The 115,343-nt window shown below is 46.4% G+C and carries 108 protein-coding genes and 1 pseudogene (2 of these 109 running past the window's edge); 30 read left to right on the top strand and 79 right to left on the bottom strand.

Annotated features, from left to right (window positions below):
• A protein-coding gene (locus E0496_RS09785; protein ID WP_141501382.1) for an SMI1/KNR4 family protein crosses the window boundary here: on the top strand, positions 1-22 show its 3' portion. Its footprint begins 422 nt before the window's first position; only the last 22 of its 444 coding nucleotides appear in the window; its start codon lies beyond the left edge, outside the window; it ends in the stop codon at positions 20-22.
• A gap of 193 nt (positions 23-215) precedes the next feature.
• On the opposite strand, the gene E0496_RS09790 is transcribed toward E0496_RS09785, so the two are convergent.
• The 4 genes from E0496_RS09790 to E0496_RS09805 form a co-directional block, all read right to left on the bottom strand.
• Positions 216-695 (bottom strand): GNAT family N-acetyltransferase, encoded by a 480-nt coding sequence (locus E0496_RS09790; RefSeq protein ID WP_139999321.1) that lies wholly within the window; start codon positions 693-695, stop codon positions 216-218.
• Between the two features lies 1 nt (position 696).
• Positions 697-2,496, bottom strand: a complete 1,800-nt coding sequence (locus tag E0496_RS09795; RefSeq protein WP_161601355.1) for a family 20 glycosylhydrolase — start codon at positions 2,494-2,496, stop codon at positions 697-699.
• A 28-nt stretch (positions 2,497-2,524) separates the two neighbouring features.
• Positions 2,525-3,289 (bottom strand): sugar isomerase domain-containing protein, encoded by a 765-nt coding sequence (locus E0496_RS09800; protein WP_141501384.1) that lies wholly within the window; start codon positions 3,287-3,289, stop codon positions 2,525-2,527.
• Between the two features lie 230 nt (positions 3,290-3,519).
• Positions 3,520-4,572 (bottom strand): LacI family DNA-binding transcriptional regulator, encoded by a 1,053-nt coding sequence (locus E0496_RS09805; protein WP_141501385.1) that lies wholly within the window; start codon positions 4,570-4,572, stop codon positions 3,520-3,522.
• A gap of 232 nt (positions 4,573-4,804) precedes the next feature.
• On the opposite strand from E0496_RS09805, the gene nagA reads away from it, so the two are divergent.
• The 5 genes from nagA (at position 4,805) to E0496_RS09830 (ending at position 10,096) form a co-directional block, all read left to right on the top strand.
• Complete coding sequence (gene nagA, locus E0496_RS09810) at positions 4,805-6,085, top strand: N-acetylglucosamine-6-phosphate deacetylase (RefSeq protein ID WP_206669739.1); 1,281 nt, start codon at positions 4,805-4,807, stop codon at positions 6,083-6,085.
• Between the two features lie 11 nt (positions 6,086-6,096).
• The gene (locus E0496_RS09815; protein WP_141501386.1) at positions 6,097-6,843 is read left to right on the top strand and encodes a 6-phosphogluconolactonase; all 747 of its coding nucleotides are present in this window, start codon (positions 6,097-6,099) and stop codon (positions 6,841-6,843) included.
• Positions 6,844-6,926: 83 nt separating this feature from the next.
• Positions 6,927-7,832: a carbohydrate ABC transporter permease gene (locus E0496_RS09820; protein ID WP_139999333.1), complete on the top strand. Its 906-nt coding sequence runs from the start codon at positions 6,927-6,929 to the stop codon at positions 7,830-7,832.
• A gap of 39 nt (positions 7,833-7,871) precedes the next feature.
• Complete coding sequence (locus E0496_RS09825; RefSeq protein WP_338325833.1) at positions 7,872-8,675, top strand: carbohydrate ABC transporter permease; 804 nt, start codon at positions 7,872-7,874, stop codon at positions 8,673-8,675.
• A 71-nt stretch (positions 8,676-8,746) separates the two neighbouring features.
• On the top strand, positions 8,747-10,096 hold the full coding sequence (locus tag E0496_RS09830) for an ABC transporter substrate-binding protein (RefSeq protein WP_161601356.1): 1,350 nt from the start codon (positions 8,747-8,749) through the stop codon (positions 10,094-10,096).
• Positions 10,097-10,198: 102 nt separating this feature from the next.
• On the opposite strand, the gene E0496_RS09835 is transcribed toward E0496_RS09830, so the two are convergent.
• The 10 genes from E0496_RS09835 to E0496_RS09880 form a co-directional block, all read right to left on the bottom strand.
• Complete coding sequence (locus E0496_RS09835; RefSeq protein ID WP_141501389.1) at positions 10,199-10,903, bottom strand: NAD-dependent epimerase/dehydratase family protein; 705 nt, start codon at positions 10,901-10,903, stop codon at positions 10,199-10,201.
• 84 nt (positions 10,904-10,987) lie between these two features.
• Positions 10,988-11,560 carry a TetR/AcrR family transcriptional regulator gene (locus tag E0496_RS09840; RefSeq protein WP_141501390.1) on the bottom strand — a complete coding sequence of 191 codons (573 nt, stop codon included), beginning with the start codon at positions 11,558-11,560 and terminating at the stop codon, positions 10,988-10,990.
• Positions 11,561-11,717: 157 nt separating this feature from the next.
• The gene (locus tag E0496_RS09845) at positions 11,718-12,221 is read right to left on the bottom strand and encodes an MgtC/SapB family protein (protein WP_141501391.1); all 504 of its coding nucleotides are present in this window, start codon (positions 12,219-12,221) and stop codon (positions 11,718-11,720) included.
• A gap of 39 nt (positions 12,222-12,260) precedes the next feature.
• A complete protein-coding gene (locus E0496_RS09850; protein ID WP_141501392.1) occupies positions 12,261-13,286 on the bottom strand; it encodes a LacI family DNA-binding transcriptional regulator in 1,026 nt (341 codons plus the stop codon).
• A 29-nt stretch (positions 13,287-13,315) separates the two neighbouring features.
• On the bottom strand, positions 13,316-13,870 hold the full coding sequence (locus E0496_RS09855; protein ID WP_141501393.1) for an HAD family hydrolase: 555 nt from the start codon (positions 13,868-13,870) through the stop codon (positions 13,316-13,318).
• Positions 13,848-14,879: an ABC transporter ATP-binding protein gene (locus E0496_RS09860; RefSeq protein ID WP_141501394.1), complete on the bottom strand. Its 1,032-nt coding sequence runs from the start codon at positions 14,877-14,879 to the stop codon at positions 13,848-13,850. The genes E0496_RS09855 and E0496_RS09860 overlap by 23 nt, the downstream gene beginning before the upstream one ends.
• Positions 14,876-15,919 (bottom strand): ABC transporter ATP-binding protein, encoded by a 1,044-nt coding sequence (locus E0496_RS09865; RefSeq protein WP_141501395.1) that lies wholly within the window; start codon positions 15,917-15,919, stop codon positions 14,876-14,878. The genes E0496_RS09860 and E0496_RS09865 overlap by 4 nt, the downstream gene beginning before the upstream one ends.
• Before the next feature lie 32 nt (positions 15,920-15,951).
• A complete protein-coding gene (locus tag E0496_RS09870; RefSeq protein ID WP_141501396.1) occupies positions 15,952-17,097 on the bottom strand; it encodes an ABC transporter permease in 1,146 nt (381 codons plus the stop codon).
• A 3-nt stretch (positions 17,098-17,100) separates the two neighbouring features.
• Entirely contained in the window at positions 17,101-18,099 is a 999-nt protein-coding gene (locus E0496_RS09875) for an ABC transporter permease (protein WP_139999352.1), read from the bottom strand.
• A gap of 97 nt (positions 18,100-18,196) precedes the next feature.
• Positions 18,197-20,158 carry an ABC transporter substrate-binding protein gene (locus E0496_RS09880; RefSeq protein WP_141501397.1) on the bottom strand — a complete coding sequence of 654 codons (1,962 nt, stop codon included), beginning with the start codon at positions 20,156-20,158 and terminating at the stop codon, positions 18,197-18,199.
• Between the two features lie 601 nt (positions 20,159-20,759).
• On the opposite strand from E0496_RS09880, the gene E0496_RS09885 reads away from it, so the two are divergent.
• Positions 20,760-21,434, top strand: coding sequence for a hypothetical protein (locus E0496_RS09885; RefSeq protein ID WP_141501398.1), 675 nt, complete (start codon positions 20,760-20,762; stop codon positions 21,432-21,434).
• A 506-nt stretch (positions 21,435-21,940) separates the two neighbouring features.
• On the opposite strand, the gene E0496_RS09895 is transcribed toward E0496_RS09885, so the two are convergent.
• The 3 genes from E0496_RS09895 to E0496_RS09905 form a co-directional block, all read right to left on the bottom strand.
• Positions 21,941-23,398, bottom strand: a complete 1,458-nt coding sequence (locus tag E0496_RS09895; RefSeq protein ID WP_141501400.1) for a DUF5054 domain-containing protein — start codon at positions 23,396-23,398, stop codon at positions 21,941-21,943.
• A 192-nt stretch (positions 23,399-23,590) separates the two neighbouring features.
• A complete protein-coding gene (locus tag E0496_RS09900; RefSeq protein ID WP_141501401.1) occupies positions 23,591-24,472 on the bottom strand; it encodes an AraC family transcriptional regulator in 882 nt (293 codons plus the stop codon).
• A gap of 170 nt (positions 24,473-24,642) precedes the next feature.
• Positions 24,643-25,650, bottom strand: a complete 1,008-nt coding sequence (locus E0496_RS09905; RefSeq protein WP_141501402.1) for a zinc-dependent alcohol dehydrogenase — start codon at positions 25,648-25,650, stop codon at positions 24,643-24,645.
• Between the two features lie 462 nt (positions 25,651-26,112).
• Here E0496_RS09905 and E0496_RS09910 point away from each other — a divergent pair, with 462 nt between their 5' ends.
• Together E0496_RS09910 and E0496_RS09915 are read left to right on the top strand one after the other, a co-directional pair.
• Entirely contained in the window at positions 26,113-26,487 is a 375-nt protein-coding gene (locus E0496_RS09910; RefSeq protein WP_141501403.1) for a DUF3992 domain-containing protein, read from the top strand.
• A gap of 27 nt (positions 26,488-26,514) precedes the next feature.
• Positions 26,515-26,859, top strand: a complete 345-nt coding sequence (locus tag E0496_RS09915) for a DUF3992 domain-containing protein (RefSeq protein ID WP_139999370.1) — start codon at positions 26,515-26,517, stop codon at positions 26,857-26,859.
• A 53-nt stretch (positions 26,860-26,912) separates the two neighbouring features.
• On the opposite strand, the gene E0496_RS37060 is transcribed toward E0496_RS09915, so the two are convergent.
• Together E0496_RS37060 and E0496_RS09925 are read right to left on the bottom strand one after the other, a co-directional pair.
• The gene (locus E0496_RS37060; protein ID WP_338325834.1) at positions 26,913-27,521 is read right to left on the bottom strand and encodes an S-Ena type endospore appendage; all 609 of its coding nucleotides are present in this window, start codon (positions 27,519-27,521) and stop codon (positions 26,913-26,915) included.
• Positions 27,522-27,674: 153 nt separating this feature from the next.
• Positions 27,675-29,861, bottom strand: coding sequence for a collagen-like protein (locus tag E0496_RS09925; RefSeq protein WP_141501405.1), 2,187 nt, complete (start codon positions 29,859-29,861; stop codon positions 27,675-27,677).
• A 466-nt stretch (positions 29,862-30,327) separates the two neighbouring features.
• Here E0496_RS09925 and E0496_RS09930 point away from each other — a divergent pair, with 466 nt between their 5' ends.
• Together E0496_RS09930 and E0496_RS36130 are read left to right on the top strand one after the other, a co-directional pair.
• A complete protein-coding gene (locus E0496_RS09930; RefSeq protein WP_141501406.1) occupies positions 30,328-30,966 on the top strand; it encodes an HD domain-containing protein in 639 nt (212 codons plus the stop codon).
• Between the two features lie 523 nt (positions 30,967-31,489).
• The gene (locus E0496_RS36130) at positions 31,490-31,606 is read left to right on the top strand and encodes a YjcZ family sporulation protein (protein WP_206669740.1); all 117 of its coding nucleotides are present in this window, start codon (positions 31,490-31,492) and stop codon (positions 31,604-31,606) included.
• Positions 31,607-32,080: 474 nt separating this feature from the next.
• On the opposite strand, the gene E0496_RS09940 is transcribed toward E0496_RS36130, so the two are convergent.
• From E0496_RS09940 to pdxR, 5 genes are all read right to left on the bottom strand, one after another.
• Positions 32,081-32,803 carry an SMI1/KNR4 family protein gene (locus E0496_RS09940; RefSeq protein ID WP_141501407.1) on the bottom strand — a complete coding sequence of 241 codons (723 nt, stop codon included), beginning with the start codon at positions 32,801-32,803 and terminating at the stop codon, positions 32,081-32,083.
• A complete protein-coding gene (locus tag E0496_RS09945; RefSeq protein ID WP_141501408.1) occupies positions 32,803-33,288 on the bottom strand; it encodes a hypothetical protein in 486 nt (161 codons plus the stop codon). The genes E0496_RS09940 and E0496_RS09945 overlap by 1 nt, the downstream gene beginning before the upstream one ends.
• A complete protein-coding gene (locus E0496_RS09950; RefSeq protein WP_141501409.1) occupies positions 33,285-34,964 on the bottom strand; it encodes a DUF6138 family protein in 1,680 nt (559 codons plus the stop codon). The genes E0496_RS09945 and E0496_RS09950 overlap by 4 nt, the downstream gene beginning before the upstream one ends.
• Before the next feature lie 70 nt (positions 34,965-35,034).
• Positions 35,035-35,637: a DUF6630 family protein gene (locus E0496_RS09955; RefSeq protein ID WP_141501410.1), complete on the bottom strand. Its 603-nt coding sequence runs from the start codon at positions 35,635-35,637 to the stop codon at positions 35,035-35,037.
• Positions 35,638-35,882: 245 nt separating this feature from the next.
• Positions 35,883-37,262, bottom strand: a complete 1,380-nt coding sequence (gene pdxR / locus E0496_RS09960; RefSeq protein ID WP_206669741.1) for a MocR-like pyridoxine biosynthesis transcription factor PdxR — start codon at positions 37,260-37,262, stop codon at positions 35,883-35,885.
• Between the two features lie 168 nt (positions 37,263-37,430).
• Here pdxR and E0496_RS09965 point away from each other — a divergent pair, with 168 nt between their 5' ends.
• Positions 37,431-37,997 carry a DJ-1/PfpI family protein gene (locus E0496_RS09965; protein ID WP_141501412.1) on the top strand — a complete coding sequence of 189 codons (567 nt, stop codon included), beginning with the start codon at positions 37,431-37,433 and terminating at the stop codon, positions 37,995-37,997.
• A 48-nt stretch (positions 37,998-38,045) separates the two neighbouring features.
• Here the strand turns inward: E0496_RS09965 and E0496_RS09970 are convergent, their stop codons facing one another.
• Positions 38,046-39,035 (bottom strand): HD-GYP domain-containing protein, encoded by a 990-nt coding sequence (locus E0496_RS09970; protein ID WP_161601359.1) that lies wholly within the window; start codon positions 39,033-39,035, stop codon positions 38,046-38,048.
• Between the two features lie 398 nt (positions 39,036-39,433).
• Between E0496_RS09970 and E0496_RS09975 the strand changes: the two genes are divergently transcribed.
• The gene (locus E0496_RS09975; protein WP_141501414.1) at positions 39,434-39,730 is read left to right on the top strand and encodes a hypothetical protein; all 297 of its coding nucleotides are present in this window, start codon (positions 39,434-39,436) and stop codon (positions 39,728-39,730) included.
• Positions 39,731-39,840: 110 nt separating this feature from the next.
• On the opposite strand, the gene E0496_RS09980 is transcribed toward E0496_RS09975, so the two are convergent.
• The 3 genes from E0496_RS09980 to E0496_RS09990 all read right to left on the bottom strand — a co-directional run bounded on the left by E0496_RS09980 (position 39,841) and on the right by E0496_RS09990 (position 41,930).
• A complete protein-coding gene (locus E0496_RS09980; RefSeq protein WP_141501415.1) occupies positions 39,841-40,749 on the bottom strand; it encodes a hypothetical protein in 909 nt (302 codons plus the stop codon).
• 288 nt (positions 40,750-41,037) lie between these two features.
• A complete protein-coding gene (locus E0496_RS09985) occupies positions 41,038-41,250 on the bottom strand; it encodes a hypothetical protein (protein WP_141501416.1) in 213 nt (70 codons plus the stop codon).
• Positions 41,251-41,321: 71 nt separating this feature from the next.
• The gene (locus E0496_RS09990) at positions 41,322-41,930 is read right to left on the bottom strand and encodes an acyl-CoA thioesterase (protein WP_241674668.1); all 609 of its coding nucleotides are present in this window, start codon (positions 41,928-41,930) and stop codon (positions 41,322-41,324) included.
• A gap of 169 nt (positions 41,931-42,099) precedes the next feature.
• Here E0496_RS09990 and E0496_RS09995 point away from each other — a divergent pair, with 169 nt between their 5' ends.
• A complete protein-coding gene (locus E0496_RS09995) occupies positions 42,100-42,999 on the top strand; it encodes a LysR family transcriptional regulator (protein ID WP_175598034.1) in 900 nt (299 codons plus the stop codon).
• A gap of 225 nt (positions 43,000-43,224) precedes the next feature.
• On the opposite strand, the gene E0496_RS36455 is transcribed toward E0496_RS09995, so the two are convergent.
• The 4 genes and pseudogenes from E0496_RS36455 to E0496_RS10010 all read right to left on the bottom strand — a co-directional run bounded on the left by E0496_RS36455 (position 43,225) and on the right by E0496_RS10010 (position 47,026).
• Entirely contained in the window at positions 43,225-43,887 is a 663-nt protein-coding gene (locus tag E0496_RS36455) for a vWA domain-containing protein (protein ID WP_241674709.1), read from the bottom strand.
• Between the two features lie 87 nt (positions 43,888-43,974).
• A pseudogene (locus E0496_RS36460) lies at positions 43,975-44,493 on the bottom strand (TerD family protein); the annotation flags it as partial.
• A 521-nt stretch (positions 44,494-45,014) separates the two neighbouring features.
• Positions 45,015-45,974, bottom strand: coding sequence for an NAD(+)/NADH kinase (locus E0496_RS10005; RefSeq protein WP_141501420.1), 960 nt, complete (start codon positions 45,972-45,974; stop codon positions 45,015-45,017).
• Positions 45,971-47,026 (bottom strand): SPFH domain-containing protein, encoded by a 1,056-nt coding sequence (locus E0496_RS10010; RefSeq protein ID WP_141501421.1) that lies wholly within the window; start codon positions 47,024-47,026, stop codon positions 45,971-45,973. Before E0496_RS10010 ends, E0496_RS10005 begins: the two co-directional genes overlap by 4 nt.
• Positions 47,027-47,326: 300 nt before the next feature.
• On the opposite strand from E0496_RS10010, the gene E0496_RS10015 reads away from it, so the two are divergent.
• A complete protein-coding gene (locus tag E0496_RS10015) occupies positions 47,327-47,677 on the top strand; it encodes a hypothetical protein (protein WP_141501422.1) in 351 nt (116 codons plus the stop codon).
• A gap of 123 nt (positions 47,678-47,800) precedes the next feature.
• Here the strand turns inward: E0496_RS10015 and E0496_RS10020 are convergent, their stop codons facing one another.
• From E0496_RS10020 to E0496_RS10040, 5 genes are all read right to left on the bottom strand, one after another.
• Positions 47,801-48,136: an antibiotic biosynthesis monooxygenase gene (locus tag E0496_RS10020; protein WP_338325835.1), complete on the bottom strand. Its 336-nt coding sequence runs from the start codon at positions 48,134-48,136 to the stop codon at positions 47,801-47,803.
• A gap of 88 nt (positions 48,137-48,224) precedes the next feature.
• A complete protein-coding gene (locus E0496_RS10025) occupies positions 48,225-48,716 on the bottom strand; it encodes a hypothetical protein (protein ID WP_141501424.1) in 492 nt (163 codons plus the stop codon).
• Between the two features lie 146 nt (positions 48,717-48,862).
• Entirely contained in the window at positions 48,863-49,855 is a 993-nt protein-coding gene (locus E0496_RS10030; RefSeq protein WP_141501425.1) for an ABC transporter permease, read from the bottom strand.
• Positions 49,852-51,342 (bottom strand): sugar ABC transporter ATP-binding protein, encoded by a 1,491-nt coding sequence (locus tag E0496_RS10035; RefSeq protein ID WP_141501767.1) that lies wholly within the window; start codon positions 51,340-51,342, stop codon positions 49,852-49,854. Before E0496_RS10035 ends, E0496_RS10030 begins: the two co-directional genes overlap by 4 nt.
• A gap of 122 nt (positions 51,343-51,464) precedes the next feature.
• Positions 51,465-52,589, bottom strand: a complete 1,125-nt coding sequence (locus tag E0496_RS10040) for a sugar ABC transporter substrate-binding protein (protein WP_141501426.1) — start codon at positions 52,587-52,589, stop codon at positions 51,465-51,467.
• A gap of 183 nt (positions 52,590-52,772) precedes the next feature.
• Between E0496_RS10040 and E0496_RS10045 the strand changes: the two genes are divergently transcribed.
• Positions 52,773-53,528, top strand: a complete 756-nt coding sequence (locus tag E0496_RS10045; protein WP_141501427.1) for a hypothetical protein — start codon at positions 52,773-52,775, stop codon at positions 53,526-53,528.
• A 70-nt stretch (positions 53,529-53,598) separates the two neighbouring features.
• Here E0496_RS10045 and araA read toward each other — a convergent pair whose 3' ends face one another.
• Positions 53,599-55,089 carry an L-arabinose isomerase gene (araA, locus tag E0496_RS10050; protein ID WP_141501428.1) on the bottom strand — a complete coding sequence of 497 codons (1,491 nt, stop codon included), beginning with the start codon at positions 55,087-55,089 and terminating at the stop codon, positions 53,599-53,601.
• A gap of 409 nt (positions 55,090-55,498) precedes the next feature.
• Positions 55,499-55,687, bottom strand: coding sequence for a hypothetical protein (locus E0496_RS10055; RefSeq protein WP_141501429.1), 189 nt, complete (start codon positions 55,685-55,687; stop codon positions 55,499-55,501).
• Positions 55,688-55,894: 207 nt separating this feature from the next.
• Here E0496_RS10055 and E0496_RS10060 point away from each other — a divergent pair, with 207 nt between their 5' ends.
• The 3 genes from E0496_RS10060 to E0496_RS10070 are packed head-to-tail and all read left to right on the top strand — an operon-like array spanning position 55,895 to position 58,754.
• A complete protein-coding gene (locus E0496_RS10060) occupies positions 55,895-56,761 on the top strand; it encodes a class I SAM-dependent methyltransferase (protein WP_141501430.1) in 867 nt (288 codons plus the stop codon).
• A complete protein-coding gene (locus E0496_RS10065) occupies positions 56,761-57,474 on the top strand; it encodes an RluA family pseudouridine synthase (RefSeq protein ID WP_141501431.1) in 714 nt (237 codons plus the stop codon). The genes E0496_RS10060 and E0496_RS10065 overlap by 1 nt, the downstream gene beginning before the upstream one ends.
• Positions 57,475-57,494: 20 nt before the next feature.
• Positions 57,495-58,754: a CapA family protein gene (locus tag E0496_RS10070; RefSeq protein WP_141501432.1), complete on the top strand. Its 1,260-nt coding sequence runs from the start codon at positions 57,495-57,497 to the stop codon at positions 58,752-58,754.
• A gap of 14 nt (positions 58,755-58,768) precedes the next feature.
• Here the strand turns inward: E0496_RS10070 and E0496_RS10075 are convergent, their stop codons facing one another.
• Positions 58,769-59,173: a MarR family winged helix-turn-helix transcriptional regulator gene (locus E0496_RS10075; protein ID WP_141501769.1), complete on the bottom strand. Its 405-nt coding sequence runs from the start codon at positions 59,171-59,173 to the stop codon at positions 58,769-58,771.
• A gap of 204 nt (positions 59,174-59,377) precedes the next feature.
• Between E0496_RS10075 and E0496_RS35860 the strand changes: the two genes are divergently transcribed.
• A complete protein-coding gene (locus E0496_RS35860) occupies positions 59,378-59,545 on the top strand; it encodes a hypothetical protein (protein ID WP_175598035.1) in 168 nt (55 codons plus the stop codon).
• Here E0496_RS35860 and gyrA read toward each other — a convergent pair.
• The 14 genes from gyrA to leuC all read right to left on the bottom strand — a co-directional run bounded on the left by gyrA (position 59,526) and on the right by leuC (position 81,956).
• A complete protein-coding gene (gyrA, locus tag E0496_RS10080) occupies positions 59,526-61,988 on the bottom strand; it encodes a DNA gyrase subunit A (RefSeq protein ID WP_141501433.1) in 2,463 nt (820 codons plus the stop codon). The two genes, E0496_RS35860 and gyrA, sit on opposite strands and share 20 nt — an antisense overlap.
• A gap of 12 nt (positions 61,989-62,000) precedes the next feature.
• The gene (parE, locus tag E0496_RS10085; RefSeq protein WP_141501434.1) at positions 62,001-63,971 is read right to left on the bottom strand and encodes a DNA topoisomerase IV subunit B; all 1,971 of its coding nucleotides are present in this window, start codon (positions 63,969-63,971) and stop codon (positions 62,001-62,003) included.
• 851 nt (positions 63,972-64,822) lie between these two features.
• The gene (locus E0496_RS10095; protein WP_141501436.1) at positions 64,823-65,098 is read right to left on the bottom strand and encodes a YqkE family protein; all 276 of its coding nucleotides are present in this window, start codon (positions 65,096-65,098) and stop codon (positions 64,823-64,825) included.
• A gap of 46 nt (positions 65,099-65,144) precedes the next feature.
• Positions 65,145-66,329: a formate-dependent phosphoribosylglycinamide formyltransferase gene (purT, locus tag E0496_RS10100; protein WP_141501437.1), complete on the bottom strand. Its 1,185-nt coding sequence runs from the start codon at positions 66,327-66,329 to the stop codon at positions 65,145-65,147.
• 138 nt (positions 66,330-66,467) lie between these two features.
• Positions 66,468-68,291 (bottom strand): ABC transporter ATP-binding protein, encoded by a 1,824-nt coding sequence (locus tag E0496_RS10105; protein ID WP_141501438.1) that lies wholly within the window; start codon positions 68,289-68,291, stop codon positions 66,468-66,470.
• Positions 68,291-70,078 (bottom strand): ABC transporter ATP-binding protein, encoded by a 1,788-nt coding sequence (locus E0496_RS10110; RefSeq protein ID WP_141501439.1) that lies wholly within the window; start codon positions 70,076-70,078, stop codon positions 68,291-68,293. Before E0496_RS10110 ends, E0496_RS10105 begins: the two co-directional genes overlap by 1 nt.
• Before the next feature lie 295 nt (positions 70,079-70,373).
• Positions 70,374-74,024 (bottom strand): dynamin family protein, encoded by a 3,651-nt coding sequence (locus tag E0496_RS10115; RefSeq protein WP_141501440.1) that lies wholly within the window; start codon positions 74,022-74,024, stop codon positions 70,374-70,376.
• A gap of 10 nt (positions 74,025-74,034) precedes the next feature.
• Positions 74,035-74,307, bottom strand: a complete 273-nt coding sequence (locus E0496_RS10120) for an NAD/NADP transhydrogenase alpha subunit (RefSeq protein ID WP_139999450.1) — start codon at positions 74,305-74,307, stop codon at positions 74,035-74,037.
• A 5-nt stretch (positions 74,308-74,312) separates the two neighbouring features.
• Entirely contained in the window at positions 74,313-75,008 is a 696-nt protein-coding gene (gene nth / locus E0496_RS10125) for an endonuclease III (protein WP_141501441.1), read from the bottom strand.
• Positions 75,009-75,171: 163 nt separating this feature from the next.
• The gene (locus tag E0496_RS10130) at positions 75,172-77,655 is read right to left on the bottom strand and encodes an S-layer homology domain-containing protein (protein ID WP_141501442.1); all 2,484 of its coding nucleotides are present in this window, start codon (positions 77,653-77,655) and stop codon (positions 75,172-75,174) included.
• 125 nt (positions 77,656-77,780) lie between these two features.
• Entirely contained in the window at positions 77,781-78,326 is a 546-nt protein-coding gene (locus tag E0496_RS10135; protein WP_141501443.1) for a GerMN domain-containing protein, read from the bottom strand.
• A gap of 19 nt (positions 78,327-78,345) precedes the next feature.
• The gene (locus E0496_RS10140) at positions 78,346-79,755 is read right to left on the bottom strand and encodes an N-acetylmuramoyl-L-alanine amidase (RefSeq protein ID WP_141501444.1); all 1,410 of its coding nucleotides are present in this window, start codon (positions 79,753-79,755) and stop codon (positions 78,346-78,348) included.
• A gap of 157 nt (positions 79,756-79,912) precedes the next feature.
• Positions 79,913-80,512, bottom strand: a complete 600-nt coding sequence (leuD, locus tag E0496_RS10145; protein ID WP_141501445.1) for a 3-isopropylmalate dehydratase small subunit — start codon at positions 80,510-80,512, stop codon at positions 79,913-79,915.
• Positions 80,513-80,540: 28 nt separating this feature from the next.
• A complete protein-coding gene (leuC, locus tag E0496_RS10150; RefSeq protein WP_141501446.1) occupies positions 80,541-81,956 on the bottom strand; it encodes a 3-isopropylmalate dehydratase large subunit in 1,416 nt (471 codons plus the stop codon).
• A 163-nt stretch (positions 81,957-82,119) separates the two neighbouring features.
• Here leuC and E0496_RS10155 point away from each other — a divergent pair, with 163 nt between their 5' ends.
• A complete protein-coding gene (locus tag E0496_RS10155) occupies positions 82,120-83,013 on the top strand; it encodes a LysR family transcriptional regulator (RefSeq protein WP_141501447.1) in 894 nt (297 codons plus the stop codon).
• Here E0496_RS10155 and E0496_RS10160 read toward each other — a convergent pair whose 3' ends face one another.
• The gene (locus tag E0496_RS10160) at positions 83,014-83,814 is read right to left on the bottom strand and encodes a carbon-nitrogen family hydrolase (RefSeq protein ID WP_141501448.1); all 801 of its coding nucleotides are present in this window, start codon (positions 83,812-83,814) and stop codon (positions 83,014-83,016) included.
• A 120-nt stretch (positions 83,815-83,934) separates the two neighbouring features.
• On the opposite strand from E0496_RS10160, the gene E0496_RS10165 reads away from it, so the two are divergent.
• The 8 genes from E0496_RS10165 (at position 83,935) to mtnB (ending at position 91,889) form a co-directional block, all read left to right on the top strand.
• The gene (locus E0496_RS10165) at positions 83,935-84,396 is read left to right on the top strand and encodes a hypothetical protein (RefSeq protein ID WP_141501449.1); all 462 of its coding nucleotides are present in this window, start codon (positions 83,935-83,937) and stop codon (positions 84,394-84,396) included.
• Positions 84,397-84,483: 87 nt separating this feature from the next.
• Positions 84,484-85,674, top strand: coding sequence for a pyridoxal phosphate-dependent aminotransferase (locus E0496_RS10170; protein ID WP_141501450.1), 1,191 nt, complete (start codon positions 84,484-84,486; stop codon positions 85,672-85,674).
• Positions 85,675-86,011: 337 nt separating this feature from the next.
• Positions 86,012-87,121 carry a glutamate 5-kinase gene (gene proB, locus E0496_RS10175; RefSeq protein ID WP_141501451.1) on the top strand — a complete coding sequence of 370 codons (1,110 nt, stop codon included), beginning with the start codon at positions 86,012-86,014 and terminating at the stop codon, positions 87,119-87,121.
• A 34-nt stretch (positions 87,122-87,155) separates the two neighbouring features.
• Positions 87,156-88,406, top strand: a complete 1,251-nt coding sequence (locus E0496_RS10180; protein ID WP_141501452.1) for a glutamate-5-semialdehyde dehydrogenase — start codon at positions 87,156-87,158, stop codon at positions 88,404-88,406.
• Between the two features lie 54 nt (positions 88,407-88,460).
• Positions 88,461-89,330, top strand: coding sequence for a pyrroline-5-carboxylate reductase (proC, locus tag E0496_RS10185; protein ID WP_141501453.1), 870 nt, complete (start codon positions 88,461-88,463; stop codon positions 89,328-89,330).
• Positions 89,327-90,556, top strand: coding sequence for a 2,3-diketo-5-methylthiopentyl-1-phosphate enolase (locus tag E0496_RS10190; RefSeq protein ID WP_141501454.1), 1,230 nt, complete (start codon positions 89,327-89,329; stop codon positions 90,554-90,556). Before proC ends, E0496_RS10190 begins: the two co-directional genes overlap by 4 nt.
• The gene (locus E0496_RS10195) at positions 90,556-91,236 is read left to right on the top strand and encodes a 2-hydroxy-3-keto-5-methylthiopentenyl-1-phosphate phosphatase (protein ID WP_141501455.1); all 681 of its coding nucleotides are present in this window, start codon (positions 90,556-90,558) and stop codon (positions 91,234-91,236) included. Before E0496_RS10190 ends, E0496_RS10195 begins: the two co-directional genes overlap by 1 nt.
• Complete coding sequence (gene mtnB, locus E0496_RS10200) at positions 91,236-91,889, top strand: methylthioribulose 1-phosphate dehydratase (RefSeq protein ID WP_141501456.1); 654 nt, start codon at positions 91,236-91,238, stop codon at positions 91,887-91,889. Before E0496_RS10195 ends, mtnB begins: the two co-directional genes overlap by 1 nt.
• Positions 91,890-92,073: 184 nt before the next feature.
• Here the strand turns inward: mtnB and E0496_RS10205 are convergent, their stop codons facing one another.
• From E0496_RS10205 to E0496_RS36855, 4 genes are all read right to left on the bottom strand, one after another.
• The gene (locus E0496_RS10205; RefSeq protein WP_241674670.1) at positions 92,074-92,274 is read right to left on the bottom strand and encodes a GNAT family N-acetyltransferase; all 201 of its coding nucleotides are present in this window, start codon (positions 92,272-92,274) and stop codon (positions 92,074-92,076) included.
• Positions 92,238-92,432, bottom strand: coding sequence for a hypothetical protein (locus E0496_RS36470; RefSeq protein ID WP_241674671.1), 195 nt, complete (start codon positions 92,430-92,432; stop codon positions 92,238-92,240). The genes E0496_RS10205 and E0496_RS36470 overlap by 37 nt, the downstream gene beginning before the upstream one ends.
• A gap of 208 nt (positions 92,433-92,640) precedes the next feature.
• On the bottom strand, positions 92,641-93,096 hold the full coding sequence (locus tag E0496_RS10210; RefSeq protein WP_141501457.1) for a DinB family protein: 456 nt from the start codon (positions 93,094-93,096) through the stop codon (positions 92,641-92,643).
• Positions 93,097-93,216: 120 nt separating this feature from the next.
• Positions 93,217-93,348, bottom strand: coding sequence for a hypothetical protein (locus E0496_RS36855; protein ID WP_277755841.1), 132 nt, complete (start codon positions 93,346-93,348; stop codon positions 93,217-93,219).
• 165 nt (positions 93,349-93,513) lie between these two features.
• Here E0496_RS36855 and E0496_RS10215 point away from each other — a divergent pair, with 165 nt between their 5' ends.
• Complete coding sequence (locus tag E0496_RS10215) at positions 93,514-94,533, top strand: MerR family transcriptional regulator (protein WP_141501458.1); 1,020 nt, start codon at positions 93,514-93,516, stop codon at positions 94,531-94,533.
• A 181-nt stretch (positions 94,534-94,714) separates the two neighbouring features.
• Here the strand turns inward: E0496_RS10215 and E0496_RS10220 are convergent, their stop codons facing one another.
• The 20 genes from E0496_RS10220 to bshA all read right to left on the bottom strand — a co-directional run.
• The gene (locus tag E0496_RS10220) at positions 94,715-95,599 is read right to left on the bottom strand and encodes an alpha/beta fold hydrolase (RefSeq protein ID WP_241674672.1); all 885 of its coding nucleotides are present in this window, start codon (positions 95,597-95,599) and stop codon (positions 94,715-94,717) included.
• Between the two features lie 31 nt (positions 95,600-95,630).
• Positions 95,631-96,254 (bottom strand): TetR/AcrR family transcriptional regulator, encoded by a 624-nt coding sequence (locus E0496_RS10225; protein ID WP_161601360.1) that lies wholly within the window; start codon positions 96,252-96,254, stop codon positions 95,631-95,633.
• 79 nt (positions 96,255-96,333) lie between these two features.
• Positions 96,334-97,212 carry a pentapeptide repeat-containing protein gene (locus E0496_RS10230; protein WP_141501460.1) on the bottom strand — a complete coding sequence of 293 codons (879 nt, stop codon included), beginning with the start codon at positions 97,210-97,212 and terminating at the stop codon, positions 96,334-96,336.
• A gap of 126 nt (positions 97,213-97,338) precedes the next feature.
• Positions 97,339-98,073 carry a class I SAM-dependent methyltransferase gene (locus E0496_RS10235; RefSeq protein WP_141501461.1) on the bottom strand — a complete coding sequence of 245 codons (735 nt, stop codon included), beginning with the start codon at positions 98,071-98,073 and terminating at the stop codon, positions 97,339-97,341.
• 194 nt (positions 98,074-98,267) lie between these two features.
• Entirely contained in the window at positions 98,268-98,948 is a 681-nt protein-coding gene (locus tag E0496_RS10240; protein ID WP_241674673.1) for a DnaD domain protein, read from the bottom strand.
• 31 nt (positions 98,949-98,979) lie between these two features.
• Positions 98,980-100,197 (bottom strand): acetate/propionate family kinase, encoded by a 1,218-nt coding sequence (locus E0496_RS10245; RefSeq protein WP_141501462.1) that lies wholly within the window; start codon positions 100,195-100,197, stop codon positions 98,980-98,982.
• Complete coding sequence (locus tag E0496_RS10250; protein WP_338325836.1) at positions 100,197-101,165, bottom strand: 3-hydroxyacyl-CoA dehydrogenase family protein; 969 nt, start codon at positions 101,163-101,165, stop codon at positions 100,197-100,199. The genes E0496_RS10245 and E0496_RS10250 overlap by 1 nt, the downstream gene beginning before the upstream one ends.
• Before the next feature lie 55 nt (positions 101,166-101,220).
• The gene (locus E0496_RS10255) at positions 101,221-102,714 is read right to left on the bottom strand and encodes an AAA family ATPase (protein WP_141501463.1); all 1,494 of its coding nucleotides are present in this window, start codon (positions 102,712-102,714) and stop codon (positions 101,221-101,223) included.
• Position 102,715: 1 nt separating this feature from the next.
• Positions 102,716-103,246, bottom strand: coding sequence for a hypothetical protein (locus tag E0496_RS10260; RefSeq protein ID WP_141501464.1), 531 nt, complete (start codon positions 103,244-103,246; stop codon positions 102,716-102,718).
• A gap of 114 nt (positions 103,247-103,360) precedes the next feature.
• Complete coding sequence (locus tag E0496_RS10265; protein WP_141501465.1) at positions 103,361-103,858, bottom strand: hypothetical protein; 498 nt, start codon at positions 103,856-103,858, stop codon at positions 103,361-103,363.
• A gap of 32 nt (positions 103,859-103,890) precedes the next feature.
• The gene (locus tag E0496_RS10270; RefSeq protein WP_141501466.1) at positions 103,891-105,192 is read right to left on the bottom strand and encodes an amidohydrolase; all 1,302 of its coding nucleotides are present in this window, start codon (positions 105,190-105,192) and stop codon (positions 103,891-103,893) included.
• On the bottom strand, positions 105,173-105,829 hold the full coding sequence (locus E0496_RS10275) for a redox-sensing transcriptional repressor Rex (RefSeq protein WP_141501467.1): 657 nt from the start codon (positions 105,827-105,829) through the stop codon (positions 105,173-105,175). The genes E0496_RS10270 and E0496_RS10275 overlap by 20 nt, the downstream gene beginning before the upstream one ends.
• A complete protein-coding gene (dinG, locus tag E0496_RS10280; protein WP_141501468.1) occupies positions 105,826-108,732 on the bottom strand; it encodes an ATP-dependent DNA helicase DinG in 2,907 nt (968 codons plus the stop codon). Before dinG ends, E0496_RS10275 begins: the two co-directional genes overlap by 4 nt.
• A gap of 16 nt (positions 108,733-108,748) precedes the next feature.
• A complete protein-coding gene (locus E0496_RS10285) occupies positions 108,749-109,426 on the bottom strand; it encodes a hypothetical protein (protein WP_206669742.1) in 678 nt (225 codons plus the stop codon).
• Between the two features lie 146 nt (positions 109,427-109,572).
• Positions 109,573-109,956 (bottom strand): aspartate 1-decarboxylase, encoded by a 384-nt coding sequence (gene panD / locus E0496_RS10290; RefSeq protein WP_141501470.1) that lies wholly within the window; start codon positions 109,954-109,956, stop codon positions 109,573-109,575.
• Positions 109,883-110,833: a pantoate--beta-alanine ligase gene (gene panC, locus E0496_RS10295; RefSeq protein WP_141501471.1), complete on the bottom strand. Its 951-nt coding sequence runs from the start codon at positions 110,831-110,833 to the stop codon at positions 109,883-109,885. Before panC ends, panD begins: the two co-directional genes overlap by 74 nt.
• Positions 110,830-111,744 (bottom strand): 3-methyl-2-oxobutanoate hydroxymethyltransferase, encoded by a 915-nt coding sequence (panB, locus tag E0496_RS10300; RefSeq protein ID WP_141501472.1) that lies wholly within the window; start codon positions 111,742-111,744, stop codon positions 110,830-110,832. The genes panC and panB overlap by 4 nt, the downstream gene beginning before the upstream one ends.
• 265 nt (positions 111,745-112,009) lie before the next feature.
• Positions 112,010-112,984 carry a biotin--[acetyl-CoA-carboxylase] ligase gene (locus E0496_RS10305; protein ID WP_141501473.1) on the bottom strand — a complete coding sequence of 325 codons (975 nt, stop codon included), beginning with the start codon at positions 112,982-112,984 and terminating at the stop codon, positions 112,010-112,012.
• Between the two features lie 86 nt (positions 112,985-113,070).
• Positions 113,071-114,348, bottom strand: a complete 1,278-nt coding sequence (locus tag E0496_RS10310) for a CCA tRNA nucleotidyltransferase (RefSeq protein ID WP_141501474.1) — start codon at positions 114,346-114,348, stop codon at positions 113,071-113,073.
• A gap of 32 nt (positions 114,349-114,380) precedes the next feature.
• Positions 114,381-115,343, bottom strand: the 3' portion of a protein-coding gene (bshA, locus tag E0496_RS10315) for an N-acetyl-alpha-D-glucosaminyl L-malate synthase BshA (RefSeq protein WP_141501475.1). It continues 201 nt past the right edge of the window; the window shows 963 of its 1,164 coding nt (coding positions 202-1,164); the start codon falls outside the window, past its right edge; its stop codon occupies positions 114,381-114,383.

Consider the following 115,343-nt stretch of genomic DNA (forward strand, 5'->3'; position numbering starts at 1 on the left):
ACAACATTTTGACGAATGGTGAGCAAGAACTGGGGGGACTACCACAAATAGCACCAAAAATTACTCTTTCATATAAAGAAGCCGAGACGCTTATTCCTTAAGCGTTCCGGCTTCTTTATATCGGCTTGTCAGTCACAAATAGGAATAAAGATTACGTTTCCTATGACTGCACGGTTTCAGTTCATGATCTATTTCTATTCTTACAAAATCTTCGCTTAATCTAACGTAATGAGATCACGGTATACGCCTGGGAAAGAATCTTCAATGACAACGGCTCCAACGATTCTTTGATAGAATTGCAGAGCCTTATCTACCCAGCCAATGATTGCATAACCGTAGCCATCATTACGCATCGCATGCAGGGACTCCAGAAGCAGCGCCGTACCTATGCCAAGGCCGCGATAATCCTCCAATACTCCCGTTGGGCCAAAGAAGTTTTTGACTACGGCATCATGGCAGGAGAAGCCAATAATCTGTTTGTCTTTCACGGCAACAAAGCAATTGACAGGCAGACGGGCAAAGGTGCACTCGCATTCATTGCTCCAGTTCGTTGTGAAATGCTTGCTGACAAAATCAACAACCTTGTCTTTATCTGCTGTGAGCACCCGCTTGATTTGGATGCCTTGTGCTTTCAGCTTGCCCAGCAACTCCTGGTTATCCGGCAAATCATATAGTTTTACGAGCATATCAGGCATGTTATTCCCCCGCTTCCTTATCGTTTTGTTCGTGCTTCGCAAGCATGGATTGAAGCTTGACTTCGTAAAGATCGAATAAATAAAACCTAGAATGCATAAACAATTCAACCATCGTCGGCGTCAGCAGTTTGGACAAAATCTGATGCATGCTGGTTCTAGCAATCCTCAAATCTCCATATGCCAATTCATATTTATGTTTTAATGTGGTAACAACCTCTTCAGTTACCTCGGACATCTCACCCCGGAACAGAAACGTATGAAGCGGGAAGCGTCGTTTGGCTGGAAGCTCGAACTGGATCATAGCTGCAATGAGTTCAGCCGTGTGAAGGTTATGTTGAATATCCGGCAGCAATTGCGGTATAAGCTGATAATAATCCGTTGCCACATAATCGAATTGTTCGCTTGACTCCTCCTCGGTGCTTACACCATGGTATTGAAGAAGAAATCGTTTCAGAAAATCGCTGCTATCCGCATGGATGTTCCAATTGCAATCCGCCGCAAAAAAGGCAGGATAGCGAGAGGTTTCAAATAACCCGTACGGACTGCCTAACGAAAATGGAGCCGACCAATTCGTATTAATGATGCCGCTAAGCTGTTCCGATTGCGCGAGCTCTACCCAATCCAGTACATTTTTGATACGGTTCTGAATGACCGGATAATTCTGGTCGCCTTGATCGTCCCAGCAGCGAACTGCTGAAGCTCCGATTATTGCAACGCCAGCGCTGCGAAGCTTCCGAATAATATCCTTTGCATCCGCCTTCATGCGGTAGCCGCCATAAATCCAAACGACAACGATGACTCTTTTATCAAGCTGGGCAATTTCATCTTCAGAAGCATGGGCAAGCATGTCATGCCAAATCATCGGTTTCTTGCCAAGCGAGCAAGCCTTGTCGATTAAGCGATTTACGAACCGGACAAACGATAATTCCCTGCTTAGGCCAGAAGCTAAGCAATCTTCACAGGTACCTAGGCTCCAAACTTCGTCACACCCTAAATGAAGATATTCGCTATGCGGATGAAGCTCGGCGATTTCTTCCAGGATGCCTTCCATCATTTCAAAGGAACCTGAACGATGCGGGCAAAGCTCCCCTACGTTGCTCGGTGTCTCCCGCAAGTCTATAAATTGCGGATGCTTCAATATATATTCCAAATGGCCAAAGGATTGCTGCTTCGGAATAATTTGAACAAAATGCTCATGTGCTGTTTGCAGAAGCTGCTTATGCTGTTCATCCGAAAATACCAGCTCAGAATGACGCAAAAATGAAAGTTTGCGGAACGGAAGCTTGTCTTCATATTCAACGACCAACGTATTGATCTTATAGCTGGCAAGCTCTGCAATATATTCAAGCATATGCTCGAAAGTCGGGTATACGGTTCGCAAATCAAGATAGTCGCTGCGAAGCTGTAAATCTGCCCAATCCACAATCGTCAATGCCGGCAAATGTCCATTATAATTATGAAGCAGCTGCTCGATCGTTTTCATGCCATAAAACAATCCGCTTGCCGTAAGAGCATAAATTTCAAGACTTCCTTCGTTGATTATGAGAACATAGCCGTCCTGCTTGCCTTTAATCCGGTTTAGCATCTCAAGGTTAAGCGGCAATCCGACGGTATGAAGCGCATACACATCCGATCCTTGAATAAATGGGGTCACCTGCCCAAAGATACACTGCCCCAGCATATACAAACGATTGTCCGCAGCCGGGGTATGAATGACAACATCCACATTCGAAAAGTCGGAGGCCAATCGATGCCCGTTCCTTTGTACGAATTGCGGTTGAGGAATGAGATTAAGCTTCATTTTATATCTCCTTTGCCCATAACGAATCTTATAGCCAGCGCACTCTGCCTTTGAAGCGTTGGATGAATTGATTGTTCCACTCGTCCCCGCCTGGCGCATTGCCGCTTCGCCATACCGGAGCTTGAACGCCCATCTCCCCTAAGTAGGCAGCCGTCGTCATCATTAGTGAATTGAGCAAAAACGCATTGGCGAACGTAGAGGTTGATCCCATTTTCGGTTCAATGCCTTCGATCTCAAGAGCCGCATCACCCGGCTTCACCTTGCTGTCCAAATAATAATCACAGACTTCATATAGGTTCAGCTGTGACGGATGACGGGCGATATGACCGGCTGGTGTCGCCTGTGCATGGCCGACTGAGGTTACTGCAATCGTCGTCACGCCTCTCGCCTTCGCTTCTTGCGCTGCATCAATACAGGCGGTATTGATTCCATAAGCATTCGCAATAATTAAAATATCGCCTTCTTTAAGATTATTGTCGGCAATGACGATTTTCCCATACCCTGGAGTCCTTTCGATAGCCATGGAACGAAGTGCACCATTGGAAATCATCGTACCTTCATCCAAAATCGCGCTAATGTGCATCAATCCGCCTGCTCGAAAGAAGACCTCCGTTGCGTTCATATTGGAATGTCCTCCTGGACCATATAAATAGATCAGCTTATCCTCTGCAATATGGCCTGCAAGCAGCTTAGCGACGTGCCGTAATCTCTCCGGCGGCTCACTCTTGATTTCCGTAAAAAGCTCTATAATCTTATCCATATAAGCTGACATAATATCCGAATTCGCATTCATGGGTGAAACCTCCCGATCAAGTATAGAAATCGATTTCTATAAAATAACTTTAAAACTGATGTATGCATAACGACAATACCAAACTTAATCTGAAAAGTAAATGTTAAATTGCTGCCATAATAGCGGTTACATTTTAATATCCGAATAAAAGTGAGCGTTTCTAAACATACTAATCAACAAAATAAGCAGAAACATCAAAGAAACAATTAATGGTTCTGCTTAAAAAACTATTATTTTCGAGCGGTAGTTGATTCCCTGATTACCAATTTCGGCTCTAATTGCATGGATACATGGGCAAGCGAATTTTGCTTCTGGGGAACAATGTTTTTGAAGAGTAAATCAGCTGATAAATGCCCTAGGTCAAAGGTGCTTTGGTCGATCGTCGTAATGCTCGGCGTTGTCATTTCGGTAAAAGGAATATTGTCAAAGCCAACAACAGCCATATCTTCCGGTACTGAAATGCGTTTTTCTTGCAAACGCCTAATTAATCCGATCGCGGCCATGTCATTAAAGCAGAAAACTGCGGTAGGCGGCGTTGGCAGCGACAAGAAATAATCTGCTGCTCGTTTCCCAATCATAAAATCATAACGCTCGTCATCGTCATTTTCATGGGATTCCACATAGATATAGTCCTCATTAATCGAAATTCCGTTTTCCAATAAGGTTAGCTTATAGCCAGCAAGCAGCTTCTTTCTGCTCATTCTAAGCAGCGGCGCTGTCACGAAACCGATGTTGCTGTGTCCGCATTCAATCAAATGCTCAGTCGCCAGACTGGCCCCAGCCGTGAAATTAAATCCCGTCCGGTTGCATTCTGCTTTAACATCCTGCTCCATCGCTACGACCGCGACATTTTTATCGATGATCTGCCTTAATACCTCGCCGCTGTCATCAATGGAAGCAATGAGTATTCCCTTCACTTGCTTTTGCAGCAGCAAATTCACGTTTTTCTCTTCAACCTTTACGTCCCGGTAAGAGTTGCACAAAATAATTTGTGAATCGTATTTCAGCGCAACATCCTGTATTCCCCGCAGCAGCGTACTATAGTAATTAGACATATTGGGAATAACTACTCCGATATCATGATTTTGATCCGTCTTGAGATTTTTGCCAATCAAGTTAGGAATATATTTCAAAACCTTTGCTGCATGTAAAATCTTCTTTTTGGTCTCCTCGCTTACGGGGTAGTTACTATTGCTAAGCACCCTAGATACTGTAGCCGGAGAAACGCCGCAAAACTTTGCAATGTCATAAATCGTCGTCTTTTTAACCACTAATTTCCCCATGCGCTCTCTACCTTCTTCTAAGATTAGCTGAGACAGCCAGATTTTGTTTCTATAGAAATATGAATATTTGTTTCTATTTCGAGTATACTATTCTTTACTAAAAAGTCAATTTACGATATCACAAACTTTGTAAACGCTTTAAACTAACATAAATAGTCAGTTTTTTTCACTGAAATTTCTTGACAGTGACTGTTTTCTATAGTTTAATCCTAATTAACAGGTGCGGAGATGTATGCAAAACCAGAAACCTGCGAAAGAAATCGATTTCTATAACCAAATAACAGTGAAAGAAGATGACATCAGCATGAGGTATCTCATTACGAATGCTCAGGTTGTAACTCCTGCAGGAATTATGGAACGAGGATGTGTTGCAGTCAGCGATCAGCGGATTACAGGCATTTATGAGCATTCCGCTGCTGCAGACTTCAGCGACTATACCATGATTGATGCAAATGGCCTTTATGTTTCCCCTGGATTTATCGACATTCATGTTCATGGTGGCGGCGGATATGAATTTAATCGTTCCACGCCGGATATGATTCGCGAAATTTGCGTTGCCCATGCTCGGTACGGAACAACGTCGATTTTGCCGACAACGCTGGCAGCGCCACTCTCAGAGCTGTATGAAACCATACATGCCGTCAGAATAGCGAAGCCTCTCGTTGAAGAATGCAACATCTTAGGCATTCATCTGGAAGGCCCCTACTTTGCCCAATCTCAGCGCGGCGCACAAAATCCCGACCATATTCTAAATCCGGAAAAAGAAACCTACATGGGCCTGCTTGACCAATGGGACAAAATTATTATGATGGGCGCGGCTCCCGAGCTCCCTGGTGGATTAGAACTGGGTCTTGAGCTGCAAAAGCGCGGAATTATCGCCTCCATCGCCCATTCTGATGCCACCTTTGATGAAATTACGGAAGCTGTCGAACACGGCTATTCCGATGTTACTCATATTTATTCCGGCTGTTCCGTGGTACACCGAGTGAACGGCTATCGCATTGGCGGTGTCGTTGAGGCCGGTTTGCTGCTGGATGACTTAACTGTCCAAGTCATTGCCGATGGCAAGCACCTTCCTGCGGAGCTGCTGCGCCTCATTTACAAAAACAAAGGCGCAGACAAAATTTCGCTTATTACCGACGCTCTCTTCGCTGCCGCTTCCGATTATAAGGAAGGAGATCTTGTCGTCCAGAAGAACGGCATGCAAACCGTGCTTGAAGACGGTGTCATGAAGCTGCTGGACCGGCAAGCCTTCGCCGGAAGCGTGGCGACAACCAACCAGCTTGTTCGCAATATGGTTACACTCGCGGGCGTTCCACTCTACGACGCTGTGAAAATGGCTGCCCTGACGCCTGCTACCCTTCTTGGCATTCATGATCATAAAGGCAAATTGGAACTGGGCTATGATGCTGATCTCGTGCTTTTTGACCCAGACATCAACATCAAAATGACGATGGTGATGGGGAAAATCATCTTTAAAGACGACGAAGTCCAGACAAGTCACACGAAATAGGAGACAAAAAAATGACTATCACAATATCAAAACATGCAAGAGAGCTCGGAGAACAAGCAGCAGGCAAAGCCAGCGAGATTTTATTATCCGCTATACGCAGCAGCGGCAAGGCCCGACTGATGCTTGCCACCGGACAATCTCATTTTGAATTTTACGAGGCACTGCTCGCTATGGAGATCCCTTGGGATAAGGTCGAAATATTCCATTTAGATGAATACATCGGCATTCCCGCTTCCCACAAAGCTAGCTTTCGAAATTATTTGGTTTCAAGGTTCACAAGCAAAATTAATCCGTTTGCTGTCCATCTCATTGACACTGACCAAGATCCTTCACTAGTTATCGCATCGCTTACTGAGAAGCTTTCGGAAGCACCTATCGATTTAGGAATCATTGGTATTGGAGATAATGGTCATATTGCATTTAATGATCCTCCAGCTGACTTTGATACGAAGGAATTGTACCAGGTCGTTGAATTGGATGAGCGCTGCAGGACGCAGCAAGTAAATGAGGGCTGGTTCCCCAGCTTCGATGATGTGCCGAAAACGGCAATAACCGCCACCGTCGCTCTGATCATGTCTTGCAAAACTATTGTTTCAGTGGTTCCCCATAAGGCCAAAGCAGCTGCTGTCAAAGAAACGCTGGAGGCAGCAGAAATCACAAATCTGATGCCTGCAACTATGCTTCGCAAGCATGAACAATGGTTCTTATATTTAGATGAGGAGTCTGCTTCACTGCTGAATCGAGACATATACGTGTAGAGGTACAATTTTTCCGCTAATCACTCTATGCCTGATGCTAAATCGATTTCTGCTGATCTGAAACGAGTCGAGGTGACCTAATCATGGAGCCAAAGAGATCTCTCAAATTCAAAGAGAATGTTGCTGCCTATCTGTTTTTATTGCCCAGTCTTTTGGGCTTTGCTTTCTTCATCGTGTTTCCCATTATCGGCTCCCTCCTGCTGAGTTTTACGGAGTGGAATTTCCTCACCGGCTTTAAAGGAATCAAGTTCGCAGGACTGGACAACTTCACCTTTTTATTATCCGGCAAGGACGAGTGGTTCACCAAATCGATGCTCAATACCATTTTATTTGCGCTCGTTACCGTCCCTGTTGGGCTAACGCTCGGTTTGTTGGTTGGCGTTATGATCAATAAATACGTCTATGCGTCAAAATTATTCAGAGTCGTCGTTTTCATTCCTTATATCTCTAGTGTTGTAGCTTCAGCTGTCGTGTGGATGGTTGTCTTTCAGCCCTCCTATGGACCTATCAACAGCTTCCTGATGTCCATTGGCATTGATAATCCTCCCAAATGGTTTACGGATATGAAATGGGCTTTCCCAACCGTCATGGCGTTTCATATCTGGCAAACCCTTGGCTACAACGTCATTGTGTTTATGGCCGGACTAAAGGGGATTCCAAATGAGCTTTACGAGGCAGCGACCATTGATGGAGCGAACGAGGCTAAGAAATTCCGTCACATTACCATTCCCATGATATCGCCTATGACCTTCTTTCTTGCCACGATGGGCATCATCGGCTCCTTTAAGGTTTTCGACTCCATCCGCATTTTGACCAAAGGCGGTCCAGGCAATGAAACGACGAATATTGCCTATTACATCTATCGTGAAGCTTTCAGCTTCTACAATATGGGTACTGCGAATGCCGCAGCATGGCTGATGTTCATCATTATCTTTATCATCACGATGATTCAAGTGCGTCAGCAAAATAAATGGGTCATATACGATTGAGGTGAGAATATGAGCGCTCGTATAAAAATCTCCAAGCTTTTGAACACATTGCTATTGGGACTTTTCACGATTACGATGCTGTTCCCGCTTCTATGGATGCTTTCGGCGTCGTTTAAGTATGAGGTCGATGTTTTCAATTTTCCGATTGAGTGGATACCGCCTCGCTGGAATGCGTGGAATAACTATAAGGAAGTATGGTCATCCAACTATGATTTTCCACTTTATTATTTGAATTCGATTAAAGTCTCGGTCATCGTAACCGTAACGCAGCTGCTAATTGCCACGATGGGAGCTTTTGCATTCGCAAAGCTGAATTTCAAGTTTAAGCAAGGGCTGTTTGCCTTGTTTCTTGCCACGATGATGATTCCCGATCAAGTAACCATCGTGCCAAAATTTATGCTGCTCACCTGGCTCGGGTTGATCGATACCCATGGTGGACTTGTTCTCATTCTCCTTTTCAGCGTATACGGCGTTTTTCTGCTAAGGCAATACATGATGTCGATACCCGATTCATTAATTGAAGCAGCCAAAATAGATGGCGCAGGATATACGAGAATCTTTATTCAAATCGTGATTCCGATTTCCAAGCCAGCCATCGCTACGCTCGCGATCCTTCGATTTATATGGACTTGGGATGATTATCAGAATCCACTCATTTTTCTTAACAGCAAAGAGCTATTTACGCTACAGCTTGGAATGTCGCAGTTCGCTTCACAGTCAGGCACTTACTATTCCTTGCTGATGGCTGCCGCGGTTTGCGCCGTAGTTCCGCTATTGCTGGTATTTATCGCAGGCCAAAAATTTATTGTTGAAGGTATCACCAGCGGTGCAGTCAAAGGGTAACCCATTCTCTGCTTTCCGCTGTGCCATACATTGCTTTACAGTACATCATACAAAAGGGAAGAGGGAAAATGATGACAAAGAAAAAATGGGTCTCGATGTTTGTTGTTTCAGGCGTACTAATTTCAACCTTATTGGCAGGCTGTTCAAGCGATTCGAAGAGCTCTGGCTCAGCTACAAATGTGCCAACAGGGAAAGATCCGGTGGAGATCAGCTTCTTGACTTACGATGGAACGAAGAACAAAGACGGGAAATATTTGAGGCAGCTACAGGTCGATGCCTTTAATGAAGCCAACCCGGACATTAAGGTCAAGCTGGATCTGCAATCAGAGAACGATTCCGTCGAGTTTCTGAAGAAACTAGACCTGATGTCGCTATCAGGAGCGAAGTACGACGTTACTGCCCTCCCATCCTATAAGGATTATGCAGAACGGGCATTAAAGGATTTATTTGCTCCGGTTGACGAGTATATTCAAGCAGAAGGCAAATCATTTGAGGATGTGTATCAATTCACTGCGGATGTGAATGGCGTGAACTACGGCCTTCCTTACAATTCTTCGATTTATTACGTCATTCTGAACAAGAAAATGCTCGATGAGGCCGGACTGCCTGTCCCTCCACTGGATTGGACTTGGGATGATTACAGCACTTATGCCAAAGCACTAACTAAAGGTGATGGTCCAAACAAGGTTTACGGCTCCTACATGCATACTTGGGCTGAATACCGTAGAGAAGCATTGTTCGCAACGAAGCTGGACAACCCTTATGTGAAGGACGACGGGTCTTCCAACCTAGCTGATCCGGTCTTCAAGGAGTGGCTGCAATTCATCCGTGATATGGAGCAAGTAGATGGCAGCCAAATCACTTATGCTGATGCGAAGTCTACGAATATGGCTTACCGCGATGTATTTTTTAATGGCAAAGCAGCAATGGTCTTCACCGGATCATGGATTGCAGCCGATATCATCAACACTGAGAAATTCCCGCATGATTTCACTACCGTATTTGCTATGATGCCAAGATGGAAAGACAGCCCAGAAGGCAGAACATCAGGCTCAAGCACCTATAATGCCATTAATAAATCTTCTGCGAACAAAGAAGCTGCTTATAAGTTTATGAAATTCATTTCCGGCGATGGCGCTAATATTGTAAATGAATTCTCGACGATGATCGGAGCGGACAACACAGCAACGGTCAAAGCGATTGCCGCGGGTAATGAAGCCTTAATCGACACGGACTCTATGCTAAATGTATGGAATCATCCGAAGCTTGCTCCCAATCCAATTACTAAATTCCCTGAATCCTTTGCCGTTCTAGAGGATATTTACAACGTAGAAACAGAGAAATATATGGTAGGCGGTCAGGATCTGGATACAACGATCGATAAGCTAGTTAAACAGGCGGAAGCGGCACTTACCAAATAGGTATTTTTAATTTCAAAATTAACGGGCAACTGGGTTACTACTCCAGTTGCCCGTTTTTATTTGGGAAATGCTACAGCGCTTCCAGCGCTTCATTTAAGACAATTAATGTGACGTAGAGTAATGGCTTGCGAGTAGGGCCATATCTTTGCTCCCCAAAATGGACGCATCATAGTTCTCATGAACTAGATAAATCATTGCCTGTCCAAGCTCTTTCAATGTAACCACATGCTTGGGCAATGTCCGGCGCAGAACAGGATACATCCAGCTTAAAGCGGCGTAATAACGATGAGTATTCGTCAAGCCCTTTGTCGGGTGGATGTAGCCCGGCCGGAACATATAAGCTTTACGGAATGGCAGCTGAAGAAGATGATTTTCCGTTTTCCCTTTCACGCGAGCCCACATGCTTTTTCCATTTTCGCTTTGATCAGTCCCTTCACCTGTCACGTAACAGAACACCATGCCCACATTCCACTTGGATAGCAGTTTGGCCACATACGTCGTTAAATCAAAAGTAACTCTAGTATATTCTGCTTCGTTCATACCGACAGACGACACGCCTAAACAGAAAAAACAAGCGTCATACCCTTTTAGCTGTTCTTCAAATGCTGACAAATCGAAAAGGTCAGCATGTACAATCTCCGTTAATTTGGGATGCTTCATACCGACCGGCTTGCGGCTAAGGGATAAAATTCCCTCTACATTTGGGTCTGCTAAGCACTCATGCAGCACCCCTTCTCCAACCATGCCTGTAGCGCCAGTAATAATCACTTTTATTTTCCTAGCTGTTGTTTGCTTTTCATCACTCATCAGAAATCCCTACTCTCTTTGTATTTTTCTCTTTGATAATCGTTCGTTCGTTTAATAATTAACGTAAAAGTAGGACGCCATTCCTTAGCTTCTTATGGCGTCCCAACTCATGCTGATCATATGTTCTAAACTCGCTTCATTCGCTTCAAACTGTCCTTTAAAATGAGCTCTCGCCAGCTGTGTCACCGGGAAGTAGCAATACGTAAGCAAGACAACGGAATCCACCTGCTTAAGCTCTCCCCTTTGTTTGCCCCTTTCAAATAATTGATGCAAAGGAATAAACATGGACGATGTATCTTCAAGGCACAGTTTCTCCATCAATGGCGAGGCCGAAAACTGTTCTAGAAATAAGAAATAATCTTTATTTTCTAGAATAAAGGTACATGAATTTCTCATGTACCTCTCGCACACTTCCTGCGTAGTTAAAGATTCATGAAGTCCCTCCAGCACATGCTGACTCATTTTTTCTTTGACTTTCACATAAAGCTTCCCGAACATATCCTCCTTGTTCTCAAAATAAACGTAAATCGTTGCCGAGGAGACGTTTGCTCGTTTAGCAATCTTGGACATGGATATATCCGAAAATCCAATTTCATTTAACAATTGAATGGTAGCTTCAAAAATCGCTTCATTTTTATTTTCATCTTTATGTCTCATGACCTTATGTTAAATGAACATTTAATTAAAATCAATGTCTATTCCTCATGACCATCCGGTCTTAATAAAAACAGGAATGATCACGAAGAGCATTAGCGATCGCTCTGCGGAATCATTCCTGTTCTATAAGATGTAGCTCTTAGGAGCCTCGCTCTACTTACAACGGCAGATCCTTGTCTTCTCTTGCTTGCAGTTTGTCATGCTCCAGCTTTTCAATCCATCCGCCGACCCGAATGAATACAAAAGCCGTAACGATTGTGAATAAAACAATGCCATAAAAACCTGCTCCGATTCCAATGCCGACGCCTCCGGCAAATAAAATCATAGCTGCTGAGGTTAATCCTTTAACCTCGAAGCCGGTTTTCATAATGAGACCCGCACCGAGAAAACCTAAGCCTGAAACAATTTGCGCAGCCAAACGCATAGGGTCCATCATAGTCCGATCATTCATATGACCATATACTTCTACACTTTCTATCGAAACGATGGTAATTAGTGCAGACGCAACCGTAACGAAGGTGTAGGTTTTTACCCCTGCCGGTTTGTTCTTATGGGTTCTATCAAATCCGATGAGCAGCCCTAAGAAGGCGCTGATGAAAATACGGAAATAGATTTCATATTCCGAGAAAAAATGAGAAAAAAATGTGATTATAGGTTCCATGGCAAGCCTCTCTTATTTCATGAATCTTTGCTTCCTTGTTCATATGGATGAACATGAGCTTCTCTCAATAATTTTACTGTTTACAATCCATTGATCCTGATACTCACCGTCAAGGACAGCAAGCTTGTGCATAAGCAGCCTGACGGATTGTACGCCAAGCTCCGATGGCTGGAGATCCATGCCTGTCAGCGATGGCGTAATCTGATGCATCATCGACAAGTCTCCGCAGATAACGAACAACGAAATATCTTCTGGGACACTATAGCCCAAATCCTTGATGGCATTCATCGCACTGAATGCCGTTCGGTCATCATCCGCGATGATCGCCGTTACCTTTTCTTTCAGCGTGCCCAAAATATGAACCGTTTCATTATAGCCATATTTCATATATTCGTCGGAATGGATATACGGCTTATAATGAATCATATGCGGCTGAAGCTCAATCTGATGCTCCTTTAATGATTTTTTGAACGCTTCTGTTCGTTCAATGGAGACGGTCATCTGTTGTCCTGCATTTAGAAACATCATGTTGCGGTGGCCAAGGCCGATTAAATAAGTGCAGATATCTTGAATAATTTGGTCATTGTCATTATTGACGGTAGAGGAGTCAGGAATGCCTTCATTAATAATTTTGCCAACCGTAACAAATGGAATTTGATTCTGGTGCAGCAAATGGATGCGCCCATCCTCTTCCGTAGGCCCGAGCACGATCGCCCCGTCAATCGGGTAGCTTGCAAGCGACGGCGTTTTCACTTCCTCAACAGCAATCATGTCTAGCAATACCCGATATCCGTAGGTGGAAGCTTCCAGAACGACGCCATTGATAAATTGGTTGTGAAAAGCGCTGAAGAAAAAATTTCCATGCGGAATCGTAAGTCCAATAGCCATTGTTTTCTTGGTGACCAAGCTTCTCGCGATATGGTTAGGAACATAATTGAGTTCTCTGGATACACGAAGCACTCTTTCCGTCACCTTTTTGCTTGTGGGCCTCTTCTGACTAAATACATTGGATACCGTACCTTTGGAGACGCCCGCTAGACGGGCGACGTCATCGATTTTTGCCATTTTTGCAGTAACATCCTCTCAAAGCTAGTTCAAGGCAATTCACGATTAAGAACCTCTACCAAATCTATTAATTCAAGGGGAGTATTAATCGTATAATCGGGAATTTCCAAATCGTCCGCAGGCGATTTCGGGTATCTTGACGTCCAGCTAAGGAACACACTCGTCATGCCAAGCTGATTAGCTCCCCTTACATCACGGCTTAAATTGTTGCCAACCATAATGATGCGGGAATAATCCTCCTCGCTAAGATCCATCGCACCAACTGCCGCCTTGAACATCCGTGGACTCGGCTTGGAGGCTTTCACGGGCTCGGAGTAGATCAACGTCTCGAAGTAATCATACAATCCGTTCTGCGTGAGCAAGTTTTTGAACGATTGTGCTGTTCCGTCGGCGACGATAGCCAACCGGTATCCCCGCTCGGCAAGCGCCTTGACCATAATATCCGCGCCTGGAATGACTTTACCCTGGATGACCGTTCCTTCTTCGTCCCGGATCTCGGTACCCTCATCAATGATGGTGTCGCCACAATCCAAAAAGACAATCAATTTCTTTTCCACAGCCTCAGTTTGTATTTGCTGCATCATTTTGGACACCCCTTAAATGTAGTTCTTCCGCAAAATGACAAGCCGTAAAATGATTATAACCTACTTCACGAAGCTCTGGAACTTGTTGGACGCATTTATCCATGCGATATGCGCATCTCGGGTGGAAATGGCAGCCGCTAGGCGGATTAGCAGGATTCGGCACTTCCCCTTCGAGTATGATTCGATCCTTCTTCATCTCTGGGTCCGGCTGCGGAACTGCGGACATTAGTGCCTCCGTATACGGATGCTTAGGCTGACTGAACAAGGAATCCGTTGAGGCTAGCTCTACGATTCTACCTAAATGCATGACGGCTACGCGATCTGATATATTTTGTACAATCGAGAGATCGTGCGAGATAAAGATATACGTGATTTGATATTGCTCCTGTAAATCCTTGAGTAAATTTATGATTTGCGCTTGAATCGATACGTCGAGTGCGGAAACCGCTTCATCGCAGACAATAAGACGAGGCTGCGTGATAAGCGCCCTTGCGATAGCGATCCGCTGTCTTTGTCCGCCAGAGAAGGCATGTGGATATCGTCTAAGATAACTGACATTAAGGCCCGTCTTCTCCGCAATTTCAGTAACTTTTTCTTCGATTTCCGATTTTTTTAGATTGAAATTAGCGATCAGCGGCTCTGAAATAATATCAAACACGCTCATCCTCGGACTAAGCGATGAATAAGGATCTTGGAAAATCATTTGAATATCTTTGCGATATTGCTTCGATTTTTTTCCCTTTAGCTTAAGGAACTCGATTTTCTGCCCGTCTTCCGTATGATAGATCACATTACCGGAGGAAGCGTTCATGCCCCTTACAATACATCGGCCTAATGTCGTTTTACCGCACCCCGATTCTCCAACGATACTTAACGTTTCGCCTTCGATAAGCTCGAATGAAATATCGTTAAGCACGCGGACTGGAGCAGGCTTGCGGAATAACGCCGTTTTGGATTTCACTTGAAAATCCTTATTCATATTCATCACATCAAGGATTGGCTTTGTCATTGGGATTCTCCTTCACGCTGCTCTGAATAAAGAAAACATCTGACGGAATGCTGGTCGGAAATTCGGGTTTTGGGCACTGCCTGCGTATTGCAGACGCCTTCGATCCGATCCTTGCAGCGCTCGTAAAACCCGCACATTGGAGGCATATTGATCGGCATTGGAACCGAGCCTTCGATTGAATCCAGCCGTTTGCTCTTATCGCCGCCCAATCTTGGCATCGATTTCAGCAAGCCTTTTGTATAGGGGTGCTTCGGATTATAAAAGATTTCTTTCACGGGAGCCTGCTCCACAATTTTCCCCAAATACATAACGGCTACCTCATCGCACATTTGAGCAATAATGCCCAGATCATGGGTAACCAGCAAAATGGCCATGCCTAGCTCCGCTTGCAAACTTCTCATCAGTTCCAGCACCTGCGCTTGGATCGTTACGTCTAGCGCGGTAGTCGGCTCATCCGCTATCAATATTTCAGGATTGCAAGATAATGCCATCGAGATCATAGCACGCTGCCGCATTCCTCCCGAGAACTCATGGGGATACTGGTCAAACCTTTTCTCTTGATCCGATATGCCTACTTTCGCCAGCATTTCCAAAGCTATTTTTTTGGCTTCCTTTTTATTTTTGGTCCGATGGATCTGGATCGCTTCCATAATCTGATTCCCAATCGTATACATCGGAGAGAATGCTGTCATCGGCTCTTGAAAAATCATAGCGATCTTGCGACCGCGAATGGAACGGATCTGCTTGCCGGTCGGATTCAAGGAAAGCAAATCCATTTTTTTTAATGAAGCCTCGTTATCAGAACGATAGACAATGCTCCCTGACGTCTTGCATTCCTTCGGATTAATGCTAATAATCGCTCTGCTGGTCAAGCTTTTGCCACAGCCCGATTCTCCTACTAGTCCGAGCGTCTTCCCTTTATGAATTTCAAAATCGACACCGTCTACCGCTTTCATTTCCCCATTATCCATCTGAATTCGAATTTTAAGGTTCTGTACTGATAGCAAAGGCTGCTCCGATTGAGCTGCTTGCGTCGTCATGGTATCCCCTCGCTTGCCTTTATTTTAGAAAGCTATTTTTTGTATGGATCTGCAGCATCGCGTAATCCGTCACCAAGAAAATTGTAGGTTAGCACCGTTAAAATGACGATTCCAAGCGGAATCAGCTTCCATGGATATAGGGCTACATTCTCAATCTTCTGGGCCTCCTGCAGCAATACTCCCCAGCTAGTAGCCGGAGAACGAATGCCAAGACCGAGGAAGCTCATGGCTGTTTCGCCTAAAATCATGGCGGGAATAGCCAGCGTCGTCGCAACGACTAAGTAACTAATGAAGCCGGGCAACAGATGCTTCACGATAATCTTCGTATTGCCAACGCCAGCGATCTTAGCGGCAATGACATAATCTTCATTTTTCAATGCGATAAACTTCCCACGTACCACCCTCGCCAAATCGGTCCATCCAATAAAGGCAAATATAATGACGATGTATAGATACATGGTGACGACGGGTATTCGAGGCGGAATGGCAGCAGATAATGCCATCCAAAGCGGCAATGTTGGAAACGATCGGATAATTTCAATAATGCGCTGAATAATCGAATCGAGCCAGCCGCCGAAATAACCCGAGATCCCGCCGATAATCAAACCTAGCACGAAGCTGATTGCCACGCCCACTAGCGGTATGCTTAGCGAGATCTGGCTGCCAAGAATAATACGCGAAAATAAATCCCGACCCATGCCGTCGGTTCCCAGCAGGAAAATACGGCCTGGCTGCTCTACGCCTAGCAAATGGGTTGAGGTCGGGATGAAGCCCAGAAACTTGTATGGCTCCCCTTTTACAAAAAACTGGAGCGAGTAGCGCTTCTCCGTGTTCGACACGAATATTTTGCGCATTGTTTCCGGGTCGCGCGTCGATTGCAGCTCATATACGAACGGTTTGATATGAAATTTGCCGGCTGCATCTACAAAATGGAAGCCCATTGGAGGCGCATTCACATATTTGCTGTCGTAGCTCTGCAGCCCATAAGGCGCGATAAATTGGGCAAGTAGCGCAATAAGATAAAGAAAAGCAAGAATGAAGAGGCTAATCCGCGCAAGCTTATGCTTCTTGAATCTGAGATAGATCAGCCGCCATTGCGAGCTGTAGTTGGCATCCTTGGTTTTGACTGGCTGAAGGGCTTCCGTCTTTTGTCTTCTGAATACAGGCATTGTTCTCATCGGCTAATTACCCCTGAACTCTGTACGAATTTTTGGATCTAACCAAGCTAGCAAAATATCCGAAATCAAGGTACCTAGGACCGTTAGCAGCGCCATGAATAGCAGCCAGCTCCCAGCAAGGTACATGTCTTGCCCAAGCAAAGCGTTATACATAACCGGACCCTGCAAGGGTAAATTCAGAACAATCGCGGTAATGGTCGCACCAGTAAAGATCGAGGACAGCGACCACCCAAAAGTACTAACAATGGGATTCAGCGCCGCGCGTGTCGGGTATTTGAACAAAATTTTAAACTCCGACAACCCTTTCGCTCTGGCCGTAACGACATTAGGTTTATTAAGCTCATCGAGCATCTGGCCTCTCATTATCCGAATGAGATCCGCGGTGCTCGCAAGTCCAATTACAATAACGGGAATAACCATATGCTTCATAAGGTCAAGCACTTTGTCCATCGACCAAGGCGCATTGACGTATTCACTGGAAAACAGGCCAAGCAGCGGATCACCGAACCAGGTGTATGAGAGATACATTAATATAATGGCTAAAAGGAAGTTTGGCGTAGCCATGCCGATAAAACTTAATCCGGAGAAAAAATAATCGCCAGCGGTATACTGTTTGACAGCTGTATAAATCCCTATCGGGATCGCTACGACGTAATGAAACACCATCGTGACAAGCGACACGACCAAGGTCAGCCCCATGTATTGTTTAATGACGGCGGTGACCGGTTTGTTGTAATTAAAGGAAAACCCGAAATCGCCTTTGGTCACTATTTTTTTCATCCATACAAAATATTGTTCATAAATGGGCCGGTCCAGCCCTAAGTTCGCCCGCATTTCATCCATTTCGACCGGAGTCATGACATCTCCAGCCGCAGACATTTTGGCTGAGTAGTTGGAAACATAATCGCCAGGAGGAAGCTGGATGATATAGAAAACGATAAAAGAGATAAACAATACAACGGGTATGACCAATAGGATTCGTTTTAATATATATTGAAGCATGTCATATCCTATCCTCTCCGTAACAATTTGACTCGTATTGGTGGGGCAATAACAGGGAATTTCGGTTCCCTGCTATTGCTTCTTAAGCTAAAAGCGACTATTGCTTAATGAAAAATTGCGATGGATGGCCTTGGCCAAGCGAACGGTATTCATCTGCCCATACTGCATCAGTCGGAATGTTGCGCACGTTATTTGAAGCGACAATCAGCACTGGAGTAGGCCCTGCATAACCGATAACCCATTGGTTTTTCTGATGGAGCTTAACAATTTCATTGCTCAATTGATTGATTTCATCTACACTTTTGCTTGCTTTGATCTTATCCCAGTATTCAAGGATCAGAGCTACGTCACCCTCTGGCTTAACGCCCTCTTTGCCACCCGAGGAGCTGTACAAGCCATAATGGCCGAACCAAGGTGTTATGACGCGAAGCGGAACAAGCGTATCCGGACGGAAAGCTACGTTCGCAACAGAGATATTCTCTGTTGTCATAGGTACCTGATTCGCATATTTCATATCAAAGTGCGTTCCTTGATCAACTACCTTGAGGTTTGTTTTCAGTCCCATGTCCTCATAATATTTTTTGAGCAGCTCTAGGAAAGCCGCAGAGTCCGTGCTTGATTCGATGACGGTTAGTGTCAAATCGGAACCATCTTCGTACGTACGGAAATTATTTTTATCCCGCTTGGTTAATCCGAGTTCATCTAAAATTTGGTTAGCGCGTTCTGGATTATAATCCGCCCATTGCTTCGACCAGCCCTCTTGATAGCCGATAACGCCTTCCGGAACGGAAGCTTGTACAGGCTCTGCCAGTCCGTTGGATACGATTTCGGATATTTCTACGCGGTTAACTCCGATCGACAGCGCCTCTCTAAAGCGAATATCTTGGAAGAGCTTGCGCAGCTTTGGATCTTCTGTCGTCTGATTTAACTGAATACCCGCGCTAGACCAGGCAGGCTGTGTCCAAGGAATAATCCGGTAGTCGCCTTTCTTCTCGTTTTCCTTCAAAACCGTAAATTCTTTGGAATCAAAGGTTAACAGGTTGTAATCGCCAGCCAGCGTACCAAGCGTCTTTTGACTTGGATCTTGGATTTTCGTTGCAACAATCCGGTCGATGTATGGAAGCTGTTTTCCTTCCGCATCCGTTTTCCAGAAGTACGGGTTCCGTTCCATAATGAACTGATCGCTGTTCGGATCGGTTTTCGCAACCCATGCCCGCAGAGTCGGAATTTGGGAGTGAAGCCAGAAATAGTAGCCTATTTCCACTAGGAATACCTTTGGATCCTCATAGCCCCACTGTTTTGTAATTTCCAGCGTTTTATCGTCACCTACAAACTCAGGTAGGATCGTTTTGTGAAAATGTGCGGGAGCGAAGAACCATTTGTTATCGATGGCGACACGCTCCAAAAACTGAACGCTCGGATACTTGTGGGTAACCGTAAATGTGTAAGCATCTACTTTTTTGACCTCAGCCAACGCTTTGTCGCCCGTAACCGGATCAATGGAGTAGTAGGCATCATAGATCTTCTTGCCGAATGTCTCTTTCGTCAGCATGTGCTCCCAATAAAATAGAACATCATCTGCCGTAAACGGAACGCCGTCCGACCATTTCATCCCTTCTCTCAAGTGGATGGTGAACACTGTGGAATCTGCATTCACTTCATAGCTCTTGGCTACATTCGGCTCCACTTTATCGCCCGTTTTGTTAAAACGGAAGAGAGCCTCTTCGGTAGGCTGGCCAACCCCCCATTTGTCGCCAGGACCTGACCATGGCATTTTCCAATCTCCGCCGTATTGCCCAATTTCATCGACAACCTCTTCAATCTTGACATCCGCCTGAACCGGAAGACGCTCTTCGAGCGGCGGCAGCGTGCCGGCAGTGACAAGCTTGGCAAGCATGGGAGCTTCTTTGGCGTCGGTAGGAGTGACCGGAGCTTCCTCCACCTTTGTTGATGGTTTGGGACTGTCTTTCACTTGCGCAGGGCCTGCATTATTGGTGCAAGCTACTAAAACGACGGACAAAATCACGAGCAGCATAAAGATAAATCGGTTTCTTTTCAAATGAACCCCTCCAAATTTAATTTTCCCGTTTGCTTGTTGCTTGTGATGCAATAAAAAAGAATGCACCTCCTCGATTATTATTAAACCGGTTTAATTTTTAGGTTTACAATCCGTACTTATGTATTAAAAATCTCATGTTTGTTAAACCGGTTTAATTAAATCGGTTTTTGTAAGCGCTTAATGTAAACGCTTTATTTGTATAATACATGGCTTCCTTATCTGACGCAAGAACATTTGACAAAGATGGAAAAATTTTTTGAGAATGATATCCGGTTTCTTTTTCTGGCTGCTGGCTCCTATCTCGATGGCTCACATCCTCTCTCTTTTATTTCTAAGCACCACTAGCTTTATTAATATAATTGCGAATTGTAAGAGCAGTGCTGGGCTTTTATATGCTTATGGTAAAAATAGTTAAATAGTCTTACTTCTTGACTATACGCTCCTTTTTCCCTATATTCACCATTTCTTCGTGGGATAAAGGAAATCAATTTTCGTTTGTATTATTTTCAAATCGCTATATAATAGGGGTGAAGCGCATAACCCGCTATGGGATGCTTAATGAGAAAACATGAATCGACTATTTTCTAGGAGGCTATCCTTTATGTCTTTGTCCGATAATCATATTGATTTGGAAATGGTAAGACGCTATTCCCCTATTTTGTACATGGACAGGCTCGAACCGTTTCAACCTATTCGTGTAGGCGTAACTGTATTCGAATCCGATGCGCCATCACCGTCATTCAATCGCAAAATCCGGTTCGATCCCGCAAAAATAAAAACGGTGATTGAATACGCTATTTATTGGGACTATGATATCCAGCATATTTATGATTTGGAGCATGTTTGGATCTATGTTGATCATGAAGGCAGCATTGCCTCCTGCGAGGTCAGCTTCCATGGCCGCTACTTCCTCGGCTTGCTGCGTGATCGCAGTAATATATCGGATCAGGATCAGCGCGTCAAGCTGTTCGTCCAGCCGGGAAAACACGCGATGTCACCGCTCGAAGAAGTCTTTCATCTGCTGCCCAACGTTTCATCATGCTGCCTAGAAGAGGCCGGAAATGAAGGGCTGCTAGAGCCAGATTTGTTCAGGGGGGAATACAAGCACGGAGAAGAGATTGACAAGCTATCCGAGGAGCATCTGCGCACGTTCTGCTTCCAGCCGTCATTCGACTATTCACCTCATAACTGGGCTTCTGACGTCTTCGTCACTTGGAATGAGCTGCGTATGGAAATCCCGGTTCGCATGAATTCGCTGCTTGCTTCATTGAGATAAATCGATTTTTCTCAAAAGAGACAGTCACGCCTTGCATAAGAACTCCAGCCGTGACTGGATTCAGCAGCTTACTTGATATAGGATTTCAATTGCAGCCATAACCTGAATTTTCCATCCTCGCCATACCATATCGGAAAATTGGTGCCCCAGATGTTGTTATGCAAGTTAAATTGCCATCCGTGCTCCAGAGAAGCGAACGTGTTGTCAAACTGTAGAAGCCTCTTTTGTCCTGGTGCTGCCAATGCCGAATCAAGGCTTTGAATGACGGCTAACCCGTCTGCCCCCTCATAAGAGACCCCCCGTAACCAAGTGCATGGAGATTCCTGTTTCCATCCTTCACCACGCGAAGCGGTGATACGGCCTGTCCAAGCTTATCCATCATCCAGAGATTGGGATTGTTGACTTTCAAACCGCAACCAAACCAGCTTGCTTCAGGCAGTCGGTTAGCTTCTTTCCCAAACCATTGCAAAGTTATATCAATCCAGCCGAGTTGTTGAAATGTATATTCAATTTTCAATTTTCAATTTCTTAAGCGCCCCATAGCGCTCATGCACTTGCGCTTGCATGCGAAGCCGAATTAAATAGATATCGGATTCCGCTCTCCGATTTCTTATCATTTCAGTAGCGACAGGAAGGAAAAGCTGATAACTCGGCAATGGCCTTACAAATTCAAAGATAGGTTTATTAAAATCCGCATCCGCCCATGGATGCGTAATAGGCAGATTTTGCATATAGGACCTAAAATATCGGTCATAATCCTCTTTCCCAAAAGTCTCATACGCATATAAGCCAAAGGGATGCTCTTTCTCCACCCAGCGCTTACCGTTGCGATCCTCCAGATGCATTAAAGCTCCGTTCGTATGAAAAGCAAACTGAAAATCCCCGCTCCGGTAAACTTCATTTGGACTGAAGGACTCGTATGCCCCCCCCCCATCCGTCTTGGCTGGAATTAACCATTGCAGAGCCTGTTCTGCCTGTGCTTGTTTCTCCCTTACAAGACTACACACCGCCTGCTTCACATATTGCAGTTGCTCCTCCCAGGATCTTTCGAGCATGGAATACGTGCGGCGTGTTTGCTCCGCTGTAAATAAATTACTGGAGTGCTTATCAAACTCATTCATGGCAAATGCCCCGATATAGCTAAATTTGGCAGGCAGGTCATCCAGATCGATATCATCCTTTATGCGAGCTTTATGAAAAGCCGTCTCGGCATAATTCCGGAAGTCTGGCAGCCATTTTTTCACATCTATTCCCCAGGTGTGCTCGGTAACAAGCTGCATGGCATCGCTCATCTCTTTGTATTTCGAGCTCTCCTCGCTCAGATTGCCATCTACCAGCCACTCCTCTCTCAAACGCATAAGCTCCCGAAGCTGGGCAAGCTTAAGCCGATCAGTGCTGGCACCGTGAATCCAGGTATCTCCAATTTCTTCACAGACGATCGGTAAACGCTCGCGAATGCCCACCAGCTTGTTAGCAAATGAATCAAGGGAAGACGCTGCCACTTCTGCATTTGGATAACGGTCCTGAATTTCGCGAAATTGCTCCCGGATTTCCTCTGCGCATGGTGGACCGCAGTTGTCCCCGGTATGCGCGAACACTAAAAGTTCATCTAATCCTTCCACCTCTACCGGTTCACCGAAATTCCCCGCGTAGTTCATGATGATTTCACCGCCATCCTCCGCTTGCCAGCGAAAGAGTCGCGGAACATCAAGGCGCTGCGATGAAGGATTAACGCCAAGATGCAAATATTGAATGCCTGCCGCATGCATACAGGGTACCATTGCCAGCGTATGGCCTGGCACATCGGTCATTTTCGCCGCGATGGTTTGTTTGCCAAACTCGATATCCAACTCATGGCTGATCGACAGCCCATAACGAAACAGCGCGGGGTCCATCAGCTCCGAATGCGTCGTAAACGGCAAGCCATGCCAGACGATGAACCCTTTTTGTATGGCTATCTCCATTGCTGTCCGCTTCGCACCTATGGCATCATCCAAATACTTGCGAATAAGCCATGATCCCGTTGTCTACACATACCTTTCCTTGCCGCCTTCTGCTTCCAACTGCTCGGACAACGCTATGGCTTTGGGTATATATTCATTCATATATTGCTGTATCACATGTTCCGCAAGGTGAGTGACGCCGATTCTGCTGTTCTAGCTCGAATTGTTTCTTTGTGACATTGCATATTTACTAGGTACAATTCCCTCTGCTTGTTTAAATAGCCTGCTGAATAAATGGATGCTGGAAAAACCAACTTCATCCGCGATTTCCGTTAAGGTTTGATTAGCTTGAATTATTCTTTTTTTAGCTTGCTCTATCCTGATATGGGTTACATATTTATGAATGGAGATGCCTAGCTGCGTCTTAAACAAGTAAGACAAATGATTCGTAGACACGCCAACATGGCTGCTAATAGCAGCATTATCCATTTCCAGTTCATGGTAACGTTCATTCACGTATTTCATTGCCTTTTCAATAAATATCCAGCCTTTTGTCATCTTTCCTTCTTCTTTTTTGTGATCGGTCTGACTAGTAAGAAACAAATACAATAATTCCAAACAAATGGATTTCAGCAGCAGACTGCTTCCATGCTTCCGGTCAGTGTAGGCATTATACATAGTTAGAAACCTTTTCTTTAAAATAATTTGATCGGAAAGCTGCAAATGGACTAACGGATATACCGATGCCAATCTCATTTCCTGAGTATCTTTATCTTCTGGCAGCATATTGGATACGCTTTCATGCCTTAAATTGCTTCGTTGCTCATCATAATAAAGATCAAAATGAAAAATATATTGGTTTAATGGTGCAGACGTTGTCGATTTTATAATATGGGACATATAGGGATGCATCAATAGGACATCGCCTTCTTTAACCAAATATTTAATCCCGCTTAAGAAAAACTCTGCTTCTCCTTGCTCAATGTAGGTATACACAAAATCATAATCCATCCATTCCCCGCTTAACGAGTGGGATTTCATGATCTTCGCAACCCTTACGAATGGCGATATGCCATTCAACCAAGGCTCATCCATTAGCTTCCTCCTGATTGTTGCTCGGCTTCGCACGTCAGATTGGCTGCAGCCCTAATGATTTCCCTTCAATTATAGCCCAAGCCTTCTTCTGGATGCTATCCAAAAAAAGAGAAGGCTTAGAGCTGGGGTCGTTTGCCTGTTTGCAAATTACCCCGCTCGGCCTTCTTCAACTAGGACCAATCAAACAATACGCCGTTATACTGATCTTTATTTAATCTAAGGCCTTCATAAGCCTCTCGTGCCTGTTCAGGTTTAATCACATGACTGATAAGCGGCTCGATATGAAGCCTCTTCTGCTTCATAAGCTCAAATACAATTTTGGAGTTTCGTACCAAGGAATGTTTAACAAATTCGGCAGGCTGGGTTGGGAAGCGCCATTCATGTGCCCCTTTAAATGTAATACAACCCCTGTTGTAGAGATGACAATAGTTTAAAATGTCGGTTACATCCGCATTGTACTCTCCGCGCGGGCTTCCCAGGAATATAATTTCGCCTAGTTTAGCAATCCATGCAAGGCTATCAACGCCAACCTTGGCTACTCCTGTAGCTTCGATATGAGTAGAGACGCCTTTCCCATCGGTTAAGCGAAGGATTTGTTCCTTTATATCCCCTACCTCGCCGTTTAACGTAAAATTCAAGCCGCAGCTCGCCGCGGTTTGAATCCGCTCCTGTGATAAATCTACACCTATCACTGTCGCACCTTGCAATCTCGCTAATTGTGCTGCCATATTTCCTACGAGTCCTAATCCGGTAATACTTACTGCATCGCCAATTTCAATATTAGAGACGCGTACAGAAGTAAAGGCAACGGTTGCCATACGGGTAAACGGCACCCACCTAGCATCTATGTCTTCTGGTAGCTTTATGAGAAGCTGGTCGGCAGCCACAACCTGATATTCCGAATGACTGCCATAATGAAATACGAGGTCCCCAGGTTTGAATTCCGTTATTCCGTCACCAGTCTCCAGTACTCTGCTTACGCTTGAGTAACCGGGGCAAATCGGCAGCCTAGCCCAAGCTTCTTTACCTGAAAGCATAGCGAGTTCTGTTCCAGGACTAATCAGTGAATACACGAGTTGCACAAATAGCTCATACTCACCCAACTTGCCTGAAACGTAGACCTCCTCTATCGTTTCGACTTCCAGCGGACTCATAAACATTATTTTTCTATTTTTCATCACATACACTCCCTTGGCGTTTGCTTTCACACTAAATGTAAAACTTTTCGCCTCGGAAGTCTTTGATTGCAATAACGATTTTTTGTCTAAAACACCGAAAACTGGTGCTGCCGAAGAGCTTCATCGCGTGCCGATACAGCTCCCTCTGCAATTTGCTCTGACGTCTAATCACAATTCGGATTCCATAACTGAGTGACAAACCGCTTACCCCTAACTTCCTTTAATTCATTTGTTTATTCCTCCTTTGGGTGATACGCCGATTGTAACAAACCGAGTCTGAGCGAAGAAATATTCATTCTACACCGAATTAATTCAAAAAACACATTGCGAAATGGTTCTAGGAATCTTCCCTGTCAGGTTCATTGATTAAAGTTAATTAAGGCATGGTGAGGCAAATGTCCAAGCAAGCAAGTTTCTGCCTGCATTTAATAGTTAGAAATTATAATTAGGAGGGATTAAGCAATGGCTTGCAATAACACTGCAACTGCTTTAACCTGTTGCGCCGATAAGGATTATGTGCAAGATAAAGTATGTACGCCGTGGAGTGGAACGGTTGTCGCCGCCGATGTCCTAGTTGTTGTGTTCACCAATAATATTAATCAAAATATCGTAGGTACGGGTTATCTGCAATTCGATATTGGGCCAGATGATATCACATTTGATTTTCTTGATAGTACAGGAGCGCCTATTAATCCAACTCCCTTTACAATTACTCCAGGCACAAGTCTTGCCTTTACGTACCGGCGTTTTAGCGCCATTCGTATCACATTGCCAGCAGCATCCCCAGGAACCTACCAAGGCGAATTCTGTATTACAACCCGTTACCCTGTCCAATAAAAACAAATAAAGGAGGGATAAAGTTACATGTGTAATTCTAATCTATCGACTCTTAGCTGCTGCTCGGATAAAGTCGTTGTACAAGATAAGGTTTGTATAAACTGGGCATTGGCGGCTGCAGGAACACAAACCATTTATACGGATAATATATCCCAAACCATTAACGGAACGGGGTATGTCAAAGCAGAAACAGGTACGGGTACAGTAACCGTAAACTTTTTCCGTACAGGTGTTGTAGCAGCTATACAAACGATCGTTGTTCCTGCTGGGGGAAGCACCTCGTTTACTGTATCTCGATTTAATACAATATCCTTAACAACTACCGCAGCTGCGCAGGGTGAATTTTGTATTACTGTCCGATATGCTCTATAATAATCAAAAAAAATATTCGGTGGTTCTGTCAGGCAACTGACGAACCACCTTTTTTATTGTTCAATAGCAGACGTGGGATGATCAGGTAGATGCAGCGTAATCGATATAACGTATTTCCCTTCTACATACGCATGCTCGTTGCCTTTTGCAGACACCTTAACCGTTTTGATACCATGACCAATGAAATTGGTAGTATTGCCTGGCGGGACCGTCATATGTTTGATTTCATCACCATCAATTTCCACTTCAATCGCTTCTGTGCTGGAAGAGAAAGAATAAATGGTAATTTGTACGACGCTAATTTTGGTATCAACATCGTTTTCCCATATTTGAAATGCTGGCTGCCCGCCTTGAATTAATAAATTTCCGCAGCATTCCTTCTCAACAGAAATATTCGGCTTCACCGGGTCTATCGGATCTATACAACAAGGTACAGGAATTGGAACAGGCCAGGGTCTAGGCCTTTTTTTGTGGCAGCGCTTGGGCGGGCAAGGGAAAATAGGAAAGCATCGCTTTCGTCGCAGCCTCTTTTTACAACGTTTTTTTCTTATTTTACATTTCCTTGGTTTATAGCACTGCTTATTGCAAGAGGGATTTACTTTGAGAACGATCATTGCTGCGAATATTGACCTTTTTCTAACGCATCTTTTCCTTTTCAGCATTCTCCCCCCTCTTCAAAAAACTTTTTCAACTCCTTCCTTATATTAAATGTATTTTTTCGGAACATGGTCCTACTTTATCTAGAATTATTTCAAATAAGGTTAGATGCCTATAATAAAGATCATTCATTGTACATTAGGATTTTGTGAAGTTATTTACGTAATTTCATGCATGGACCAAACTACCCCATTAGAAGCACCATTTCCTACGTTTAACGCAACTGTCAGTCCATTGGCATTATAAAATAGGCCAATGACATCACCTGCATTTAAAGTAACCTCTCCAGCTAAAGTGACATTTCCTGTTCCTAGAACGGCGCGCAGTGTTAAGAGCAGCAATATGTTGACATTCAAAATCGGTAATAACCCGGCAACTAAGCTCGTAGCGGTGGGCGAAGTTCTTTGGACTACAAAGAAGGGATTAATGCCGGCTCCAAGAACTGCGCTAATGGCGGCTGTCGTTGTGTAATTTATCGTTGCCAAAATCGTATATCTTCCAGTAACTGGTATCACATAATTGCCCGTCACCGGATTGAAATTTGCGTTCCCATAATAAGGACTCGCTACAGACCAGTTTGTCAATTGACCACTAGCAGATATCGTTACGGAAGACAGAAAAGCAGAAAACCCTTCGGTAGCAAAATTCGGGCCAGTTGCTCCCGTCGCACCTGTCGCTCCTGTCACTCCTGTTGCTCCTGTTGCTCCCGTTGCTCCTGTGGCACCAGTTGCCCCTGTTGCTCCTGTTGCTCCCGTCGCACCTGTCACTCCTGTCGCACCAGTTGCTCCTGTGGCACCAGTTGCCCCTGTTGCTCCCGTTGCTCCCGTCGCACCTGTCACTCCTGTCGCACCAGTTGCTCCCGTTGCTCCTGTGGCACCAGTTGCCCCTGTTGCTCCTGTTGCTCCTGTCGCTCCCGTCGCCCCCGTTGCTCCTGTGGCACCAGTTGCCCCTGTTGCTCCTGTTGCTCCTGTTGCTCCTGTCGCTCCCGTCGCCCCTGTTGCTCCCGTTTGACCTGTCGCCCCCGTTGCTCCCGTTTGACCTGTCGCCCCCGTCGCCCCCGTTGCTCCCGTTTGACCCGTTGCTCCTGTTGCTCCCGTTGCTCCTGTCGCTCCCGTTTGCCCCGTCGCCCCCGTCGCCCCCGTCGCTCCTGTTGCTCCCGTTGCTCCCGTTTGACCCGTTGCTCCTGTCGCACCAGTTGCTCCCGTTTGACCCGTTGCCCCTGTCGCACCTGTCGCTCCCGTTTGACCCGTTGCTCCCGTTGCACCTGTCGTCCCCGTTGCTCCCGTCGCACCTGTCGCTCCCGTTTGACCCGTTGCTCCCGTTGCTCCTGTCGCACCTGTCACTCCTGTCGCACCAGTTATTCCCGTCGCCCCCGTTGCCCCCGTTGCTCCCGTCGCACCTGTCGCCCCCGTTGCTCCTGTCGCTCCCGTTGCTCCTGTCGCTCCCGTTTGCCCCGTCGCTCCCGTTGCTCCTGTTGCTCCTGTCGCTCCTGTTGCCCCTGTCGTTCCTGTTGCTCCTGTTGCTCCTGTCGCTCCTGTCGTTCCTGTCGTTCCTGTTGCTCCGGTTGCTCCTGTCGCTCCCGTCGCCCCTGTCACTCCTGTTGCCCCTGTCGCACCTGTCGCTCCCGTTTGACCCGTTGCTCCCGTCGCCCCTGTCACTCCTGTCGCACCAGTTGCTCCTGTTGCTCCTGTTGCTCCTGTTGCTCCTGTCTCCCCTGTCGCTCCCGTTTGCCCTGTTGCTCCTGTTGCTCCCGTTCCTCCTGTTGCTCCTGTCGCTCCTGTCGCTCCCGTCGCACCTGTTGCTCCAGTTGCTCCCGTTTGACCCGTTGCTCCCGTTGCTCCCGTTGCTCCTGTCGCTCCCGTTGCTCCCGTTGCTCCTGTCGCTCCCGTTGCTCCTGTTGCTCCTGTTGCTCCCGTCGCCCCCGTCGCCCCCGTTGCTCCTGTCGCTCCCGTTTGCCCCGTCGCTCCCGTTGCTCCTGTAGCCCCTGTCGTTCCTGTTGCTCCTGTTGCTCCCGTCGCACCTGTCGCACCCGTTGCTCCTGTCGCACCCGTTGCTCCCGTTTGCCCCGTTGCTCCTGTCGCACCTGTCACTCCTGTCGCACCAGTTACCCCCATTGCTCCTGTTGCTCCTGTCGCTCCCGTTGCCCCCGTTGCTCCTGTCTCCCCAGTTGCCCCCGTTGCTCCCGTTGCTCCCGTTGCTCCTGTTGCTCCTGTCGCACCAGTTACCCCTGTTTTTGGGTGAGTACCATTACAGCTTAATGATCCTGAACATGAACAGTTGCTCGATGAGCATTTACCGGATGAACAGCTAAGTGACGAGCTCTGTTGAGATGAATTACAGCTCAATGAACCTGAACATGAACAGTTGCTCGATGAGCATTTACCGGACGAACAGCTAAGAGACGAGCTGTGATGAGATGAATATTCCAGTATAGGTCTATTAAATATCAAACCATTATTAAACATATATATTTTCCTCTCGTAAAAAACTAACCTTGTCGACGCCGTTACATTCTCACCTCTAATAAACTCCTATGCGAATAAAGCTGCCGCGCTCTCTTAACAATGAAAATAGATATTCCCTCTATTTTTTCTCTCTACTACTATTAAATGAAATTCATTGTCCTTTTGATTGTACTCAAGCCTTACTAAAATCAGTTTTGATTCATTAAAACCCACACTTCATAAATCATTATTTTCGTCTATCATTACTATAGAAATGACGTTATTTACTAATGATAACATTTCAATTATAGTGGGTTACAGCAACAGACTGTCCTGCAGGGCACATCAAACTAGAGGAGGAACTTCGATGGCACAGCGTATTGCAAACATCATCATCCCAGACAGTAAACTCGCGATTGGCGCAGCAGAACTGCTTCGTGAGCATGGTGATTCACTCTTATGGAACCATTCTCATCGCGTATTTTTATTTGGTGCTCTCCAAGGTGAAAGGAATAAGATTAAGTATGATGCTGAATTGCTCTATATTAGCGCTTTGTTTCATGATTTGGGTTTGACAAAACAATATAGCAGCCCTGACAAACGCTTTGAAGTGGATGGTGCTAACGCAGCAAGAGACTATTTGCGACAAAATGGCGTGCCTGAAGCATCTTCAAGTCTCGTATGGGATGCTATTGCACTTCATACTACAATTGGAATAGCACAATACAAAGAACCAGAAGTAGCACTCATTTATTCGGGAGTAGGCTATGACGTCATGGGCGAAAATTTTGAGAGCATTACTGAAGATGTACGTAATACAGTGGTTAGCTCATTCCCACGAAATAATTTTAAGAACAAAATATTGCCAGCCTTCCTTGAGGGCTTCAAACATAAGCCTGAAACCACATTCGGCAACATAAAAGCTGATGTCTGTGCTAGATTGCTCCCTGATTTCAAACCAACCAACTTCTGCGATTGCGTATTGCATTCTCCTTGGCAAGAATAATGATCTTTTCATTCATAAGAAAGACAAGCAACCCCAATCCTTCCGGTGGGGGTTGCTTGTCTTTTCTTCAATAGTTTATGTACATAAAATTCCCATTTGAGGGCTTGAGTAAACTGGGTAAACAACAATTATCAAATGTCTACGGTACAAACATCCAATCACAGCCCCGCGATCATGCATAAGCTACATCGTAGTCAAAATGCTTGGAGGTGAATGTCTAATGTCAGGATTTGTTGGTGGTGCTAACAACAGTATTGGTTTCATTCTGGTACTGTTCATCTTATTGGTCATTATCTCTTGCAGCTGCGGTATTTTCGGTGGCGGTTACTAATAACCGGCAAATGAAGGTTTTCAAGTAGCCTGCTCCTATGTTCAGACTACGGAATAACCCTAAATACTCTCCAAAAGATAATCATGCCTTTATAGCTGATTAAATTCTCAATAAAGTGACGAAGTATTTTTTGGCTAATCCCACGAAACATTTCGAATAAATGAAATCTATACGTAAGGAGGTTGAATGAAAATGTCCGGTTTTGTAGGTGGTGCTTTTACGAACACTGGTACCATTCTGGTGCTTTTCATTTTATTGGTGATTATCGCTTGTAGCTGTGGAATCTTCGGCGGCGGCTGTGGTTACTAAATAATAAACCAAATCTCCTAAAAACACTCAGGCAGCTTCTCCACAGGAACCTCACAAAAAGGCCCATACTTTGGGCCTTTTTGCTATTTAAAACTCCGATATGAACTCCGTTTCCCTTGAGAATGGGTCGATGAGTGAGGTTTCCTCAGGTTCATTTAAAATAGTAATACAAATTCCCTTCATACTGTTTATCCAAGTTTTCTTTACTGTCAAAATAAACCTGCAAGCTGTCATTTGAATAATAATCAAATTCGTCATAATCCTTAACTACATGATTAAGCTCTGTTTTCAACTCTGCAGAAGTTCCATTGACCTTGTTGCGCTTGACGTCCGCATTCGTTAAATAAAAGACGTTTACACTGGAGAAGCGCCCAATGATATTCCATAGATTATGGCTATACAGCTTGGCTGCAAATCTGTCATGATGATCATGAAGACGAATTCACCCTCTTCCCAAATGGTGTTAGTGCTCCACTATTCCCAAAGCTCACAATGATTTTGTAAGAGAAAAGATGAGATCTCATTAAACAAGTTTTGTTGATCTGCTTCGTAATGAACTGCAATTTCCCGGCCATTCGCGTAATTTAATCGCAAGCAGCCGCCTAATGAATGGATAAACAGCTTGCATGTATATTCGTTTTCAATAAGTAAGTCTGGTTTGTAGCGTTCTTTGCATAGAATGCCCAAATCAGGTAAGGCAGGGTATTCCGCATTTGGAGTAAAACAAAAAAAGACATGCTTTCTCGTGTCATTCCATGGTTCATAATAAGAAGATTCCGTATTTGAATTCCCATGCGCTCCCTGAAAGATCCGGTCCAAAGTCTCCGTATAGTCACCATCGCCAGATTGCTTTACTGTAATTTCATCAGAATGCCTGGGCAGCCAAACGATACCTTCGACATTCGGATGAACAGCCAGAAAGTCGCCATCAATCGTTGTGCCGATCGACACGCATTCCTTAATCTGCGGCTGTGTAATGGGACTGAATTCATCGTGCTCCCACAAATCATATTCTACAAATGGCTGTAAAACTCCCGGGTCTGGCAACTGCACGTTTAACCACCCCCGGTAAGTTCCCTGTCCATATTGACTAAGAAAACGGATGTAAGCCTCCGGAAGCTTAACCTGTGTTTCTTTCTCGACTACTTCCAACTGCTCCAACGGTATGGGATTCATTTTTAGTGATGAAATGTACATCAGCGGCCCTCCCTCCCTTCGTTCAAACTTACCTTATACATCTTCTGTACACCAGGCAGCATAGCAACAGCAATGATGATTATTCCCAGTGCCAGATAAATGAAATGGATGACTATAAATCGATCAATAATCAGGACTTGTATGGTAATCCATAAGATTAAAGCGATTCCCGAGTACACCGTAAAAGTCCAAGACCAATGCATATTGGCAAATAGATTGCATTTTTCAGCAGAAGACCATGCCCACTGTTTATACAATCCCCAAGCGATAATTAATGGCATGACTCCAAACAGGGTTACTAAGAACAAGCCCGGTATGAAATAATTGCTAAACCATGATTGCTCAATTAGGGATAGCGGCATATCCATTAGTTCGCCACTTGGATCTATAATCAGAAAGGAACCGCCAAACAACGCACCGACAGCTAAAAAAAGCTGAAGATCAATTAACAGGTTGGAGTGTTTCTTTTCTTTCGATCGGCTCATCTAGCAGCAGTAAGCAAGAGCTGCGTCAGCCATTCATGCTTCTCCCCTTTGGCTTTGGCTGCAGATGTTTTGAGCTTGTTCGAACCACCCCAAATGGTATAAATGATATGCTCCGCTTGATGCCGCTGCAAAGCCGTCATTTCCTGTAACAACTGCGGTAAGATATTCTCTTCTTCCATTTGATCTTTAACCTTTAGCTTTATCGTATCGGTGCAATGCAGTAAACAAACGACAAGGGTTGAGAGGACATTTTCCGTAACGCCGTATTTTTCAATAAACGCTGCCGTAAATCCATTTTGAACAGACTGATGCTCGGTATCCACCATTTCCATGTAATCTTTAATCAACGGGAAATAGTCCTGATCTGCTAGACCAAGGCCAAAAACAGTAAACGTCCCCGGCATTGAGCATTTTTCACCTTCCGCATCCTCATACCACTCATATTCTCGCATCGCTGCACGTGCATATTGCTCCAGCAAAATTCTCAGCTCCTTATAGGCTAATGCATTAGCAAAGAAACGATGAGTGCCCGACTTTGCCAAACCTTTGATGGGTAGAAACTGCTTCTCACTGGACTTTAGCTTAATTTGGTAACTTGCAGGAAAGCCGCGTTCCAACAAATGAATAATAAAACGGAGTGCTTGAGCGTAACTCTCCTGCGCTTCCTTTCGTATAACGATCGTTATCGTAGAAAAAATATCGTTTGCTTTGCATTCTACATTCTCATCATGATAATAAATCTCTTCTTTAGCAAAAGTTCCGCTGCCTTCCTTCTTCAGGAGAGAAGCTTTATCGCCACCAAGCTCTTCTGCTCGATTCAAAAACTCAATCCCCGTGTTTTTGCTATAGGCAGGCTCATATTTAATAATGGCTATCGCTGTATAGAATAGGAGTTCTAATGTAGAATGATCGATCTCTTCAGAAATACCAGCGTTTTTTCTGATATAGGTTCTGGAATGCCACTCTTGTTCCTTAATCGTATAGTAACGAGGAAGAAATTGGTCCTCCACCCAGTTCTGCAGAGAACGGATGATATTGCCACGATGCTCCTCCAGACGCGACTTACTTACTTTGTTGAGCTCCAGCACTTTATTAAAGAGACCGACTACACGCTGTTGATCAAGCTTGGGAAATAGTTCTTGATCCAATAGATGCTTAGAGAGAAAAAAAGTTTCTAACGATTTGGTAGGCGTCTTGCCCTGATCGAGACATATTTTTATATAATTCAATATACTCTCCAGTAGCAGCTGCTTCTTCTCCTCGTTAATGTACGTTACTAACGGTGTATTCACCTCGCCACCTTGAACGCGAAACTTGCCCCAAAATACAAACTTATAATCAATTAACGTGGTTAGTTTCAAAGCATCCAGCTCCTGCATCACAAAAATGGCGAGCTGAGGCTTAATGAATTCATGAATTATTTCCTTTGTCAATGATTCGACTGGTATTCCACAGCTGCTTTTAACCGATGGCTCCATAAAATCAAGATCAGAGTCATATATGCTTATTTCGCCTTCCCTATATTCCAAAAGGCCATAGTCATGAACGCCAACCTGCAGCTTCGTTCGACCGACAATTTTATTTGTATCCTTCTTGCTAAGAAGGTGAAACCATTTGCCTATTTCCATCTTCATTTCATTTAATATATTCTCAAGTGAACCGAGTGCTGTCTCCATGGTAAGCCGCCCTTCATTGCTATGTTATTGTGCTGCTTCTATCCTTCATCATGAGCCTCCTACAACTGTTTTATGAGCTGGCAAAATGGTCTGCGATTTGATAACCGGCCTTGGAAGCCAGACGTTTGATCCCAACCAGCTCCTCAAATGGCACGGTAATTAGAACATAAGAGTCGCTGTTGATATCCAAGCATGCAAGAGCAATATCGAAGTGCTTAAGCTTGTTTTTCATAAGTTCCAGTGCTTCGGCAGTAGGCAGTTCTTCAATAAAATCAAATTCGGACCAATCCATATCTTGCGGCAAGAGCTGCTTGCGTGCGATTAATTTTCTGGTCGTGTACAAAATGGTAGTGCTCTCTGATTTCCAGTCCACCTCTTCCGCCATACGCTCTTCTATTAGTGCATCTACCATTGCAATCCACGAAAGCTCTTCGAACGGCGCACTAATTCCACGATCATCAAGCCGATCCTGCCATTTCTCGCAATAGGCGAGTGGTGACAGCAGTGACTCTTTAACTTCAAGAACAACGTCTTCATTACCAGATGATAATTTGCGGCTGAGCGTAAGCAGCCCTTCGTGCCGTTCCTCTTCGTTCCTATATAGTCCATCGCTAGAATCAAGTGGCTCATCCTTGCTTAACCTCTTTTTTCGAAAAAAATCAAATATACCCATTCAATCATGCCTCCAGTTCAAAAGATATTCATGTCCTTTGTTCTATGGTTTAAGGTAATCTTCCGTTTAATTTCTTATTAAAAAAATGCAAAAAGGCACCCTGTGTGGGTGCCTGCGTCAATTCACAGCGATGGAACGCTTATTGTTCCCACGTTTAAAAACCTTTTCTAAATTTTATCCCATCGGCTTCCATATGACAATAAGCCTTATGATCGGTTTAATTTGTCATGTTAAAAGCTGTATAGTCAATTTAGTAAAACCGGCATCCAGGCTTTTCTTAATAACTGCAAGCCGATTTCCATTTCTTTCTCTCTTACTCCTCCAAAACCTACGTAAACCTTGGCCTTGCTGCCAAAGGTGTTTCCAGATAAGTCTTGGCTGCCATATACGAGTACGCCTTCTTTCCGAGCTAATTCGATCAGCTCTTCCGCACTGCAATTAGCCGATATAGATAATTCAAGATGCAAGCCTGAGCCACTTGCTTCAACTTGTACGGAATCTGGCATAACGTCTTTGATTAGTTGGACGAGTGCATCATGCTTCAGCCGATATATTTTTCGCATTCGTCTCAAATGCCGATACCAATGACCACGTGAAATAAACAATTGCATTGCCCATTGGTCAATTCGCGAAGGGGGAGTTAACATCTTATCCAACGTTTGCAATTTAAATAATAACTTGGTAGGCAAGACCATATAATTTATGCGCAAAGCAGGCGTGAATACCTTTGAGAAGGATCCAATATAGATGACAACGCCTTTTTTGTCCAAACCTTGAAGCGAGGGGATCGGTTTGCCTGACAGCCGAAGCTCCCCATCATAATCATCCTCAATGATATACCCTTTATTCTCTGCGGCCCAATGCAGCAATTCCTGTCTGATCCCGTAGGGCAATGGCTCTCCAGTCGGACGGTGTGAAGGTGTAACGTACAGAGTGCGAAGGTCATGACATGAACATTCTTCTTCCAATTGCTTGCCCGTCTGCATGGATACGGGAATGGGATGAAGCCCGTTTTGTTCAAATGCTTGTCTCACTTGAGCAATGCCAGCCTTCTCGATTCCGACGCTTGTTTCTCCCTCCAACAGTCTGGAAAGCAGCTGAATGCTATAGGAAATGCCATTCCCAACGACGATCTGTTCAGGAGAACATACTACGCCTCGTGAATGCTGTAAATACTGCGCCAAGCTGGTTCTCAAGGTATATTCACCCCGTGGATCGCCATATTGGTGAATGAATTGACTATTTTGTGAAAGGGCTTCTCCTGCTATGGACTTCCAAATACGGATCGGGAAGGAATCACCGTCCACCGTCAATAGACTGAAATCAATGAGAGTTTTCTTATCCGTCTCCATTATTTCGGTACTGTACTCTTCCGATTTGAGGCTGGCAGACATTGTAGCAGGATTTGTTGCAAGCAGGACACTCGGATTGATAACAACTAAACCGGACCTCTCTTTGCTAGCCACATAACCTTCCTCCAATAAAAGATGATAGGCCGTCTCAATTGTCGTTTTGCTTATGTTTAATTGTTGCTTAAGCGAGCGGATGGATGGCAGCTTCATACCGTCTTGCAAGATTCCCTCTTGAATTAAGGAACGTATATGAAGATATAATTGCAAATACAAAGGTTCGTAAGCGTGAAACGTAATAGCCAGCTCGATATGGCACCCTCCTCATCTGACCTTGGAATAAATATTGAATCTAATCCTTATTATCAGGTCAATCTCGTTATAAACTTTATCATAAATAACAGCATCTTGGTTATTAAATAAAAGTAACAAGGAGATCAAAAGATGAAAATGGCCTTTATTTTATTTGACGATATGACAACTTTAGATTTTGCAGGATTTCATAATGCAGTGACTTGGTTAAAGAAACTTAATTTAATGGAAAATCTAACTTGGGACTTTTGTTCGAATGAAAGAAAGATTAAAGATGATCGAGGGATGAGCATCAACATAGACCGTGTCATGCCAAATCTGGCTTCGTATGACTTGATCTTTATTCCAGGTGGCAAAGCCACTAGAGAATTAATTCACGACATTATTTTTATGAACTGGATCAGAACTGCAATTGCCGTAGAGTACAAAGTGTCAGTATGCACAGGAGCGCTTCTGCTCGGTGCCGCTGGATTCACTAAAAATAAAACAATCACTACCAACCCATTAGCTTTAGATCTAGTAAAACCTTATTGCAAAGAAGTCGTTAGCGTCCGCGCTATGCGGGATGGCGATATTGTGACTGGGGGAGGCATTACAGCATCGATCGATTTGGGATTGTTTTTTATTGAGTCTATCACAAATAAAGAAATAGCTAAGGAGGTACAACGATATATGGACTATCCTTATTACAACCTTTAACGATTTAAGTTGCAGCAAAGCCATCCCATAAGCAGGATGGCTTTGTTCTTAATTCGCTATGGCCACTTGTGCGGCGGTACGTCTATTAGACTCAGCTGTCAGCTTGCCCTCTCGCACAAGTACAGCTAGAAATGCTTTAGTTGCAGCCGGGTCAAACTGGGAACCACTGTACCTGGCCAGCTCCTCTGCTGCCGTATCCGCAGACAGCTTTTGTCGGTAGGATCTATTCGTTGTCATGGCATCAAAGGCATCAGCAACTCCGATAATACGTGCGCCAAGCGGAATTTCCTCACCTTTCATACCGCGCGGGTAACCCTTGCCATCCGGTCGCTCATGATGAAAGCGGACCATATCTGCTACCCCAAGGTCCTTGAGCCTCTTCATATCTTTAACAATTTGATACCCCGCTTCGGAGTGCTGCTTCATAATATCATATTCTTCATCGGTCAACCGGCTCTCCTTGTGCAAAATGAGATCCGGTGTGCCGATTTTTCCGATATCGTGAATGAGCCCAGCCAAGTAAATAGAATCGACCTCGCGCGAAGGCAATCTCATTTCCTTTGCGATGCTCCTTGCGTACTCAGCAACGTTATTCGAATGATAAGAGGTATAATGATCGCGTGCATCAATCGTTTTGGCTAAAGAGAACATCGTGCTCATCAGCATATCTTCTTGGTTTGTCTTCTCATTAAAGTGCTGCTGTGAGACCCATACGATACGCTTTACGATTAGAATGAGCAGCGCATAAGCAGCTGTAACTGACAACAAAATGCCGCTAATCGGATTAAGCAAAACAATGGAGCTCAAAAGCAAAATTCCTGAGATTGCAAACTGCGGAATCGTGAGCTGAAGCATCGCCAAAAATACAATCGGAAAGGCATAAAGCATCAGGAGCAGTTCTGATTCGAATACAAAATTTAAGCCAATTGCCGTAAATCCGCTCAGTAAAAACAAACTCCAGAACATTCGACCGTCCCGCTTATAGGAAACCGGACAAAACTCGGGCTCCTCTTTGCATCTTTTCCATTCATCCTTCATGCTTGTCTCTCCCATCCTGTTCATCCAACATAAAACACATGTTCCGCCTATTTCTTTATTACCTCAGCCATTGATTAAACATTCATCATTTCCTTGATCCACATCAAAATGCTTGTCAATTTAAATGTTCATATGATTCTCCTGTTTTTAAGATGCTCAAGCTTAGTAAGCTTCTATATTATAACTTGTATAATAAAGGTTGTCCGCAATCATTTCAATGCGTGAATTGACAATGTATGTAAACCGTCTTTATTTTCGGCATTTCTCGCCAAATCTTCTTATAAATCTCGACGAATATTTGACATACTTTTTTACTAATATCCGTTATTCTTGATTTGTCCCTATGCAAGTGAATGATAAAGTATTCCAATTCGATTGGAAAAAGAAAGAGGAGATGGATGATGCTGATCAAGAAAAAAACGGATATTACAATGATTTTGGAAAGCTTTAGTGATTTGGCGCAATGGGATGCTGCTGGAAAGAAATTTTATCTTGTGTTTTCCGATCGCAAACGCGGAGGGCAGTGGACTTTGATGGGTTATGACGAGGACCGTTACAGTGTACACGGATTAGGAGAAGATTACAGGGATGAAGCTGAACTCTTTTTCGAGGAACCAAGCCAAGTTCACTCTTTTTTATGGGAAAATCGCGCTGCCTTCAACGCAGCTTTAAAGCCTGCTGCCATGTGCAGTTAGATCCACATTTTGACTTACTTCACTTATGCAATACAATTCCCTAAACAAAAAAACACATGGCACATGTGTTTTTTTGTTGCTATTATTATGTCCAAATTAATTCCCTAGATCTAGGAAGCCGTTCCCTTATGGCTTAGTTTCTGCTGAAGCATTACCGCTAAGTCCTCTGCTTTATCCCAAACGAATGGACGAATCGGATGAGATTTTACGAGCACCACATCGACTGAACTCCGTTTGATTGTCCAGGTCACCGGAATATTTTGGCTTAGCGCATAACCTGCCGCAAAATAGACCTCTGGGGAATGGTTGGTTAAATCAGCAATAACAAGCTTGCTCTCTAATATTTGCTCTAAGGTGTGATTTTCTCGTCTCTCTGTTTCGGTTTGCTGAAACAACCTTGGCGAATAGCCGCATTGCTCCATTTTCGGAAAGACTTGCTGAGTCCATTCACTTCGCAACTCCTCATCCTCAGCAAGCAGAATAAAACAATCCTTAGTCTTCCCGCCATCCGAGCTAGCGGCAGCCACGTCCCACCCTTTCTCCGTAAGCTTAAAAGTCATGCCTTCTCTTATAATCAGTTGGCTCTCTCGCAGCTTCTCAATAATATACACAAGCTCTTGCATATTAGGCGAATAAGTCAGGTTATAATTTTGAGTCAAAGGATGAATGACTACAGCTTCCCCTGGTCCTTCGGATTTTTTGTACAAATACTGCAGTAAGCGCACTTCCTTTTGCTCAATAGTTACAGGAATACTGACTAAGTTCTCAATCTCCGCCATGTCCTCTGCAGCTAATGTAATGCGTTCTCCTGATTCGGAACGCTCGCGCAGGTAAGCCGAAACAATCGGAAATCTTTTACTCTTTATTAGGTAAGAAGATGAATTTATCGTATCATAGCTTGCGCTTTGCAATCGATATGAGCCTTGAGGCGAGCAAAGACAGTTTACATAAACCTCATAACCGTTGTTTTCTTCCATAGTGACAAACTCCGAGCAGAACAAACATCTTTTTTTCCCCATTTCGCTTCTCCCCCTATATGTTTATCATTCGCATATCTTAACGAATATTAGGGGGAAGATGTCATTAAGATTCTTTAATAAGGGGTGGTATTATTTTCCTTACCCGTTCCTCGGCCAGTCTTTGAGTGTGTTCCGGCATCAGCGCCAACAATGGTTCGGTATACGATTTCGGTTTCTAGATCCTGTTCCCGAAGATCATCATAGAGGGCGCTCAGAGGTGGTGGAATCTTCTCACACCTACCTCTTTCCCAGCTTTCCCATTCGGAAAAATCGCTGGCAACATGAGATTTATTTTTTTTGTCGCTGGCCACGTGGATATCTTTTGGCCTGTAAATCCACAATAATAAGCAGAAGGATGGATGTTGCCAGCATGACCGTTCCCGATTGCCATGATTCTGTCATACCCAGCACTAAAATCGAAAACAAAATGGCAGGAATGATAAACAACAACGTGAATAACACTGCTAGAAGCTTGATTACAGCTCTCCCTATTGCATTCATGGTGTGCTCCTTTTGAAAAAAAATCACCTCTATGAATGATATGCAGCTACAGGTTATCCCTATTTATTTCATTACCATTCCGCGCACCAAGCCGATTCATACCCCTTATTGATAGAATGCTGCGGGACGGCTTGCACCCTTGGTTCCTTAAAGGCATCATCTGTTCCCATAAAGTTGGCAAAATGCTTGCTCTCCTGCCTACGAATACGACGGGCTTCTTTGCGCTCAGGCGCAGTCTGGAACAGCAGTCGCTCCTCTGCCGATTCCGCAATAACACTTGGAACAACCGCCGGTTTGTCATCCTCGCCTAAGGCTACGAAGGTTAAAAATGAGGTGGCGCATACTTTGCGGCCGCCAGTCAGCAAATCTTCGGTCACGACTCGAACGAAAACCTCCATTGAGGTTTTGTGCGACCAGGTAACGAAAGCCGATAAACTGACCGCATCCCCTTTTCTGACTGGATGGAGAAAATCTACCGAGTCGGTTGAAGCTGTTACGACAGGACGACGAGCGTGCTTGGTTGCAGCAATCGTTGCTACATCATCAATATATGCCATGAGCTTGCCCCCGAAAATGGTTCCATGATGGTTCGTATCGGGAGGCAGCACTATCGATTCTTTTATTGTCAGTGAAGCAGAAGCGGGTCTTGAGTCAAGCGGTATATTAAGTTTTTCCATCATAATCATGGTACACCTTATTTCTATTTAATTTCTGGACACCGATAAGTTTACACCCGCTCGACATATAGGTAAAATACATATATCGCATAGTTTTCATTCCTTTTCACTATACATGACATGGCAACACTAGCAGTACGACCTGCTGGCATGCTTAGAAGGAGCCTGTCTGATGGACCTTAAACATTTGAATTATTTTGTTGCCGTAGCTGAAGCAGGCAGCTTCACCCAGGCAGCCCGGACGCTTCACATCACACAGCCCTCCCTCTCCAAAATGGTTCGCATGCTGGAGGAGGATCTAGGTGTGCAGCTCATTGACCGGTCGTCGAAGCAGATTGAACTAACCGATGCCGGCGTAACCATCCTTCGTTCAGCGAAACATATCATCCAGTCGTTTGACCATATGTCGAGTGAACTGGAGGAGGTCGTGTCTTTAAAGAAAGGAACGCTTCGGCTCGGTATCCCTCCGATGGTCGGCAGCTATTTCTTGCCAACGATCATCGAGAAATTTTTAACCCATTATCCACAAATCAAGTTACAGGTCATTGAACAGGGCGGCAAAAGAATGGAGCAGGACTTGCTTCAGGGCGAGCTGGATTTCAGCATGGTTATCCTTCCAGTCAAGGATATGGAGCGGTACCATATTCTCCCTTGCATTCATGAAAACTTGCATCTTGTCGTTCATGCTAATCATGAGCTTGCGTCTAGTTCATTCATTCAAATGCATCAGCTTCAGCACGAGCGCTTCATCATGTTCCGGAACGACTTTACCATTCACCACTTGATCAAGGAGCGATGCGAAGCTGCAGGATTTGAACCAAAAATCGTCTTTGAAAGCTCGCAGTGGGACTTTATGACAGAGATGGTCGCTGCCAAATACGGGATCACGCTTCTGCCTGAAGGCATTTGCGGGCAGCTTGACCCGCTGCGCTGCGCTTCCATTCCCATCGTTCAGCCTGCTATCCCATGGCAGCTGTCGATGATTTGGCGTAAAGATAAATATTTATCCTTCGCCTCCCGCGAATGGATTCGGTTTTCCGAAAGCGAGCTAGCCATCATCCATAAGTCGTAAACATTGGTAATAAATTCCATTCACATTTGAAATAGGGTTTAAATGTTGAAAGCTACGAGAACGTAGAGGATAAAGTGGCTTAACTGGGGGCAAAGCGAAATGACTCATAAGTGGAGTTCTTTGGACAGAATGGGTGGAACCTCCAAATCGATTCCATGCTTGCGAGGGATTCAGGAGCAGCCGGTTGGAGAGGCGCTCCTGTGCAGCTTCAAAAGAGAAATAAAGTTAGCGCCTAATGATTCGCTTGTCTTCCGCAGCCTTAAGCCAGCTGGGGAATTCATGCAAAAGCTGATCATACAGCATTTCATCTGAGGTTGCGGCAATATCGTCCAAATGGAAGAAGTTCGCGTTGTCAACGATTCTCCCTTCCATCGTATCCAGCTGCTTTAGCACTTCAAAGTCAGAATGCCCAATACCCACGAACTGCCAAAAGATCGGCTGAACCGCAGCTGCCGTAATGACCTTCTTTATTGGTTTTACAACCCCGCCATCATTAATAAAAATAATAAATACGGGAACGCCGCTATCTTCTTCAACGGTATATTTGCGGATGACATCTTCCATGACCGGAGGTTCATTGTTGCGGCCAAACTTATGAATCGCTGCATTGTTTAAAATTTGATTTTGTACATAATCTTTAAAATCCCGCTCCGTCACGGACGGCAATCTGCTAAAATGTGTATCGTATACCCATACGTCCAAAGCCCCGTTATCATCAAATTTAGAGGCTACAGCCAATATTCGCTCTACAACTTCCTGAACCGTGCCATTTTTGTACAAGGTTTGCATAGACCCCGTAATATCCAGCACGATTCCGACTCTGGCTTCGACATGGGTTAGTTTTTTCTTCTCCAAGGTGATTTGAACGATCTTCTTGCGCAAATCGATAGGCGTTAGAGCCGTCTCTTCTGCCCATTCAACCGCTGCTGCCGCCTCAACTTCATGGGCCTCAATCTCGAGCCCAAAGCTTGTGCACAATGCTTCTAGGCCCCCATAAAATCCACTGCCGATGGCATTGAATTTCCATTCTCCGTTATGCCTATACAATTCACCCACAACAACCGCTGTTTCCTTCGTGAATTCGGAGCCGTACTCGTAACGAAACAATTCTTCTCCCGTTCTTGCATCAAGAAGCCTTATATACATGCCGGATACGTCCTGCATAAAGTGACTTCGGCGTTCTCCTTCATGAATCGTCACGGTAAACGCAATTTTTGACGTGTTATCCTGCAGACGATTCAATGCGATCGTTACGGACTCCTTGTCTGCTGGATACGGAGCAACTGCATGTGACACAGAACCATCGCGGGCTACCGGATTACCGTAAAAAATAAAATCCTCATCTTCTTCGCAGCGGCTTAGATCCGAAAGCAGAAATGCTGCAGCGTCAATACTCATGGATGAATGATCAACCGACCAACCAAACTGCAAGCTAATGGATGTCAGCTCGCGGCCTTTGGTTACGTCTGCTTTCTGGCCTCTTAATAGCAGCATAAATTCAACTCCAATTCTTTATCAACTGTTCAATTCTAGAGTGCTTCAATCCAACCCTGTATGAATTAGGAAACGTATCTATTATTATACCTAATCTTCAAATAGTAAGAAATGGCTATACCAAAGACGCAAACATCCGGGCAAGCCATGGGGCTGATATCAGCGTAACGAAGGCCGTCAACATCATCGCAATTAAACGTTGCCCCGCTAACTGTGCCCAACATTCCATGCTGCTGGCCATGGTTTGGGAACGTTCCAGATACCTTTCATTAGCGTTCAGAGAGTAGACTGCCTTCAACCGGAAACGATTTACGATCAAAGCAGGGCGGCTTGTATAGAAAACAAGTAAGTATTAGACTGACACCAACTATAAAAACAGCGGCAGCCGTGGACTTCATATTGCACCTCTTCTTTATGCAGTCTGTTTTAGATTAGTCTAAATTTAGTTCGAGCCTTAGACTTTATATTCTTCTGACTGCTTGAATAATCAAGCCATCCTGCTTTCGCTGGTCCTGTAAGCCCTATATGACCAAATGCCCTTTATTTTCCGCAAGGCCAATCGTTGCCTCCACACCGGAATTGAATTCCAGAAAATCGCTCTCCACTCCATCGCTGAATATAACCCCGTTTTCCGGCATTTGCGACGTAATCCGAAGCGGTCTCCGTTCCTCGATCTTCCCAAACACCAATTCAGCATCCGTTGTTTGGCTCGGAAATGGTTCTCTGACTGTAAAATAAAGATATGGGGAATTCCAATGAAAACCCTCCTCCGAACTATTTATCGCCTCAGGTGATAACGTAAAGTTCTGATTGGTTGTGCTCCTTATAATCCCCTTTGCCCCGGCAAGAACGCTTTTGAACCAGCCTGTGGAGCCGAGCCCCGTTGATACGATAATGCCACTGGAAGATTGCTGCTCCATTCTACCGCTGAGCTCAAGCTGATAACGGGCGGATACGTGGGTTTTTCGGCCAACGAACAAATCATTTACGCCATATAAGCACTGGCCGTCATTCAGCTCTGCCTTGGCAAGCGTCACTTCCTTGATCGGCCTGCGCCTGCGGATGACATCGGGTACGATCATTTTTAAATCTTTAACCGTAAAGGGCAGCAGCACTCCGTCCCACCGCAACGGGTCCGGATTAACGCCAATTAACGGCTGCTCTCTTAAATATTTTAGCGTGTTCGCTACAAGTCCGTCTTGCCCGATCACAACGACCATATCCTGCTTGCCAAATATAAAATTGGGAACATGCTCCCGGTCCAGAACCTGTACCCGACCGTAAGCGTTCAGCTCAGCAGCGGCATAGGCAACTGCTTTACTGTATCGTTCGTCCTCCTCTACATAATCGCGAAAATCGGCACCAAGTCGTTCAATATAGAACTGCGCCTGCTGGATTGTATTATAACGAACAACGAGCTCCTCAAGCCTGGTTTTGCGCTTGATTAGTATCACTTTCTGGTGAAGAGCGCCATCATTCATCGTCCCGCACCTCCGCGAGTGCTTGTTCCAGCCGTCGTTGCTGTGGTTGACATCAAACCTTGCAGAAGATCTGGCGTAATGTTCAACTGGCCAATCTTCTCCGCTTTGTCAGCAATATCCTGGAAAGCTATAGCAATGAGTTTGTTCGGTTCCATTCCCATATTAGCCATTGCCTGAAGAACATGCGGCTCAATGCCGCTCATCGATCCCATAAGCGCTCCCAGCTCATACGCTTTCGCATCAGCCTCGGCATTCTTGTTCGCGATAGCCAGCTCTATTAAGGATTTCTTCTTCTCTTCCAGATCCGTATCAAAGAGAAGCTGCTCCTCCTTCATTTCATTTTGCTTCTGCTTCACTAAGCGCTCCGCGTCTAGCTGGGTTTCCCGAATTTGCTTTTTCTTCGTCTCGACCGCAATCTCCGTGCTCAACTCGTTTTCCTTAACCCGTCTTTCCTGCTCGATCGAGGCATTCCGGCGCTCATATAACGCTTTATCCGCTTCGCGCAAAATCTCCTCTCGCGCCTTCGCTTCAAGCGCACGCATCGTTTCTTTGTTCGGCAGAATAGCCAGCACGGACAGGCTCATGATCTCAATGCCAAGCTTCGCAATATCCTCGCTGCCCTTGACCTCACGCGTTGTGACTTCGACCAATTGTTCGCTGGATTTGATCGCATCCTGCAAGGGCATCTTCTCCAGCTGTTTCTTAATCATGACCTTAACAATGTTGATGACTCGCTGGGCAAGCTTGCTTGGATCATCCGACAAATAAGCCCTTTTTCTCAGATTGTACGTATAATTCAAAATTTCTGTCGTCTTCTTGTAATCGACGATGCGATAGGTTAGCTGTCCCTGAACTGTGACCGTCTGATAATCATGAGTGATTTCTTCAAACATAAACGGTACGTCTATGGAGGATACCGGCACGACAACGACCGAGGTCGTCGGCTCATAGTAGTAGAAGGAAAGTCCAATCCCCTCTTCGACGACTTTTCCGTTTTTAATTTTAAGGACATAATCACTAGGCTGAAACTTTACAAATTTTAATCCAAACATGGCAAAAACCTCGCTTTCATTCAGATGATGGGTCGGAATTTTTATTAGTCGTTTTGATATTATCAATACGATAACATCAAAATTCGATAATATCAACATGAGATTATCGAATCGGTTCAATTGGTGCACACTTACAAATGATCCTGACTCAAACTTAGATCATCTACGGCTAAAGCCCCGCTACTAAATATCCATAAAATATCAATTCATTCGTTTACAAAAGGACTAATTTATTATAAAATTCTTTATAACGAACAATTTGTTCGCAATTCATGCCGTGTCGGGGGAGGTGTTAGTGTCATGTCCATGCTCAAGAAAATGATCTGTCTAACCTTATTAATCAGCGTATGTATTGTCCCGGCTACCGCATTTGCAGCTTCCAACTCTGAATCTTCAAGCAATAAGAAAAGTCTGATTTCCAGCATTTTATCTATTTTTAGCAATACTAAGAGCAACAACAATAACAATAACAACAACAACAACAACAATCATTCCAATTCTTCGAACGCTCCAAAGCCAGACAAGGATTGGAACTCCAAGAGCTGGTTTGACTGGTTTGATCATAATGATAACTGGTGGGACGAGATCTGTTGGTGGGACAAGAACAAAGACGATTCTTACAAGCTTTGGGAACGTTATTATTGTTATTAATTGAACAAACGCTAAAAAACCGTTGACGATCGTCAGCGGTTTTTTCGTTTCTAAATGTAATTCAAATGAATATAGCTATAGTTAAGAGAATCTATTCGATTCGACACTTATTCGTTCACTCGGCTACTTATTTATCCCAGCCTCTGCTTTGCTGAAGGTACCCTCTTTGATTTTATGAACATTGTACATGTTAACGGAAGAATCAATGATATAAGTAGGGCCTTCCTCATTTCTTCTGTTCTGGTGTCCTGCGATATGAACGGGATTCTTCTCCCAATTTTTCCAGGCTTCTTCGGATTCCCAGCGTATCATAATCACGATTTCCTCCGAATCCTTTGCTTTTCGGTTCACCATGACATGAATATCAATTAAGCCTTCCATTCCGTCAATATGGCCCTCTTTGCTAAAATTATCAACAACCGTCTGAGAGTTTCCCGTTTCTACTACAATGGTTCTCATTTGAATAAACACTGCCACGCCTCCCGTCATCTCCCATAAAATTTAACGATAATCAATGTCAAATAGCTTTGCTCGCTCTCTCTTCTAACTATTCGGTTCGGTAAGCCTTGCATTGCAGCCTTACCGCCAAAAGGCTAACCCAATCGTCGAATGAGCGCATCATGCGACCTGTCCGCTTCTCATTGCGCAGCCCCCTGTATTCTTTCAGCAGCGGCACCAGCCACCGGCTTAGCGGAGTGGCAGCATTCGCTACGGAGTAACGCACCTCACAGCCTTTGGCATGCGGCTTTAGTTCATAATCATTGCGATACCACCAGCCGCCAAATACGGAGAAATGCCCGTTTGCAGCATCGATATCCAGATAAGCGATACGGATTTCTACGCCTTCCTCACCTGTATATACCGTAAAAAGCTGAGGCCCCCCTTTAACCCGCAATATTTCGTCCGCACCCTCAGCACCCATAAGGAGAAGCGGGATTTGACTCGCTTTAATCCGTCCGGTAGGCATTGCAGACATGTAACGGACAACCTCTTCATATGGCTTTTCGATAATCCCGCGATAACCTATTAATTCCTTCACTTGCGCACCTCCTACATACCTTCCTTCATTTTCACATATTCCCGCTGCCAAACACTCACGCCTTGGTTGGATTCTTCCTCCGCCTAAAGGCGGAGGATAAAACAAAGCCGCCCAAGCCATAGCTTGTGCGGCGGTCAGATACTTATTTAGTGCTTGCGTTTGTAATAAGTAATAGCCAGTGCAAGTGCGAGGACAGAACCTTTCACTATATCCATTGCATAATACGGAACGGATAGCATGATCAACCCATTGGATAAAATCCCGATTAACACAGCGCCTGCAAACGTGCCGAACGCATTCGGCTTACCCGCTCCAAGGACGGAATAACCGATAAAGGCAGCTGCAACGGCATCCATAAGGTATGGTCCACCGGCATTAACCTCAGCATTCATGACGCGGGCGCCCAGCACAATGCCCCCAATCGTTGCAAAGAGGGCAGAAATTAAATACGCAGTCAGTCGGTATCTGCTTACTGCTATGCCTGAGAGCTTAGCCGCTTCCTGGTTTCCGCCGATCATATACATATACCTGCCATGCTTTGTATAGGTAAGGAACAAATGAACAGCAGCAACGATGAGCAGCATGATAATGATAATCCAAGGGACCTGTCCTAGCTTTCCAAAAATCTTAGGAATTTGACCGGTCGCAAATTCGCCGCTTGGCATCACCATATTTTGTGATATGGTAGCGCCTCTCGTATAAGTGAGCGCAACGCCTTGAAATACGAACATCGTAGCCAGCGTCATCAGCATGTCCTGGATTTTAAAATTAATGACTAAGAAAGCATTAATGACCCCCACGACAAGGCAAAAGACGATCGTCACTGCGATTCCAAGGCCAAAGCTCTGTCCATGCCACACATACATCGAAATCACAATGGCATTGGCAAGAGAAGCAACGGAGCCTACGGAGAGATCAAAACCTCCTACCGCCAAGGATACCGTTAGTCCAATGGCAATGATCGTTACGATTGAGATAGAGCGTAAAATGTTAATAATATTAGCCGTACTCAAGAAGTTATCTGTCATCGCACCAAAGGCAGCTATTAGCAGCAATATGGTAATTAAGGTGCCGTATTTATATAAAAAATCTACGAGCTGAAACGTTTTTTTCTCCCGAACAGGTTCGGCAGCTTTCATGTCAACAAGCCTCCAGTACTGTATAGCAATATCTCTTCCTCATTCGTATTGCGTGTTTCCAGCTCTTTAATGACGTAACCATCGTACATGACATAAATGCGATCCGTAATGCCGATCATCTCCGACATTTCGCTGGAAGCGTACAGGATACACTTTCCGCGACTCGCAAGTTCAGATACAAGCTCATAGATGTCCCGCTTCGCTCCCACATCTACCCCTTTGGTCGGTTCGTCGAAAATATAAACATCTGCGTCCGCAAGGAGCCATTTGCCAATAGCAACCTTCTGCTGGTTCCCGCCTGAGAGATTTTTCACCTTGGCATGCTCATTTGGTGTCTTGATGCCTAGGCTTCGAATCAGCTCCCCAGACGCATTCTTTTCTTTGGATTTGCTAAGCCACGGACCCAAGCTTGTGAAACGGGACAAAATAGCCGCTGTCAGATTAACGCCTACCGATTCCTCTACAAAGACGCCTTCGCGTCTGCGCTCTTCCGGGACTAGCGCCAGCCCGTTTTTCACTGCCTGATACGGTGACTGTACTCTCAGCCGTCTGTTGTTCATGTAGAGCTCGCCGGAAGCATCCGGTGCAGCTCCGAACAATGCGCGGCAAAGCTCGGTCTTGCCTGCGCCTACCAAGCCGCCTATCCCCACGATTTCCCCTTTATGAATATGCAGATCGACCCCGTGAACTTTATCGTTGTCACGCATAGACTTGACCTCGAACCATTTTTCGCCAATGACTCGCTCCGTCCTCGGGAATTGCCCATCGAGCTTAGAGCCAAGCATATATTCGACGACTTTATGCTGATCAACGCTTGCTAGCTGCTCCCTTATGACAAGCTGGCCATCTCTCATAATCGTAATATCGTCGCAGATCTCATATAATTCAGGCAGACGATGAGAGATGAAAATAATACCGACGCCTTCCGATTTTAGAAACCGGATTAATCGAAATAACTGTTCGGTCTCGCTATGGCTAAGCGGAGCGGTCGGCTCATCTAATACGAGAAAGCGGCATTGCTTCGAAACCGAACGTGCGATAAGCACCATCTGCTTTTCTGCGAGCGTCAGCTCCTGTACAAGCTTTCTGGTTGAAACCTTAACGTTCATGCGATCCAAAATGGCTTGCGCAGATTGATGCAGCTTTTTCCACTTAATGAGATGCTTGCCCTTCATATCGTGTACGGTCTGCTCAAGCATAATATTTTCGCCTACTGACAAATTAGGAATTAAGGCCGTGTCTACCTCTTGATACACGACTTGAATGCCATTGTCCTTTGCATCCTTCGGTGTCCTGATCCGCACATCCTTGCCATCTATAGAGATACTTCCCGAATAATGGTCGTATGCGCCGGCTAGCACCTTCATGAGCGTTGATTTCCCAGCGCCATTGGCGCCAATCAAGGCATGGGCCCTGCCGGATTCCGTATGAAAGTCAACATCGGTTAACGCCTTGACGCCTGGAAAGGCAATGGATATCCGTTTCATATCCAGACGGCTTGCCTTCGAGTCTGCCAACAGCCCCACCTTCCTCTCCAAACAGGATTTAGCGCCCTTGTCCGCTTGGACAAGGGCGCTATTTTTAAAACTGATTATACCATTTTTTCGGTTTATTTGCCGTAAATGGTTTTTAGGGATTTCATCCAATCTTCCAAGAATGCACCAGTCGTTCCCCATCCAGGAATAATCGTAGCCAAGCTCACCATATTTACTGGATCTGCTGATTTGCTTAGTTCTGCTTGATCAATAAGAGCAGCTTCCAAATTATAAGTAGCAGGCGTTTCTTCGCCAGCAATTTTTTTGGCAAGCAATCTTACGTTTACAGCGCCGATCATCTTCGGATCAACAGCAGCCGTTGCTGCCCATGGGCTGTTTTCTTCCTGCATCACTTGCAAGTCCGCATTCGAAACGTCAATTCCGTAAATTTTGATTTCTGTGCGTCCTGCTTCGATAATTGCTCTTGCTGCACCAATTGCGAAAGCGTCCCATGTCGCAAAAATCGCGTCGATCTCACCTTTTGGATGCTTCGTCAGCATAGCAGCAACCGCATTTTGCGTATCAACCGAAGTGTTGTTATTGGCTACGCCAAAGCGCTCTACTTCTTTGATGCCTGGATATTTGGCCAACGTATCCTGATATACTTTGTTGCGGCGAATCATTGGCGGGAAACCATCTACCCACAAGTATACGATTTTTGCTTCTTCGCCTTTCTCCTTGACCAATTGATCCAACGAGAATTGTGCGAGCGCTTCGTCATCCTGCGATGTTAGCGTAACGCCAGGAATGGCAGACAATTCACCAACGGAGTCAAATGCGACTACCGGAATGCCCTTGTCCGTCAACTTTTGGACAGCTTCCACTGTAGCTGGATCATCACCGTGAGAAATAACGACACCGTCATAACCACCGTCGGTTGCTTGCGCAATCGCATCATGGAACTTAGCTGTATCGCCATTAGCTGAGAAGGTATCCACTTTAAAGCCTAGTGATTCCCCTTCTTGCTTTGCTCCTGCCAAATATTGTGCTGTATGGTCATCTCCGCCGATTTTACGGATAACCATCAGCTTGATGTCCTTCTTCTCCGCAATGGCCGCAGGCAAATTTTCAATGCTTGCTTTGTCCGTACCTGCGGTAGCCCCTGTGTTTCCTTCGGTCTTTGCTTGCCCGCAGCCCGTTGCTATAATGACAATTGCCATTAGCAAGCCGAACACGCTGCGTAGTTTTTTGTTAGTCATGCTGTCTTCTCTCCCTGTATGCATCTACTATTTTTAATAATAGTAATCCTATCGGATATTTAAATTGCCGTCAATACATTTTTGTGATAATAGAGTTCTCTTTCGCTGGCTTTTACAAAGATGCCGACTTGTCTTCGAAAAAATGGTAAAATAAAAGCGAACAAACAGAAAGGCGGAGATTACATGATCCATCATTTCCTCATCGAGCCCCAAAATGATATTGCCTTCGAAAATGAGGCGGAACTCATAGAAAAATGCAAGGAATGGGGTTTGCTTTCCGAGAAAGCCTCCAAGTCAAAATCGTTCACTTACAAACGAAGCGGCTTGAACCTAGCTTGCACCATTACGGGTTACGTAGATCGAATGACAGCAGTCATCACGTTTGAAGACGGACAGAAGCACTGCATTCATCCCTCATATTTAAAAGAGATGCAGGCTGCAAACTACGGGCTAAAAGTGTCAGCTGTCCCTGAAGAATCTCTCCAGGCTGATAACGCAGACATAGTGGAGTTAGATACATTACCGGAAGCCGTTTTGGAATCTGAGCCGAAGGTTGAAGAGGAACTCGTAGTCACCCCCAGCGAAGAACCAAAAGCTGCTCCAAAGAGCAAAGCCAAAAAGGAAAAAGCACCGAAGCTTGAACTGCCTGAAGAAAAAGTGACAATGATTGCGACCGTCAAAGAGTTTACGACCGTTCCAAACAATTTCTCTGACACAGAAGATGAAGTTGTCATTTACGAAGCTGTTGCGATCATTGAACCTGAGTTAGACGTCGGTGATGCTTGGTCCAGCCACAGCGCTACGCTCAAGAAGTTTGAGCTTGAAATTGGCGATACGATTCATTTTGAAGGCAAGATAGTGGCCAAGAAGCTGTCTAAGCATCCAATCCCCTACAAAATTAACAATCCAGCCAAAATTCAAAAAGAAAAAGCCGAATAACAGTCAGAAAGAGGAGCATGCGATCGCATGCTCCTCTTTCTATAGACACTATTAAAATTTGAAAAATCTATTAACGAATCCGGTAGCTGAGGTCATTCCAACGAAGCTCGTTGCGAATGCTTCGCACAGATGACTGTTTATCAATAACAACAGTCTCAATACCTACCAAATCAGCCCAATCCACCAGCTGCTCAGTCGTCACCACATAGGAGAACACCGTGTGATGCGCGCCGCCGGCATAAATCCAGCTCTCCGCTGCGTCGCGTAATGATGGCTCTGGCTTCCAAAGAACACGGGCAACTGGAAGCTTCGGCATTTCATGCGTCGGCTTAACAGCATCCACTTGGTTGATAATGAGGCGGAAACGATTTCCTAAATCGACAAGAGAAGCATTAAGCGCTGCGCCTGAACGACCGTCGAAGACGATACGTGCAGGATCAGCCTTGCCGCCTATGCCGAGCGGATGAACCTCAATCTTCGGACGATTGTCTGCAATTGTCGGACATACCTCAAGCATATGGGAACCAAGCACAAGCTCATTTCCTTCTTCAAGATGGTAAGTGTAATCTTCCATGAAGGAAGTGCCTTTGTTGTTCGCAATCAGCTTCATCAAGCGTGTAAGCGCAGACGTCTTCCAGTCGCCTTCGCCGCCGAAGCCATAACCTTGCTCCATCAGTCGTTGAACGGCTAGGCCTGGAAGCTGCTTCATGCCGTGCAAATCTTCGAAGGAAGTCGTGAACGCGGAGAAGCCGCCCTCTTGCAAAAATGCTTTGAGTCCAAGCTCAATGCGGGCTTGTTCGCCAATAGATGCCCAAGATGCGGCATTACCACGTGTCTCGGATGAAATAACGTACTGCTCGCTGTATTCTTCAAGCAGCTGCTTTACTTCTGAATCAGAAACTTCATTCATACGAGCAACCAAATCCCCAATACCATAACCGTTGATTGACCAGCCAAACTTGATTTGCGCTTCAACTTTGTCACCTTCGGTAACAGAAACCTGGCGCATGTTGTCGCCGAAACGAGCAACCTTCAGATGACGGCCTTCATTTACAGCGATAGCTGTTCCCATCCAGCTGCCGATCCGAGCACGAGTCTCGTTATCTTCCCAGTGGCCGGTTACAACCTTACGCTCAATACCGAGACGGGAGAAAATATGTCCGTATTCACGGTCACCATGTGCGGATTGGTTCGTATTCATAAAATCCATATCGATCGTTTCCCAAGGGATGTCTCGATTGAATTGCGTATGAAGATGAAGAAGCGGTTTCCGAAGCTCGGACAAGCCATGAATCCACATTTTTGCCGGGGAGAACGTGTGCATCCAAGTAATAATTCCTGCACAGCTCTCATCCGCTTTCGCCTCGATACAAAGCTTGAAAATATCTTCTGGCGTTGTTACAACAGGTTTAAACACGATTTCAGAGGTAATGACCGCTGCATCATTCAATGCCGCAGTAATAATACGTGAATGCTGAGCAACTTCCTCAAGCGTCTCCGGTCCGTACAAGTGCTGACTTCCGGTAACAAACCAAAATTGATAAGGTTTTACTTGCAACATTTAATGGTTCCTCCTCAAAGTTTTGCGAATGCAAAACTGCTTCGTAAGCATTCACTTAGGTTTGCGAATGCAAAACTGCTTCGTAAGCATTCACTTGTCTCAAATCATATTCATGGTTTAGAAAATACAATTGCCTGAAATTCCAAGTTCAACTTGTACGGACATTAGTGCGAATTATCACTGGTATGACGGAGCACTTGTACATACAACTTGACGTACGTTTATCATACTCCGAACAGGGAACGTTTTCAATATCATTCCCTTATAATTTTCAAATCAATATAAGGTGAACTTAGAAAATTATCAACTTCACCTATGAATAGCAATGTGTTCCCTGCTGATTTCTCTCTCTCAATCATTTCATCATCTAAAATTCGAGACGTCTATGTTTATGACTCTCTTCAGTTTCTCACCCGATTTGCTCCAGACGGTAGGTGTAACCGCAGAAGGAGCAGCGAAACAAGACGCTTTTGTCCCCGATCGTAAAAGTCAGCCTATCATCATCCTCAATTTCGATAAATTCTCTTCCATGCTCGTCCCGATCTCCTGTTGCAAACATTGCTGTTTTATTGCCGCATTCACATTCAAAACTCATCATAATCAAATTGCTCCTCTTTTTTTGAAAGGTATCTTTGTCCCCTATGAAGCAGCATCGTTGCAGCCGCGGTACTCTTCCCTTCTGGTTACGAATAAATACCAGTCTACAAATGACACGGTTTCATTGCTTCATTGGGTTACCTTCGATATAATTAGCGTTGACATTATTATATTACAAAAACAACGTCAAGGAAGGGTTACGAATAACATGTACATAGCAGATAAATGGGTGGATTACGAGGTTATAGATACGGGTGATGGAGATAAGCTAGAGCGTTGGGGCAATTACACGCTTCGCAGGCCTGACCCGCAAATTATTTGGCCGATTGTCAATGAAACGGGCCAATGGAAAAAAGCGGATGGTCATTACCATCGCAGCAACTCCGGCGGTGGCCAGTGGTCGATGAACGAATCGCTGCCTGAACGCTGGACGATTTCCTATGGCGAGCTTAACTTCCATATTAAGCCAACCAATTTCAAGCATACCGGCTTATTTCCAGAACAAGCAGTCAACTGGAGCTGGATGATGGACAAAATTCGCTCGGCAGGCCGCCCAATCCGCGTTCTAAACCTGTTCGCTTACTCTGGCGGAGCAACGGTTGCCGCTGCGGCTGCAGGCGCAGAAGTGTGCCACGTCGACGCTGCCAAGGGCATGGTGCAATGGGCTAAAGATAACGCTCAGCTCTCAGGTCTTGAATCGGCCCCTATCCGTTATATTACGGATGATGTATTCAAGTTTGTTCAACGCGAACAGCGCCGCGGCAAACAATATGACGCTATTATTATGGACCCACCTTCTTACGGACGTGGACCGAATGGGGAAACCTGGAAGCTTGAAGAGAATCTATTCCCTTTTCTTCAATCCTGTACAACCATCTTATCAGACAATCCATTATTTCTGTTAATCAACTCCTATACAACAGGTCTATCGCCATCTGTGCTGCATAATTTACTGCATATGACGATGAATGCCAAATACGGCGGCGAAATCAATTGCGGTGAGATCGGATTGCCCATTACTAAATCCGGATTAAATTTACCTTGCGGCATTCTGGGACGCTGGGAGTCCAAGTAATGCCAATAACAGTATTGTTCGAAGATAACCATGTGCTGGCTGTCGTCAAGCCACCTGGCATTTTGTCTCAAGAAGACGATACCGGTGATGCTGACATGCTTACGCTCCTGAAACAGGATTTAAAACAGAGACATAACAAGCCGGGAAATGTATTTCTCGGCCTGGTCCACCGTCTGGACCGTATGGTAGGCGGTGCCATGGTTTTTGCTAAAACCTCGAAAGCCGCTTCTCGACTATCCGAATCTGTTCGAAACCGCCAATTCGGCAAAACGTATGTATGCGTCGTACAAGGAACTCCTGCCAAGCCACAGGCCCGGCTAACGCATTATATTCTTAAAGACAGCAAGCAAAATCAAGTAACGGTCTATAACAAGCCTGTTGCCGAAGCAAAGGAAGCTGTTCTCGAGTATGAAGTAACAGCAGTAACTGGCCGTTATTCTCTCGTTGCAGTAAAACTCCATACTGGACGGCCTCATCAAATTCGCGCACAGCTTGCGCATATAGGTTGTCCGCTTGTCGGCGACCTTAAATATGGTGCGAAGCCGACCGGAGGAATTTCTGAAATCGCCTTATGGTCAACCTCCATATCCACGCCCCATCCTGTCTCAAAAGAATGGATGGTATTCCGCTCCATTCCAAGCGGCTCCGCAGCGTGGTCCTGGTGGTCTTATGAGCAACTTGAAGTAGCCTCCAGCATGCTGAGCAATGGATGAACAGGAAGGAAGATCACTAAATGCGCCGCAAAAGGGCCCATCGTAAGTTGCAAACCGTTTTATTAATGCTTAGTGTGATCGGTCTATTAATTATCTTTTTCGTTCCCTCTCTTTTCGAGAGGGCTACCGCACCTCCAGCTCCGGCGACAGAGGCAACAGCAGAGCCTCCTCCGGATCAGCAAGCAACCATTACGCCTTCACCGTCACCGATTCCTGCACAGCCTACTCCATCGCCAGAACCTGTTTATGCCGATGCGGTATGGATGGCGGTCGGCGATATCATGATGCACACCCCCCAGCTTCCAGGCTCCTACGACAAGGCGAAGAAACGATATAATTTTGATCCTTTTTTTGCAGAGGTCAAGCCGATCCTCGAACAGGGTGATTGGGTTATTGCGAATTTAGAAACGCCGATGGCAGGAGCTGACTTCGGCTACTCCGGTTATCCGAACTTCAATGCACCATCCGAGCTCGGGGATGCACTGAAGAATGCTGGTTTTAATCTGATCACTAACGCTAATAATCACTCCTTGGATCAAGGAGAATCCGGTGTGCTGCGCACGCTCGAAAACCTAAAGGCTCTGGATATACCGACAAAAGGCACAGCTGCCTCGCAGAAAGAAGCAGACGCTTTTCTGCTATCAGAGAAAAATGGAATAGTTATGGGATTGCTTGCTTATACGTATGGTACGAATGGCATTCCGTTGCCTGAAGGAAAACCTTATCTGGTATCGCTGATCGAAGAGAACAAAATCATCGCAGACATAACCCGGCTTAGGGAAGCAGGCGCGGATCTGATTACGGTTTCCCTTCATTTTGGGACAGAATATCAGGTTACGCCAAATGAAGAACAGAAACGTCTTGCAAGAAAGCTGATCGCTGCGGGAGCAGACATTATCGCAGGCTCTCATCCTCATGTCATACAGCCCTACGAAGTCATTGAATCGTCAGACGAGAACGGACATGCCAAAAAGGGCCTTATCATTTATTCTATGGGTAATTTTATTTCCAACCAACGGGGCGATACGAAGGATTACGGGGTTATTTTTAAAGTAAATGTTCGTAAAAATATGAATGACGGTACTGTCGACCTGACAGAAATTGAATCCATTCCAACCTGGGTGCACCGCTATAAACCAGATCATTCCTATCGTTACCGGATTTTGCCGATTGATGATACGCTTGCAGCATCCAGCGATACGCTATTAACCAAAGCCGACTACGATTTGCTTCAAAAAAATGTTGACCTGCTGCGCAATCGGCTCGAGTCGATGAAATAATGGATCTCCTTCATTTACAAGTTAGCTACTTTACCTAACAAATAAACAAGCAGCTGCTGATTATGGGAGGAAATGCGGTCCAACGATTGTTCGATCATTCCGGTTCGAATCGTTGAACCGCGTTCCGCTTCCGCCTTCCCTTTCTCCGATACCGCGACCCACACAATTCTTCGATCATTATTATCTCTGGAGCGTTCAATGAGTTCATTTCGTTCCATTCGGTCCAGCAGTGTCGTAATTGCCGCAGGCGTTGTTGCCAAATACTGAAGCAAATCAGATGGCTTCATCGGCTGATGCTGCAATAATAGCTCAAGTACATTCAACTGGCCTTCCGTCAAAGGTGCAAGCGATTGCTCCAAGTTGTTTTTCCATTCCCGCGAAAGCTTTGTCCATAATCGAGTAAATTCTCCAGACACCATAGCTTCACACCTGCTCTCTGTCATTTTCCACCTATTTACCGTTTATTATACCAGTCTTCATTGTCGATTAAAAGGTTAACCCGATTAATAATTTGTGTCATTAATCGATACAATAATGAACATTTAGACAGCGTTAGACATACAATGTGGCGAAAGCCCAGTGAGATGTCTATTTTTGCTTAGCAAGCAAGGAGCGTGAACCCAGTGGATGAACGAAAAGCTGTCATTATTCAAAAAATTAAAAACTATGGCATTATAAAAGACCCACAATGGCTGGACCGCCCAGATGAGCTGGTACCATTGTGGGTCATGCTTGAAGCTATTTTAGAAGTAATTGAACGGTTTGATCCGCCTAATCGGCCTTTTGACTAGCATCGTTGACAGAGCGCGCAAGCGTCTTCGTGATGACGTCATTTTTCTCTACTGGGAAAATAAGCTTGCCTATCGACTTGCGTTCTTCAATCGATGCTTTCTCCGATAAAGCGTTCAGCTTTGCACCGGAAGATGTAATCGCGACAATATCCATCGCTTCCTTGCAATAATAAGCTCCAATCAGCGCTGAACCGTTTGGACGCACGCGCTTGCCTTCCTTAAACTCAAAGGTTTGCACGCCTTTACCGCCCCTGCCTTGAATCGGATAGTCTAGCAGCAGGGTTCGCTTAGCGTAACCGATGTCCGTAATGACGAGCACTTCGCCCTCATCCTCAGAAACCCATTCCGCTGCGATTAGCTCGTCTCCATCCTTAAGCTGTATGCCTCTCACCCCGGTCGCTACTCTACCCATAGGGTTAACCTCGGTTTCCGTAAACCGAATACTCATGCCTAGCTTGCTAATGAGCATAATTTGCTTCGAACTGTCACTAAGCACAACCCGGATGACCTCATCGCCATCCGCTACTTTGACAGCGGCAACCGCTGTTGATCTTGTCGTCGCATATTCCTTGAGCTCAGTTCGCTTTACCTGTCCTCGCTTGGTTACGAACACCAGAGATCCGGCAGTAGCCATTATATCTTTAATCGGGATAATGCTTACGATTGCATCATCTTTGGGAATAGGTACCACATTGACGATTGCAGTCCCGGTATCCTTCCATTTGAATTCCGGAATTTGATGGACAGGCAATAAATAATATTGGCCTTTACGAGTAAACAACAGCAGGTTGTCAATCGTATTGACCGCCAGCAAATCCCTTACATAGTCGCCATCCTTCACGCCTGCATTTTGCAGTTCGCCGCCTGAGCGAGTGAAGGAAAGCATACTTGTGCGCTTCACATAGCCATCCTGGCTTAACGTGACTAGAACATCCTCAGATGTAACAAGCACCTCAACATTCACCTTGAGCTCCTCGATCTCGCCACGCAGATCTGAACGCCGGTCAATGCCATATTTCGTTTGAATTTCAAGCAACTCATCCTTAATGACGCCGATTAGCTTCTTCTCACTGGCAAGAATGGATTTCAAGTAAGCAATCTTTTTCATTGCCTCCTTAAGTTCCTTCTCAAGCGTCGTAATTTCAAGATTAGTTAAACGATAAAGCTGCAAAGTCAGAATAGCATCCGCTTGTCGCGCCGTGAAGCCGAATTTGGCAATGAGATTGTCCTGTGCATCCCCACGGTTTTTGGATGCTTTAATCGTTGCGATCACTTCATCCAGTATATTAAGAGCCTTAACTAGGCCTTCCACCACATGTGCTCGATCCTCGGCTTTCTCAAGATCGTATTTGGTACGGAAGGAGACAACTTCCTTCTGATGGTCGATATAAGCGGACAAAATTTGCTTAAGTCCCAACTGCATTGGCGTTTTGTTCACGATAGCAACCATATTGAAGCTGTATGCAACCTGAAGGTCTGTCTTCTTGAACAAATAAGCCAAAATGCCTTGAGCATCGGCATCCTTCTTAAACTCAACCACAATTCTTAAGCCATTGCGCCCGCTTTCGTCGCGAACCTCTGCAATGCCTTCGACTTTTTTCTCCAGACGGATATTTTCCATCGCAGTTACCAGTCTTGATTTTACAACCTGATACGGAATTTCAGTAACGACTAATTGCTGCTTACCTCCGCGCATGTCTTCAATCACCGTTTTTGCTCGGATATAAATGCGGCCTTTACCGGTAGCATACGCGTCACGAATGCCTTCTTCGCCCATAATAATACCGCCAGTTGGAAAATCCGGTCCCTTTACGTAAGTCATAAGCTCTTCCAATGTAAGCTCTGGGCTTGCCATAAGCGCGATACACGCGTCGATGACCTCGCGTAGATTATGGGGAGGGATTTCCGTGGCAAAGCCGGCAGAGATGCCGCTGGTCCCGTTTACAAGCAAATTGGGATACCGCGAGGGCAGCACAACCGGCTCCTTCGTCGTATTATCGAAATTATCCTTGAATTGCACCGTACGTTTCTCAATATCCCGAAGCAGCTCCATCGCTATTGGAGACAAGCGTGCCTCCGTATAACGCATGGCTGCTGCAGGATCATCATCCTGAGAGCCCCAGTTTCCATGACCATCTACCAGTGGATGCCCCATCTTCCAAGGCTGTGCCATACGCACCATGCCCTCATAAATGGATGAGTCTCCATGAGGATGATAATTGCCCATGACGTCGCCGACCGTCTTAGCTGATTTGCGGTATTGCTTGTCCGGCGTATTGCCAGAATCGTACATCGCATATAGAATACGACGCTGCACCGGCTTAAGGCCATCGCGAACGTCAGGAATGGCGCGGTCCTGAATAATATACTTTGAATAGCGTCCAAAGCGGTCTCCTACAACCTCTTCCAAAAACGCCGGCAAAAACTGTTCCAGCATACTCATGCAGTAATCCCCCTACTCCTCATATTCCATAAAGTCGACATTTTCAACGATCCAACGCTTTCGCGGATCAACCTTGTCGCCCATCAATGTCGATACTCTGCGTTCCGCCTTCGCCGCATCCTCAATTTGGACTTTCAACAGCGTCCGTTTCTCGGGATCCATCGTCGTTTCCCACAGCTGATCAGGATTCATCTCACCCAATCCTTTATAACGTTGAAGCTCGTAATTTTTGCCGTATTCCTTTAAATAATTTTGAAGCTGCTCGTCCGTCCAAGCATAACGAATCGTTTCGAGCTTTCCTGATTTCCGTGTAATTTTATACAATGGCGGTTGTGCGATATATACGCGGCCAAGGTCAATTAGCGGCTTCATGTAGCGATAGAAAAAGGTGAGCAGCAAAACCTGAATATGAGCGCCATCTGTATCCGCATCTGTCATAATAATAATTTTATTATAGTTGCACTCTTCGGCTGCAAATTCCGAACCCACGCCTGCGCCGATTGCTGAAATAATCGCTTTGTACTCGTCATTTTTCAAGATGTCGATGAGCTTCGCTTTCTCGGGATTCATAGGCTTGCCCTTAAGGGGAAGCAGTGCCTGATATTTCGAATCCCTGCCTTGCTTGGCCGATCCGCCGGCAGAATCGCCTTCCACAATGAATAGCTCTGTGCGTGTATAGTCTTTAGACTGCGCCGGGGTTAGCTTGCCGTTAAGATTGGAGCTCTCGCTCTTCTTCTTGCCGCTGCGGATTTCTTCACGGGCTTTGCGCGCAGCTTCGCGCGCTCTCGATGCTTGGAGCGATTTCTTCAACAGCATTTGAGCGATTTGCGGATTCTCTTCCAGGAACACCTGCATTTTCTCCGAAACAATGGCATCTACTACGCTCCGAGCAGATGAACTGCCGAGCTGATCCTTGGTTTGACCCACAAATTCGACCTCGGACATCTTAATGTTAATGACGACCATCATGCCCTCGCGCAAATCATTGCCTTCAAGGTTCTTGTCTTTCTCTTTGAGCATTGCAGCCTTCCGGGCATAATCATTCATCACACGAGTATACGCCGTTTTAAAACCAGTTTCATGCGTGCCGCCGCCGCGAGTCGGAATGGAGTTGACGAATGAAGCTATTGTCTCCGTATATCCATCATTATACTGCAAGGCAACCTCGACCTCGATCTCATCCCGTTCGCTGGCGAAATGGATAACCTCGTGTAGAACTGTTTTTCCCTCATTCAAAAATTGAACGAATTGACGCGCTCCGCCCTCATAATGAAATACATCCTGCTTGCCACTCCGGTCGTCTTTAATAGATACCTTTAGCCCCGAGTTCAAAAAGGCAATCTCCTGTAAGCGTTCAGCGAGCGTATCGTAGCTAAGATTCGTTCCGTTTTGAAAAACCCTGCCATCCGGCTTGAACGTTACCTTCGTTCCTGTCCGATTTGTCGTTCCGATGACCTCAAGGCCGCGTACGGGTTCGCCTACATGCTCACGTCCCGCTTCATCCACCCAATATTCAAAGCGCTGTCTATGAATTTTCCCGTCTCGGTAAATATCTACTTCCAGCCACTCGGACAATGCGTTGGTCACCGATGCGCCAACTCCGTGCAGTCCGCCGGATTTTTTGTAGCCCCCACCGCCAAACTTGCCTCCAGCGTGCAAGATTGTAAAGACGACCTGTGGCGTAGGAATACCGGTTTTGTGCATTCCTGTTGGAATTCCGCGCCCGTTGTCATGCACGGTTACTGCTCCGTTTTTGTGAAGCGTCACTTCAATGGCCGAACAGAATTTGGCCAAATGCTCGTCCACCGCATTATCGACAATTTCCCAAACCAGGTGATGCAGACCAGAACTGCTGGTACTGCCTATGTACATGCCGGGTCTTTTACGAACTGCGGTTAAGCCTTCTAGTACCTGTATATCATCGGCCTCGTAGTTTCGGTCAGCGGCCGCTGTATTTTCAAAAAGATCTGTACGCTCTGACATGAGTGCCCCCCAATCTGTAGTCACGTTTCCGTATCTTCAAGCTATTTTAATTCAAGATGTCCTATTTCGTAAAGACTTCCAAGAAGACGTTTCGCTTATCCTTGCCCAAATCGCAGATGGTATAAACAAAAAACAAATCCCAATTCGATAAGCAAATCAATCATGAAGAACTATCATATACCGAAAGCCGCGCTGGATCCAACTTTTTATTGTCCTTTGTAACATTGTTCTGTACGATGCTCTGCTCAGCGTAAGGAAAAATCGGAATAAGCGCAAGCAAAATTCGGGAAATATGAAAATTTCTTTTTATAATCAAGCTAAAGGCTCCTCCGCAACATCGCAATAGTTGTAATCTTCAACCATTGCGCAAAGCTATAAACGCTATACTCCAAAATATTTTGTTTTGCACCGCATGCCTGATCGAGCAAAACCACCATAATATTGCTACCAAATCGACTTCAGTATAAAATATAACCTAAGAAAAGCAAGGATAGCGAGGTCATGATCATAGATAATCAGCGAATTAATTGTTTGAAGTGCAAACATTATTATATAACATGGGATCCTAAATCCCCAAAGGGCTGCAAAGCATTTGGCTTTAAATCAAGTGCCATGCCCAGTATTGCAGTATTTGCCTCCTCAGGCAAGCCATGCATGAACTTCGAGCAGAAAATGCAAGCTCAAGCTTAATGTGCTCGTCATAAAGCGAAGCTGCACTGCGCTCTTTATCCAAGAAGCCGATTCTCCTGCTCAATCGGTGTAACCGTTAGAAAAGAGAATTCAACACAGCAAAAAGAGCACCCAGCGGGTGCTCTAGATGATTTTGCTTTACACTGCCTTGCTGGAGCCGTTTATTTATGCTTTGACCAGCTTGGATCACTGTTTTCCAATAAATAAGAAAAATCATTTTCCAACCGTTTCTGCTCTTGTTTTTTCTTCTCTTCCTCCTGCTTGCGCAGCTCTTCCTTATGGTTTGCTTCTGCCTGCTTCATCTCATCTGCCTGAGCTTTTAGCTTATTAACCATATCACTGCTAAGCAAATCTTTAAGCGTCATGCCGTTGTCCGGCTCGCTTTTTGGTGCTGCTTTCGGATGGGGAGCGGTTACTTTCTTCTGTTTCTTGCCCATTGCGCTTTCACCTGCCTTATGCGAAAAATACTGTGGCATACCGTGTTTATTGATTGTCGTATTTAATATAAAGTGCCTCAGCAGCCGTTCGAGCCAGACTGCGAGCTTCCTCTACGTTCGATGCAGAACTTAGCGCAACTGCCATACGACGTCCTACTTTCGTTTCTGGTTTGCCGAATAGGCGTACTTGTGTATTCGGCACGGCAAGCGCATCCTCTACGCCTCCAATGCTGAAGTTAGTGGATTCCCTGTTAGCCTTCAACGTATGGGAAGCCCCTGGCGTCAACAAGCGGATGGTCGGGATCGGGAAACCAAGAATGGCGCGTACATGCAAAGCAAACTCAGACAAATCCTGCGTCGCCATCGTGACCATGCCTGTATCATGCGGCCGTGGTGAAACTTCGCTGAATAATACGCCAACCTTCGTTAGAAATAGCTCCACCCCATAGATGCCATAACCACCAAGCTCATCCGTAATGCGCAAAGCGATTTCTTCGGCTTGGGCCACCTGCTGCGGGGTCATTTCATGCGGCTGCCATGACTCAATATAATCACCGTCCTTCTGAACGTGACCAATCGGCGGGCAATAACTTGTGCCTGATACAGAGCGAACCGTAAGCAGCGTAATTTCGGATTCAAATGTGATAAAGCCTTCGACAATAATCCGTTGTTTCTTGGCGCGCCCGCCTTCCATAGCATAGCTCCAGCAAGCCTCAAGCTCCGCTTCCGAGCGACAAACGCTCTGACCTTTGCCCGAAGAGCTCATAATCGGCTTAATGACACAAGGGAATCCTAGCGCCGCCGCAGCTTCGCGCAGCTCGTCCAGCGTGTCGGCAAAGCGGTAAGGCGCCGTAGGCAGCTCTAAAGTTTCCGCAGCTAGGCGGCGAATGCCTTCGCGATCCATCGTCAGCCAAGCAGCTCGTGCCGTCGGTATGACGCGATGCCCTTCCTTTTCAAGCTCCAGCAGCGTTTCCGTTGCAATGGCTTCAATTTCTGGCACAATATAATCAGGCTTCTCTATCTCAATGATCCGGCGAAGCTCTGCTCCGTTCAGCATATCAGTTGTATAACTGCGGTGCGCCACCTGCATAGCAGGAGCGTTATCGTATCGGTCCACGGCAATCGTTTCGACTCCTAGACGCTGTGCCTCCAGCACAACTTCTTTTCCCAGCTCACCAGAGCCTAGCAGCAGAAGCTTGCGCGCGTTCGATGTTAACGGTGATCCATACATAAAGAAAAAGAACCTCCTGGAAGCAAATCGAAGGCACTTACCGTCACCACATAAGGGTATGGCAAGCACTTCGGTTCGTTTTTTCTTCCATTGTGGAGGTTCTAACTTCAAAAATCAACTGTTTTTAAAAAATCAAAATTATAAGTAACGATACTGCGCTTCAATTAGTCCGTTATAAACGCCTCTTTGGGCAATCAGTGATTCATGGTTGCCTTGTTCAACAATTTGGCCGTGATCCAGTACGATGATTTCATCGGCATGACGGATTGTAGACAAACGGTGAGCAATCATAAACGATGTACGTCCCGCAAGCAGCGCCTTGAGCGCCTCTTGAATTTTCAATTCAGTTTCCGTATCAATACTTGCCGTCGCTTCATCTAGAATCAGAATTTGCGGATCTGCCAGTAAGGCCCTAGCGAACGAAAGCAGCTGGCGCTGTCCCATGGAGAGCACATTCCCGCGCTCCTCAACCTGCGTATCATAACCGTCAGGCAATCCCATAATGAAATCATGTGCATTGACGGCTTGAGCTGCCTTCACAACCTCCGCATCCGTCGCATTGAGCCGTCCATAGCGGATATTGTCTCTAATCGTGCCCGCAAAGATAAATGTGTCCTGCAGCACGATGCCAACTTGCGAGCGCAAGCTCTCAATCGTGACATCGCGGATATCGATGCCATCGATAAGCACACGACCTTCGACTGGATCATAGAAACGGCACAATAGGTTGATGATTGTACTTTTACCAGAACCTGTATGCCCAACCAACGCGATGGATTGCCCGGCTTTCACATCAATGGTCACGTTCTTCAGTGCCGGTCTACCTTTCTCGTATTCAAATACGATATGGTCGAATTTGACATCCCCTTTGATCTTCGGCAGCGCCTTTGCTTGCGTTAGCTCCGCCACGGTTGGCTCCTCATCAATAAATTCGAAAATCCGCTCCGAAGATGCCATTGCAATCAGCAGTTGGGAGTACATTTGACCAAGTCGGTTAATCGGGTCCCAGAAGTTACCAATATAATTGGCGTAGCCTACGAGCAAACCGATCGTGATCGCTCCAGTTTGAATGAGGTGCGACCCGTACCAGAACAAAATGAACGTACCAATCGCAGAAGTAATTTCGATTACCGGTCCGAACGCTTGGTTCAGCGCAGATGCCTTGTTCCAAGATTTCACATTATCGGTATTCATATGGTCGAAAAAGCTCATATTATCTTTTTCTTGCACATACGCCTGCGTAACCTTCATCCCTTGAATGCTCTCATTTAAGTGAGAGTTGATTCGGGATTGCTTGATCCGCACATCCTGCCAGGCGAACCGGATTCGTTTGCGCAAGGTCGTAGAGACGAGGAACATAAGCGGCACCGTAATCATGACCGCAAGTCCGAGCTTAAAGTTCCATACGAGCAAGATAATGACGATACCGAAGAGCTGTACGCAATCCATCAGAAGGTTGACAACACCATTCGTAAAAAGGTCCTGCAGCGCATTAACATCATTCGTTACACGCACGAGTACCGATCCGGCAGGGCGTTTGTCATAGAAACGAAAGCTTAACTTTTGAATATGTTGGAATAAATGATTCCTCAAATCATAGATAACGCTTTGCCCAATGATATTCGTATATTTAATCCGGTACGTATTTGAAGCCCATTGGATAACATACAGCAGCAGCATAATGCTTGCAATAATAATAAGCTTCGGAATACTCGTGTTGCCGCTCTCAGGAGCAATGGCTTCATCTATTGCAAGAATAACGAGAGCCGGCACTCCTAAGCGGGTCAACGTGCCCAAAATCATCATAAAAATAACAGGCATCAATTGTTTTTTATAAGGCTTCATGTACATGAACAACCGGCGCAATTGTCCCCAGTTAAAGGGTTTCTCAATCAGCTCGTCGTCTTGGTAGATGAAGCGCTCGTTTTTGTTGCTTGCCTTTGCTTTGGCACTCGTGCTCATTATACGGTACTCCCTTTCCGGTCATGCGCCTCCGCTGCCAGTGATGAATCATCAAGCGGATAATCAGCATATTGAATGTTGTAAGTATCACGGTATGGCCCACGCTGAGCAATAAGCTGTGCATGTGTTCCGCGCTGAACGATGTGACCCTCGTTAAGGACAATAATCTCGTCCGCATGTCGCAGCGAGGAAATCCGGTGCGCGATAATAAAGGTGGTGCGTCCAGCCATCAGCTCTTTGAAGCCCGCTTGGATCTCATGTTCGGTCTCCATATCAACTGCACTTGTTGCATCATCCAGGATAAGGATTCGCGGATTTTTGATCAGTGCCCTTGCAATAGCAATCCGCTGCTTCTGACCGCCCGATAAACCCATGCCGCGCTCACCAACGATCGTATCGTAGCCAAGCGGCAGTTCCATAATGAACTCATGCGCTTTGGCAAGCTTCGCTGCATATTCGATCTGCTCTGGCGTAACATCGCGCACGCCGAATGCGATATTGTCGCGAATGGAAGCCGAGAACAGGAAGGTTTCCTGAAATACCGGTGCGATCAAGCGGCGCAAACTTGCTACGTCGAGATTGCGGATATCAATCCCGTCAAGCGTGATCGTACCCTTCTTCACGTTATACGCCCGCATCAGCAATTGAATAATTGTTGATTTACCAGAGCCGGTCGCTCCAAGGAAACCAATAACGGAACCCTCTGGCGCATCGATGACAAGGTCTGTGACCGCTGGTGATTTATCCGGATAGTTAAAGGTAACGTGATCAAAGCGCACATGGCCTTTTACTGTATTGCTGGAAACCTCAATCGCATCCTCGGTGTTTTTCACATGAACATGCTCATTAAGCAAACCCAGCACCCGCTCGCCGGACGCTTTAAACTGAGTGTAGTTGTTAATGTGGAAGCCAAGGCCCCACATCGGGCCGATAATATACCAGATCAGGCTGAAAAACGCGACGAATTCCCCTAATTGAAGCGAATTATTAATGACTAGAATACCGCCTGCAACCAGAAGGATTACGGCGCTTAAGTTTGCGACAAGCTCCATGACTGGAAAATATTTTGCCCATATTTTTGCAGCGCCGACCTGATTCGTTTGATAGGCTTCGCTGCGGATAGAAAATTTGGATACCTCATGATTCTCGCGAGCAAACGATTTGACTGTGCGTACGCCCGTAATGTTCTCTTGAACGGCCGTGGTCAAGTTGCTCATTGCTTGGCGCATTTCCCGAAACGCCGGATGAATATTGCGTTCAAAGCGAATGGCCGCAAAACCAAGCAGAGGAATCGTCACTAGTGTAATTAAAGTGAGCTGCCAATGAATGGAAAGCATCATGGCTCCGCCGAAAATGATCATAAGCACCATGTTCAAAATTTGTGCAAAACCAAAGCCGATAAAGTTGCGAATCGCCTCAAGATCCGCGGTCAAGCGCGACATCAAGTCGCCTGTCTTTGCTTTGTCATAGTACTGGTACGATAGCGTTTGCAGCTTGTCATAAAGAGCGTTGCGCATGCGAAAGGCTACCTTGTTGCCGAGTCGTCCCCCAAAAAATCCGTGTAGAAACTGCATGCAGCCTTTAAACGCAATGACCGCTACTACCGTGAAAGCAAGCTTTGGAACCAGGTCGAAATTTTGTGGCCTAATGACATCATCAATCAGGTAACGCAGCAAATTCGGATAGACAAGTCCGAGCGCCGTCGCGCACATTAAGCAAAATATGGAGGAGAACAAAAACTTTCGCTCCGCCCAATAAAATGCTTTCAATTGCCTAAAAACGTCCAAGTAAATCCATCTCCCCGTTGCTATTTTGTAAGTATGAATGAATATTATCAGCATCCCGAAATGCGAGCAAACAGTATAAGTATGCATATAACTGATTTAAACAGCTAATAGCCGCGATATGTAAAATGGAAACGGTTAATGCTCCCAATTGGTCCTAAATCGTGACAGATATGTGCCTATTGCTCACTTTTTGCACAGAAACACACTAAATAAAAAAAAGCTTTTGCAGGCGCAACTCGCGCCCACAAAAGCATTCAGCTGTATATGCGATAGAAAGATACGCATTCATTGACATTTAGATATGAATAAGGCTGTCATGCAGCTGCTTCAGCTCTACCGTATTAGCAGTGCCAGACAGCGAGCTCCGCTTCCCGCTCTCATAGGCAAGCATATCCTCTTGCAATTTGCTTCCGGCTTGTTCGGCAGCCTTCTGCCAAACCTGCTCATAAAGCGAGATCCATAGCAGCGTCTGTTCCGTCATCCAACCGTTCAAAGAAGGGGCAAGCAGCGCTTCAAGCTCCTTGCGAAGCAAACCCTTACCTTCCCCCTCGAAAAATTGGCGAGGCGATTTGAAGCGGCTCCACAGCAGCTTCGCATCGACCGCTGAAGCTTCCCAGACAGCCGGTTCATTCGGTGTCGGCAAATCTGAAGCACTATAAGGAACAGCGTTATAGGATGCGATAGATGCTTCCAGGCGCTGTGCTGCAATCGCATATTGCTTCTGAAGCTGCGTATGAATCCCCTTCTCCATACGGAGCGATGTGGCCAGCATCTCTTGCGAGAGCTCCAATTGGACTAGCCGCTGCAGCTCCAGCCATGACGTCCAGATGGCCTTGCGCAAATCGCGACCGTCGTCCTGCAGGGAAGCCGGATTAAACGCCAGGTTGTAAAACTCGCCAAAACGATACTGAAGACGCTGTACGACATAATACAGAAGCTCACTTAGCTCCTGTCGCAGCTGCTCCGGCAGTACCCCGGACTGCAGCGTCGAAATTTCGCTCTTCGCATCGTTTACGGATGCCTCTAGCGTGCTTAGCTCCGCTTCCCGCGCTGCGGCATCCCCTTCGGCGCTATGCAGCCAACCTGCTACGGTTGCGGCTGCACGCTTCAAATCCTGCTCTGCCGCATCAATTGCAAGTCTTCCAAGATCATTCTGAACAAAAGATAGGAATGATTGCTCAAATGCTTCAATGCCAGACCGTTTAAGAAGCTCTGCATCCCCGCTTAGTTTGCCGTCTAGCGCTTGCAAACTAGATACGGGAAATAGGCGCGGCGAACGTATCGCATGCTGAAGGAGATTTGTCTCCACATGCTTTAAGACGCCAGCCAGCTCCTCCTCATCGGCAGCCAAATCGGCGGCATTGACGAGGAAAAACATTTTGTCGAGCTCGAACTGATCCTTTACTCTGCCGAGCTGCATCAGAAACTGACGATCCGCCTGGGAGAACGCATGATTGTAATACGTGACAAACAGAACAGCATCGGCATTTTTAATATAATTAAAGGCTACGCCGGTATGCCTCGCATTGACGGAGTCCGCCCCTGGCGTATCCACAAGCACAATTCCCTGCGCCGTGAGCGCGCAATCATAATGAAGCTCGATCTCGCTAACGAAGCAGGAACGCGATTCTTCAGCGACATAACGCTCATATTCCGCTTGGTCGACAGAGAGCTGCTCGCCTAGAAGCGGCTCATGCTCTGCCCAGCCCGCCCGAGCGGCGCGCAGGAAGCTGAAATGCGGGCGGCCGCCAGCCCCGATGGAATCGGGAGTAAGCCGGTCAATGGCCCGCATCAGGGCTGCGGCATCCGGCAGCTGGTCGATGCCGGCTTTCTCGCCGAGCAGCGCCAAGGAATAGCGCACATCGTCCTCAATGGCGGCGCGCGTCTTCATGACGATGCGAGCCGTGCCGTGTCCGTGCTCAGCCGTCGGCGGCACGAGGCGGTTGATCGCTGCGGTCGTCGGATTCGGTGAGACCGGCAGCACTGGCTCGCCAATCAGCGCGTTCGCAAGCGAGGATTTGCCGGCGCTGAAGGCGCCGAACAACGCGATGGTGAAGCGGCTGTCCTGCAGCCGCTTCGCCTTGTCGCGCATCGCCTGTGCAGCGGCTGCCAGCGCCGCATGCGGGGCAAGCAGCTCAGCAGCGCTCGCTAAGCGAGCTGCTGCGCTGTGCTGCTGCGCAAGAGCGGCTCCGCCGCCCCATGCGCCCCGTCCTGCAGCAGCAGGACGCGTAGCCGCGGCAGTGCTGCGGGCTGTGGCGGCTGATGCTTCAGCCGCCTCGGCAGCCGCATGCTGCGCGGCTGCCGTATGGCCAGCGGCGCGTGGCGCTGGCAACGCCGGCCTCGCCGGCGCCTCTGGCAGCGCGCGCGCAAGCCGCGCTGCATGCTCTGCCGCGCGCTTCGCCAGCGCAGCAAGCGCTTCAAGGGCGCCAGCCTGCGCGCGAAGCGCCGCAAGCTGTGCCTTTGCCTCGGCGGCGGCGGCTTCGCCTGCCGCCGCTGAATGATCCGCCAGCGCATCGATCAACTCTAGCGCCCGCTGGCGATAAACCCCCTTCACATCCGCGGCCATATCGCGGCTGAAGGTCATCGTATATTCGCTATTGATGACAGCTCCGGGTTTTACCCGCCCGATGAGCCACTCCGCATCGGGCAGCCAGGCAAGCTTCTGCCCGAGCTCCGCTTCTAGCCGCTCGCTATCGAAACCGATTCGCTCTGCTTCCGTACGAAGCAATTGCTTCACATGCCAGTCGATTGAAGCGCTAATTAAGCTGTTCAGCTCTGCACTGAAGGCCTGTAGCCGCCTCTCCTGCTCTGCAGCAGTCTTAGCAGCCGCAAACAGCAAACCCGCTTTAAAACCGGGCTTGCGGCTCTCCAGAAACGTTTGGGCTAAATCACGGAGTCCTGCTGGCGTAATATTCGCATTGTCGAGCAAGCTTTGCAGCTCCTTGCGCAGCCCAGCCCGGTATACTTCCTTATGTGCGGCGATTTGAGTAATTAAAGCGTTCAGACGATCCATCTCGCCTTTTACTCTAGCCGCTGCCTCTTCACCGCCTGCTTCTTCGATCAGCCGTTCCCGCTCGGGCTCAGCCAGCTCTTCTCCCCGTTTCTTATGCCCCTCTACCAAATGGCGCAAAGAAGCATCCACACTGTATACGCACAGCGGCTCACGGATCGTTTTCAACTGATCAAGAAGCTCAAGAAACGACTCCCATTCCTGATGGGGGTGCTCCGGCTCGCGCAACGACAAATAAACGATCCCTGCCGGCTCCAAATGCCAAGCATGGAACGCATCCTCGACGCTTTGACGATAGCTTGCGAAAGATAGCTCACGTTCGCGATGCTTATCGATCTGATTGACGATAAAATATAAGGGCTTGCCCCAATCCTTTAATTGCTTGGCAAACGAGAAATTAATTTCGGATTGGACATGATTATAATCCATTACATAAAACACAACATCAGCCAAATGCAGCGCCGATTCCGTTGCCATCCGGTGCGCATCGTCGGTTGAATCGATACCCGGCGTATCCAGCAGCACCATATGATTGCCTAGACGCTCGCTTGGATAAACAATCGATACGGAAGTAAATTGCTCTCCATCGACACAGTAACGATCAAGCTCCTCGATCGGAACCTCCGCTTGCGAGGTTAGCCCGTTGCGCAGTATTTCCACTGCAGCATAAGCACGGTCACCGCCGCGGATCGACACCACGTTCGCACTGGTTGGTATTGGACTCGAGGGCAGCAGTTTGGTTCCGCATAGGCGATTAATCAACGTCGATTTTCCCGCCGAAAAATGTCCACAAAAAGCGACAGTAAGCCGACCTTCGGTCAGCTTACTGTTCAGCTCTTGTGCTTGCTTTGCATGTAACACATCACCTGCAGCCGCCATCAGGCTAGCTGTTTCGGATATAGCTCCCGCTATGCTTTGCACGGTTATTTGAGTCATCGTCTTCTCCTTAAACGGCTTGCTCTTCTTCAGACGGCAGGCAAATCTCAAATACGTTGCCGTGCTGCAAAATCATAATGTTGCGTTCTTTGTCTCTCATCACGACAACCTCAGGCTTCGAACGCATACGCTCGATGTATTGGTCAGGCACATCGCCCGAGCCGCTAACGGTAATGCCTTCTACCAAAATATCCTCGTGCTCTTCTGGTGGTGACTCAAGCACTTGCTCGTAAATATCAGAAAAAAGCTCAAAATTGTTCGTGTAAACGGAAATACAGTTCATCTTCATCATCCTTCATTAGCTATTTTAGGTTTAATGCTCTTATTTTTTGTTTTAAACCCTGGCTTCATACGTTGTTTTCCTTCTTTGCATAAATCAAGCAGCGGGCAGATCGGGCATTGCGGGCTTTGTGCCTTGCAATGATAGCGGCCGAAGAAGATCAGCCTGTGGTGAGTCAATGTCCACTCATCCCTCGGTACGAGCTTCATCAGCTTCTTCTCAACCTCTAGCACCGTATCATCTGGCTTGGCAAATCCGAGCCGCTTTGAAACGCGATCCACATGCGTATCAACTGCGATGGCCGGTACACCAAACGCATTAGACATAACTACATTAGCCGTCTTGCGCCCAACACCCGGCAGCTCAATAAGGCCCTCATGGCTCTCAGGCACTTCCCCGTCATATTTGTCAATGACGATCCGGCAAAGCTTTTGTATATTCGAAGCCTTGCTGCGAAACAAGCCGATACGGCGAATATCCTGCTCCAGCTCCTCTAGTGGAACGCTCAAATAATCCTCGGGCCGCTTATATTTTTCAAATAAGGATACCGTCACTTTATTGACCGTTTCATCCGTGCACTGTGCTGAGAGCAGCACGGCTATCGTAAGCTCGAACGGATTGCTGTGGTTCAGCTCACAGTGTGCATCTGGAAACATGCCCGCTATTACGTCCAGCACATGACGCATTTTCTGTTTCGCAATCATCGTCCTCTCTCCTAATGAAACACTATCGTTCAAAGTGTAGCGAAATTTGTCACGCTTAGCAACCGTAATCAAGCATATTCTATAAAAAAACTGCCCATAAGGGCAGTTTTTTCACAAAATTTAAATATCTCGGCACAAATTCATCCATTTTTTAAGCAAAACGCTACTTGACGATGGCAATCGCGTTGTTACGGAAGCCATAAATCGTTAGCTTGTCCCCTGCTTTCAAAGCAGTAACCGTGCCTACAGCACCATTCAACGTATATTTTGTGCTGCTGGTAACGTTAAAATAATTACGGTTGTCCGAATCCGACACCTTCTCCGTCCAAATTTGGCCTGTTGAAGCATTATAGCTCGTAAAGACGCGGCTTTCACCAACAGCAGCCGTGATAAGCGTGCTTGCGCCTTCCGGCTTCTGTACTTCCACGTAATCTCCTACGGCCAATAGGTTAGTTGCCGACCCCAGAGAAGCGCCTTTGCTGATCGTGAAGCCAACTTCACCGTTATACGTAATCGTTTGCCCCGCTAGGCTTACAATCGTAACGGAATTGGCCGCAATGGCTTGAACTGTCCCCAAGGTTACAGGAACGATCCGGGCAGTGACCGCTTGCTTGCCAATATAATTAACATTGATGATCGAGCCAACCGGGATTTGGTCTACCGTTAGTTTCGCCCCAACATCATTCAGCAGCTCCGTATTTAGCACTGCTAAATCAAATGCGGCAGTCGCTATATTTTTTACACGCACCTTTTTGTTTATCGTATCAAGCGAGACGACCTCATACTGGGCGTTAAGATGGACCTTAACCGTCGCTACGCGATCCTGCGTACTATTTAATTCCAATGTGAGTAGATCGCCGGCTTTCAAATCGCTCAAGCCCGCATTTGCGATAGTTGGATGTTCAACATACGCGGAATTGTAAGGAACAGCTGCGGTAGCACCGCCATCCAATCGGAGGGTCATCAAATTAGCCGCAGAGTTCATGGATACAAGCGAACCTGTGTATTTCGTTATAAACTGCAGGGAAACGATCGAATCGCCCGTATAGCTAATTACAATTTTACGATTTTGAGTCAATAGGCTATTAGCCGAAGCAAGTGAAATCACATTGCCGCTGTATTCGATTCTTGTTTTGTCTGTAAAATAGAGCGCCTGCGCGTTTCCTCCTGACGCATCAACGATCGTAAGCAGCTTTTTGTCATAGACGTAGCTTGCAACCTGTGCGCCAGCTAACGTTTTTACATTGCGGTTAGCCACTTTTATCTTCGTTACTTGATCTTTATCGTTAAGCGTTAGTTCTACTTGATCGGCTTCCTTGATCAAATCATTAACCGTCGCTCCATTAATACCGTCAATTTCTACAGTTACCGTATCAGCCACAAACTTCGATACAAGCACTGAACCCGACATAATGGTAACAAGCTGACCATCCGCGCTATAGAACGTGCCAGTAGCGCTTGTTGCCGCGGCTTGCGAGGAAGCCACAATCTTCAGGGCAAGCGGAGTTTCACGGAACGTATCCTGCACAATGCTGATTTGGCTGTCTCTCTTAATCGCGGAGAGTGCCAATGCCTTGCCGTCCGTATCTACAACGGTGACTGCATCGTTATAATAGATTTCAACCGGCTTATTGTTGATCCATACGTATATTTTCTTCTCGTCAGCAATAACCCGGTCAAGCGTACCTGTTACTGTCTTCGTGTACTGCTTGTCCCCTTTGACTTCCACATATTTTGCTTTACCGTCCTTAGCAATAACAGTGACGTCGCCGTAGTCCACTAGCTGTTCTCTTGTAATTGGCGTTTCCGAATTATAATGATAAAAGAGCGTGTCTGCATCAATCGCATAGTTTGTTTCCTTCTTATCGCTGAACAAAGTTAGCGAAGCCGCTGTGTTTGCTGTTACAATTCCGCTTGTTTGACCCTCATATGCAACAGGAAAAATCGATTCCGCCCGGCTGAACATCGTCGCCAAGCTTGCGCGGTTCACATTCGCTTTCGGATCGAACTTGGTTGCTGTAACGCCTTTTACAAGCTCAAGCTTGGCAGCTGCATTGACATATCCTTTATATAACGAATTGATTTGCGCGGAATCCGTAAAGCTGGAAGCCGTGTTTTGCAACCGTAGTGCTTCTTCTTCCTGGTCAATCGCACGAACCATCAGTTTTGTAACCCATTCCCTTGTAGCTGCTTTTGTTCCCCAAGCTACTTTAGGATCCTTGGCTGCCAGCTCGAATTCTTCTGCCTGATCAAGCAAGCCTTCCTGAAAAGCAAGCGTCACATAGGGTTTGAAATAACTGCTCACTTCAAAAGATGTAGGAAAGCCGATAATCGCATCCTGGTCGGCTTTTTTATCTAAACCTGCAAAACGGAGTGCCATCAATACCGCTTCCTGTTGGCTTACATTTTCACTTGGCCGGAACACAAATGCGCCACTGGTTGTTGTATTTCCCGCAATGATTCCTTGCAATGCCAGCTTTGCTATATGCTTCTCAGCCCAATGTCCGCTGCTCACGTCTTTAAATGGCGTGGTTAATGCTGCTGCTGACACCTGAATTTGATTTGGCAGCATAACTCCGCTGCCGGTTACTAGTGAAAATACAATCGCTCCTGTTAAAATCTTTTTCCCTGCAAAATGCAATGTCATAGATGGATATCCCCCTGAAAGTTTAGGATGAAATAAGCAGAATCGACCCCGCAAGCCTTTTACAAGGACGGAGCCGTTTCATGATGTAACTATAAGCTGTAAGCGTGTTTAGTATGAAGCTTCTGCTATTCTTGTTCGCGCACCATCGGATACTCAAGCTCCACATGGCCCATTAACGTTTCTACTTCAGCGCCATCAACCAGGAGCTGAATCCCTTGGACGAAGTCGAACTGGAACAATGTTTTCTTCAATGTCTCGATAACCAGCATTTCGCCTGGGGCACCCAGACGTGCTTCGTCCGGCAGATGAATATCAAGAACCACAAGACCATCTGTTAGTTCTACGGATGTAATCTCAATCGGTTGCCATAGAGCCAAAACATTTTCGGCAGGATCTTTTTGAAGCTCGGCTATTGCCGCTTTCACAAGATCGGTATCCGTTTCGTATTGCAGCTTCACAGATTTCTCGATTGTTTCAGCTAGCTCAGTATCGGTTAAATAAATGATAGCTTCGCGCTCGTTTAATGCTGCAGTAGGCTCTGGCGAAGGAGTTGCGGTAGGTGCAGCTGTGCTGCCTGGTTGGTTGCCTGGCTTGTCCTGCACACCACAGCCTGCCAATGCAGCAGATAAGATGATGACAGCAAGCAGCCCGCGTGCTTTGAATGTTTTCATAACACTGAACACCTGCTTTCTATTTTACTTTCAAGTATTCCTTGATGCCCGCGACAAGCTCAGCAGCTATGCGGCTTTGCGCGGCATCATCGAATAACATTTTGGCATCGGAGGTATTCGACAAGAAGCCGGCTTCAATCAACACGGCTGGCATCGTTGTTTGCTTAATGACCTTATAAGCTTCTTTTTTCACTCCGCGATCCTTTAAGCCTGTTGCTGCAATCAAATGCTTATGGATAACACCGGCCAACGCTTTACTATTATCGCGATAATAATAAGTTTCGGTACCAGAGGCGGTACTTCCTCCGCTATTGGCATGGATCGATAGAAACAAATCAGCTTTTAAATTTTCAGCAAATTTAACACGTTCGTCCAACGTTGGGTAAGTATCGCCCGTTCTCGTAAAATGGACCTTTATTTTAGTTTCTTTTTCGAGCAGCGCTTTCATTTTCAGTGCAACATTCAGGTTAAATTCTTTCTCCCATTTGTTCAGTACGCTCTTCGCACCAGGATCTGAACCCCCATGCCCGGGATCAATGACAACATCATAGACATCATTCGATGAAGGCGGGTTCTCAGGATTAACTACAATTGGCGGTTCAATCGGAATGCTCGGATCTGTCGGCACGTCTGTTAATGACAGGAAGGTCAATTCAAACTTACCCAAATCCTCCGTCAGAACATAACCTGTATTTTCGCTAATTTCGAGAACTAAGCGAACGGTAGCTGGGGTACTGCTAAACAAGGAATAACGAATTTTTTGCAAATAAGTGCTGTCTGTAACGTTTACCTCCATTTGTCCACTCAAAACAGTAGCAAAAGCTGTGTTCGGAAAATCGAATACCACTCTCTTCGGATTCTCGAGCAGCAATGGCTTATTCGCTTTCATGACTCCATCATACTTGACGGTTAGCGAGCTGTTGCCATTGTATGCTACTTCTGTGATCGTTCCTGTTGGTTCGGCAGGCTGCGACGGATCAGTGGGTTCCGTAGGTACAGTGGACTCCTGATACATATGTACTTCTTTCTCGGTAGCTTTGTACTCGAATTTAAGTCCGTACTGCTCGCCTATAAATCGGAGTGGAACTAAAGTCGTGCCTTTGATGATCGTCGTCGGTGTATCCAGTTGTACCTTTTGGTTGTTAACCAAAGCGGTCTTGTCATTTTCCTTTAGCTTAATGACATTATCGCCGTGGATCACCGTCACTGTTTTAGTCTTGCTGTCCCAATCAATCTGAAAGCCTAATCCCTCAGAAATCGTTCGCACGGGAACGACCGTTGAGCTGTTGATGATCTGGGGATTCACATCAGATTTCAACTGCAGGCCATTCAGGAAAAGCTTAGGGATAACCTCTGCTGCTTGTCCTACAGTGGCGAACATCGTGAAAAATACCGACATAAACAATAACATGGATACAAATTTCTTCATTTCCCACCTCGATGACTGAAATTGCCCGCATCGAATGAGTGCATTCGACTTTTACAGACTAAAATATAGACGCAGCTTGTCAGAAAAAGTTGCGTTTAAAGGAAAAAAGAGGACGAATCGCCTGAGAAGGCCGAATCGTCCTCTTTCTTATACTAACTTAGCCTAGACGAGCGGCGTGCTTTTGCTCGTATGCTGTAATTTCGTCTGCGTGCTGAAGTGTCAAGCCGATATCATCAAGACCTTGCAGCAAAAATTGACGACGGTGCTCATCAAGGTCAAAACTGATCGTTAGACCATGGTCATCGGAGAGTTGTTTGTTCTCCAAATCCACTTTTAACGCATAACCGTCGAATTTAGCTGTGCGTTGAAAAAGCTCTTCCACTTGTTCTTCACTCAGCTTGATTGGCAAAATGCCGTTTTTGAAACAGTTGTTATAGAAAATATCCGCATAAGACGGAGCAATAATTACTTTGTAGCCATAATCAAGAATCGCCCAAGGCGCATGCTCACGGGAGGAGCCGCAACCAAAGTTAGCACGGGAAACAAGGACAGAAGCGCCCTCATAACGCGGTTTGTTCGGTTCGAATTCAGCGTTGATATCTCCGTTTTCGTGAAAACGCCACTCGAAGAATAGGAATTGGCCAAAGCCGCTGCGCTCAATGCGCTTCAAAAATTGTTTAGGGATGATTGCATCAGTGTCGACATTGACCCGGTCGACCGGGGCGACGATGCCTGTAAGTAGTTTAAACGGTTCCATATCGGTTATACCCCTCTCTCGCGTTCAATTAGTTCAGCACTTCGGATTTGATTTCCCAGTCACGAACATCAGTAAAGTGACCTTTAATCGCTGCAGCAACAGCCATTGCAGGCGATACCAAATGCGTACGTCCGCCACGGCCTTGGCGGCCTTCGAAGTTACGGTTGGATGTAGATGCGCAGCGCTCGCCCGGTTTCAATACGTCAGGGTTCATCGCAAGACACATCGAGCAGCCTGCATCGCGCCATTCAAATCCAGCTTCGGAGAAAATTTTGTCCAAGCCTTCTTTCTCGGCTTGAATTTTTACACGGCCAGAGCCTGGCACGACGATTGCGGTAACCCGATCACTAACTTTGTAGCCTCTTGCGATCTCAGCAGCAGCGCGCAAATCTTCAATACGGCCATTCGTACATGAACCGATAAATACATAATCAATTGGAATCTCGCTCATAGGCGTACCTGGTTTAAGATCCATATACTCAAGCGCTGCTTCAGCCGCTTTGCGCTCGTTCTCTGTTGGAAGATCAGCAGGGAAAGGAACTTTTGCCGTAATGTTAGTACCCATACCTGGGCTAGTACCCCAAGTCACTTGTGGGATCAATGCGTCTACGTCGAAGTGTACGACTGTGTCATACTCTGCGCCTTCATCTGTTGTCAGCTGTTTCCAAGCTTCAACCGCTTCATCGAAGCTAGCTGGTGCATACTGGCGACCACGCAAATATTCAAATGTTGTTTCGTCTGGAGCGATTAGGCCGGCACGAGCGCCTGCTTCAATAGACATGTTGCAGACCGTCATACGCTCTTCCATAGTCAAGCTTGTGATGGCTTCGCCTGTAAACTCAATAACATAACCCGTTGCGAAATCCGTACCGTATTGAGCAATAACGCCTAGGATCAAGTCCTTTGCTGTTACGCCAGGCTTGCGTTTGCCGTTGAAGCGAACCTCAAGCGTTTTTGCTTTCGATTGCTGCAGGCATTGCGTAGCCATAACGTGCTCGACCTCGCTCGTACCGATACCGAACGCCAAAGCGCCAAATGCACCGTGAGTCGAAGTGTGGCTGTCTCCACAAACGATCGTTTTGCCTGGATGAGTAAGGCCAAGCTCAGGTCCCATGACGTGAACGACACCTTGGTCGATGCTGTCAAGATCGAACAGCGTTACACCAAAATCTTTACAGTTCTGAGTAAGCGTATCGATTTGTTGTTTAGAGATCGGATCTGTAATATTAAAACGATCTTTCGTCGGAACGTTATGATCCATCGTAGCGAAAGTAAGATCAGGACGACGTACTTTACGGCCTGATAGACGCAGTCCTTCGAACGCTTGCGGCGATGTAACTTCGTGCACGAGCTGCAAGTCGATATAAATAACGCTTGGCTTGCCTTCTTCTTGATGAATGACGTGATTATCCCAGATCTTCTCAAACATTGTCTTTTTCGTCATTATATTCACCCCATCGTTTCATTAAATCTTCTGCTTTTCTTAACTGAACCTACTATATCATTTCTTTCTTCATTGATCCAAGATATAATATCTATAACGACTATAGGTAATAACTATAATGGAAGTTTTCAATCCATAATTTTGTATAGAGGAGTTTCAAGGAATGGAACTAAGACAACTAAACTATGTGATTCAAATCGCTTTAGAGAAAAACTTTTCCCGGGCTGCGGAGAAGCTGCACATTGCCCAGCCCTCCCTCAGCCAACAGCTCTCTAAGCTGGAGCAAGAGATTGGCGTACTGCTATTTCGCAGAACGACCAACTCTGTAGAACTCACACAGGCTGGGCAGGTGTTCGTGAGCAAGTCGCAAGACATACTAGATGCCGTGGAACAACTGAAGCAAGAGATGGATGATATGGCTCAGATGAGACGCGGCCGGCTGGTCGTCGGAACACTCCCTATTACTGGATCGCATATTCTACCGCTTGTTCTACCGGTTTTCGGTGAACTTTATCCACAAATTGAAGTGGTGCTTGTCGAGGATACAACCGCGAAGCTGGAGCAGCTTACTGCAAGCGGCGGCACGGATCTAAGCTTGCTTTCTCTCCCTCTCATCGACAGTTCCTTGGCATGGGAGCCTTTTATGGAAGAAGAAATTTGCTTGGCAGTACCGCCGCTTCATCCGCTCGCTCTCCGGGAAACGCCGATCGATATTGCCGAGCTTCAAGATGAACCGTTTATCGGGCTCAAACGCGGACAAGGCTTTCGGCAAATTACGGTTGACCTATGCGAGCAATCTGGCTTTGCTCCGCGCATCGTTTTTGAAAGCAGTAATATCGATACGATTCAATCTCTTGTAGCCGGCGGCATGGGCATTGCCTTCGTCCCGCAAATGCTCACACGGACGAAAGGCTCCGATTTTGCGCCTGCCTACCTTCCCTTAAACCAACGTCCTACCCGAACACTTGTCGTCGCCAGCAGGAAAGGACGTTATCTGTCCAAAGCTGCGGACGCTTTTATCCGAACTTTGAAAAAGACACTCGTCACCCACCGTTAATCAGCCTTCATATATAGAAGGTCTACGATCTTCAAATACCGGAATTCTCGTTCTTACCTCATCAACGAGCGACAAATCAATTGTCGCATATAAAATTGTTTCTTCTTCGCCTGCTTCTGCAATCGTTTCACCCCACGGATCAATTACAAGTGAATGTCCAAAAAATTGAGTATCTCCACTCGTTCCCATCCGGTTGCAAGCGATGACGAACATTTGGTTTTCGATGGCGCGCGCGGTGAGAAGCGTGCGCCAATGGTGCAGGCGCGGATGCGGCCATTCCGCGGGAACGAACAGCAGCTTGGCGCCTTCCAGTGCCAGCTTTCTGGCAAGCTCAGGGAAGCGGATGTCGTAGCAGATCATCATTCCAGCGCCTGCTCCTTCAATCTCCAGCTTGCCCAGCTTATCTCCGGCCTCCAAATACTTTTCCTCGTCCATGAGCCGAAACAGATGAATTTTCGAATAATCCGCAACCACATTTCCGCCGCGGTCGAAAGCATAGATCGTATTCAGCACCTTATCTTCCTTCCGCTCAGCGATAGAACCTCCAATGATGTGAACCTGATGTTTCTGACTGAACTCGGCTAAAAAAGCTTTGGTGCGCGTCCCCTCATGATCTGCCAAGGTTTGAATTTCGGTCAATGCATATCCCGTATTCCACATTTCCGGAAACATAATCACATCTGGCTTGTCCGTTTGATTAACCGCTTCTTCAAGCATACTGGCTAATTTCTTAAAATTGGCTTCCGGATTTCCCGCTTCTATATTCATTTGCAGTAATGCAAGCCGCAATGGGTTGCTCATCTTATATTCCTCCGTTATTGCTTTTTTTCCTAATGATACCCTCTCATGCTTCTGTGTCAAGATGGGAAACGTAAGGTTATGATCTTTACCACTATACAATAGATGAGGAGAATGTCCGTTATGCTTTCCAAAAAAATTGCCGCTATGCTGCTTGCATGCTGCTCGCTTCTGTTAATGGCGCAAGTGGCAGCTGCCCAGCCCGCCCAAGGCTCACCTACCTCAGAGGTAGGTCTGAAGCCAGTACAAGTATTTGACGTAGCTGCGGGTAAGGTTGTCAAGACCATTCCGAATGATGCGAGCTATCAGGCTTTAGCTGCCTCGTGGCTTGGCTCCATCACTGGACTTGCCCCTCAATTGACTAATGATGAAAGCTGCAGTTATGTTTACCGTGTTCCTTTAGAGAAAGCGGTCACGATTAAGGCAAACGACGTTTCAGTCGTTTCCAACGATTTATTTCTGTTTTACTGTAAGGACAAACCGCCGCTCCTCCTCGTGTTTGATGAGAAACGCAGGCCTTTTTTGTTCCTGTTCAAAGCAGATATTAAACCGTTTATTCAAAAGGTAGGCATTCCCGCATCTTAGGCTTTGCTTCTCATCTCCCCACATTCGTGCTACATTTAAGCTATTGCCTAATAATAGATAGCGATTTTTCATGTGGAGTGTGAGGGAATGGAAACACAAATCGGTCAACACCTTATTCAGCCCGCGGATCGGATGAATGGACTTCCGACGCAATTTTTTGCCAAGCTGGTTGCTAAAGCTAACGCTCAAGTGGCCAAAGGACGCGATGTAATCAATTTGGGACAAGGCAATCCGGACCAGCCGACCCCTCCCCATATTGTTGCAAAGCTGCAGGAAGCTGCAGCTAACCCGTTGTACCACAAATATCCACCATTTAGTGGCTACCCTTTTCTCAAGGAAGCTGTTGCTAAGCGGTATAAGGAAGATTATGACGTTGATGTTGATCCAACAACCGAAGTAGCCATTCTCTTCGGTGGAAAAACCGGCCTTGTCGAAATCAGCCAATGCTTGCTGAACCCCGGTGACGTATGTCTCGTTCCTGACCCGGGCTATCCTGACTATTGGTCAGGAGTTGCGCTTGCCGGTGCTGAGATGTCGTTCATGCCGCTAATTGAACAAAATAACTATTTGCCCGATTATGGTGCGATTCCGTCTGAAATCGCTGATCGCGCCAAGCTGATGTTCATGAACTATCCGAACAACCCTACCGGCGCTGTAGCAAATGCTGAGTTTTACGCTAATACGGTCGCTTATGCTAGAGAGCATGGCATCGTCGTGGCAAGCGATTTTGCTTATGGTGCAATCGGTTTTGACGGCAGCAAGCCGATTAGCTTCCTGCAAACCCCAGGCGCTAAGGAAGTTGGCGTTGAATTCTATACCTTGTCCAAGACCTATAATATGGCTGGTTGGCGCGTAGGCTTTGCAATCGGCAATGCACAAATCATCAAGCTGATTAACCTTATGCAGGACCATTATTACTGCAGCTTGTTCGGCGGAATTCAAGAAGCTGCTGCGCTCGCCTTAACCGGTCCGCAGGACTGCGTAGACGATTTGAAAGCACGTTATGAAAGGCGCCGGAACGCTTTGTTTGCAGCGCTTGACCGCATTGGTTGGAAAGCTGACCGCCCAGGCGGATCCTTTTTCTGCTGGCTGCCTGTGGCACCTGGCTATACCTCGGAATCTTTTGCCGATTTGCTGCTTTACGAAGCAGATGTAGTCGTCGCGCCTGGCGTAGGCTTCGGAACACACGGCGAGGGTTATGTACGCCTTGGTCTGTTAACGGATGAGGCACGACTCGAGGAAGCTGTGGAACGAATTGGCAAGCTCAATCTTTTTTGAGAAACGCCTTGCGCTTGCATTCCTTTACAGCAGCATAGGATCGTGATATGCTTGTAAGAATTGAACATGAAACGTGATGACGGGACTATTAAGCATGCAAGGTCGCGATCAGAGAGTAAATTCCATGGGCTGCGAGAATTTACCGAAGGCCGCTTGCTGAACCTACCTCCGAGCGGCCGGTGATGAACCGGACAGCGCCTTCTGTTATAGGCTTAAGCTGGATGATCTGTTTGTATTGATCATCAACAAAGGTGGTACCGCGGAAGTGAAGACTTTCGTCCTTTATGGACGGAAGTCTTTTTTGTTGTCACGAAACAAGCATAGGATGGGATCAATCATGACGGAACGTATAGTCGTAAAAATTGGCAGCAGCTCCCTCACCTCTGAGGAAGGCGGTCTAAACCGCGAGCGCATTCATTATTTTGTCTCAGAGCTTGCCTCTCTTCATCAAGGCGGCAATGGCGTAATGCTCGTTACCTCCGGAGCCGTCGCAGCCGGTTTTCGTCAAATCGGGTATACAGCCAAACCAAAGATCGTACATGAGAAACAAGCAGCCGCAGCCGTAGGCCAGGCACTGCTAATGCAAGCGTATCAAGAAGCTTTCAGCGCTTACGGTATCGTCGCTGCTCAAATTTTGCTCACGCGTGCGGACTTCTCAAACCGACGCCGTATCCAAAACGCATTGATGACGATTGAAGAACTGCTTCGGCTTGGGATCATCCCGATCATCAATGAAAATGATACGGTAGCAACTGATGAGCTCGTACCCAAATTCGGAGATAATGATAGCTTATCTGCGCTAGTGGCAACGATGACGAAGGCTGCCAAGTTAGTGATCATTACGGATATGGACGGTTTGTATACCGAAGACCCACGTAAAAATCCGCAAGCCGTCAAAATTGAGCGTGTGGATCAAATTTCCGAGGATATCATGAAAGTGGCTGGCGGCGCGGGCTCCTCCGTAGGTACGGGCGGCATGCGTTCCAAAATCGAGGCGGCGCGCATTGCGATGCGTGGCGGCGTGCATGCCTTCATCGGCAAAGTACAGCAGGAAGGCGATCTCATGCTCGCTGTTGATGGCAAGGGCCGCGGCACCTACTTCGACACGAAGCTTAATAGTCTTCCTATGAAGAAGCAATGGCTTGGCTTCCATTCCATGCCGCAAGGTACCATCACCGTCGATGATGGAGCCGTGGTAGCTCTGCTTGAAGGCGGTAAGAGTCTACTACCGGCTGGCGTAACCGAAATACAAGGCGAATTCCTGCCTGCCGACGTCGTTGAGGTTAAAAATAGGCAGGGCGAAACTCTCGGGCGTGGTGTTGTCAATTATGCTGCTTGGCAAATTCAGGCAGTAGCCGGGATGACGACCGAGGAAGTGAAGCGCAGAGTGGATGTTAACCGCATTGAAGTCATTCACCGTGATGAATGGATCACATTGAAATCATAAGTTAGCTATAAAATCCATTAGGAGGCTTCATACTATGACCAGCGAAGTGAGACAAAAAGCAACATTGGCACAGGACGCCGCAGCAATTATGAACCGGTTGACGACAGAACAAAAAAATACGGCACTTAACCGAATGGCGGACGCCCTTCTCGCCGAGCAATCCGCCATTATAGCCGCTAACAAGCTTGATTTGGAGCGCGGTCGCGAGCAAGGTACTAGCCCTTCCCTACTCGACCGCCTTGCCTTGAATAATGATCGGGTTACGGCTATTGCTGAAGGATTGCGCCAAATCGTGGATCTTCCGGATCCAGTTGGCGAGCTGCTTGAGCATTTTGACCGCCCGAATGGACTCAGAGTAGATAAAGTCAGAGTGCCGCTAGGTGTCATTGGCATGATCTATGAAGCGCGTCCGAACGTAACGGTAGACGCCGCTGGTCTTTGCCTCAAAACCGGTAATACCGTCGTACTGCGCGGAGGCTCTGCAGCGATTGAATCGAACCGCAAAATCGTAGAAGTGTTGAAACAAGCTCTTTCGGAGACGGAAATGCCTGCTGACGCGATTCAGCTCATCGAGGATTCTGATCGCGCATCGGTTAATGAAATGCTTAAATTGAACGGACTGCTCGATGTGGTCATACCGCGCGGCGGAGCCTCTTTGATTCGTAATGTGGTAGAAAACGCAACCGTGCCTGTTATTGAAACGGGAGCTGGTATTTGTCATACCTACATTGACGAAAGCGCTGATTTTACGATGGCTGCGGAAATTGCTTTTAACGCCAAAGTACAGCGTCCTTCCGTTTGTAATTCCATGGAGACACTAATTGTTCACGAAGCCTTCGCGGATCGGCATCTGCTTGAGCTTGCCGAGCGCTTCCAGAAAGCCGATGTTGAGCTGCGTGGTTGTGAAAGAACTGCAGCGCTGCTGCCTGGAACGAAGCTTGTCACTGACGAGGACTATGCAACCGAATATAATGACTACATCATGAATATTCGTATCGTGCCGGACCTGGATACCGCTCTGGCGCATATTCGCCGCTTCGGCACGAAGCATTCCGAATGCATCGTCACCGAAAATGCTTCGAATGCCGAGCGTTTCATTCAAGATATCGATGCTGCAGCGGTTTATCACAATGCCTCTACCCGCTTTACGGATGGCTTTGAATTCGGATTTGGCGCCGAAATTGGCATCAGTACGCAAAAGCTGCATGCTCGCGGTCCTATGGGCCTGCCTGCCCTGACCTCGACGAAATACAAAGTATACGGAAACGGCCAAATTCGGGGATAATCCATCCCCTTACATTCATATCGAAATGATAATTCATAGGGAGGAATATAACAAATGTCCTTATTAACAAAAACCGGCATTTCTAGCTTACAGCTTTGTTTCTACGGTGCCGGTTCGATGGCCGAAGCCATCGTCAGAGGCCTAACCAACGAGAAGTTGGTTGCACCGGAACGCATTTCCATGTTGAATCGTCAAAATAAAGAACGGCTGAACGAGCTTAATGAGCGTTACGGCGTTCAAACGATCGTTCAAGGTTCAAGCAATGAAGATTACTTGCGCGGCGCGGATATCGTCTTTCTTATGATGAAGCCGAAGGATGCCGCTGAAGCGATTGCTGCGATTAAGCCGCTCGTTTCACCTAAACAGCTTTTTATCTCGGTTATCGCAGGACTTTCCATCAGCGCAATCGAAAAATTGCTGGGCGGTGAGGCATCCGTCGTTCGTGCTATGCCGAACACCTCCAGCACAATCGGCCTTGGTGCGACCGGAATCAGCTATTCTCCTTCTGTCACGCATCAGCAGCGGACGCTTACGGAAGCAATATTCAGCTCTGTCGGAATCAACGCCATCGTTGACGAGTCGCTGCAGCAAGCCATCACAGGAGTATCGGGCAGCGGCCCTGCTTACGTTTATTATTTTATGGAATCCATGATTGCATCCGCAGTCGAGCTCGGCTTAACACAATCGGCAGCCAAGGAGCTAGTCGTCCAGACTGTGCTCGGAGCAGCGGAAATGGTTCGCAATACGGGTGAGGAGCCGGCAGAGCTTCGCCGCAAGGTTACCTCACCGAACGGGACAACGCAAGCGGCCATTGAACTGATGGATGAGAATCGCTTCACGGAAACAATCAGTAAAGCTGTGCATCGCTCCGCGGAACGCGCGGGAGAGCTGGGCGCTGCTATCGAGAGGAGTATCACAGAATGAACGCTGTATGTATAGCAACTTATCGTTCGTATGACGACAAAGCAGATTTCAACAAAAAAGCATTGTCCATTGCTGTCGGCTTGACTGTTGGAAGTTGGACGGAACTTCCTGAAGCGCAAAAAGCAGATATGGAGAAACATCTTGGTAAAGTATTGTCCGTCAATGTCCACGAGCCTCTTGATGCGGCTGCAGGTGAACGATTTGCTGACATTCGCATTGCCTATCCGGACATTAACTTCAGCCGCGATCTGCCAGCCCTACTCGTTACTGTGTTTGGAAAACTATCTATGGATGGCAAAATCAAGCTCCTTGATCTAGATGTTTCTGAAGATTTTGTTTCTGCCTTCCCTGGCCCGAAATTCGGTCTTCAAGGTGTTCGTGACCTTCTTGGCGTTCAAGACCGCCCACTGCTCATGAGTATTTTCAAATCCGTGGTCGGCTATGATTTAGCCAATTTGCAAGACCAATTTTATAAACAAGCGCTTGGCGGGGTTGATCTAATTAAGGATGATGAAATTCTGTTTGAAAATCCGCTTACGCCGCTGGAGAAACGTGTTGAAGCTTGTATGTCAGCAGCAAAGCGGGCGGAAACGGAAACCGGCCAAAAGCTGCTGTATGCGGTTAATCTAACCGGTCCTACCTCGCAGCTTGCCGCGAATGCGCGCAAAGCCATTGATGCTGGCGCTAACGCGCTGCTCTTCAACGTGCTAGCCTACGGCTTTGATGTGCTCCACGAGCTTAGCAGCGATAAAACGATTAACGTACCGATCGCTGCCCATCCTGCAATGGCTGGGGCGATGTATCCATCCCCCCATTACGGAATCAGCGCTTCCCTGCTGCTTGGCAAGCTTATGCGGCTAGCCGGAGCCGATCTCGTTCTGTTCCCGTCGCCGTATGGCTCGGTCGTCATGCCTAAAGAGGAAAATCTCGCGGTTAAGGATGCGCTGCTTGAGCCGCTGCACGGTCTCAGATCCAGCTTCCCAGTACCGTCCGCAGGCATACATCCCGGTCTTGTACCGCTAATCTTAAAAGATTTCGGCACTGACGTTGTCGTTAATGCTGGCGGCGGTATCCATGGCCATCCGATGGGAACCGCAGCAGGCGGACAAGCTTTCCGCCAAGCGATTACAGCTACCTTAAATGGAGTACCGCTCCGAAATGCAGCTGATCAAGCAGGCAACGAGGCGCTGCATGCAGCAATTCAAGCATGGGGGATAAAAGAATAATGACTGATAACCAGACAGCTAAGAAACGCATCGTGTTTTGTGATTTTGATGGAACAATTACCGTTAATGACAACATTATTGCAATTATCAAGCACTTTAATCCGGATGGCTGGGAGAAAATTGCCCAGCAAACCATCGCTCAGGAGCTTACCATCAAGGATGGCGTAGGACAATTATTCCGCCTTCTCCCATCATCCATGCAAAAGGAAGTTATCGCGTTCAGCATTTCTAACGCTCGCATCCGCGACGGGTTTGCAGAATTTCTTGCTTACTGTAAAGAGCAGCACATTGACTTTTATGTGACGAGCGGTGGAATCGACTTTTTCGTGTATCCGATTCTTGAAGCTTTTAACATTCCGAAAGACCATATCTACTGCAACAGCAGCGATTTCAGCGGTGAACGTATTGAAATCTTATGGCCGAATCCTTGCGATGAGCACTGCAGCAACGATTGCGGCATGTGCAAAACAACGATTATGCGCCGCTTTCCTGAGGGCCAATACGAGCGGATTATTATCGGGGACAGCGTTACCGATTTCGAAGGGGCTAAGCTCGCTGATGTGGTTTATTCCCGCTCCCATTTGACAGTGAAGTGCAAGGAGCTCGGGTTGCCCCATTACGAATACGAAACCTTCCATGATATTATCCAAAGCATGAATACAGAAAGGAAGTCTGTGTAATGAGCTTTCAACAAATTGCTTTAGAAGATAAACAGCGTGCTCTCTCCGAGCTGCGCGAAGTCAAAGAACTGTTTGCCTCCCGCGGATGGTTCCCAGGCACGAGCGGAAATCTATCCGTTCGCGTAGGTGACTTCAAAGCGGACGATTTCCAATTTGCTGTTACCGCAAGCGGCAAGGACAAAACGATTCATACGCCCGAGGATTATCTATTTGTGGATCAGGATGGCAAGCCCTGTGAGACCACTCGTCTCAAACCATCCGCCGAAACCCTTATTCATTGCGAAATCTATAAGCTGACAGGCGCCGGTGCGATTTTCCATATCCATTCGGTCTACAACAGCGTCATTTCGGAATATTTCTGGGACCGCAAATCAGTCCCGGTTGACGGCGTTGAGCTGATCAAAGGGTTCAATATTTGGGATGAGGAAGCGCATATTGAAATCCCCATCGTTTCAAACTTCGCGCATATCCCTTCTATTGTTCCCGAAGTAACCGAACGCATTGTGCAAAACATTCCGGGAATTCTGCTCCGTAAGCACGGAATCTACGCCTGGGGAGCTAACGCATTCGAAGCGAAGCGCCATTTGGAAGCCTTTGAATTTATATTCGAATATGTATACCGTCTGGAATTGCTTCAACGCGGAAATCGCTAAGAATTAAGCAAAACAATAGGAAAAGGCGACCTGCAGCACAGCTGTACGGTCGCCTTTTCCTATTGAAGTGAGCTGAATTAGAATCTATGTAAATGCCACATCGAGCTGATCCTTCTGTCAACAGAAAAAAAATATCAGACTGTCGCTGTTTTTTTCAACTAAAGTGTCCCGCTAGTTGAGCTTCTCATACGATGATTTTAATAAAGCCAGTGCTTTTTGGAGTAAACTCAAATCGTTGGTAAAATAGGTGAGCTGCTTCTCTTTCTGAACGATTACCACTATTAAGCGACGTTGAAATTGCCCCTTGATTCATTGCCCAATACTCAGCCTCTGAAAGCAACTGTTTTCCTATCCCTTTACCTCTAGAATCACTGTGTACCACCATGGCAACGATAAGCACATTGATGCCATTTTTTTCATAAACGTTGGATTTTTGAAGCGTCCTTTCATTTCCTCATAGCTTGTTGGGTAGCCTAATTCGCCCATTAAAAAAGCGATGCCATCAATGTCTTCCAAAGTACAGTCTCTTACAATAACACTCATTGAGCATCCCCCATCTCATACATTGTAATTTATGTGATCTATATTCGTTTCAACCATATTCATTTCTTTTTAAAGAATCACGCTAACCTGCCCCTTAATAAAGAAATGGAGCAGCTGCCGCAGCAAACTGCTCCTTAATTGTTCAACTATCGTTTGCCGTTAGGTCAATGCTAATCTCATTCCGAGTAATGCTGTTTATTAGGCCCCGTTAGAGCCTCGCGAACGTGATGTAATCGACTTGGACGGGCTCTGCCGATTCGATTCGAAGTGCCCGGTTGATCTGTCCCCGGTGATATTGCCCATGTAAGAGGACCTGCGACAGGATGTCCCTGACGGAAGTTCGGAACGGAACCCCGCTCTGGTTCTCATAGTTGACCATCTCGTCCAACTCGGATTCCTCGAGCCCTTCGATATAAACGCGATATTGCTCGGCGTTCTCTTCAAACAACGTCCGGATCGCCGTCAGGTCTTCCGCTTCCTCCCACAACGAATATTGCGCACTGCCCTTGCCCTGCAATCGGGACAACCAGACTCGTTCCGCGACCGCGATGTGCCGAGCCAGCTTCAGAAGGTCCTTGTTCTTCGTCTCACTCTCCTCGAGCGCGTCCAAAATACGTCCGTCCGCCCAGTATAGATGGTCCATCATGCGCTTGATCGTCTTCATTACGGTTTCCCCCTCTTCGTATCATCGATTACTTGAACCTGCTGTTCCCCGCTAGCGTAATAATTTTGCATTGAAATGAAGCCCTAAAATTTCAATAATTTCTGCGCTCGCAACTTTCATTCAAGTCATCTCCATCATAAAATAAATCAGAGCGATAGCTTTGAAATACGTGATGCTCTCTACCACCTTCTTCTTGAGTATAAAGCCTGTATTTAACTCTAAAATCAGCTGGATGGTTCCATATTTCTTCATAGGGTTTCCACCCCGAGGCCCCCCTCACACAATTAGTTCTCACCTCAAGAGTACCATAAAATGGGTAACCTATTGCACCGCTTTGCGCAAAATAAAGCTTGTAACCATTCACGGTTGACATTAACGTAACGGCAATGTTCATAATGAGGGGAGGAGGTGAAGTCGATGAAAGTTCATGAGGCAGCAAAAATGCTTGGAGTTACCCCTCGCACGCTGCGTTTTTATGAGGAAAAAGGACTAATTACTCCATACAAGGCGCTCGAAAACCGATATCGCGACTATTCAGAAGCCGATCTTATCCAACTACGCTGGATTATTTCGCTTAGAGAGCTCGGACTGCCCCTTTCGTCCATTCAGGATGCTTTATCCGCTGTCCAACAACCGGATGCATTCCTTCGTAAAGTAGAAGCAGCACGCAAGCTCTTATATGAATCTTGGATTACAGCGACAAAAGCACTGCAAGCCTTGGATGAAACCATTTCCGTATGGGAGAAAAACGGTAACACCAACTTGCACCAACTGGAGAGCGCTGCTGAGGAGATGAAGCAAAACCGAATGCTGCGGGCTTCATGGAGCGATCTTTGGAACTATGATGATATCGCGCTGCAGCACGGTTACCGAGCTCCGCTTATTACGCTGAATGGAATCATATCCGAAGAACACTATAATTTATCACTTCACAAAACGATTGAATGGCTGGACCCACGTCATGATGAAATCGGTTTGGAGCTTGGCGCAGGCAGTGGAAATTTATCGGTGCTAGTCACGAATGCAGGGGCAAAGCTTACTGTCGTTGAACAATCCGCCGAAATGCTGTCCTTGATCAGGGAAAGGCTGCCTGATGTCGATGCCAAGCAAGGCAACCTACTTGCGCTCCCTCTTGCCGCTCAAAGTTATTCTTTTATCGTTTGCACCTTTGCCATGCATCATTTGACTTCTTCCCAGCAGCTGCTGGCACTGGCGGAAATGGACCGGGTATTGCTGAACGGTGGACGTATTGTCATTACTGGGCTAATGAACCCGATCGAAGAGGAACTAGAAACTGGAAATTACGTTGAACAGCAGTTGAAATGGTGTCCTTCCTCTGCTTTCGAATTGGCAAATTGGCTAAATGTCAAAGGCTATTCTACCTTATCGAATCCATTAGGCACGCCAATCGGACTTCTGTATGCTTGCAAGCCCTGATATCCGTTAGCAGAATTGAGTCAATCATCGCCTGTGTCAGGAGAATGTCGGACATATGGACGAAGCCGATGCCTGGCGCTCGGTTGGGGACTACGGCAACGCAAGCACCACAGTGAAACTCGATGCCTAACGGTATCGGGTTCTTTCTTCCCCACACACCTCCTGACACATTACTGAGCTGCTATGATTTTAAGAATCGAATAAGCTCTTCATGGATGACCGCAGGCTGTTCATGGTTAATGCCATGCCCTGCGTTTGGAATCACTTTATAGAAATAACCTCCATCCTTTAAAATTTTGATGAAATTTTTCTTGGCATGAATTCTATGCTCCGCGATTAGAAAATAAAGCTTGTCCTTTATCGCGCTCCCTTTGCTTGGTTCATATTTTTCAATTTTATGGTTGAACATCGCTTTTTGATTATGATTTTTCATCAGTAGAACGAGGTGCTTGGCAAGCAAAGGATTTTGAACAAATAAATTGGAGTTTGGTGAGCTCATCTTTTTCATGATGTTAAGCAAGTTTCGCTCTGTTGGCAGCATGATTTCGGGGAACATGATCAGCAGCATTTGGATCATCGTTTTGAGTGGCTGAGTGACCATTCCTCCTTCCATGCAAACCACCTTGTTTATCCGGCTATGATTAACCGTAGCGAAGTTATAGGCCATGTAGGCACCGTTGGATACGCCTGCGATATTGTAGTAATCGAGTTTAAAATAATCAGCAATTTGCAGTATCCACTCGACTTGATTAAATGTGTTTTTATTAAAATTCCCATTCGGCACGCTTTTCCCAGGACCGCCAATGGTATCCACAGCGATACAAAAAAAGTGCTTAGACAGCTCCTTCATATTTAACATCCACATAACTGCAGAATTATCCCCCACTCCATGAAGCAAAAGAAGCGGTGGGTTGCCTTCGCATCCAGCTGTAATACAATGAGTGATTCCAAACCGGGTTTCCACATCATGTTCCTCTAATGATACAGACCACAAGCCAAGCAGCAGCTCGTATGAAGCCCATACCTGCTGTTTACCTGACTCTGTTTTGAATGGATTTACCATCATCAGCAATCTCCTCCCCTAATCAAACTCATGATCAATTGTTCTTCATTAAAAATTGTAAAACGATCTCAGCAGATGGAAAGGGGATATCCGCAGAGGTTTGCAATCTTGCGATTCCGAGGCCTTGAATGAAAGAAAAATAGGTAATGGCAAGCATCAACGGGTCTTTTTCTGTAAATTCTCCGGCTCGCTGCCCTACTATAATTAAAGGAACAAGCAGCTCAAACGGTTTTCTGCTATTTTCTTTTGTTAACCGCTTTGCTTCTTCTGGAATGGCATCAGAGGTAACCGTCTGAATCAATATCAATCTCCAATGCTGAATGGCAATGCTATCGGGTGATAAAAAAGCTTCCGTCAGCCAGACCATCTTCTGAAGTGGCGATCCGGGCATTTCAGTGGCGTACTTGATTGATTGCCAAGCTCCCTCTGAGGCAAGCTGAACAATTTTGGTGAAAATTTCTTCTTTTGATTTAAAATAAGTATATACATAACCTTGGCTAAAACCCGCGCTAGCTGCTATATCTTTGATTTTAGCGCCTACGAATCCTTTCTTAGCGAACACCTCATTGGCGTGAATGATAATTTGCCTAATTGCAGGATCCGATACGGATTGTTCAAAGCCTTTCATAAATTTCTGTTGTAATTGCTTGCTTTCCAATGACATCCTCAACCCACCTTTTGAATGAATGTTCATTCACATTTTAACATCTGATTATATATTTGTAAATGTTTACCTTTTAGTAGCTACCTTCAGTAGACCAATGTGCAGGACGGGCTAGATGCGTTGGCAGCTTCGTTTGGGCATCTCCCTTAGCAGAATTCAACTGGGCTTGTGTAAGAAAAATACTTTCTGACAGATCAGCTCCACTAAGCTCGGCGTCCCGAAAATCAGCGCCAATGAGATCAGCTGCTCTCAGATCGGCTCCTCTAAGATCAGCCGCAATTAAATAGGCCCCTCTCAAGTTCGAGCTCCTTAGATCGTAACCCTTTAACTTGGCTTCAATGAGGTCAGCTCCTCGACCAAATCTCCTCTGGTGCCCTCTGCCTTTACTGCTTGGTTTCTGCTTGCGCTGTGCCTCTGTTCGAACAAAATCGCTGGTTTGCAGCAGCAGCACGTTCACATCAGCCCGGTGTCTGAAAACATCAACATGGATTAATGAATCAGGCTCCAAGTTGGTCAGACGTTCCGTCTCGTCCAACGCAAGCTCGAGTTCACTGTGGATGGAATGCGTTTCCGGAATCGCTAAAGCTTCACTTAAGTACCATAGCAGCTCTTGAAGCTGCTTCATGATCCGGAACACTTCAAACATGAGAGCCGCAGATGCCGGAGCTTTTCTCCAGTCTTGTCCCTTATAGGTAAACTGAGATACCTTCTGTCCAGCGCCGAAGCAGTCATAGACGGTACAGCCTTTGAAACCTAGCTGCCTGAGGTTCATGTGAACACAGCAGCGAAAGTTTTCCTGCAAATTACTGCAAGGCTGACCGGCGTCTTTGTTGATCGCAAAATCGGTAGAAGCTGCAAAAGGCAATGCCACGCAGCAAAGACCAAAACAGTTCTCACAATCCGCTATCAAGCTCTCTTTTTTGTTATGAAACGACTCTACATGAATGCTCATCGTTTGAAATCCTTCTTTCTACATTTGCAGCTACAAATTGGTTTAATCACACCATTGTATCATTTCAAAATAAGACACCAAATGGAAAAAATGACTTTAATTAAACTTTACCAGCTTGCTTTCCTATCAAATCTTCTCCGCCGCAATCATCAGGAACATCGGTCTGCGGAGTTCATCCTGCATACCTGGCGTGTTCGCCAGCATGTCTTGCGTTGGCTTAGGTTCGGAAAGCTTCTTGATGCTAAAACCAGATTCAATAAGCACATTTATATAATGAGCTACGGTGCGATGGTACTTGACAACATCATTTCCCAAAAATCTAGCTATACGCGAGCCTTCCAGATAATAGTTATCAACCGGCCAGTGCAGCTTTTCGCCTTGCTGGCCATAGTGCCAATCCTGCGCAGCAACCGATGTAAACACGGGATGCTCAACCGAAAGCACGAAACTCCCACCAACGGTTAAGCTATGGTGAATCTTCTGGCAGATCAAATCGAACCGTTCAATATAGTGCAAGGCAAGTGAACTAATGACAACATTAAATTGCTCGGAGGCAAATGCAATATCTTCGATTGCAAGCTGCACATATTGAATATGGGGATCTTCCGTCATCGAACGGGCGCGTTCAAGCATTTTTTCCGAGAGGTCTACGCCAACTACGGATTGTGCTTGCTGCTCTCGGGCATACCGGCAATGCCAGCCAAACCCGCAGCCAAGATCAAGCACACGTTTGCCATTCAGATCCGGAAGCATGGGCCGTAAAGATTCCCACTCTCCGGCGGCGTTCAAACCTCCGACCGAACGGGCCATTTTGCTATATTTTTCGAAAAAGTCGGTATCGTCATATTTGTTCTGTTTCATATAGCTACAGCTACCCTCTTTCCTATTTATAATCAATATTCATTCTGATTTGAATTTTAATTCATATTATAATATGAATTGTTTACGGTTTCAAAAAATATGTTTCGAATAGTAACTTCAAATCATTCGAAAGAAAGATTTATGAAGCAACAATTCGACCTTCTGACCCAGAAAAAAAGACCAAGCACGATGGCTTAGCCTCTTCCTCCCCTAAACTTCTGCGCGTGTGCGCGAGCTTCTTCCGCATTGGTTACTCGGTTGCGGCTCCACTCGATCAGAATTCGGTCAATATAGCGCAGACTTAGCTTTCCTGCAAATACGGCTTCTTTAAGGGCAAATCGGATAATTTCATCCGTATAGCGATCGTGATCCAACCAGCCAGAGATTGTTTCACATTCAATCGGTGAGAGCAATCGCCCGAATTCCTGCTCGAACACGCTGAATAGATCTGATGGTGACGCTGCCTGCGGCTTCAACGGCTGACGTTCTGCCTTTCTCGTCTCTCGCTTCTGCTCCGAAGTCAGTGCCGCTGCCTTAAGCAACCATCCGGTCCAGTTGTAACGCTCAGATTGCATTCCCGTGGAGTTGTCTATATACTCATCGATCGTCAGAAAATCTTCCTTCATCAACCGCCCCAAAGATTGACCAACTTCGCGAACCGTCTGTCCCATCCGTTCAGCCAGCTCCTCAGGCGTAGGAAAATCGTTCATATCCGCTTCCGTGTACACCATGATTTGCAGCATAAGCATCGCTTCTGTGTCTGACAAACCAAGCTGGTGGTAGGTTCGAAGCAGCATGGCAGACACATACACACCGCCCTCTTGCAAGGCGGCGGCCATTCCATGGGAATACGCCTTCCATATTTCGTTGTTCAATACCAACTGCCTCCTAAAAGGTTAAACCACTTTATGTCGTTTGTGCTTCGGCTTCTTTCACCAGGTTGTAGGTATCTCGGGCAATCAGAAGCTCTTCATTCGTAGGCACGACAAGCACTTTCACACGTGAGCTATCCGTAGTAATCGCCCTTGCATCCTTGCGGCGTTCTGCGTTCCGTGCATCATCCAGCTCAATGCCAAGGAACGAGATGCCTTCGCATATCGCTTGGCGGAGCGCTACTGAGTTTTCACCTACTCCAGCAGTAAATACGATTGTATCCACGCCGTTCATAGCTGCTGCGTAAGCGCCAATGTATTTTTTCACACGGTAAGCGTACATGTCGAATGCAAGCTTGGCATTCTTGTCGCCTTCGAGCATCGCTTCTGTCACCTCGCGCATGTCACTACTGATGCCTGAAATGGCAAGCATGCCGCTGTGTTTGTTAAGCATAGAATTAACTTCATTCAATGTCAATTCCTCTTTGTTCATAACAAACGGTACGATCGCCGGATCAATATCGCCGCTTCTCGTCCCCATCATGAGTCCCTCAAGAGGCGTCATCCCCATACTAGTATCGAATGATTTGCCGTCCAAAATCGCCGCACAGCTAGCGCCATTGCCGATATGGCAGGTGATCATTTTAAGTGATTCAAGCGGTTTTTGCAAATATTGGGCTGCTTGTGCACTTACATAGGAATGCGACGTGCCGTGAAAGCCGTATCTGCGAATTTTGTGACGACGATATAACACCGTAGGAATAGGGTACAAATACGATGTATTCGGCATCGATTGATGAAACGCCGTATCAAATACAACCGCCTGTGGAACATTGGGCAAATTCGTTTCGACAGCCGAAATCCCCATCATATGAGCTGGATTATGAAGCGGAGCAAGATCGAACAAGCGGCGAATTTCCAGCTTAACCTCTTGCGTTACAAGAACGGAGCTGCTGAATACTTCGCCGCCGTGTACGACGCGATGCCCGACCGCCTCAATCTCGTTTAAATGGCTGATTGCACCGAACTCCGGATGAGTGAGCATATCAATGACACGCTTCACTGCCGTTACATGATCCAATATTTCGCTGACATTGCGAACCTCTGGCTTATCTACTGGCTCGTGCGTCACGATGGAGGAATCCATTCCGATTCGCTCGACGCGCCCGCTCGCCAGCACCGATTCATCCCGCATGTCATAAAGCTGATATTTCAAAGAAGAGCTGCCTGCATTAATTACGAGTACTTTCATTAGATCCGATCCCCATCCTTATCATATTTGAAGAAGCCGACGCCTGACTTCGCACCAAGATGTCCGGCACGCACCATTTTTTTCAGAACGATGGATGGACGGTATTTCAGCTCGCCGTACTCCCGGAACATACGGTCAAGAGCAGCTAGTACGGAATCAAGCCCGAAGCGGTCGCACATCTCGAAAGGTCCATGCTGGAAGGAATAACCGATTCTCATCGCCTTATCGATATCCTCAGCGGAAGCGACACCCTCTTCCAGAACATGGAGGGCTTCATTGATGAACAAACAAATAAGCCGTGTCGTTACGAAGCCTGGCGATTCAAACACCATGACTCCTTTTTTATGAATGATCTCTTCCACAAAATGTTTCGTGCGAACGAATGTCTCTTCGGACGTTTTCAAACCGCGGACGATTTCGACAACATCGATTTTGGAAACCGGATAGATGAAATGCGTGCCGATCACACGGTCCGGATATTTTGTAACGCTTGCCAGCTCCGTCAAACTCAGCGTGGATGTATTGCTTGCCAGAATGACTTCCGGCCCGCATATACGATCTATATCTTCGAAAATCGCTTTTTTAAGCTCAAGATCCTCGGTGATCGTTTCAATCACTAGCTCGCAGTCTGATAATTTATCATAGCCCAGGCTTGACTCAATTCTATTCATAATGAGCTTCTTCTCCGATTTCGTGAGCGCCCACTTTTCAATTTGCTTATCGAGACTAAGTTCAATCATTTGTATGCCATAGGCAAGACGCTCGTCCGAGCGCTCGATAATAATAACATCCAATCCTTTGGAGGCAAGCATTTCTGCAATTCCCTGCCCCATTGTTCCTACTCCTATTACGCCTACCGTTTTGATATGCAATGTATTAGCTCCTTTAATATGGCGAGTATGCTGCTTATAACTGATTGAGAAGCATTCTCTGCAAATATCGTTCATTCTTATTATAACGGTTTTCATCAAAAATAGAAGGCAGACTGGCCGTCCGCCTTCAAATTGTAATATTGTAAACGCTTCATGCGGCTTTGTGCTTGCTAAGAAGCGTCCGGAACTCGTTTCCACTCAACGTTTCCTCAGCGAGCAGCGTGTTTAAGGACATTTTGAATACCTCTCGTTTGGATTCGAGCATCGATTTCGTCTCAAGCATCAGCTCATCCAAAATGCTGCGATTGACAGCCGCCCATGCTTCTCTGGTCATCATCGAAGCATCAATAATGCCAAGCTCCGTTAATCCCGACTCTACGAGTGTTCTAACGATGTTCATCGATTGATCAAAGTCACCTCGGGAACCGGTGCTTCGTTCCCCATAAAATAACTCCTCAGCCGCTGCACCGCCTAGAGCAATCATAATTTGACCGTTTAGAAATTGCTTCGTATAAAGATATTGATCCTGCTGCGGATTATGACGTACGTAGCCAAGCGCTTGACCACGAGGAGACAAGGCAACCTGAGATACACTGCCAGGACGAACTAACTCCGCCATGATCGCGTGTCCAAGCTCATGAAGGGCGATGCGTTCTCGTTCTTCCTTACTCGCTTCCCTGTCGGTCTTCTCCCCCATCATAACCTTATCAATGGCGCTCGATAAATGCGCTTCTGCTATTTTGTCACTTTTTTCTCTCATGGCATAAATCGCAGCTTCATTCATGACGCTCTCCAGCTGCGCGCCGGAGAAACCAAAGGATTCCGTTGCAATTCTGGCCAGATCCACGCCTTCTTCGATTGGCTTATTGTTAGCGTGAATGTTCAAAATATGCAATCGGCCTTTCTTATCGGGGAGCTCTACCCCAATATGGCGGTCAAATCGACCGGGACGGAGCAGGGCGCTGTCCAGCATCTCTTTGCGGTTAGTTGCCGCAATCAGCAAAATGCGTGGTGATTCATTCGCATAGATGCCGTCCATTTCAGTTAACAGCTGATTAAGCGTTTGGTCATATTCGCGCTGCTGACCGCCATCACGCTTGCCACCGATTACTTCGATCTCATCGATAAAAATAACAGCGCTGCTTTTTTTGGCCTTATTCGCTTTCGTACGCGCTTCTTTAAATAGATCACGAACTCGTCCGGCACCAACGCCGACATACATTTCAACAAACTCGCTGCCGGAGGCTGCAAGGTAAATCGAATCGGTATACTGGGCAGCAGCTTTTGCAAGCAGCGTCTTCCCGGTTCCCGGAGGTCCCGATAACAAGATCCCTTTCAGCGGCCTTATGCCAAGCTTCGCAATTTGCTCTTGGTGAACCAAGAAATCCAGCGCTTCTACCAGCTCCTGCTTGGCTCTTTCCTGACCGCCTATTTGTTCAAAGGTAAGTGGTGCCGATTTCGCTTCTACACGCCGTTTCTGGCTCGATAGGGCGGTCAATTTACCTTTTCCTCGTGCTGCGTAGACAACAGCAAATCCTAACATGCCCATGAGCAGCATAGGCACAACATTTTGTCCGATATAAATAAAAAATATAATTAAAACAGGTATAAAACCTATAATGATTTCTGTTGTATATTTACGCATATTACCATGCCTCCAGTTGGGCAGAATTGCGCGGAAGAACAACGTATTTTACGGCTTCTTTATCTTTAAGCGTTATATAAACATTGATGTCGTCCATTTCGGTCGTTACGGTCACGTTTGTCATCGACTTGGCAGATTCGTTCATCGCAGCCGGAATGCTGGAATAGGTTTTGGTCTCCATCGCCTCAGCAACTGCAAACAAGGATTTATTCCAGAGCTGATCCAATTGCTTGCTTGTATCTCCATCAAAAACTAGCGAGAGTGTTCGATCGCCAAATACTTTTTTTCCGTTGCTGGCAATGCTTTGATACACATCTTTGAGATTGGCTTCTGGCGTTAATGATAACCGAATATCTACTTGGTCCCGGTTCATCATTGGTTTATCTGATGATGCAACGCCTGAAATGCCATTAACGACTTGTTCAAGTGGCGCCGCTACGGCTACTTGATTATATATCGCCCATCCGCCGAATAAGACAACAGCTGTTATGGCGGCTGTAACGATGATAGGTATCACGCGAGGTTTTAGCATAATCAAAATCCCTCCCACAGCATTTATATGATCAATCCGTATATCAACTCCGCTATACGAAAGTATATCATGTTTGCTTGTGAGATTCGTCCATCAATATAAGGAAACGGAGCCTCACGGCTCCGTCTTTGCAGGTAATTTATAAGAATCGATAAACGCTCCATCCACAAAACTGTAAAAATCATAATAATAATGCTTAGGATTATCGCTTTCGCTATAATAGACTTCCCAAATTCGCGTATTGTTCAGCAAACCGGGTTGAATTCTTAGTACGGCTGCATTTGGTTTTTTAGTATTAAACGTATTACTAATCTGTTCAGCGGAAACACCGTCCGCTGCTTTTACTACATCCGGCAGCTGCTCCTCTGCCAGAAAAACAAACAGCTCTTCATCCAGCTCATTGCTTCCTTGGACTATCCAGCTTTTCTTGTTCCAGATATGCTCATAAATCTTTTCGATCTGGACAAGATCAGCAGCTTCCACCGCTTGTTTTCTTGCTTCATCCTTAGCTGTCCATTGGGACTGCTGGATATCACGGAAATAAATGAATAAAACGGTGGCAAGCAGAATCATACTTGCCACAATGACGAATACCCATCGCTGCGTCGTCATGAACGCTCGACGTTTTCTAGCCGTCGCGCGCATTAGTCTTTCAGCAAGCGCTCAAAGCTAGCCTGCGCCTCGTACCGAATTTTTTCTTCGTCGAGCATGGTGCATTCACCGTTCTTCACTACCTGGCGTCCATCAACCCAAACATGCCGCACATCGCGCCCAGAGCCAGAATACACAAGATGCGAAACCATATCCGTCTTCGGATAATAATGAGCCTGCTCAATATCGATAGCGATGAAATCCGCTTTCTTGCCTTCTTGCAGACTGCCGAGGCTATCCTGCTGCCAAATGGATTTGGCACCGTATACCGTGCCCATCTTCAATGCTTCGAGAGCTGGCACTGCTGTTGGATCACCTGAAACCCCTTTATGAAGCAGCGCTGCAAAGCGAATCTCTTCAAACAAATCCAAATTATTGTTGCTTGCCGCGCTGTCTGTGCCAAGTGATACCGTTACACCCGCACGCAGTAAATCAGGGACGCGGGCAATGCCGCTGGCAAGCTTCAGATTGCTAACGGGATTATGGGATACCGCAACATTTTTGGCAGCCAGAAGCTCAATTTCTGCATCATTTAGATGAACGGCATGAGCAACCAATGAAGGGCGTGAGAAGAAGCCTAGTCGATCTAGGTGCTCCACCGGACGCATGCCGTAATCACGGACATTTTGCTCAACCTCTGCCAGCGTTTCAGACATATGAGTGTGCAGCGGCAAATTATAATCGTGAGCAGCCTGAACAAAACGTTCGATATATTCAGGTGGACAAGTATAGGGAGCATGGGGGGAGATCATAGTGGTAATACGTCCGTCTGCTTTCCCGTTCCAATCCCGGGCAAACGCAATCGCTTCCGTCAGCTTTGCCTCTTGAATCTCGGGTGGACATAGGCCAATAACGCCTCTGGTCAATACGCCGCGAATACCGCTCTGCTCAACCGCTTGTGCAACCCGATCCATACGGTCATACATGTCTACGAAAGCGGTTGTTCCCGATCGAAGCATCTCCACAATGGCCAATGCGCTGCCTGCACTCGTATCTTGATCCACATATTTGCCTTCCATTGGCCACATCTTCTGTTCTAGCCATACCTGCAAATTTTGGTCATCGGAGTATCCACGCAGCAAACTCATCGCTGCGTGCCCATGCGTATTAATGAGACCTGGCATAAAGGCGAGCTTACTGCCGTCGATTTTCACAACTGATTCCGTCAGTTCTGTTGGGACCGCAGTGCCTATGTATGTGATACGGTCATCCGTAACGACCATATGCCCCTGAAATGATGGATTCGCGTCATCCATTGTAATAAATAACCCATTCTCAATCCAAATTTGACTCATCCAATATCTCTCCTTCTCGAACTAAATAATAAGCTAAGCTAAGCAGCTCTTTCGTGAAATCAGCATTTTGTATTCGGATTTCATCGGGTACTCGCAAAATTGCTGGAGCGAAGTTCAAGATCCCCTCGACGCCCGCCTCAACAAACTGGTTCGCGACATTTTGCGCTTCAAAGGCTGGAACCGTGATGATGCCTATGCGAATTTTCTGCTCCGATACCGTTTTTACAAGCTCGCTCATCGGCAATACGATCAAATTGTTGATGCTTGTTCCAATCTTGCTTGGATGATCGTCGAACACAGCCGTGATTTGCATATTGTCCTTTGAATATTTATTGTAATTGCACAAGGCATGGCCTAGATTTCCAGCACCGACCAGAGCGACTTTGATCGTCTGGTCGACCTTCAAAATTTGGCGGATTTTTTCTATGAGATAAACGACGTCATAACCAACGCCCTTACGACCGAAATCTCCGAAATAAGCAAGATCTTTACGTATTTGAGCGGGATTCAAATCAAGCTTGACGCCTAAATCCTGTGAAGAAATGGTTTGAATTTCACGATTATGCATTTCGTTTAATACTTGTAGGTAAATCGGAAGCCTTCGGACTACAGCTTCCGATATTTTCGTCTGCTTCATCGTTTCTCCTCCTCAACACTTGCTGCGCCTTCGCCAATATGCGTTACAACTTGATTTTCTTCAGCAAGCCACTCCCGCATCCGCGCAATCATTTGCCCCGTGTGCATTGTTTCTATTTTGGGGCCAGGCAAGGAATATAAGAAATGCTTACCATAAAATGTATCAATGACTCTTGTATCATAAATAATCACGATGCCTTTATCCTGAGAGGTTCGCACTAATCGACCGAATCCTTGCTTAAACCGAATGACGGCTTGAGGAATGGAAAGCTTCATGAACGGATTTTGCTTCTGCCGCTGCAGCATTTCTGCCTTTGCCTCAGCAAGCGGATGGTTAGGCGGCTGGAATGGCAAGCGCACGATTGCCAGGCAAATTAACGCCTCGCCTGGTATATCCACCCCTTCCCAGAAGCTGCTCGTTCCAAGCAGAACGGATTCCGGCGTTTGCCTGAATCGTCTTGTAAGCTTGGTCCGATTGCCACTGTCAATGCCTTGGCCAAGCACCTGAATCCCGGAAGCGCTAAGTTTTTCCTTTAACGGATCATACACTTGCCTCAGCATCCGATAAGAGGTGAACAGAACAAGCATTCTGCCCTTTGTTTCTTTTGCTGCATCAGCAAGCGATTGGACAAGCATCTCCATATACGTGTCATCCACCGCAGCACCCTTCAACACAGGGAAATTACGCGGTATAACGACAAGCGCCTGTTCCCTGTAATTAAATGGCGAAGGCAATTGAACGGTTTTCAGCCGACCCTGTTCTTCGTATCCGGTAAGTCCAAGCTGCTCCTCCGCATACTGAAATGATTTTTGAACGGACAAGGTCGCTGATGTCATCACAATGCTTTCCTTCACATCAAAGAAATATTTTTGCAATTGTGCACTTACATCAACAGGCACGCCATACAGCTGTACAGATCGGTAGCGATATACACTGCTTGCTTCAATCCAGAAAACCGAATCCGACAGCTCAAGCTTAATAAATGTGCGCAATTCATCCTTTAAGCGTGACAAATCGCGAATCGCACCATTTAGATCGGTAATCACGGCTTGAACGCCAGAATCATCTACACGATCCTTGATGTCCGTTACCATCTTGTCAACGGTCCGGCATACTCGATTAAGCTCTGTATGTAGATTTCCTTCGACGGTAACGCTGTCCTCCCAACTGCCAGGCAGCTCATTCTTCTTTAAGCGGCAAACCGATTGCCCATTTTCGGTAGGGCCGTCAGAGGATGTTGAAGTAAAGCTATAAAACATCTCGAACAGCTTATCCCAGTGCTCCTTAATCTCTTGAAAGATGGGAATCACCGTATCAATCGTTTCTAACCATGAAGCCTGATGGGCGTCGTCTTCGTACATCAGCTTTTGACGCAGAGCGGGAAGCAAGCCAGAACGATTATCCTTGAATAGGCGAACCACCGCCTGCGTGAGGGAGAAATAATTAATTTGCATGCCAAGATGCTTGCCGGCAACCTCTTCCACATGATGCGCTTCATCAATAATAAGATGCGTGTAGGCCGGAAGCAATCGGTGATCCGCTTGAATGTCGGTAAACAGCATGGAATGATTTGTAATGGTCACGTCTGCGATATTTGATTCATGCTTGGCTCTATGATAAAAACATCGCTTGAACCAAGGACAGGCGCGATTCAGGCAAGAGTCGGTATCACTCGCAACCGTTGACCAAAACTCCGCGCCCTTGTTGCCAAAATTCAGCTCCTCCTGATCGCCGGTTTCCGTCTCGCCTAGCCATACGACCATTTGAGCGGCTGTAACCGTATCATCAATTGGAGATACCAAATCCTTCGTATTAATTTTCCCTTCAAACTTGCGTAAGCATAAATAATTTCCTCTGCCCTTAAAAATGGACGCTTTGAATTCAAAAGGCAAAATTTCTTCGAGCAATGGGATATCGCGCTGCCGCAGCTGCTCCTGCAAATTAATTGTATGAGTGCTAACAACGACTTTTTTGCCATTTTGAATGCCGTAATAGAGCGCTGGGATCAAATATCCCAGTGATTTGCCTGTCCCTGTTCCCGCTTCAATGAGCAAATGCTGGTTTTGGTTCAGTGCACTGTATACCTCTTCGAACATGGCAACCTGCGCTTCACGTTCCTCATAATTGTCAAATTTCTGTTGAAAACGCTGCCGTACATCAGCCAGATAGTTATCGAAGGACACATCCGTCAGCGGCAAAGCATTGCTGCTTCCGGTGCGCGGTGGCTGTTCGTCATTCCATTCCGTGACTTTAAGCGCAAATTGGTTAAAGTAATCATATTCGTTGGATTCGAAAACGGTACTATACTCCATTTGCTGCTGCGTATGCTTAATAAACCAGCTTAAATCGCTACCGTCATCTACAAGCGCAGATAGCCGCTGCAAGGTGAGCAGCGGCATTTTACGAAGCTTTTTGACAGATTCGATTAACAATAATGCAGTCGCTCTCGCATCGCTATCCGCACGGTGATGCTGGTCATGCTGGATGCCGAAAAGCTCGGAAACAGCACCGAGCTGATACGTATTCAATGTTGGATATAAGATGCGGAGCAATTCAATCGTATCGAGCCTGCGGCCTGCAAAGGCTCGCAAGCCGCAGCGAACCAGTGCCTGGTTCAAAAACCCGGCATCAAAGCCAACGTTGTGTGCAACAAGTACGGTATCATCTAATAACGGTACTAGCTTTGCGATTACTTCATTTAGAGCAGGTGCATCCGCAACTACCGCTTCATCTATGCCCGTTAGTTGAGTAATAAAAGCCGGTATCGGGATATTAGGCCGAACAAAGGAATTAAACGTATCGATAATTTCAAGCTCATCTGATACGATGACAAGTCCCACTTGCAAAATGTCATCATCCGAGCTATGTCCCGTCGTTTCTAAGTCCAATACTGCAAATTTCATTCATTCCCCGATCCTCTCACAAACAGCACAGCTCCGTGCTTCCAAAATATAAAGATAACTGCTTAGGTGTTTCCTGGCATGATTTGAGATTGTTTAACGGATCCTTAAAGCTTGGACAGACCTCATAGGCTTTCATAAATAACTGTTCCGCTTGTGCCATATTCATGCGTACAGCTTGAATGCACCCTAGCGCATTATAGCCCATCGCAAGCCATTTGGGAAAGTCCGTTAACACAATCAATAATTGAAAATGCCGCTGGGCTTCATTCCAATTTTGCAAATGCATTTGTGTCATGCCTAGAAATAACCTAGCCAGATTGCACTCCGGCAATTGCAATACTGCCGTTTGGAACTGCTCCGCTGCTTGTGAGAACATAAATAACTTATAATAGCCTTGTCCCTTTGATATCGTAACCGCAAGCTCATCCGACATTTCGATATCAGGCATGCCGGTGGCGCTTGATTCGATTGCGGGCACGATCTGCTGTGCAGAAGGCTCCGTGCTCGCTAAGACAGAATCAATTGTATCGTTCTGCTCTTTAAATTCTGCGAACTTTTCCTCAAATTCAAGCCATTGTTCAATAAAAGCATCACTTACCTTTTTTAGTTCAATAATCTGTTCATCATACTGCTGCTTTTCACTTGCACCTGCACACTCATAATGTTCGATAATTTGATCAAGCATGTCGTTCATGGATGAAAACATATGCTGGAACATACCGCATCCCGCCTTCGCCAGAGAATTAAGGAGTGTTATGTTCATTTTTTGTTTTATCGCTGCTTTTCATACGGCATCCCATTCGTTACATAACGCAGGGATTAACGCACGTGAATGATTGGTTACAAAATGGCTCCGTGCAGTTCTTGATCAAGCATTTGAAGCGGACGGTTATCCGAATCGAGGATGGTCACAATTGGCTTGTGCTCCTTCGCTTCTGTGTCCGTCATCATCGCATAAGAAATAATAATAACCTGATCCCCTGGCTGCACTTGCCTTGCCGCTGCCCCATTTAAGCAAATGACACCCGAGCCGCGCTCACCAGTGATCACATACGTTTCAAAGCGTGCGCCATTGTTGTTGTTGACGATTTGTACTTTTTCATTTTCCCATATGTTAGCGGCTTCCATCAAATCTTCATCAATGGTAATGCTACCTACATAATTCAGGTTCGCTTCCGTTACGGTTGCCCGGTGCAGCTTGGACTTCATCATCGTTCTGAACATGTTCATTTACCTCCATTCCTTCTAAAATCCGATTATCGATCAGGCGTGTTGCGCCAAATTTAACAGCAAGTGCCAGGATTAAAGGTCTCTTTATTTTTCCGATGTCTGCCTTGGCTTCAGGTATCCCAAGTGATGGGTAATATAGTAATTCAACATAATCGATCATGGCTTCGCTTGCCTTGCTAAGCTCAACCTTTACCTTTGCGACGAGTCGCTCCACCGTCATGCCAGGTTCGCGAGCCCAATCCGTTGCAGATTGTAGTGTAGCTGACAAAGTAACGGACTGAACGCGCTGCTCTGCATTCAAATATACATTTCGGGAGCTTAGCGCGAGACCATCCGGTTCGCGTATGATCGGACAAGGCACGATCTGAACCGGAAAGTTCAAATCATCAACCATTTGCTGAATGACTGCGACCTGTTGGGCATCCTTCATGCCAAAATACGCTCGATTTGGCGCCACAAGATGGAACAGTTTGCTTACTACCGTTCCCACCCCATCGAAATGGCCCGGTCTAGAAGCGCCACATAAGCGGTCTGTAACCTGGTTTACAATAACGGTAGTTAGCGGTTTATTCGGATACATTTCTTCAACAGTTGGAATAAAAACGAGATCCGTTTCACATTCCTCAGCTAAGGCCAAATCCCGTTCCTCATCCCGAGGATATCGATCCAAATCCTCGTTTGGTCCAAATTGAAGAGGATTAACAAAGATGCTAAGAACGGTTACATCGTTTTCGGTATGGGCTTGGCGCAATAAAGAGGCGTGGCCTTCATGAAGGAAACCCATTGTAGGCACGAAACCAATGCTTTTCCCCTCATTTCGACGGTTTGCCAACTGCTCCTGCAGCTCTAATTTTGTTCGGCATATGATCATGTAAGCCGAACCCCCTTTTTAGCTTGACCGGTCGCCTGCTGTGTAGCTTGACTGTCTGCTTCCGCACCAGTGCTTCCATATAAAGCAGGAATCGATGCCGGCTGCGCTGAGAACACATGCTCCTCAGCAGGAAAGTTGCCATTTTTTACTTCATCCACATAAGAATGGATGGCATTGCGAATCGTTGTTCCAATATCCGCATAAGTCTTTACGAATTTTTTCTCGAAATAGGGTGACGAGTATTGCAAGATATCATGGTACACCAGTACTTGGCCATCACAGCCGCGACCAGCTCCGATACCAATGACTGGAATGGAGAGCACATCGCTAATCATCGTAGCCAATGATTCTGTAACCAGCTCGATGACGATACTGAACGCTCCTGCTTGCTCAAGTGCTTTGGCATCCTGAATCAGCTTCTCCGCTTCCTTATCGAGCTTGCCTTGAACCTTATATCCGCCGAGTTGATGAACCGATTGCGGAGTTAGCCCGATGTGTCCCATCACGGGTATACCTGCTTTGACAAGAGCTTCCACATCGGAAGCAATTTCCTCGCCGCCCTCTAGTTTAAGTGCCTGTGCTCCACCTTCTTGCATAATCCTTGCCGCATTGCGCATCGTCGCTTCGCGACCAATTCCATAGGTCATAAAAGGCATATCCGCTACAATAAACGTATTTTGCGCTCCTCTGGCCACCGCTCTTGTATGATAAACGATATCGTCGATCGTTACAGGAATCGTCGTGTCGTATCCGAGTACGACGTTTCCTAATGAATCTCCGACAAGTATGACGTCAATTCCAGCTTCCTCAGCAAGCTTGGCTGAAGGATAATCATAAGCTGTCAAAACGGAAATCGCATTGCGCTCTTGCTTCATTTTTTTCATATTCGTAATCGTCAGTCGTTTCCTCATCAGCTTCATCCCCCGTTCGATGTTCAATGATAGGATAAACACAAAAAAACCTTTTAGCCGCTGCTAAAAAGGTCCCCAAACTGAAAAGGAAACGTTTGCTTGTAGTGCTTCCTTCTGTCTCGGTCCCTACGGCTCAGAGCAGAGTGTGCATTCCCAACCATTTACATTAATATTGCAAATCATCATCAGTGCAGCTTCATCATGAATACCGCCTGATAGAACTAGTTTACCAAACTTTCCGTCATCCGTAAACGGTCACAAAAAGCTATATAGGTTCGCCCATCTCCGCTGAGAAAACAGGCCTCACCGTTCCGTCTTCAAGTTTGATTCGTATGGCTCCGCTCTCGTCGAGTCCAATCGGAACCCCTACAAAATCACCTTGAGGTGTAACCAAACGGGCCGGCTTGCCTAGCGATACGGATAACGCCTCCCACAACGTCACAATAGGACCAAATCCCTGCTCTTGATAAAGGACATAAAGCTGCTCCCATTCCTTCAAAAATTCAAAAATCACATCTTCACGTGCCCATTTCTGTCCACTGCTGATCCGAAGCGATGTTGCCTTCTCTAGCAAGTCAGCAGGATAGTCTGCTTCATCCAGATTAACGCTAATGCCTATTCCTGCCACGACATAACGCAGGCGCTCATCCTCGGCGGCAGATTCAAGCAGGATTCCGCTAATTTTTTTGCCATCAATAAGCAGATCATTTGGCCACTTAATGCCGATTGGCAAAGCCGTCAATCTCCTCAGGCTTCTACAGAGCGCAACCGCCGTGAGCAGAGTCAACTGAGGTGCAAAATGAATAGGAACTTTCGGTCGAAGCACCATGCTCATCCAAACCCCTTTGCCTCGGGGTGATACCCAGCTTCGGCCCATGCGGCCGCGGCCACTTACTTGCTGCTCAGCAATAAATAGTGTTCCCTCTGCTGCGCCTTCCTCCGCTGCTGCACGCGCGAGGTTTTGGGTTGACTCCACTGTCTCAAAGTAATGAATGGTTTGACCGAAGAAACCTGTAGTCATTCGGTTGGACAGCTCGTCCACAGCGATATGGTCAGGTGTACTTAGCAGCCTATAGCCTAGTCTTCTTGAAGCTTCAAATTGATACCCGGCCGCTTCCAGCTTTCGAATCTGCTTCCAGATCGCGGTTCTGCTAACTCCTAGCTCCTGGCTTATCCGCTCTCCCGAAACGTATTCACCGGATCGATTCTCGAACAATTGAAGCAGTAGCTCGTGATTCATAGATGGTTCCTCCTTAGTTGACGCAGCTGAGCCGGTCGCTGAGCTTGGTATCGCCAAGCCCAAGCAAACCGTCTCGGCCAGCCAATTTATTGCTGTATAGCTGCTTCTTGCAGCAATGCTTGTTTTTCATTTTCCAACTCACCGATCGCGGCCAAAAACAGCAAACGTTTCAAGCATTCACTAACCCATGGTCCGGCCTCACGCTGCAAATGCTTAATGAGGTCTCTGCCGCTTACGCTAAGCTGTTTTAAAGATAAGATGGTCATTTCGTTCAGCCAGCGCTCCAAATCGTTTAGAAGCTCCTTTGAGAAGCTTGAAGACTCCGCATGTGCAGCGCGGGCAACCTGCAACCACTCACTAGCTGCAGCTTGCCCGCTGACAAGGACAAGTTTCACCCATTGTCTTTGAAACTCGCGCCCTTGGAAAAGCTCTACATTAGATAACATGTCAAAATGCACTTGTACAATTGCTGCAATTCTTCTGCTTCGACCAGTCGGAAAGCGAAGCACCTGCAAAGCATGACTGGCAGTTTCAGTGGACTGGTTTAATACGATGGCGATGAAAGCCCAGCGCAAATCCAAATCGGTCAGTTCATGCAAACGTTCAAACAGATTTTTATTAAAGGCAGATTGCTCTGCTTCCTTCATCGCAAATTCTATGTCAGGCCCAAGTGAGTCTTTCAAGTGAAAGAGAAGCCCGCTTGCGGCAACAAATCTCAGCGCCCTTTGAGGCACGGCTCCCGCAAGCATTTTGTCTAATTCCACCTGAACCCTCTCAAGCGCTATAAAGCGCATTAAATGACAGTGCTGCAAAACCGCCCGCCAAGTGTGATGAGCAGGCCGCAGCTGATAGATGCCGATAAAGCGGACAGCCCTCAGCATCCGAAGTGCGTCTTCTTGGAAACGTGCATTGGCATCACCTACGGAACGGAGCCGTCGTTTCTTCAAATCCTGCACCCCACCATAGGGGTCATAAAGCACTCCGTCTAGCCCAAGCGCCATCGCATTCATTGTAAAATCGCGCCGCAGCAGATCACCATCCAGCTCGGTAATATACTCCACGCTTTCCGGCTTGCGATGGGCTTCGTAAGCAGATTCCAGCCGAAAGGTCGTTACCTCATAGGTTTCACCTTCGTGGACAACCGTTATGGTGCCATGCTGCAATCCCGTCGGAATGCAGCGCTCAAATAATCCAAGCACCTGCTCCGGACGGGCTGAAGTAGCAATATCCACATCTTTAATGGATAAGCCTAAAACCGAATCTCGGACTGCTCCGCCAACAAAAACGGCTTCGAAATAATTCTCTCGAAGCCGCTCAATGATCGGCAAGGCAGCCGCAATTGGTTCAGGAAATGATAGGTGAATAACGACCGCCTTCCTTCATAAAAACTATTGGATTAATCGCTGCACACTGCAATCGGCAAATCCGCCTCAATGCCCAGTACCCGGTAATAAATTTGCTCATATTGCGTTGTAATCACATCATTGCAAAATTCATTTCGCGCTCTGAATATGCAAGCCTCTTTGAACTGCGCATGCAGCTTCTCATTGAGCAGCAGCCGCTCTACGTTCTTGGCCATATCCTCCACATCGCCAATTGTCGACAGGAAACCTGTCTCACCATGCGTAATAAGCTCAGGGATACCGCCAGCATCCGAACCGATCGTCGGAACGCCGCAAGCCATCGCTTCAAGCGCAACAAGACCAAAACTTTCCTTCTCTGAGGGAAGCAAAAGGACATCGGCCATTGAAATGACCTGTGCTACATCTTCTTGCTTGCCAAGGAAATGAACCCTGTCCTCCAGCCCAAGCTGTTGGATTTTGCATTGAATTTTTGATAGCTCTGGCCCTTCGCCTACTAGCAAAAGCTTAGACGGCACGTTCTGTGATACTTGAGCAAAAATATCTACGACATCACCAACACGCTTAACGGGACGGAAGTTGGAAATGTGCATTAAAATTTTCTCGTGCGGCTCAGCAAAATCTGAGCGCAGCGATACAACGTCGCGCGGGTAGTATACCCTCTTGTCGACAAAGTTGTAAGTTAAATCGATTGGCGTTGTAATATCCAGCAATTGTCTGGTTTCATTAATCAAATCCATGGAAACAGCGGTAACAGCGTCGCTTTGGTGGATCGCTAACCGAATTAGGTTTTTCAAGGATTCATCCTGAGCAAGCACCGTAATATCTGTTCCATGAAGTGTTGTAACCGTCTTCAAGCCGTCACCATTCATCTGTTTGGCTAAATAGGCACAAACTGCATGAGGGACTGCGTAATGGACATGCAGCAAATCGAGCTGCTGCATCTTGGCTACCTGAGCCATCTTGCTCGCTAAAGCCAGATCGTAAGGCGGGAAACG

Source organism: Paenibacillus luteus, assembly GCF_006542765.1.
GTDB classification, from domain to species: domain Bacteria; phylum Bacillota; class Bacilli; order Paenibacillales; family Paenibacillaceae; genus Pristimantibacillus; species Pristimantibacillus luteus.

Bases quoted from the DNA above. Each gene is read 5' to 3' on its own strand.
- E0496_RS09875 (WP_139999352.1), bottom strand. From the start codon at position 18,099: ATGCTTCAATATATATTAAAACGAATCCTATTGGTCATACCCGTTGTA.
- E0496_RS09870 (WP_141501396.1), bottom strand. From the start codon at position 17,097: ATGAGAACAATGCCTGTATTCAGAAGACAAAAGACGGAAGCCCTTCAG.
- E0496_RS10170 (WP_141501450.1), top strand. From the start codon at position 84,484: ATGGAAACACAAATCGGTCAACACCTTATTCAGCCCGCGGATCGGATG.
- panB (WP_141501472.1), bottom strand. From the start codon at position 111,744: ATGAGGAAACGACTGACGATTACGAATATGAAAAAAATGAAGCAAGAG.
- proB (WP_141501451.1), top strand. From the start codon at position 86,012: ATGACGGAACGTATAGTCGTAAAAATTGGCAGCAGCTCCCTCACCTCT.
- E0496_RS09835 (WP_141501389.1), bottom strand. From the start codon at position 10,903: ATGAGTGATGAAAAGCAAACAACAGCTAGGAAAATAAAAGTGATTATT.
- E0496_RS09845 (WP_141501391.1), bottom strand. From the start codon at position 12,221: ATGGAACCTATAATCACATTTTTTTCTCATTTTTTCTCGGAATATGAA.
- E0496_RS10045 (WP_141501427.1), top strand. From the start codon at position 52,773: ATGATCCATCATTTCCTCATCGAGCCCCAAAATGATATTGCCTTCGAA.
- E0496_RS10205 (WP_241674670.1), bottom strand. From the start codon at position 92,274: ATGGTGGTACACAGTGATTCTAGAGGTAAAGGGATAGGAAAACAGTTG.
- E0496_RS10235 (WP_141501461.1), bottom strand. From the start codon at position 98,073: ATGAAACAGAACAAATATGACGATACCGACTTTTTCGAAAAATATAGC.
- leuD (WP_141501445.1), bottom strand. From the start codon at position 80,512: ATGGAACCGTTTAAACTACTTACAGGCATCGTCGCCCCGGTCGACCGG.
- E0496_RS10180 (WP_141501452.1), top strand. From the start codon at position 87,156: ATGACCAGCGAAGTGAGACAAAAAGCAACATTGGCACAGGACGCCGCA.
- E0496_RS10260 (WP_141501464.1), bottom strand. From the start codon at position 103,246: ATGCTAAAACCTCGCGTGATACCTATCATCGTTACAGCCGCCATAACA.
- E0496_RS10060 (WP_141501430.1), top strand. From the start codon at position 55,895: ATGTACATAGCAGATAAATGGGTGGATTACGAGGTTATAGATACGGGT.
- E0496_RS10015 (WP_141501422.1), top strand. From the start codon at position 47,327: ATGTCCATGCTCAAGAAAATGATCTGTCTAACCTTATTAATCAGCGTA.
- E0496_RS09830 (WP_161601356.1), top strand. From the start codon at position 8,747: ATGACAAAGAAAAAATGGGTCTCGATGTTTGTTGTTTCAGGCGTACTA.
- E0496_RS09850 (WP_141501392.1), bottom strand. From the start codon at position 13,286: ATGGCAAAAATCGATGACGTCGCCCGTCTAGCGGGCGTCTCCAAAGGT.
- E0496_RS10010 (WP_141501421.1), bottom strand. From the start codon at position 47,026: ATGTTTGGATTAAAATTTGTAAAGTTTCAGCCTAGTGATTATGTCCTT.
- E0496_RS10270 (WP_141501466.1), bottom strand. From the start codon at position 105,192: ATGAGTCAAATTTGGATTGAGAATGGGTTATTTATTACAATGGATGAC.
- E0496_RS09980 (WP_141501415.1), bottom strand. From the start codon at position 40,749: ATGGGGAAAAAAAGATGTTTGTTCTGCTCGGAGTTTGTCACTATGGAA.
- leuC (WP_141501446.1), bottom strand. From the start codon at position 81,956: ATGACGAAAAAGACAATGTTTGAGAAGATCTGGGATAATCACGTCATT.
- E0496_RS09865 (WP_141501395.1), bottom strand. From the start codon at position 15,919: ATGACGACGCAAGCAGCTCAATCGGAGCAGCCTTTGCTATCAGTACAG.
- E0496_RS09950 (WP_141501409.1), bottom strand. From the start codon at position 34,964: ATGGAGACAGCACTCGGTTCACTTGAGAATATATTAAATGAAATGAAG.
- E0496_RS09940 (WP_141501407.1), bottom strand. From the start codon at position 32,803: ATGTACATTTCATCACTAAAAATGAATCCCATACCGTTGGAGCAGTTG.
- E0496_RS09930 (WP_141501406.1), top strand. From the start codon at position 30,328: ATGGCACAGCGTATTGCAAACATCATCATCCCAGACAGTAAACTCGCG.
- araA (WP_141501428.1), bottom strand. From the start codon at position 55,089: ATGTTGCAAGTAAAACCTTATCAATTTTGGTTTGTTACCGGAAGTCAG.
- E0496_RS09855 (WP_141501393.1), bottom strand. From the start codon at position 13,870: ATGATGCAGCAAATACAAACTGAGGCTGTGGAAAAGAAATTGATTGTC.
- E0496_RS09805 (WP_141501385.1), bottom strand. From the start codon at position 4,572: ATGGGGAAATTAGTGGTTAAAAAGACGACGATTTATGACATTGCAAAG.
- nagA (WP_206669739.1), top strand. From the start codon at position 4,805: ATGCAAAACCAGAAACCTGCGAAAGAAATCGATTTCTATAACCAAATA.
- E0496_RS09895 (WP_141501400.1), bottom strand. From the start codon at position 23,398: ATGGAGATAGCCATACAAAAAGGGTTCATCGTCTGGCATGGCTTGCCG.
- E0496_RS09790 (WP_139999321.1), bottom strand. From the start codon at position 695: ATGCCTGATATGCTCGTAAAACTATATGATTTGCCGGATAACCAGGAG.
- E0496_RS10165 (WP_141501449.1), top strand. From the start codon at position 83,935: ATGCTTTCCAAAAAAATTGCCGCTATGCTGCTTGCATGCTGCTCGCTT.
- E0496_RS10250 (WP_338325836.1), bottom strand. From the start codon at position 101,165: ATGAAAACCGTTATAATAAGAATGAACGATATTTGCAGAGAATGCTTC.
- E0496_RS10190 (WP_141501454.1), top strand. From the start codon at position 89,327: ATGAACGCTGTATGTATAGCAACTTATCGTTCGTATGACGACAAAGCA.
- E0496_RS10040 (WP_141501426.1), bottom strand. From the start codon at position 52,589: ATGACTAACAAAAAACTACGCAGCGTGTTCGGCTTGCTAATGGCAATT.
- E0496_RS09815 (WP_141501386.1), top strand. From the start codon at position 6,097: ATGACTATCACAATATCAAAACATGCAAGAGAGCTCGGAGAACAAGCA.
- E0496_RS37060 (WP_338325834.1), bottom strand. From the start codon at position 27,521: ATGCTGAAAAGGAAAAGATGCGTTAGAAAAAGGTCAATATTCGCAGCA.
- E0496_RS10095 (WP_141501436.1), bottom strand. From the start codon at position 65,098: ATGGGCAAGAAACAGAAGAAAGTAACCGCTCCCCATCCGAAAGCAGCA.
- E0496_RS10220 (WP_241674672.1), bottom strand. From the start codon at position 95,599: ATGATGGTAAATCCATTCAAAACAGAGTCAGGTAAACAGCAGGTATGG.
- E0496_RS09985 (WP_141501416.1), bottom strand. From the start codon at position 41,250: ATGAATGCAATAGGGAGAGCTGTAATCAAGCTTCTAGCAGTGTTATTC.
- E0496_RS10035 (WP_141501767.1), bottom strand. From the start codon at position 51,342: ATGAAACGGATATCCATTGCCTTTCCAGGCGTCAAGGCGTTAACCGAT.
- E0496_RS10265 (WP_141501465.1), bottom strand. From the start codon at position 103,858: ATGACGACGCAGCGATGGGTATTCGTCATTGTGGCAAGTATGATTCTG.
- E0496_RS10055 (WP_141501429.1), bottom strand. From the start codon at position 55,687: ATGATGAGTTTTGAATGTGAATGCGGCAATAAAACAGCAATGTTTGCA.
- E0496_RS10005 (WP_141501420.1), bottom strand. From the start codon at position 45,974: ATGAATGATGGCGCTCTTCACCAGAAAGTGATACTAATCAAGCGCAAA.
- E0496_RS10140 (WP_141501444.1), bottom strand. From the start codon at position 79,755: ATGAAGAAATTTGTATCCATGTTATTGTTTATGTCGGTATTTTTCACG.
- E0496_RS09915 (WP_139999370.1), top strand. From the start codon at position 26,515: ATGTGTAATTCTAATCTATCGACTCTTAGCTGCTGCTCGGATAAAGTC.
- E0496_RS10130 (WP_141501442.1), bottom strand. From the start codon at position 77,655: ATGACATTGCATTTTGCAGGGAAAAAGATTTTAACAGGAGCGATTGTA.
- E0496_RS09975 (WP_141501414.1), top strand. From the start codon at position 39,434: ATGATGCTGATCAAGAAAAAAACGGATATTACAATGATTTTGGAAAGC.
- E0496_RS10210 (WP_141501457.1), bottom strand. From the start codon at position 93,096: ATGAAGACGATCAAGCGCATGATGGACCATCTATACTGGGCGGACGGA.
- E0496_RS09900 (WP_141501401.1), bottom strand. From the start codon at position 24,472: ATGGATGAGCCTTGGTTGAATGGCATATCGCCATTCGTAAGGGTTGCG.
- E0496_RS10075 (WP_141501769.1), bottom strand. From the start codon at position 59,173: ATGGTGTCTGGAGAATTTACTCGATTATGGACAAAGCTTTCGCGGGAA.
- E0496_RS09800 (WP_141501384.1), bottom strand. From the start codon at position 3,289: ATGAATGCGAATTCGGATATTATGTCAGCTTATATGGATAAGATTATA.
- E0496_RS09945 (WP_141501408.1), bottom strand. From the start codon at position 33,288: ATGAGCCGATCGAAAGAAAAGAAACACTCCAACCTGTTAATTGATCTT.
- E0496_RS09910 (WP_141501403.1), top strand. From the start codon at position 26,113: ATGGCTTGCAATAACACTGCAACTGCTTTAACCTGTTGCGCCGATAAG.
- gyrA (WP_141501433.1), bottom strand. From the start codon at position 61,988: ATGAGTATGCTGGAACAGTTTTTGCCGGCGTTTTTGGAAGAGGTTGTA.
- E0496_RS10135 (WP_141501443.1), bottom strand. From the start codon at position 78,326: ATGAAAACATTCAAAGCACGCGGGCTGCTTGCTGTCATCATCTTATCT.
- E0496_RS10065 (WP_141501431.1), top strand. From the start codon at position 56,761: ATGCCAATAACAGTATTGTTCGAAGATAACCATGTGCTGGCTGTCGTC.
- E0496_RS10230 (WP_141501460.1), bottom strand. From the start codon at position 97,212: ATGAGCATTCATGTAGAGTCGTTTCATAACAAAAAAGAGAGCTTGATA.
- E0496_RS09995 (WP_175598034.1), top strand. From the start codon at position 42,100: ATGGACCTTAAACATTTGAATTATTTTGTTGCCGTAGCTGAAGCAGGC.
- panC (WP_141501471.1), bottom strand. From the start codon at position 110,833: ATGATCATATGCCGAACAAAATTAGAGCTGCAGGAGCAGTTGGCAAAC.
- E0496_RS09885 (WP_141501398.1), top strand. From the start codon at position 20,760: ATGTCTTTGTCCGATAATCATATTGATTTGGAAATGGTAAGACGCTAT.
- nth (WP_141501441.1), bottom strand. From the start codon at position 75,008: ATGATTGCGAAACAGAAAATGCGTCATGTGCTGGACGTAATAGCGGGC.
- E0496_RS36470 (WP_241674671.1), bottom strand. From the start codon at position 92,432: ATGAGTGTTATTGTAAGAGACTGTACTTTGGAAGACATTGATGGCATC.
- E0496_RS09795 (WP_161601355.1), bottom strand. From the start codon at position 2,496: ATGAAGCTTAATCTCATTCCTCAACCGCAATTCGTACAAAGGAACGGG.
- proC (WP_141501453.1), top strand. From the start codon at position 88,461: ATGTCCTTATTAACAAAAACCGGCATTTCTAGCTTACAGCTTTGTTTC.
- E0496_RS10275 (WP_141501467.1), bottom strand. From the start codon at position 105,829: ATGAAGCAGACGAAAATATCGGAAGCTGTAGTCCGAAGGCTTCCGATT.
- E0496_RS10245 (WP_141501462.1), bottom strand. From the start codon at position 100,197: ATGAAAGTACTCGTAATTAATGCAGGCAGCTCTTCTTTGAAATATCAG.
- E0496_RS36855 (WP_277755841.1), bottom strand. From the start codon at position 93,348: ATGAAGAAATATGGAACCATCCAGCTGATTTTAGAGTTAAATACAGGC.
- parE (WP_141501434.1), bottom strand. From the start codon at position 63,971: ATGTCAGAGCGTACAGATCTTTTTGAAAATACAGCGGCCGCTGACCGA.
- mtnB (WP_141501456.1), top strand. From the start codon at position 91,236: ATGAGCTTTCAACAAATTGCTTTAGAAGATAAACAGCGTGCTCTCTCC.
- E0496_RS10305 (WP_141501473.1), bottom strand. From the start codon at position 112,984: ATGAATCACGAGCTACTGCTTCAATTGTTCGAGAATCGATCCGGTGAA.
- E0496_RS10285 (WP_206669742.1), bottom strand. From the start codon at position 109,426: ATGAACGACATGCTTGATCAAATTATCGAACATTATGAGTGTGCAGGT.
- E0496_RS10030 (WP_141501425.1), bottom strand. From the start codon at position 49,855: ATGAAAGCTGCCGAACCTGTTCGGGAGAAAAAAACGTTTCAGCTCGTA.
- E0496_RS10160 (WP_141501448.1), bottom strand. From the start codon at position 83,814: ATGAGCAACCCATTGCGGCTTGCATTACTGCAAATGAATATAGAAGCG.
- E0496_RS10020 (WP_338325835.1), bottom strand. From the start codon at position 48,136: ATGAGAACCATTGTAGTAGAAACGGGAAACTCTCAGACGGTTGTTGAT.
- E0496_RS09840 (WP_141501390.1), bottom strand. From the start codon at position 11,560: ATGAGACATAAAGATGAAAATAAAAATGAAGCGATTTTTGAAGCTACC.
- panD (WP_141501470.1), bottom strand. From the start codon at position 109,956: ATGTTCAGAACGATGATGAAGTCCAAGCTGCACCGGGCAACCGTAACG.
- E0496_RS09970 (WP_161601359.1), bottom strand. From the start codon at position 39,035: ATGAAGGATGAATGGAAAAGATGCAAAGAGGAGCCCGAGTTTTGTCCG.
- E0496_RS10255 (WP_141501463.1), bottom strand. From the start codon at position 102,714: ATGCGTAAATATACAACAGAAATCATTATAGGTTTTATACCTGTTTTA.
- E0496_RS09860 (WP_141501394.1), bottom strand. From the start codon at position 14,879: ATGACAAAGCCAATCCTTGATGTGATGAATATGAATAAGGATTTTCAA.
- purT (WP_141501437.1), bottom strand. From the start codon at position 66,329: ATGTATGGATCACCGTTAACATCGAACGCGCGCAAGCTTCTGCTGCTA.
- E0496_RS09955 (WP_141501410.1), bottom strand. From the start codon at position 35,637: ATGGGTATATTTGATTTTTTTCGAAAAAAGAGGTTAAGCAAGGATGAG.
- E0496_RS09965 (WP_141501412.1), top strand. From the start codon at position 37,431: ATGAAAATGGCCTTTATTTTATTTGACGATATGACAACTTTAGATTTT.
- E0496_RS10105 (WP_141501438.1), bottom strand. From the start codon at position 68,291: ATGAGCACGAGTGCCAAAGCAAAGGCAAGCAACAAAAACGAGCGCTTC.
- E0496_RS10215 (WP_141501458.1), top strand. From the start codon at position 93,514: ATGAAAGTTCATGAGGCAGCAAAAATGCTTGGAGTTACCCCTCGCACG.
- E0496_RS10155 (WP_141501447.1), top strand. From the start codon at position 82,120: ATGGAACTAAGACAACTAAACTATGTGATTCAAATCGCTTTAGAGAAA.
- E0496_RS10115 (WP_141501440.1), bottom strand. From the start codon at position 74,024: ATGACTCAAATAACCGTGCAAAGCATAGCGGGAGCTATATCCGAAACA.
- E0496_RS10070 (WP_141501432.1), top strand. From the start codon at position 57,495: ATGCGCCGCAAAAGGGCCCATCGTAAGTTGCAAACCGTTTTATTAATG.
- E0496_RS36130 (WP_206669740.1), top strand. From the start codon at position 31,490: ATGTCCGGTTTTGTAGGTGGTGCTTTTACGAACACTGGTACCATTCTG.
- E0496_RS10195 (WP_141501455.1), top strand. From the start codon at position 90,556: ATGACTGATAACCAGACAGCTAAGAAACGCATCGTGTTTTGTGATTTT.
- E0496_RS09905 (WP_141501402.1), bottom strand. From the start codon at position 25,650: ATGAAAAATAGAAAAATAATGTTTATGAGTCCGCTGGAAGTCGAAACG.
- dinG (WP_141501468.1), bottom strand. From the start codon at position 108,732: ATGAAATTTGCAGTATTGGACTTAGAAACGACGGGACATAGCTCGGAT.
- E0496_RS09990 (WP_241674668.1), bottom strand. From the start codon at position 41,930: ATGATGGAAAAACTTAATATACCGCTTGACTCAAGACCCGCTTCTGCT.
- E0496_RS10120 (WP_139999450.1), bottom strand. From the start codon at position 74,307: ATGAACTGTATTTCCGTTTACACGAACAATTTTGAGCTTTTTTCTGAT.
- E0496_RS09820 (WP_139999333.1), top strand. From the start codon at position 6,927: ATGGAGCCAAAGAGATCTCTCAAATTCAAAGAGAATGTTGCTGCCTAT.